Source organism: Pandoraea sp. PE-S2T-3 (assembly GCF_002179965.1).
GTDB lineage: Bacteria > Pseudomonadota > Gammaproteobacteria > Burkholderiales > Burkholderiaceae > Pandoraea.
This window is the reverse complement of record NZ_NGUQ01000012.1, coordinates 57,672-156,611: the sequence shown is the minus strand read 5'-3', so window position 1 is coordinate 156,611 and position 98,940 is coordinate 57,672. Positions and strand designations below refer to the sequence as shown.

At 63.4% G+C, this 98,940-nt stretch carries 88 protein-coding genes, 1 tRNA gene and 2 pseudogenes (1 of these 91 cut by a window edge); 46 read left to right on the top strand and 45 right to left on the bottom strand.

Annotated features, from left to right (window positions below):
* The 4 genes from CDV46_RS09205 to trmB all read left to right on the top strand — a co-directional run.
* The coding region (locus CDV46_RS09205; protein WP_140413331.1) for a DUF802 domain-containing protein at nt 1–1,466 on the top strand (1,466 nt) is incomplete at its 5' end.
* Nucleotides 1,463–2,146, top strand: coding sequence for an OmpA family protein (locus tag CDV46_RS09200; RefSeq protein WP_170935828.1), 684 nt, complete (start codon nt 1,463–1,465; stop codon nt 2,144–2,146). The genes CDV46_RS09205 and CDV46_RS09200, both read left to right, overlap by 4 nt.
* A complete protein-coding gene (locus CDV46_RS09195; protein WP_087722371.1) occupies nt 2,139–3,002 on the top strand; it encodes a DUF2894 domain-containing protein in 864 nt (287 codons plus the stop codon). Before CDV46_RS09200 ends, CDV46_RS09195 begins: the two co-directional genes overlap by 8 nt.
* Nucleotides 3,003–3,193: 191 nt before the next feature.
* The gene (trmB, locus tag CDV46_RS09190; RefSeq protein WP_087686476.1) at nt 3,194–4,003 is read left to right on the top strand and encodes a tRNA (guanosine(46)-N7)-methyltransferase TrmB; all 810 of its coding nucleotides are present in this window, start codon (nt 3,194–3,196) and stop codon (nt 4,001–4,003) included.
* A gap of 79 nt (nt 4,004–4,082) precedes the next feature.
* Here the strand turns inward: trmB and CDV46_RS09185 are convergent, their stop codons facing one another.
* The 4 genes from CDV46_RS09185 to CDV46_RS09170 all read right to left on the bottom strand — a co-directional run bounded on the left by CDV46_RS09185 (nt 4,083) and on the right by CDV46_RS09170 (nt 6,924).
* On the bottom strand, nt 4,083–4,925 hold the full coding sequence (locus CDV46_RS09185; protein ID WP_087722370.1) for an undecaprenyl-diphosphate phosphatase: 843 nt from the start codon (nt 4,923–4,925) through the stop codon (nt 4,083–4,085).
* Between the two features lie 89 nt (nt 4,926–5,014).
* Complete coding sequence (locus CDV46_RS09180; protein WP_087722369.1) at nt 5,015–5,653, bottom strand: DUF1439 domain-containing protein; 639 nt, start codon at nt 5,651–5,653, stop codon at nt 5,015–5,017.
* A 134-nt stretch (nt 5,654–5,787) separates the two neighbouring features.
* Entirely contained in the window at nt 5,788–6,048 is a 261-nt protein-coding gene (locus tag CDV46_RS09175; protein ID WP_087722368.1) for a YkgJ family cysteine cluster protein, read from the bottom strand.
* 102 nt (nt 6,049–6,150) lie between these two features.
* Nucleotides 6,151–6,924 carry an SDR family oxidoreductase gene (locus CDV46_RS09170; protein WP_058376051.1) on the bottom strand — a complete coding sequence of 258 codons (774 nt, stop codon included), beginning with the start codon at nt 6,922–6,924 and terminating at the stop codon, nt 6,151–6,153.
* A gap of 108 nt (nt 6,925–7,032) precedes the next feature.
* Here CDV46_RS09170 and CDV46_RS09165 point away from each other — a divergent pair, with 108 nt between their 5' ends.
* The 4 genes from CDV46_RS09165 (at nt 7,033) to CDV46_RS09150 (ending at nt 10,403) form a co-directional block, all read left to right on the top strand.
* The gene (locus tag CDV46_RS09165; RefSeq protein WP_087722367.1) at nt 7,033–7,686 is read left to right on the top strand and encodes a TetR/AcrR family transcriptional regulator; all 654 of its coding nucleotides are present in this window, start codon (nt 7,033–7,035) and stop codon (nt 7,684–7,686) included.
* 79 nt (nt 7,687–7,765) lie between these two features.
* Nucleotides 7,766–8,434 (top strand): protein-L-isoaspartate O-methyltransferase family protein, encoded by a 669-nt coding sequence (locus CDV46_RS09160; protein ID WP_058379901.1) that lies wholly within the window; start codon nt 7,766–7,768, stop codon nt 8,432–8,434.
* A gap of 121 nt (nt 8,435–8,555) precedes the next feature.
* Nucleotides 8,556–8,879: a rhodanese-like domain-containing protein gene (locus CDV46_RS09155; RefSeq protein ID WP_058376053.1), complete on the top strand. Its 324-nt coding sequence runs from the start codon at nt 8,556–8,558 to the stop codon at nt 8,877–8,879.
* A 9-nt stretch (nt 8,880–8,888) separates the two neighbouring features.
* Nucleotides 8,889–10,403, top strand: a complete 1,515-nt coding sequence (locus tag CDV46_RS09150; protein ID WP_087722366.1) for a TolC family outer membrane protein — start codon at nt 8,889–8,891, stop codon at nt 10,401–10,403.
* A gap of 43 nt (nt 10,404–10,446) precedes the next feature.
* Here CDV46_RS09150 and waaA read toward each other — a convergent pair whose 3' ends face one another.
* The 4 genes from waaA to CDV46_RS09130 form a co-directional block, all read right to left on the bottom strand.
* Nucleotides 10,447–11,781 carry a lipid IV(A) 3-deoxy-D-manno-octulosonic acid transferase gene (gene waaA, locus CDV46_RS09145; protein ID WP_087686469.1) on the bottom strand — a complete coding sequence of 445 codons (1,335 nt, stop codon included), beginning with the start codon at nt 11,779–11,781 and terminating at the stop codon, nt 10,447–10,449.
* On the bottom strand, nt 11,781–12,731 hold the full coding sequence (locus tag CDV46_RS09140) for a Kdo hydroxylase family protein (RefSeq protein WP_254915979.1): 951 nt from the start codon (nt 12,729–12,731) through the stop codon (nt 11,781–11,783). Before CDV46_RS09140 ends, waaA begins: the two co-directional genes overlap by 1 nt.
* Nucleotides 12,728–13,717, bottom strand: a complete 990-nt coding sequence (gene waaC / locus CDV46_RS09135) for a lipopolysaccharide heptosyltransferase I (protein ID WP_441339322.1) — start codon at nt 13,715–13,717, stop codon at nt 12,728–12,730. Before waaC ends, CDV46_RS09140 begins: the two co-directional genes overlap by 4 nt.
* Before the next feature lie 200 nt (nt 13,718–13,917).
* Nucleotides 13,918–15,315 carry a phosphomannomutase/phosphoglucomutase gene (locus CDV46_RS09130; RefSeq protein ID WP_087686468.1) on the bottom strand — a complete coding sequence of 466 codons (1,398 nt, stop codon included), beginning with the start codon at nt 15,313–15,315 and terminating at the stop codon, nt 13,918–13,920.
* Nucleotides 15,316–15,658: 343 nt separating this feature from the next.
* Here CDV46_RS09130 and CDV46_RS09125 point away from each other — a divergent pair, with 343 nt between their 5' ends.
* The 7 genes from CDV46_RS09125 to CDV46_RS09095 all read left to right on the top strand — a co-directional run bounded on the left by CDV46_RS09125 (nt 15,659) and on the right by CDV46_RS09095 (nt 23,756).
* Nucleotides 15,659–16,876 carry an oligosaccharide flippase family protein gene (locus tag CDV46_RS09125; protein WP_087722365.1) on the top strand — a complete coding sequence of 406 codons (1,218 nt, stop codon included), beginning with the start codon at nt 15,659–15,661 and terminating at the stop codon, nt 16,874–16,876.
* A gap of 4 nt (nt 16,877–16,880) precedes the next feature.
* On the top strand, nt 16,881–18,011 hold the full coding sequence (locus CDV46_RS09120; RefSeq protein WP_087722364.1) for a glycosyltransferase family 4 protein: 1,131 nt from the start codon (nt 16,881–16,883) through the stop codon (nt 18,009–18,011).
* Nucleotides 18,008–19,153 (top strand): glycosyltransferase, encoded by a 1,146-nt coding sequence (locus tag CDV46_RS09115; protein WP_087722363.1) that lies wholly within the window; start codon nt 18,008–18,010, stop codon nt 19,151–19,153. Before CDV46_RS09120 ends, CDV46_RS09115 begins: the two co-directional genes overlap by 4 nt.
* Before the next feature lie 6 nt (nt 19,154–19,159).
* Entirely contained in the window at nt 19,160–20,314 is a 1,155-nt protein-coding gene (locus CDV46_RS09110; RefSeq protein ID WP_087686464.1) for a glycosyltransferase family 4 protein, read from the top strand.
* Nucleotides 20,315–20,369: 55 nt separating this feature from the next.
* Nucleotides 20,370–21,470 (top strand): MraY family glycosyltransferase, encoded by a 1,101-nt coding sequence (locus tag CDV46_RS09105; protein ID WP_087686463.1) that lies wholly within the window; start codon nt 20,370–20,372, stop codon nt 21,468–21,470.
* 50 nt (nt 21,471–21,520) lie between these two features.
* Nucleotides 21,521–22,612, top strand: coding sequence for an MraY family glycosyltransferase (locus CDV46_RS09100; RefSeq protein WP_087686462.1), 1,092 nt, complete (start codon nt 21,521–21,523; stop codon nt 22,610–22,612).
* A gap of 118 nt (nt 22,613–22,730) precedes the next feature.
* Entirely contained in the window at nt 22,731–23,756 is a 1,026-nt protein-coding gene (locus CDV46_RS09095; protein WP_087686461.1) for a symmetrical bis(5'-nucleosyl)-tetraphosphatase, read from the top strand.
* A 98-nt stretch (nt 23,757–23,854) separates the two neighbouring features.
* On the opposite strand, the gene CDV46_RS09090 is transcribed toward CDV46_RS09095, so the two are convergent.
* The 7 genes from CDV46_RS09090 to CDV46_RS09060 all read right to left on the bottom strand — a co-directional run bounded on the left by CDV46_RS09090 (nt 23,855) and on the right by CDV46_RS09060 (nt 29,814).
* Entirely contained in the window at nt 23,855–24,685 is an 831-nt protein-coding gene (locus CDV46_RS09090; protein WP_087722362.1) for a lysophospholipid acyltransferase family protein, read from the bottom strand.
* Between the two features lie 12 nt (nt 24,686–24,697).
* On the bottom strand, nt 24,698–26,002 hold the full coding sequence (locus tag CDV46_RS09085; protein ID WP_087722380.1) for a dihydroorotase: 1,305 nt from the start codon (nt 26,000–26,002) through the stop codon (nt 24,698–24,700).
* An 8-nt stretch (nt 26,003–26,010) separates the two neighbouring features.
* Nucleotides 26,011–26,988, bottom strand: coding sequence for an aspartate carbamoyltransferase catalytic subunit (locus CDV46_RS09080; protein ID WP_087722361.1), 978 nt, complete (start codon nt 26,986–26,988; stop codon nt 26,011–26,013).
* Between the two features lie 98 nt (nt 26,989–27,086).
* Nucleotides 27,087–27,515, bottom strand: a complete 429-nt coding sequence (gene ruvX, locus CDV46_RS09075; protein ID WP_087686458.1) for a Holliday junction resolvase RuvX — start codon at nt 27,513–27,515, stop codon at nt 27,087–27,089.
* The gene (locus CDV46_RS09070; protein WP_058376067.1) at nt 27,512–28,081 is read right to left on the bottom strand and encodes a YqgE/AlgH family protein; all 570 of its coding nucleotides are present in this window, start codon (nt 28,079–28,081) and stop codon (nt 27,512–27,514) included. Before CDV46_RS09070 ends, ruvX begins: the two co-directional genes overlap by 4 nt.
* Before the next feature lie 104 nt (nt 28,082–28,185).
* Entirely contained in the window at nt 28,186–29,631 is a 1,446-nt protein-coding gene (locus tag CDV46_RS09065) for a hypothetical protein (RefSeq protein ID WP_087722360.1), read from the bottom strand.
* Nucleotides 29,632–29,643: 12 nt separating this feature from the next.
* Entirely contained in the window at nt 29,644–29,814 is a 171-nt protein-coding gene (locus CDV46_RS09060; protein ID WP_039370930.1) for a rubredoxin, read from the bottom strand.
* 213 nt (nt 29,815–30,027) lie between these two features.
* Between CDV46_RS09060 and thiD the strand changes: the two genes are divergently transcribed.
* Complete coding sequence (gene thiD / locus CDV46_RS09055; protein ID WP_087686456.1) at nt 30,028–30,912, top strand: bifunctional hydroxymethylpyrimidine kinase/phosphomethylpyrimidine kinase; 885 nt, start codon at nt 30,028–30,030, stop codon at nt 30,910–30,912.
* A gap of 142 nt (nt 30,913–31,054) precedes the next feature.
* Here thiD and CDV46_RS09050 read toward each other — a convergent pair whose 3' ends face one another.
* The 8 genes from CDV46_RS09050 to recA form a co-directional block, all read right to left on the bottom strand.
* Complete coding sequence (locus CDV46_RS09050) at nt 31,055–32,854, bottom strand: PglL family O-oligosaccharyltransferase (RefSeq protein WP_140413329.1); 1,800 nt, start codon at nt 32,852–32,854, stop codon at nt 31,055–31,057.
* A 193-nt stretch (nt 32,855–33,047) separates the two neighbouring features.
* Entirely contained in the window at nt 33,048–33,572 is a 525-nt protein-coding gene (locus tag CDV46_RS09045) for a pilin (protein WP_217896725.1), read from the bottom strand.
* 180 nt (nt 33,573–33,752) lie between these two features.
* The gene (locus CDV46_RS09040; RefSeq protein WP_087686454.1) at nt 33,753–34,481 is read right to left on the bottom strand and encodes a TerC family protein; all 729 of its coding nucleotides are present in this window, start codon (nt 34,479–34,481) and stop codon (nt 33,753–33,755) included.
* Nucleotides 34,482–34,606: 125 nt separating this feature from the next.
* Nucleotides 34,607–35,488 carry a succinate--CoA ligase subunit alpha gene (gene sucD, locus CDV46_RS09035; protein WP_058376073.1) on the bottom strand — a complete coding sequence of 294 codons (882 nt, stop codon included), beginning with the start codon at nt 35,486–35,488 and terminating at the stop codon, nt 34,607–34,609.
* Nucleotides 35,489–35,569: 81 nt separating this feature from the next.
* Nucleotides 35,570–36,736 carry an ADP-forming succinate--CoA ligase subunit beta gene (gene sucC, locus CDV46_RS09030; RefSeq protein WP_058376074.1) on the bottom strand — a complete coding sequence of 389 codons (1,167 nt, stop codon included), beginning with the start codon at nt 36,734–36,736 and terminating at the stop codon, nt 35,570–35,572.
* On the bottom strand, nt 36,733–37,605 hold the full coding sequence (locus CDV46_RS09025) for a DUF2889 domain-containing protein (protein WP_441339319.1): 873 nt from the start codon (nt 37,603–37,605) through the stop codon (nt 36,733–36,735). The genes sucC and CDV46_RS09025 overlap by 4 nt, the downstream gene beginning before the upstream one ends.
* Nucleotides 37,606–37,728: 123 nt before the next feature.
* Entirely contained in the window at nt 37,729–38,274 is a 546-nt protein-coding gene (recX, locus tag CDV46_RS09020) for a recombination regulator RecX (protein ID WP_087722357.1), read from the bottom strand.
* Between the two features lie 127 nt (nt 38,275–38,401).
* Complete coding sequence (recA, locus tag CDV46_RS09015; protein WP_058376077.1) at nt 38,402–39,466, bottom strand: recombinase RecA; 1,065 nt, start codon at nt 39,464–39,466, stop codon at nt 38,402–38,404.
* Between the two features lie 200 nt (nt 39,467–39,666).
* Here recA and CDV46_RS09010 point away from each other — a divergent pair, with 200 nt between their 5' ends.
* The 4 genes from CDV46_RS09010 (at nt 39,667) to CDV46_RS08995 (ending at nt 44,260) form a co-directional block, all read left to right on the top strand.
* Nucleotides 39,667–40,356, top strand: a complete 690-nt coding sequence (locus tag CDV46_RS09010; protein WP_058376078.1) for a response regulator transcription factor — start codon at nt 39,667–39,669, stop codon at nt 40,354–40,356.
* A 158-nt stretch (nt 40,357–40,514) separates the two neighbouring features.
* Nucleotides 40,515–42,185: a sensor histidine kinase gene (locus CDV46_RS09005; protein ID WP_087722356.1), complete on the top strand. Its 1,671-nt coding sequence runs from the start codon at nt 40,515–40,517 to the stop codon at nt 42,183–42,185.
* A 171-nt stretch (nt 42,186–42,356) separates the two neighbouring features.
* Nucleotides 42,357–44,015 carry an MFS transporter gene (locus CDV46_RS09000; RefSeq protein ID WP_087686450.1) on the top strand — a complete coding sequence of 553 codons (1,659 nt, stop codon included), beginning with the start codon at nt 42,357–42,359 and terminating at the stop codon, nt 44,013–44,015.
* Nucleotides 44,016–44,183: 168 nt separating this feature from the next.
* Nucleotides 44,184–44,260: transfer RNA gene (locus CDV46_RS08995), tRNA-Met, on the top strand.
* Nucleotides 44,261–44,357: 97 nt separating this feature from the next.
* Here CDV46_RS08995 and CDV46_RS08990 read toward each other — a convergent pair.
* Nucleotides 44,358–44,738 carry a TFIIB-type zinc ribbon-containing protein gene (locus tag CDV46_RS08990; RefSeq protein WP_087722355.1) on the bottom strand — a complete coding sequence of 127 codons (381 nt, stop codon included), beginning with the start codon at nt 44,736–44,738 and terminating at the stop codon, nt 44,358–44,360.
* 255 nt (nt 44,739–44,993) lie between these two features.
* Nucleotides 44,994–45,773 (bottom strand): TerC family protein, encoded by a 780-nt coding sequence (locus CDV46_RS08985; RefSeq protein ID WP_087686448.1) that lies wholly within the window; start codon nt 45,771–45,773, stop codon nt 44,994–44,996.
* A 192-nt stretch (nt 45,774–45,965) separates the two neighbouring features.
* Between CDV46_RS08985 and CDV46_RS08980 the strand changes: the two are divergent.
* Nucleotides 45,966–46,838 (top strand): annotated as a pseudogene (locus tag CDV46_RS08980) (LysR family transcriptional regulator); the annotation flags it as partial.
* 184 nt (nt 46,839–47,022) lie between these two features.
* The gene (locus CDV46_RS08975; protein ID WP_087686446.1) at nt 47,023–48,096 is read left to right on the top strand and encodes an AI-2E family transporter; all 1,074 of its coding nucleotides are present in this window, start codon (nt 47,023–47,025) and stop codon (nt 48,094–48,096) included.
* A gap of 76 nt (nt 48,097–48,172) precedes the next feature.
* Here the strand turns inward: CDV46_RS08975 and CDV46_RS08970 are convergent, their stop codons facing one another.
* The gene (locus tag CDV46_RS08970) at nt 48,173–49,750 is read right to left on the bottom strand and encodes a tetratricopeptide repeat protein (protein WP_087722354.1); all 1,578 of its coding nucleotides are present in this window, start codon (nt 49,748–49,750) and stop codon (nt 48,173–48,175) included.
* A 483-nt stretch (nt 49,751–50,233) separates the two neighbouring features.
* Between CDV46_RS08970 and CDV46_RS08965 the strand changes: the two genes are divergently transcribed.
* Both CDV46_RS08965 and CDV46_RS08960 read left to right on the top strand, forming a co-directional pair.
* The gene (locus CDV46_RS08965) at nt 50,234–51,973 is read left to right on the top strand and encodes an ABC transporter permease (RefSeq protein ID WP_058376084.1); all 1,740 of its coding nucleotides are present in this window, start codon (nt 50,234–50,236) and stop codon (nt 51,971–51,973) included.
* Nucleotides 51,974–51,983: 10 nt separating this feature from the next.
* A complete protein-coding gene (locus tag CDV46_RS08960) occupies nt 51,984–53,300 on the top strand; it encodes an ABC transporter ATP-binding protein (RefSeq protein WP_087686444.1) in 1,317 nt (438 codons plus the stop codon).
* Between the two features lie 24 nt (nt 53,301–53,324).
* Here CDV46_RS08960 and CDV46_RS08955 read toward each other — a convergent pair whose 3' ends face one another.
* Nucleotides 53,325–54,218, bottom strand: coding sequence for an outer membrane protein (locus tag CDV46_RS08955; RefSeq protein WP_087722353.1), 894 nt, complete (start codon nt 54,216–54,218; stop codon nt 53,325–53,327).
* A 467-nt stretch (nt 54,219–54,685) separates the two neighbouring features.
* On the opposite strand from CDV46_RS08955, the gene CDV46_RS27075 reads away from it, so the two are divergent.
* Nucleotides 54,686–54,829: a hypothetical protein gene (locus CDV46_RS27075; protein WP_170935827.1), complete on the top strand. Its 144-nt coding sequence runs from the start codon at nt 54,686–54,688 to the stop codon at nt 54,827–54,829.
* Nucleotides 54,830–54,887: 58 nt separating this feature from the next.
* Here the strand turns inward: CDV46_RS27075 and CDV46_RS08950 are convergent, their stop codons facing one another.
* Nucleotides 54,888–55,862: an NAD-dependent epimerase/dehydratase family protein gene (locus CDV46_RS08950; protein ID WP_170935826.1), complete on the bottom strand. Its 975-nt coding sequence runs from the start codon at nt 55,860–55,862 to the stop codon at nt 54,888–54,890.
* A gap of 2 nt (nt 55,863–55,864) precedes the next feature.
* The gene (gene kbl, locus CDV46_RS08945) at nt 55,865–57,082 is read right to left on the bottom strand and encodes a glycine C-acetyltransferase (protein ID WP_058376088.1); all 1,218 of its coding nucleotides are present in this window, start codon (nt 57,080–57,082) and stop codon (nt 55,865–55,867) included.
* 128 nt (nt 57,083–57,210) lie between these two features.
* On the opposite strand from kbl, the gene CDV46_RS08940 reads away from it, so the two are divergent.
* Complete coding sequence (locus CDV46_RS08940) at nt 57,211–57,801, top strand: helix-turn-helix domain-containing protein (RefSeq protein WP_058376089.1); 591 nt, start codon at nt 57,211–57,213, stop codon at nt 57,799–57,801.
* A 208-nt stretch (nt 57,802–58,009) separates the two neighbouring features.
* The gene (locus CDV46_RS08935; protein WP_087722352.1) at nt 58,010–59,632 is read left to right on the top strand and encodes a methyl-accepting chemotaxis protein; all 1,623 of its coding nucleotides are present in this window, start codon (nt 58,010–58,012) and stop codon (nt 59,630–59,632) included.
* 3 nt (nt 59,633–59,635) lie between these two features.
* Here CDV46_RS08935 and CDV46_RS08930 read toward each other — a convergent pair whose 3' ends face one another.
* On the bottom strand, nt 59,636–60,319 hold the full coding sequence (locus CDV46_RS08930) for a TetR/AcrR family transcriptional regulator (RefSeq protein WP_087722351.1): 684 nt from the start codon (nt 60,317–60,319) through the stop codon (nt 59,636–59,638).
* 243 nt (nt 60,320–60,562) lie between these two features.
* Here CDV46_RS08930 and CDV46_RS08925 point away from each other — a divergent pair, with 243 nt between their 5' ends.
* Entirely contained in the window at nt 60,563–61,849 is a 1,287-nt protein-coding gene (locus tag CDV46_RS08925) for an MFS transporter (RefSeq protein ID WP_087686440.1), read from the top strand.
* Nucleotides 61,850–61,917: 68 nt separating this feature from the next.
* Nucleotides 61,918–63,042, top strand: a complete 1,125-nt coding sequence (locus CDV46_RS08920; RefSeq protein WP_087722350.1) for an alkene reductase — start codon at nt 61,918–61,920, stop codon at nt 63,040–63,042.
* 74 nt (nt 63,043–63,116) lie between these two features.
* On the opposite strand, the gene CDV46_RS08915 is transcribed toward CDV46_RS08920, so the two are convergent.
* From CDV46_RS08915 to CDV46_RS08895, 5 genes are all read right to left on the bottom strand, one after another.
* Nucleotides 63,117–64,352: a mechanosensitive ion channel family protein gene (locus CDV46_RS08915; RefSeq protein ID WP_087722349.1), complete on the bottom strand. Its 1,236-nt coding sequence runs from the start codon at nt 64,350–64,352 to the stop codon at nt 63,117–63,119.
* Nucleotides 64,353–64,545: 193 nt separating this feature from the next.
* Nucleotides 64,546–65,748, bottom strand: a complete 1,203-nt coding sequence (locus CDV46_RS08910) for an osmoprotectant ABC transporter ATP-binding protein OsmV (RefSeq protein WP_087686437.1) — start codon at nt 65,746–65,748, stop codon at nt 64,546–64,548.
* Entirely contained in the window at nt 65,745–66,392 is a 648-nt protein-coding gene (locus CDV46_RS08905) for an ABC transporter permease (RefSeq protein ID WP_058376095.1), read from the bottom strand. The genes CDV46_RS08910 and CDV46_RS08905 overlap by 4 nt, the downstream gene beginning before the upstream one ends.
* Nucleotides 66,393–66,444: 52 nt before the next feature.
* Nucleotides 66,445–67,347 carry a glycine betaine ABC transporter substrate-binding protein gene (locus CDV46_RS08900; RefSeq protein WP_087722379.1) on the bottom strand — a complete coding sequence of 301 codons (903 nt, stop codon included), beginning with the start codon at nt 67,345–67,347 and terminating at the stop codon, nt 66,445–66,447.
* Between the two features lie 67 nt (nt 67,348–67,414).
* Nucleotides 67,415–68,149, bottom strand: coding sequence for an ABC transporter permease (locus CDV46_RS08895; protein ID WP_058376096.1), 735 nt, complete (start codon nt 68,147–68,149; stop codon nt 67,415–67,417).
* Between the two features lie 869 nt (nt 68,150–69,018).
* Between CDV46_RS08895 and CDV46_RS08890 the strand changes: the two genes are divergently transcribed.
* A complete protein-coding gene (locus CDV46_RS08890; RefSeq protein WP_176399040.1) occupies nt 69,019–70,386 on the top strand; it encodes a GGDEF domain-containing protein in 1,368 nt (455 codons plus the stop codon).
* On the opposite strand, the gene CDV46_RS08885 is transcribed toward CDV46_RS08890, so the two are convergent.
* The 4 genes from CDV46_RS08885 to CDV46_RS08870 are packed head-to-tail and all read right to left on the bottom strand — an operon-like array spanning nt 70,383 to nt 75,597.
* On the bottom strand, nt 70,383–70,796 hold the full coding sequence (locus tag CDV46_RS08885; RefSeq protein WP_058376098.1) for a VOC family protein: 414 nt from the start codon (nt 70,794–70,796) through the stop codon (nt 70,383–70,385). The two genes, CDV46_RS08890 and CDV46_RS08885, sit on opposite strands and share 4 nt — an antisense overlap.
* 50 nt (nt 70,797–70,846) lie before the next feature.
* Entirely contained in the window at nt 70,847–72,394 is a 1,548-nt protein-coding gene (locus tag CDV46_RS08880; RefSeq protein ID WP_087722347.1) for a SpoVR family protein, read from the bottom strand.
* A 2-nt stretch (nt 72,395–72,396) separates the two neighbouring features.
* Nucleotides 72,397–73,659 (bottom strand): YeaH/YhbH family protein, encoded by a 1,263-nt coding sequence (locus tag CDV46_RS08875; RefSeq protein WP_087722346.1) that lies wholly within the window; start codon nt 73,657–73,659, stop codon nt 72,397–72,399.
* 15 nt (nt 73,660–73,674) lie between these two features.
* On the bottom strand, nt 73,675–75,597 hold the full coding sequence (locus CDV46_RS08870; RefSeq protein WP_058376101.1) for a PrkA family serine protein kinase: 1,923 nt from the start codon (nt 75,595–75,597) through the stop codon (nt 73,675–73,677).
* A 1,139-nt stretch (nt 75,598–76,736) separates the two neighbouring features.
* On the opposite strand from CDV46_RS08870, the gene CDV46_RS08865 reads away from it, so the two are divergent.
* From CDV46_RS08865 to lnt, 9 genes and pseudogenes are all read left to right on the top strand, one after another.
* The gene (locus CDV46_RS08865) at nt 76,737–77,501 is read left to right on the top strand and encodes a metal ABC transporter ATP-binding protein (RefSeq protein ID WP_176399039.1); all 765 of its coding nucleotides are present in this window, start codon (nt 76,737–76,739) and stop codon (nt 77,499–77,501) included.
* Nucleotides 77,491–78,369 carry a metal ABC transporter permease gene (locus CDV46_RS08860; RefSeq protein ID WP_170935823.1) on the top strand — a complete coding sequence of 293 codons (879 nt, stop codon included), beginning with the start codon at nt 77,491–77,493 and terminating at the stop codon, nt 78,367–78,369. Before CDV46_RS08865 ends, CDV46_RS08860 begins: the two co-directional genes overlap by 11 nt.
* 11 nt (nt 78,370–78,380) lie before the next feature.
* The gene (locus tag CDV46_RS08855; RefSeq protein ID WP_087686433.1) at nt 78,381–79,319 is read left to right on the top strand and encodes a metal ABC transporter solute-binding protein, Zn/Mn family; all 939 of its coding nucleotides are present in this window, start codon (nt 78,381–78,383) and stop codon (nt 79,317–79,319) included.
* Nucleotides 79,320–79,618: 299 nt separating this feature from the next.
* Nucleotides 79,619–80,962 carry a tRNA (N6-isopentenyl adenosine(37)-C2)-methylthiotransferase MiaB gene (gene miaB, locus CDV46_RS08850; RefSeq protein ID WP_087686432.1) on the top strand — a complete coding sequence of 448 codons (1,344 nt, stop codon included), beginning with the start codon at nt 79,619–79,621 and terminating at the stop codon, nt 80,960–80,962.
* A 37-nt stretch (nt 80,963–80,999) separates the two neighbouring features.
* Complete coding sequence (locus CDV46_RS08845) at nt 81,000–82,070, top strand: PhoH family protein (protein ID WP_087686431.1); 1,071 nt, start codon at nt 81,000–81,002, stop codon at nt 82,068–82,070.
* Nucleotides 82,067–82,531, top strand: a pseudogene (ybeY, locus tag CDV46_RS08840) (rRNA maturation RNase YbeY); the annotation flags it as partial. The gene CDV46_RS08845 and the pseudogene ybeY, both read left to right, overlap by 4 nt.
* A 132-nt stretch (nt 82,532–82,663) precedes the next feature.
* Nucleotides 82,664–83,362, top strand: a complete 699-nt coding sequence (locus tag CDV46_RS08835; RefSeq protein WP_087686429.1) for a gamma-glutamylcyclotransferase — start codon at nt 82,664–82,666, stop codon at nt 83,360–83,362.
* A gap of 78 nt (nt 83,363–83,440) precedes the next feature.
* On the top strand, nt 83,441–84,316 hold the full coding sequence (locus tag CDV46_RS08830) for an HlyC/CorC family transporter (RefSeq protein WP_087686428.1): 876 nt from the start codon (nt 83,441–83,443) through the stop codon (nt 84,314–84,316).
* A 21-nt stretch (nt 84,317–84,337) separates the two neighbouring features.
* The gene (gene lnt / locus CDV46_RS08825) at nt 84,338–85,885 is read left to right on the top strand and encodes an apolipoprotein N-acyltransferase (RefSeq protein ID WP_254915976.1); all 1,548 of its coding nucleotides are present in this window, start codon (nt 84,338–84,340) and stop codon (nt 85,883–85,885) included.
* Nucleotides 85,886–85,984: 99 nt separating this feature from the next.
* On the opposite strand, the gene CDV46_RS27070 is transcribed toward lnt, so the two are convergent.
* The gene (locus CDV46_RS27070) at nt 85,985–86,140 is read right to left on the bottom strand and encodes a hypothetical protein (RefSeq protein WP_157125864.1); all 156 of its coding nucleotides are present in this window, start codon (nt 86,138–86,140) and stop codon (nt 85,985–85,987) included.
* Here CDV46_RS27070 and glyQ point away from each other — a divergent pair.
* The 6 genes from glyQ (at nt 86,139) to gloA (ending at nt 92,120) form a co-directional block, all read left to right on the top strand.
* The gene (glyQ, locus tag CDV46_RS08820; protein ID WP_058379905.1) at nt 86,139–87,077 is read left to right on the top strand and encodes a glycine--tRNA ligase subunit alpha; all 939 of its coding nucleotides are present in this window, start codon (nt 86,139–86,141) and stop codon (nt 87,075–87,077) included. The two genes, CDV46_RS27070 and glyQ, sit on opposite strands and share 2 nt — an antisense overlap.
* A complete protein-coding gene (gene glyS, locus CDV46_RS08815) occupies nt 87,074–89,185 on the top strand; it encodes a glycine--tRNA ligase subunit beta (RefSeq protein WP_087722342.1) in 2,112 nt (703 codons plus the stop codon). The genes glyQ and glyS overlap by 4 nt, the downstream gene beginning before the upstream one ends.
* 23 nt (nt 89,186–89,208) lie before the next feature.
* Entirely contained in the window at nt 89,209–89,811 is a 603-nt protein-coding gene (gene gmhB, locus CDV46_RS08810; protein WP_140413328.1) for a D-glycero-beta-D-manno-heptose 1,7-bisphosphate 7-phosphatase, read from the top strand.
* A gap of 81 nt (nt 89,812–89,892) precedes the next feature.
* Nucleotides 89,893–90,657: a lysophospholipid acyltransferase family protein gene (locus CDV46_RS08805; protein ID WP_087722341.1), complete on the top strand. Its 765-nt coding sequence runs from the start codon at nt 89,893–89,895 to the stop codon at nt 90,655–90,657.
* Nucleotides 90,658–90,743: 86 nt separating this feature from the next.
* Nucleotides 90,744–91,619, top strand: coding sequence for a M48 family metallopeptidase (locus CDV46_RS08800; RefSeq protein WP_441339321.1), 876 nt, complete (start codon nt 90,744–90,746; stop codon nt 91,617–91,619).
* 99 nt (nt 91,620–91,718) lie between these two features.
* Nucleotides 91,719–92,120 (top strand): lactoylglutathione lyase, encoded by a 402-nt coding sequence (gene gloA / locus CDV46_RS08795; RefSeq protein ID WP_087686422.1) that lies wholly within the window; start codon nt 91,719–91,721, stop codon nt 92,118–92,120.
* Nucleotides 92,121–92,178: 58 nt separating this feature from the next.
* Here the strand turns inward: gloA and CDV46_RS27565 are convergent, their stop codons facing one another.
* Entirely contained in the window at nt 92,179–92,634 is a 456-nt protein-coding gene (locus CDV46_RS27565; RefSeq protein WP_087686421.1) for a rubredoxin, read from the bottom strand.
* Nucleotides 92,635–92,918: 284 nt separating this feature from the next.
* On the opposite strand from CDV46_RS27565, the gene CDV46_RS08785 reads away from it, so the two are divergent.
* Nucleotides 92,919–93,809, top strand: a complete 891-nt coding sequence (locus CDV46_RS08785; RefSeq protein WP_087722339.1) for a DMT family transporter — start codon at nt 92,919–92,921, stop codon at nt 93,807–93,809.
* On the opposite strand, the gene rsmA is transcribed toward CDV46_RS08785, so the two are convergent.
* The 4 genes in view from rsmA to CDV46_RS08765 are tightly spaced (at most 43 nt apart) and all read right to left on the bottom strand, a layout consistent with a single transcriptional unit that may run on beyond the window.
* A complete protein-coding gene (gene rsmA, locus CDV46_RS08780; RefSeq protein ID WP_087722338.1) occupies nt 93,784–94,617 on the bottom strand; it encodes a 16S rRNA (adenine(1518)-N(6)/adenine(1519)-N(6))-dimethyltransferase RsmA in 834 nt (277 codons plus the stop codon). The two genes, CDV46_RS08785 and rsmA, sit on opposite strands and share 26 nt — an antisense overlap.
* 10 nt (nt 94,618–94,627) lie before the next feature.
* Nucleotides 94,628–95,731 carry a 4-hydroxythreonine-4-phosphate dehydrogenase PdxA gene (gene pdxA, locus CDV46_RS08775; RefSeq protein WP_087722337.1) on the bottom strand — a complete coding sequence of 368 codons (1,104 nt, stop codon included), beginning with the start codon at nt 95,729–95,731 and terminating at the stop codon, nt 94,628–94,630.
* A 43-nt stretch (nt 95,732–95,774) separates the two neighbouring features.
* Complete coding sequence (locus CDV46_RS08770; protein WP_058376115.1) at nt 95,775–97,145, bottom strand: peptidylprolyl isomerase; 1,371 nt, start codon at nt 97,143–97,145, stop codon at nt 95,775–95,777.
* Nucleotides 97,138–98,940, bottom strand: partial view of an LPS-assembly protein LptD gene (locus CDV46_RS08765; RefSeq protein WP_170935822.1) — the 3' portion only. It continues 573 nt past the right edge of the window; only the last 1,803 of its 2,376 coding nucleotides appear in the window; its start codon lies beyond the right edge, outside the window; the stop codon is at nt 97,138–97,140. The genes CDV46_RS08770 and CDV46_RS08765 overlap by 8 nt, the downstream gene beginning before the upstream one ends.

Here is a 98,940-nt window from a genome sequence, read left to right as displayed (position 1 = left end):
TGTGGGATCAGGCACTGACGCAGCAACGCTTGTCGCACGACACGATGACGCAGGAGCTCGGTGCCGCGCTGGAACGCTTCGCTCAGACGTTCGACGCGCGTTCGAATGCCCTGATCAGCGACGTGGCGGTGAAGCTCGATACGACCAGCGGCAATGTGTCCGGTGCACACGAGCGTGTGGCGCAAGTGTGGAGCGAATCGCTGGCGCTGCAAAAGGCGGCCAACGCGTCGCTGGCCGCCGATCTTGGCACCGCATTGAGCCGCTTCACGGAAACATTCGAGCAACGCTCGGCGCATCTCGTGGACGGCGTGAGCACGCGCACGGAAGGCGCGATGCAAAGCGTTGCCGACACGGCGGCCGTGGTGTCCGGCGAGTGGAAGCAGGCCATCACTGCGCAGCAACAAGCCAACGACTCGCTCACGCAAGACCTCGCCGCCGCGCTCGCGCGCTTTGCCGACACCTTCGACACGCGCTCGACGCAACTGCTGCATGGTGTTTCGACGCAAATGGACGCCGCGTCGGCCAATGTCGCACACGCCTGGCGCGACGCCATCGCCGAACACGCTCGCGTGAGCGAACAACTGGCGGGCGGCAATCAGCAACTCGTTGCCGCGACGACGACGGCCTTCACCGAACACAGCGCGTCGCTGCTCGACGCCCTGAACGCCGCCAACGCCGCGCATCACGACGCCACTGCCGAGCGCGAGACGCAACGTCTGTCGGCATGGACCGCAACGCTCGAAGGCACGCTCGCGACACTGCGCGAACAGTGGCAGCAGATGGGCGCGCAAACGGCCAATCAGCAACAGACGATCTGCGAGACGCTCAGCCGTACCGCGCTCGAAATGTCGGAACAGTCGCGCAACAACGCGAGCGACACCATCGCCGAGATTTCGCGCCTGATGCAGACCGCTGCCGAAGCCCCGAAGGCCGCCGCCGAAATCATCGCCGAACTGCGTCAGAAGCTCTCGGACAGCATGTTGCGCGACAACGCCATGCTGGAAGAACGCTCGCGCCTGCTCGATACGCTCGGCACGCTGCTCGACACGGTGCGCCATGCAGGCAACGAACAACGCGCGGCGGTCGACGATCTCGTCACCACGTCGGCGCAGTTGCTCGAACGTGCCAGCGCGAATCTGGGCGACGCCATTGCCGCCCAGACCGAGAAACTGGCCGCCGCGTCGGCGCAGGTCACCGGCAGCGCGGTGGAAGTGGCGAGCCTCGGCGACACGTTCGGCGCTGCCGTGCAGGCCTTCGGCGAATCGAACACGCAACTGCTCGACCATCTGCAACGCATTGAAGCCGCACTCGACAAATCGATGGCCCGCAGCGACGAACAACTCGGCTACTACGTCGCGCAAGCCCGCGAAGTGGTGGAGTTGAGCGTGATGTCGCAAAAGCAGATTCTCGAAAACCTGCAACAGCTGGGCGCGGCCCGCACACAACCGGGTAGCGCGGCAGCATGAGCCACGACTTCGACTCCGAGATGGCCGACGGCGACGTTGGCGCCGCCGCACCGGCGTGGGCCGTGTTCGGCGATCTGATGTCGGTGATGCTCGGCGCGTTCGTGCTGATCATGCTTGGCGTGATCGGCGTGCAGCTCGAATTGTCGGCCAAGCTGGAGCGCGAGGTGAAGGAACGTCAGGCCGAAACGCAACGCCGCGAGACGCTGGAGAAAGCGCTCGCCGGGCCGCTGGCGGGCGGGCGCGTCACGATCGTGAACGGCCGCATCGGTATCAGCGGCAACGTGCTCTTCGCGCTGAATTCGGATCAGTTGCAGCCGCAGGGCCGCGAAGTGCTGCGCAGTCTCGCCGCGCCGCTCGCCGCTTACCTGAAAGTGAGCGACGAGATTCTGATGGTCAGTGGCTTCACCGACGATCAGCAAGTGCGTGAGACGAACCGGCGCTTTGCCGATAACTGGGAGTTGTCTGCGCAACGGGCGCTCACCGTCACGCGCGAGTTGATCGCCGCAGGTATTCCCCCGTCGTCGGTGTTCTCGGCCGCGTTCGGTGCGGAACAGCCCGTGACGTCGAACGGCGACGAGGCCGGCCGCGCCAAGAACCGGCGCGTGGAAATTGCACCGATGCCGCGCAGTAGTGCGGGGAATGCGGGGAATACAGGCAAGGCCGGGAAATCAAATGGCTGACGCTGATCCCACCGATTCGGCTGACACCGCCGACGCCGCCGATAAGTCGATCTGGCAGACCCAACTCGACCTCTGGCGGGCGCAGCAAGCCGACAAGCGCGACCCGGTTCGCTTTCACCTCATTGAGGCGCTAGCGCGGCGAGCAGAGACCTATACGGGCGAAGCAAGGCGCGTGCTGGACGCGCGCCTGCAAACGCTCGTCGACGCCTTCTCGAAGGCTTTGACGGACGGTGCGAACGGTGCAGCCCCGGACGCCCACGACAGCGTTGCCACGGCGCCGGAAGGCGGAGTTGCTGCCATCTCGCCATCCCAGTCCTCCCAGTCCTCCCAGTCGCCCCTGTCTGCCCTGATCGCCGACATGACGCAACGCGTCGGCGAGCGGCCCGCACGGTCGGTAGCGTCGCTCAAGCGTCCCGCGAACCCGGCACCTGTGGCGCGCCCGGTCAACGCGGCTTCATCCGGCGCAGCGGCAGGTGTTTCATCCGCCGCTTCATCGGTCGCCCCTGCCATCGCGCCGCCCGCGCCCCCAACGGTCATCGCAACCGACGACAGTTTCGAAGACATGGACGTGCTGGAGTATTTCCGCGAAACCTGGTCGAAGCTCAGCACCGACGGCAATCTGCGGCAGTCGCTGGCGCAGGTGCCGGAGAACGCCGGGCCGCTGAATTCGAGTCATCTCGTGCATCGCGCGCTCTCGCTCATGCACGACGTGTCGCCCGACTATCTCCGCCACTTTCTGCGCCATGCCGACGCCCTCTCATGGCTCGAAGACATGGACAGCGCCGGCGCAATGCGCAACAAGAGCGCGGCGCGTGTCGCGGCTTCCGCCAAGCCCTCGCGGGCAAAGGCGCGTTGAGCGGCACCGGGGGCCAACTTGCCAGTCAAGACCGTTCCGGGCGATAATCGCGCTCGTTCCCGCTGCCAAGGCGCGGGAAATTCCTTTGAAAAATCATCGTGTTGGGCGCCAGCGCGGGCATCACTGCCAAGCGCGCCGCCCGCCGCAGCACTTCCTCGACAAGCCGTCGCCCCCGACGGCTTTCTGCTTCCATGACGAACCACGCGAACCACGGGCGACCGCCGACTGACGACGCGCAACCGGCCCACGACGACGACGCCGACCTCGACGCGCCGAACACCTCTGACGCGCAAGACGACGAAGCACAGATCGGTCCGGACGGCGTTGCGCACCCGCGCCGCATCCGCAGCTTCGTGCGCCGTGCCGGTCGCAGCTCGGAAGCGCAAAAGCGCGCATTCGACACGCTCGGCCCGAAGTTCCTCGTGCCCTACGCGCCCGAAACGCTCGACTGGCCGGCCGCCTTCGAACGCCCGAACGCCCCGCGCATTCTCGAAATCGGTTTCGGCATGGGCGACGGCACCGCGCATATCGCCAAGGTGCGCCCTGACGACGATTTCCTCGGCGTGGAAGTGCACGAGCCGGGCGTGGGCGCGCTGCTCAAGCTCATCGGAACCACGCCGCTGTCGAACGTGCGCATCATCCAGCACGACGCCGTGGAAGTGGTTCAGCACATGCTGCCGGAAGCGTCGCTCGACGGCGTTCACGTGTTCTTCCCGGACCCGTGGCACAAGAAGCGCCACCACAAGCGCCGCCTGCTCCAGCCGCCGTTTGTCGCACTGCTCGCCTCGCGCCTGAAGCCGGGTGGTTATCTGCACTGCGCGACCGACTGGCAGGAATACGCCGAACAGATGCTCGAAGTGCTGGGCGCCGAGCCGACGCTCGAGAACACCGCCGCCGACTATGCGCCGCGTCCCGACTACCGTCCGGTGACGAAGTTCGAGAACCGTGGCCTGCGCCTCGGTCACGGCGTGTGGGATCTGGTCTTCAGGAAGCGCGGCTGAACGGCGCGATTGAAAGGCTGAGGCATACGAAAAAGGGCACCGCGAGGTGCCCTTTTTTCATTGCGTCAATCCGTGATGCTTAGTCTGCCCAGACCACCAGCCCGCTGTAACCGGTCGCCAGCACCACCAGACCGAACACGATGCGGTACCACGCGAACGCGGTGAAGTCGTGCGACGCGATGTAGCGCAGCAACCAGCGCACGCAAATGAACGCACTGATGAACGCCGCCACGAACCCGACACCGAACAGGCTGAAGTCATCCACCGACAGCGTGGCGCGCGCCTTGTACAGTTCGTAGATGGTTGCGCCGAACAGGATCGGAATCGCGAGGAAGAACGAGAACTCGGTCGCCACCTTGCGCTCCAGTCCGAACATCATCCCGCCGATGATCGTGGCCCCCGAGCGCGACGTACCGGGCACGAGCGCGAGACACTGTGCAAAGCCGACCTTCAGCGCATCGGCGACCGACAGATCGTCGATGGAATTCACGCGCGGCAATTGGCCGGCTTCGACATTGCGGCGGTTGTGACGCTCGACCAGCAGAATGATCACGCCACCGACGATGAACGCTGTGGCCACCACCGTCGGATTGAACAGCACCGCCTTGATGTGCTTGCCGAGCAGCAGCCCCAGCACGATGGCCGGCAGGCAGGCGACGATCACGTTGATGGCAAAACGGCGCGAGGTGGCATCGCTGCCCAGCCCCGCCACGACACGTGCAATCTTCGCGCGGAATTCCCAGCAGACGGCCAGAATCGCGCCGAACTGAATCACGATCTCGAAGACCTTGCCCTTGTCGTCGTTGAAGTTGAGCAGACTGCCGGCCAGAATCAGGTGCCCCGTCGACGAGATCGGGAGGAATTCGGTCAGACCTTCGACCACACCGAGAATGACCGCCTTAAGCGCCAGCAACAAGTCCATGCAATGGTTTCCTGATAAGTCTTGAAAGGGTGAAATCGGGAGATGCGTGAGCCCGGCATGCGTTGCCGCCGGCTCAACGATTCATCGGTTCAACGGGAATCGAATTTGACGTTCACACCGTGCGACAGCACGGTGATCTGGCCCGGTTGTCTTGCCACGCCGCCAATGCTCAGTTGCTCGGGCTTGAACGTGTAGATCGGGGCGCCCTGCAACAACTGAGTGGCGAGCAATGCGCCGGCAGCGTTGAGCTGGCGCGACCAGCGCTCGGGCAAACCGTCAATCGTGAATGTCTCGACTTCCGGATCGCGCAGCACCACGGACATCGTGGCCGGGTCGTAGGCCAGCGCACTGTCGATGGCCAGCGTGCCGGTGAGCGGCGCGCCGCCAAGCGGATGCGTCACGGTGGCGTCGACGGCCACCGCCAGACGGTTGCGGTCTGGCAGCAGCGTCAGACGCGGGTGCGACAGGTTCACGTCAAGCACCGCCAGCACGCGGCGGTCGAACGGAAACTTGCGCTCCAACGCGCGCTGCAACTGGCTTTCGGAAAAGGTGTAGTCGTTGCCGAACGGCAAACCGGCACATGCGGCGAGCCCGGCAGCGAGTGCCGATGCGCCCGTGAGGGTCAGCCAGCGACGACGCGACGGGTTCGTCGCTTCGTGCACATCGCGTGTGTCCAATGCCTCGCACTGCTGATGATGTTGCCGGTCCGGATGCGTGTGACGCGCCATGTCTCGTTCCACTACAGGGCGCCCAGCGCCCGACACGCGCGACTATAGCATTCGCCCATGACGCCGAACTACCCGGTGCCTATCGGCGTAGCGCTGTGACGGATGGGGTTTGATGCATGGGGGCGATCCGCCGGTTACTGCACCGGTGCTGTCAGCGCTTCGAGTTCGGACAGCCAGCGCACGGCGTGTTCGCGGTCGTCGCCACACATTTCCAACGAAGGTTGCAGCGAGCCGCACACGGCCGGGCGCAGCGGGCTGCCGAAGATCTGGCAGCGGTCGGCATCGTCGAGTTGCACGCAGCGCGTGTTCGCCGGCTTGCCGTGCGGCATGCCGGGAATCGGGGACGAGATGGAGGGCGCGATACAACAAGCCGCGCAATGCGGTCGGCAGTTCATGAAACGATCGGTTGGGGCCGGTGGCGGAGGTGTCACCGGACAAGCAGGCTGCGCATTTTACCGCGTGCGCAACCTGCCCCGCCCCTGCACTCGGTTACCCGTTCACCACGGCAACGCGCCTGCCACGTCGAAGAAGCCGCCGTTGACCGCACCACGCTCGCCCAGCGCCAGCATCACCACGCTGCGCGCGCCGTCTTCCACGCTCTGGGTGCCCCGTTTGCCGTTCAGATCGGTCGCCGTGTAGCCCGGATCGACCGAATTCACGGTGATCGCCGTCTCGCGCAAGGTGTGCGAGAGCTGCACGGTCAGCATGTTGAGCGCCGCCTTGGAGGCGTTGTACCCGATCAGCTTGAACGCGGCATGCTCCCACGCCGGGTCGCCGTTGTTGGCGAGCGAGCCCAGACCGCTCGACACGTTGACGATACGCGCGGCGTCCGAGCGCGACAGCCACGGCAACATGGCTTGCGTCACCCGCAAGGTGCCGAAGAAGTTAGTGGCAAATACCCGCTCGACCGCCTCGATGGACGCCCGCTCGGGGGTGTCGTCGCGCGGATCGGTAATGCCCGCATTGTTCACCAGCACGTCAAGCCGGCCGTGATAGCGCCCGATCCGGTAGGCCGCCGCGTGCAGCGTCTCCGGCTTGAGCAGGTCGATCACCAGCGTCTCGGCCTGAAAACCCGCCTTGCGCAGCGGGGCCACCACCTCTTCACCTCTTGCCTCGTCGCGGGCCCCCACCACCACCGTCATGCCCGCCTCGGCGAGCGAGCGTGCCACTTCCTGCCCAATACCCTTGGTCGCGCCCGTCACCAGTGCCACCCGTCCCAGATGGCGTTCGGCGTCCGCTCGCACTGCCTTGTCGATTGCGTCCCGTTTCATCACTGCTCCCGTCGTCATGCCTGTTGTTCTGCGCTGAACTGCATGCAAAGCCGCGCAAATTTGTTAGCATCGAGTTTATGAAGAATCCTTCAGATTTTCTATTCGCATATGAAACCGGACTTCCGAGGGGCCTCAGGGCCCCGTAAATCGCCGCAGCAGGCCCGTTCGCGTGTCACGATCGACGCGATTTTCGAGGCCGCCCTTCAGGTTTTGCTGCTCGATGGCGGGCGCCAGCTCACCACCACCCGGGTGGCGGAGCGCGCCGGGGTGTCGGTCGGCACCCTCTATCAGTATTTCCAGAACAAACAGGTGCTGCTCTATGCCGTGCTGGAGCGGCATATCGACCGCATCGTCTGTACGGTGGAAAAGACGTGTCTGGATTCGCACGGCCTGCCGCTCGAGGCGATGGCCCGGGCGCTTGCCGACGCGTACGTCGGCGCGAAGATGACGGATATCGAGGAAGCGCAGGCGCTCTATCGTCTGTCGGAAGATCTGGATGGCCGGGAGGTATTTGCGGGGGCCAGCCAGCGCATGCATGCGGCGGTCGTCGCCATGCTGGATACCGCGCAGGACGGGCGTTTCGACGATACGAGCACGGTCGCTTTCGTGTTCCTGAATTCGATGACGGGGCCGATCAAGGCGATTCTTGAGAACCGCACGCCGGCGGGCACGACCTGCGGCCAGCTCGCTGCGCACATCGCCGATCAGATCGCCACGATGTGTGCGGCATATCTGCATCGGGTGACCCTTCCCAACCCATAAGTTCACGCGTCATCATGACCGTCGCCCGGAACTGGTAAAATGCGCGGTTGTGTTTGCCTACAATCCCACGGTAATCGAAATGAATTACGAACAGGCCCGCTTTAACATGATCGAGCAGCAGATCCGCCCTTGGGATGTGCTCGATCAGCAGGTGCTCAATCTGTTGACGGTGGTCAAGCGCGAAGACTTCGTGCCGGCGCCCTACCGCAACCTCGCTTTCACCGACGTCAAGATCCCGCTCAAGGGCGCCGCGATCAGCAACGACAGCCAGTTCATGCTGGAACCGCGCGTCGAAGCGCGCATTCTGCAAGCGCTCGCGCCGAAGAAGAACGAGAACGTGCTGGAAATCGGTACGGGTTCGGGCTACATGGCCGCGCTGCTCGCCTATAACGCGCATCACGTGACCACGGTGGAATTCGACGCCTACCTCGCCCAGACCGCCCAGCAGACGCTGCGCGCGAACGGCGTGACGAACGTGGAAGTCGTGAACGCCGACGGCGCACAAGGCTGGAGCGCCGCCGCCCCGTACGACGTGATCGCGATCTCGGGCGCGCTGGCAGAACTGCCGCAGGCCTTCCTCGCGCAGCTCAAGGTGGGCGGCCGTCTGGCAGCCTTCGTGGGCGGCTCGCCGGTGATGGAAGCGCAACTGATCACGCGTCTGTCGGAAAACGAGTACCGCACCGAAAACCTGTTCGAGACGCAAGTGGCCTATCTGGTCGCGCCGCAACCGTCGAGCTTCAAGTTCTGAGCCCGGCGCCCGGGTGTGTGCCGCCGCCAGCTGACGGCGGCGCGCCCGGATTGCCGTGTGCGGACCAGTCCCCCGGGGGATGAATGAGGACTGGCCGCCATTTATACGACACACGTTGATCATGCAAAACATTACACCGGCGCAATTAGCCCAGTGGCTGGCGGATGGGGACCGCGGCCAACCCACGCTTCTGGACGTGCGTGAGGATTGGGAAGTGCAGACCTGCCACATTGCGCAGAGCAAGAACGTGCCGCTTGGCGACGTGCCTGCCCGCCTGAACGAACTCGACGCCGACGCGCCCATCGTGTGCATTTGCCATCACGGCATGCGCAGCGCCCGTGCCGCGATGTTTCTGGAACAACAAGGTTTTACCCAGCTTTTCAATCTCGACGGTGGTATCGATGCCTGGGCTCGCCAGGTCGACCCGTCGATGCCGACTTACTGAGCCAGGGCCATGCGCCCCTCGAGGCTCGCCGCGCATCCGCGCGCGGCCAAGCGTGCGCCTGCCCTGCGCGCAGCGTCTGCGATGCCCGTTGTCCTCGCGACGATGTGCTTCGCGCTCGCCGCGCCCGCCGGTGCCACCGATCTTCTCCAGCTTTATGGGGAAGCCCAGACCCGCGACGCGCTGATCGCCAGCGCCCGTTCGGCCTATCTCGCGAATGTCGAAGCCCTGCCGCAGGCACGTGCTGCCCTGCTGCCGCAAGTGACCGCGCGGTGGAGCACCGTGAATACGCACTACGGCTCGGGCAATATTTCGAACACGTTCGGCAGCAGCGGTTACAGCCTCGCGCTCACGCAACCGATCTTCCATTGGGATAGCTGGCAGACGTATCAGCAAGGCAAGCTGACGGTCGCCGCCGCCGAAGCCTCGTTTGCGCAAGCCGAGCAGGATCTGATTCTGCGTGTCGCAGGGGCGTATTTCGATGTGCTCGCGGCGCAGGATGACCTCGCGCTGGCCGGTACGCACAAGCAGGCGATTGCCGAACAGCTCGCCGCCGCGAAGCGCAATTTCGAAGTGGGTAACGCGACGATCGTCGACGCGAATGAAGCGCAGGCCAGTTTCGATCAGGCCACCGCGCAGGAAATCGCTGCGCAGAACACGCTCGACGTACGCCGCGCTGCATTTGCGCGCATCGTCGGCCATCCGGTCGGCTCGCTCGCGACGCTGCGTGCTGGCTCGACGCTGCCCTCGCCGCAGCCGAACAATGTGGCGGACTGGGTCGCACAAGCGGAACAAGCGAACTACGGCGTGCAGTTGCAGACGCTGACGCTGGAGACGGCACGACGAGAAACGTCGAAAGCGAAGTCGGGCTATATGCCGTCGATCGATCTGATCGCCAGTGGGGCGCACTCGAACGTCGGTAACGCGAACAGCCTGCTGTCGTCGGCGATGTCGAGTCCGACCAGCCAAGGCTCAGGGCCCAGCTCGGCGGGACAGATCGGCATTCAGATCAGCATTCCGATCTTCTCGGGCGGCTCGGTGCAGAGCAAACTCCGCCAGACACTTGCGCTGGAAGACAAGGCAACGAGTGATCTCGATGACGCACGCCGGCTTGCCGTGCTGAGTGCGCGTACGTCGTATCTCGGGGTTTCCAGCGGACTGGCGCAGGTGAAGGCGCTTGAGGCCGCAGAGCAATCGGCGCAATCGTCGGTGGCGTCGAACAAGCTGGGCTATCAGGTCGGCATTCGCATCAACGCCGACGTGCTCAACGCGGAAGACAAACTCTTCACGACACGTCGCGATCTCGCCAAAGCACGCTACAGCACGCTGCTCTCAAGCCTTCAGTTGAAGGCCAGCGCGGCCACGCTGGTGGACACCGATCTGCAATTGCTCAACGCACTGCTGACGGAAAATCCTGACGCGTCGGCTGCGATGGCTGGTGTTCGCGAAGCCGCACCGAAGAACTCCGGCGCGGGGTTGCCTGAAAAAGGTGTGCGGCCGGGAACGACGGCGCCGTTGCGGCGCTAAGGCCGATTCGTATCACTCGGTCTGTCCCTCGGGACAGACCGGCTCAAGTCGCACTCGGTGCCGCTTTTACGACTTGCTCGACCGTCGTCTCCTCACCCAACCAACGGCCCAGTGCGCCCACGGTGCGCTGGGTCGCGCCCTGATGCTGCTTGGCAAATAACGTCGCCGCCGTACGCATCGCCAATCGACGATCGTCGTTGACCAACAAGTCCGCTAACGACGCCGCCAACTCGCCCGCATCGCTCACCCGTCGAGCAGCGCCCGCCGCCAACGCGTTTTCACTCGCCTGCGTGAAGTTGAACATGTGCGGACCGAAAATCACCGGGGTTCCCGCAGCACACGCTTCAATCAGATTCTGGCCGCCCAACGGCAGCAAACTGCCGCCGATGAATGCGATGTCCGCCGCCGAAAAATACGCCGGCATCTCGCCCATCGAGTCGCCCAAGACCACTTCGACGTCGGCAGGCAGCGGCGTGCCGTCGTCAGGCCACGCGCTGCGGCGCACGTAGTTGAGTCTGAATTTCTCCAACATCGCCGCGACTTCGTCGAATCGCTGCGGATGCCTCGGCACCAGCACCAACAACGCGCGACGTCCTTCGTCCGACGCTGCCGCCAACATGGCCCGTGCCTGCAATACCTGCGCTTCCTCACCATCGCGTGTGCTGGCGGCCAGCCACACTTTCCGATTGCCGAAACGCTCGCGCCACACTTTGCCCAGCGCTACCAGTGCGGGGGGTGCCGTCATGTCGAACTTGAGATTGCCCAGCACGTCGACGTCATGCGCACCCAACATGCGCAAGCGCTCGGCGTCGGCATCGCTCTGCGCAAGCACGCGCGTGAAACCACCGAACACCGGACGGGCCGCTTCGCCAAACTTGGCCGCCCGCTTGAATGAGCGCGCCGACATCCGCGCATTGACGAGCACCAGCGGCGTGCCTTGCTCGCGGCACGTGAAGATCAGGTTCGGCCAGACTTCGGTCTCCATCACCACGCCGACGCTCGGGCGCCACTGCTTCAGAAAGCGCCGGATCGGCCCGACCATGTCGTACGGCAGGTAACAGCGCAGCACGCGATCGCCGAACAGGCTTTCGCCCGTGGCACGGCCCGTGGGGGTCATGTGCGTGAGCAGGATGCCGTGCGACGGGTATTGCTCGAGCAAAGCTTCGATAAGCGGCTGCGCTGCACGCGTCTCGCCAACGGAGACGGCATGCACCCAGATGAGCGGGCGGCCGGTGTACGGCGCCGCATCGTAAAAACCGAAACGCTCACCAATGTGACGGCGATAGCCCGGCTCGAACCGGCCACGCCACCACAGGCGAATCACCGCGAGCGGTGCAACGATCCACCACAACGCACCATAGACGAGACGCAGGAACATCAGATGAGCGCCCGGTGCGTGAGACGTTGCAAGACCGCCAACGGCGAGCACTCGGGGTGCACCATCGCGTCGGCCGGCAGGAAGAAGGTCTGTTCCATCATGAACTGTCCGGACATCACGGCATGCGAGGTCTGGTCGGAAAAACAGATCCACACACTCCCCGGCGGAAACGGCATGGTCTGCTGATCGGCCTCGCTCTGGTAAGTCATGTCGGCCTTCATGCCGTCGTGCAGATTCAGCATGATGTGGTCGTAACCGCTGCGCGGACGCTTGGTAATGCCCACCGCGTTTTGCAACCACGCGGAACCCGGCCACTGAGTCGGCACTTTCGGCAGGAAACGCTTGGCCACGTCTTCGAACGGCTCGCCCACGCGCCACACGCGAGGCTGGCCCGCCGGGTTGATGTTGGTGAACACGCGCAGGATGCGCTCGCCATAGTTCGGCCGCGACGGGAACGCATCGACGTGCAGGCGGCTGTCGTCCTTGCGCCACGAGGTCTGGCGCGTCTCGACCTGATGCAGACGCAGGCTCGTCGGCGCCGCGCGCAGCTTGCCCCGGTACTCGGGCAACAAGCCGTCGATCAGGCTGCACGCCTGCGCGTAGTAACGCTTCACGAGCGCATGCACGGCACGCTGGGTGGTGTCGTCGGACGCCACGCCCACGAGGACGTCGGTTTTTGGATCGAGGCTGATGTTTTTGCGCTTGGGATCGGCAATCGCCGGGTCCAGCAGACGCTTTTCGTCCGCGCCGATCGCAAAGGCCAGATGCGGGAAATACAGCACTTTGCCGGCCTCGACATCGGCTACCAGCCGCTCGCGCGGCAGCGACAACTCGCCGCCCTGCCAGTTGCCGGATTCGACGGTGACGATCTGGCCGCTTTCCTTGCCGGCATTCACGGCGTTCGAAGTGTTCGCGGTGTTTGCGGTGCTGGTTGAATTCGTTTGGCTCATGCGTTTCGGTCCTCCCCGGAGGCGGCGACGTTGCCCGGCAACCCATGCGCTGACGGCGAGGCTGCCGGCAACAACGGTGCGAACGCGCGCACGGTGTCGCGCACCTGCGCGAGCGTGGGTTTATGCTCGGCGTCGCCGAGATTGACGATGTGCGGCGACCAGAATCCGCCGGTGCGCCACGCAGTGCTGAAATTGTATAGCTCGATAGTCGGGCGGTTCAGCGCTGCGGCAATATGTACCAAACCGGTATCGACGCCGACGGTGATCGCGCCTCGGTCAATCAGCCCGACCACCTGCGACAGATTCATCTTCGGCGGGACCCATGCGCTGTCACCGAGCGCCGCGCCCAAACGCTCGGACACCTCGCGCTCGGCCGCACTGCCCCACGGCAACACGATCAGCAGGCCCTGCGCAGCCAGATCGCGGCCCAGCGCAATCCAGTCAGCCTCGGGCCACGTCTTGTCGTCACGCGATGTGGCATGCACGAACACGGCATACGGGCGGTCCGGGCACTGGCTGTGATCGGCACGCTCGGTCGCAATGCCGAAGTCGATATCCCCCGGCACCTCGAAACCCATCGCCCCGGCGACCAGCAGGCGCGAACGCGTCACCACGTGGGTGTGCGGTTCGATCTGCACCATATGTTGGTAGAGCAGCCGCACAGGCCATTCATAGCTGGCGCCTTCGGTGCGATTGCCCAGCCCCCACACGGCACCACGCGCCGTGCGCGCGATCCAGCCGGTCTTGACCAGACCCTGCGTGTCGATCACGTAGTCGTAGGGGGTTTCGCGCAAGGCACGGCGGAATGTGCCGATCTCCTGCCATGTCTGGGCAGCGAGCGGCTTCTTGCGCCAGCGGCGCAGCGCAAAGGGGATAACCCGGCGCACACCGCGCACGAGTTTGACGAGGTCGACGAAGCCCTCTTCCACAACCCAGTCGATCTGGGCGTCGGGATAGTGACGCAGGATGTCCTGCACCACGGGCATGTTATGGACGACGTCGCCGAGCGACGAGACTTTGACGATCAGAACCTGCAACCGAACGCTCCGGCGGTTCGGCCGGGCCTCGTGAGCAAAAACGCGATTTTACTCTGTCCCGGCCCGCCAATCATGGCTTCGGTGACAGTTCGGGCCCGACGCCGCCAGTGGCTGGCAAACGTCAGGCCCGAAATGCCCTCAATCCACGCTTAGAACGGCAGCTTGGCGTCCGGCTTGACCGCCAGAATGGCGCTGCGGAAGTCGTCCTGAATACGCTTGATGGCAGCCTCGCTGTCGGCCTCGAAACGCAACACAACGACCGGCGTGGTGTTGGACGAGCGCGCCAGACCAAAACCATCCGGATACTCGACACGCACGCCGTCGATCTTGATGATTTCCTGCGAGCCATCGAACTTCGCGGTCTCGCGCAGCTTGTCGATCAGCGCGAAGTTCTCGCCTTCGGCCAGCGGAATCTGCAACTCGGGCGTGGAGATCGAGTTCGGCAGCGCGTTGAGCACTGCGCTCGGATCGGCCGACTTCGAGAGAATCTCGAGCAGGCGCGCGCCGGTGTACAGGCCGTCGTCGAAACCGTACCAGCGGTCCTTGAAGAACACGTGACCGCTCATCTCACCAGCCAACGGGGCGCCGGTTTCCTTGAGCTTGGCCTTGACCAGCGAATGGCCCGTATTCCACATGACCGGCTCGCCGCCATGCTCACGCACCCAGCTGGCGAGATTACGCGTGCATTTGACGTCGTAAATGATCTTCTCGCCCGGGTTGCGGCTCAGCACGTCGGCCGCGAACAGCATGAGCTGGCGGTCCGGATAGATGATCTGGCCGTCTTTGGTCACAACCCCCAGACGGTCGCCGTCACCGTCGAAGGCGAGGCCGATCTCGGCATCCGTGGTCTGGAGCGTGCGGATCAGGTCCTGGAGGTTCTCGGGGTGTGCCGGGTCCGGGTGATGGTTCGGGAACGTGCCGTCGACGTCGCAGAACAGCTCGATGACGTCGCAACCCAACGCATGGAACAGCGCCGGGGCGTAAGCGCCGGCCACACCGTTGCCGCAGTCGACGGCAATCTTCATCGGACGCGCCAGATGCACGTCGTTCGAGATGCGCGAACGATACGACTCGCCGATCTCGTCGGCCGTGTAGGTGCCCTGACCCGTCTCGAAATCCTGCTGTTCGATGAGCTTCGCCAGACCCTGAATGGCATCGCCGTAAATGGCACGGCCACGCAGCACCATCTTGAAGCCGTTGTAGTCGGGCGGGTTATGGCTGCCCGTGACCATGATGCCGGAATCGACGACGCGCCCGTGCAGGGTCACGTTGGTGGCGAAATAGACCATCGGGGTGACAACGACGCCGATGTCGACCACGTCGACGCCGGCGGCGCGCAGGCCGTCGGAGAGTGCGCCGACCAACTCGGGGCCGGACAGGCGGCCGTCACGGCCGACCACGACAGCATTGCCGCCTTCGCGACGCAGCGCCGTGCCGAAAGCGCGACCGATCAGGTGCGCGACGTTGGCATCGAGGGTCTTGCCGACGATGCCGCGAATGTCGTATGCCTTGAAAATCGCAGGCGAAACTTGCGTGGTTTGCGTCATGGAAAAGGGTCTCTCGGGAACGAGGGGGAAATTAGTACCTGATACGAATAGCTGAAGCGGGTACCCAAGCGGATTCGCGAAGCGGCATGTCAGAGCACGCCGCCATGCTGCCAGATCAAGAACGGCCCGCCACGAAGGCAGGCCGGTAACGGCTGCATTACGCTAAAATTATACGGGACTTCGCCGCACTGCGGCACGCCGCGAAACCCTTGTCAGCGAGTACCTACAATCGCCCTGCGAACCGTACCGGCTCACGATGACAAGCCAGTGAAGTCCCCCAGCACCGGCCTCCCAAGGCCGGTTTTGCTTATTTTGAGAACGAGTGAGCCCCGCGCCCGCCCACATGCCCTACCGGACCATCATTCGCAACATCCTCTGGATGCTGACCGAGCGCGGCGCGCAAATCGTCGGCGGCATCGTGGTCTCCGGCCTGCTCGCCCGTAGTCTCGGTGCCGCCCAGTTCGGCCTGTTTCAATACGCGCAATCGCTGGTATTTCTGGCGGCCTCGCTCACGCTGCTGTGCGGCAGCGAAGTCGTCGTACCGCGCCTCGTGGGCAAGCCCGAAGCGGAGCAGCGCACGGTCATCGCTCACGCCTTCATGCTGCGTCTCGGCGCCGCCGCCGTGGCCTACGCGGCACTGGCCGTCTACGTCATCGTGTTTGCCGACTCGGAACTGATGGCCGCCGCGCTCTGGCTCGGCGTGGCGCTGTGGTTCCGCGAGCCGGTCGGCATCGTCATCGCCTGGTTGCAGGCACGCACGTTCAATCGCCCTAGCGTGACGGCCAACTTGTGCGCACTCGGCGCCAAACTCGCACTGGTGGCGGTGTTGTTCGTCACCCATGCGGGCATCGTCGCGTTCGCCATCGTCTACGCCGTGGAAGCCGCGGTCGCCGCCGCACTGCTCGCCCGCCATTACTTCCGGCATTCACCGTCCACCCGAGTGATCTGGCGTCCCGAACTGCTGCGCGAATTGCTCACGAACGGCATGACGTTCTGGGGCGGTTTGATGCTGATGATGCTCTTCAAGCGCATCGATCAACTCGTGCTCAAACCGATCATTCCGCTGGCCGAACTTGGCGCCTACGCGGCCGCCATGCAGATTACGGAGAACTTCGTGCTCGTCGCGCCGATCATCGCGAATTCGCTGGCGCCACAGTTGATCTTTCAGGCCAACGATAACCTGCACGCGCGCCGCAATACGGTGCGCGCCATGTGGCTGATGGTCGCGGCCGGGGCAAGTCTGGCCATCCCCATCGCGCTGCTCGCCCCCTGGATCGTGCATTTGATCTACGGCGCCGGGTTTGCGGAGTCGGCGCAGATTCTGCGTGTGTCGGCCCTGATGGGCATTCTGGTGTTTGCCGACGCTGCGCTCAATCTGACGCTGGTGCGGCGCGGTGCCGGGCGCTGGGTGATCGCTAAATGGCTGTTCTCGGCAGTGGTCGCGTTCGCCGTAGTGCGCACGTTCGCCCCGCAAATCGGGGCACTGGCGGGGGCACTGGGGTACGGCGCGGGCTACGCGGCCGCCCTCGGTCTCGGCATCTGGCTGCTGCGACGGGATTGACGCGATGACGACAGCCTCCCCCAACCGCACGCCCCGGACGATCTGCCTGTTCACCGGCACATTGGCCGCCTTCGCCGGTGCCGAGCGGGCGACCGCCACGCTGGCCAACGCGCTTGCCGCACGCGGCCACCGCGTCCACGTGCTTTCGCTGTGGGGCCACACACCCGTCTTTGCGTTGGCCTCCGACGTTCAGCATCACGCACTGTTTGCCGAGCGCGTGGCTTTCAAACATCACTATTTGTCGATCGTTCGAAACGTTCGGCGGTACGTGCAAGAACACGGTATCGACGTAATGATCGACGTCGACCCGATGCTCGCGCTCTACACACTGCCTGCGACGTTCGGCCTGTCGTTGCGCCGTATCGCGTGGGAGCACAGCACTTATGCGAGCGACCTCGGCCGTCGCGCGCGCCGTTGGGCCCGCAGTCTGGCCGCACGCCGCTACGATGCCGTCGTGGTGCTTACCGACGCCGATCGCGACGCCTGGCAAGCTCGCTATCCTCACGCGCGAGCGCAGTTCGTCACGTTGCCCAACCCGCTGGGCATCGCAGCCCCGGCCGAAGCGCCCTCGCATGATGACGCACGTTGCATTCTCGCTGTCGGGCGTCTGGTGCCCGAAAAGGGGTTCGACCGGCTGATCGACGCGTGGACGAAAATCGCGGCGGACGCGCCCGGCTGGCAGGTCCGGATCGTTGGCGACGGGGCGTTGCGCGATGCCCTTATTGCGCAGGCCCGCGAGCGCGGTGCCGGCGACAGCGTGCAGTTGCTGCCGGCGGTAGCCGACATCGCCCGGCATTACGCCGAAGCCGCGATCTACTGCCTGCCGTCGCGACGAGAAAGCTTCGGACTGGTGCTGCTCGAAGCACAGGCGTTTGCGCTGCCCATCGCGGGCTTTGCTGCCGACGCCGGGCCCCGGGCACTGCTGCATGACGGGATCGATAGTCTGATCGCTACCGATGGCGATATCGACGCGCTCGCCGTCGTCCTGCGCCGTCTGATCGACGATGCCCCACTTCGCCAGCGGCTCGGCGCTGCCGGCTACGTGCACGCTCAGGCGTACCTGCCCGATGCCATCGCGGCGCGTTGGGAGGGGATGTGGTCGCACGCGACAACTGCCCCGGGGAGCGCCGCATGAAGATCGTACTATTCGTGACCGGCTTGCAGTTGGGCGGCGCGGAAACGCAGGTCGCCGATCTTGCTCGTGGATTTCTCGCGCGCGGGCACGATGTCGTCATGATCTCGTTGACCGGCGAGTGCACCGTTCGGTTGCCGGACTCCCCCCGCTTTTCCCTGATCGAATTACGCGCCGCCAAGACGCCTTGGTCGCTGGCGGCGGCCGTCGCGAAGTTTGCCTCGCATATCCGGCGCCTGCGGCCGGACGTCGTGCACGCCCACATGGTGCATGCGAACTTGCTGGCCCGCGTTGCCCGGCTGTTTGCGCCGATGCCGGTGCTGGTGACCAGCGCGCACAGCCGCAATGAAGGCGGCAAGCTGCGCATGCTCGCGTATCGGCTCACCGACCGGCTCACCGACCTGACAACCAATGTCAGCGACGACGCCGTCGCCGCGTTCGTGGCCCAACACGCCGCCCCCGCCGCGCGCATCGTCAGCATGCCCAACGGTATCGACACCCAGCGTTACCGCCCCAATCCGGCCGACCGCCCCGCCCTGCGTGAACGTTTGCTGTCAGCAGATGCCCGCTCGCCCGCTCCGCCCGGGCCGCCCGTCGTCTTCGCTGCCGGCCGTCTGGTCGACGCGAAGGACTACCCGACGCTGTTCGACGCCTTCGAGCGAGTGCTCGCCGACATGCCGGATGCCCGGCTCTATATCGCCGGCGACGGCCCGCTGCGTGCCGCCTTGCAGGCACAGATCGAGACGCTGAACCTGTCGCACGCCATCACGCTGCTGGGCCGTCGCGACGATGTAGCGCAGTGGCTGCGCGCGGCCGATGTCTACGCCATGTCGTCGGCATGGGAAGGCCTGCCGCTGGTGGTCGGCGAAGCCATGGCGAGCGGCCTGCCGGTGGTGTCGACCGATTGCGGCGGGGTACGCGAACTGCTCGGCGCTGGCGGCGGCAACGTCCTTGTACCGGTCGGCGATGCCCGCGCGCTGGGCGATGCCCTGACCCGCCTGCTGCGCCTGAGCGCCGGCGCACGCGATGCGATCGGGGCCGCCAACCGCGAGCGCATCGTCACTCATTACTCGCTCGACGCCGTCGTGGCGCGCTGGCTCGATGCCTACGCGCAGCTCGCCGCACGGCCCGCTTCAACTCACTGATCGCCCATGCGCCCACCCGTTCTGTTCTGCTCCAATTCGTTCTGGTCGATCCACAACTTCCGCGGCGGCCCGATCCGTGCCCTGCTGGCCGACGGCTACCCGGTGCATGTGGTCGCCCCGGATGACGACTATGCGCCGCTCCTGCGCGCGATGGGGTGCGTTGTTCACCTCATGCCGATGGCGTCGAAGGGCAAGAATCCGCTCGACGATCTCGCGCTTGCCCGGCGGTTGTTCCGCCTTTACCGCAGCGTTCGCCCCGCCGCGTGCTTTCACTACACGATCAAGCCCAATATCTACGGCGCCATGGCCGCGCATTGGGCGCGTATTCCCTCGGTGTCGATCACGACGGGGATGGGCACGGTCTTCATCAATCGTTCGTTCCTGACCCGGATCGTCCGCCTGCTTTACCGCCACGCGTTTCGCCATACGCGCGAGAACTGGTTCCTGAACGAATCGGATTTCGACGCCATGGTCGGCGGCGGGCTCGTCGACTTGCGCAAGGCGCGGCTGCTGCCCGGTGAAGGGGTAAATCTCGATCACTTTGCCAGCGCACCATGGCCGGCCGACAACGGTTCGTTCCGGTTCCTGCTGATTGCCCGCATGCTGCGCGACAAGGGGGTGCTGGAGTTCATCGAGGCGGCCCGCGCGCTCAAGACGTCGGCCCCGCATGTCAAATGCCAGTTGCTGGGTCCGGCCGACGTGGAAAACCCCACGGCCATTTCACGCGACCAGATCGCCGAGTGGGAACGGGAGGGGCTGGTTGAGTATCTGGGGGTGACGCAGGAGGTGCGGCCCGCGATCGCACAGGCGCACTGCATCGTGCTGCCGTCGTATCGCGAAGGCTTGTCCCGGACGTTGCTCGAAGCCGGGGCGATGGCACGCCCGGTGATCACGACCGACGTGCAGGGATGCCGCGAAGTGGTCGACCATGGCATCACCGGATGGGTCGTACCCGTTCAGGATGCCAAGGCGCTGGCAACGCAAATGGCGGCAACTTCTGGCATGCCCCTGCCGGAATTGCAGGCAGTTGGAAGGGCCGGGCGTGCTAAAGTAGCGCAAAATTTCGACGAAGGTCTGGTGATCGCGGAGTATTTCAGAATCCTCGGCGAGATCGATGGGAGCCCCACTCGCACCCGGCTCTCATCCGATTCAGCGCAATAAGCTGACACCAGTCGCACATAAGAACTAACAACGCGCTCAACGACTTGTCCGCACTATGCTGAACCTGACATTGGCCCTCGTAGTTTCGTTTGTCACCACGCTGCTGATCGTGCGTTATGCCCACGTGCATGCGCACTTTTCGAGCGACAGCGACACGAAGGGCGTCCAGAAGGTCCATGCGCACCCGGTGCCACGCATCGGCGGGCTGGGCATCATGCTCGGCCTGCTCGCCGCCGGCACGTTTGCGAAGCTTCACTACGACGGCCCCCTGGAGGAGATTCTCCTTCTCGCGGCGAGCGCCGCCCCGGTGTTCCTTGGCGGCTTCATCGAGGACATCACCAAGCGGGTGTCGCCGCGCATGCGCCTGTTGTGCGCCATGATCTCGGCGTTCGTCGCCTATCTGATACTCGGCATTCACATCAATCGCATCGGCATCGCGCCGATCGATAATCTGCTGACGATTCCCGTCATTTCAGTGGTACTGACGGTCATCTGTACGGCCGCCATGACGAATGCGGTCAACATCATCGATGGCTTCAATGGTCTGGCGGCGATGGTGAGCATCTTCATGTTCGCGTCGCTGGGCTACGTCGCGTTTCAAGTGGGCGACTACATCGTGCTGGCCACGTCGATGATCATGATCGGGGCCGTGCTGGGCTTCTTCATCTTCAATTACCCGAACGGCCTGATCTTCCTCGGCGACGGCGGGGCCTATTTTGTCGGCTTCATGCTGGCCGAACTGGCCATTCTGCTGGTCATGCGCAACCCGGCCGTGTCGCCGTGGTATCCGGCGCTCATGCTGATCTATCCGATCTTCGAGGTGTGCTTCTCGATCTACCGCCGCCGCTTCATCCGGGGGGTGTCGCCCAGCATGCCCGACGGCGTGCACCTGCACATGCTCATTTACAAGCGCATTCTGCGCTGGGCGGTCGGCTCGCGGGTCGCGGCGCAACTCACGCGCCGTAATTCGCTGACGTCGCCGTACCTGTGGGTGCTTTGCCTGCTGGCGGTCATTCCCGCCACGATCTTCTGGCGCCACACGGGCATTCTCGTTGCGTGTTGTCTGGCGTTCATCGTGACCTACACGTGGCTGTATCGCCGCATCGTACGGTTCCGCTCGCCGCGCTGGTTGATCGTCAAGAAAAAGAAATCCTGATTGTCCGCTTCACTCTTTGATGGCCTCATCGCAGGCCATCGGATTGCATCATGCTGAGTCTTGCCATCGCTCTCGTCGTGTCGTTCGTCACGACGCTGCTCATCGTGCGCTACGCGCATGTCCACGCCCGCTTTTCCGGTGACAGCGATGTCGTCGGCGTACAGAAATTCCACGTCCGCCCGGTGCCCCGCATCGGCGGCGTCGGCATTCTGGCCGGCCTGATCGTGGCGGCCACAGCCCTCGCCTTCCCCTACCCCAAAGTCGCGCGCGACATTCTGATGCTCGTGGCCTGCGGCCTGCCGGCGTTTCTCGGCGGCTTTGTCGAAGACCTGACCAAGAAGGTCACGCCGACGGTGCGGCTGGTCTGCACCATGTTCGCCGCCCTGCTCGCGTGGCTGTTGCTCGACATTCGCATCACGCGCATCGACATCGGTTTTGCCGATAGGGCGCTGCTGCTTGCCGCGGTGTCGGTGCCGCTCACGGTGCTGTGCGTGGCCGGCATGGCCAATGCGGTCAACATCATCGATGGGTTCAACGGGCTCGCCGCCATGGTCGCCATGATCATGTTCGCCTCGCTCGGATATGTCGGATTTCAGGTGCAGGACCCCATTGTGCTCACCACCTCGATGATCATGGTCGGGGCCATTCTGGGATTCTTTATCTTCAACTTCCCCGGCGGCCTGATCTTCCTCGGCGATGGCGGGGCCTATTTCGTCGGCTTCATGCTGGCCGAAATCGCCATCCTGCTGGTGATGCGCAACCCGCAGGTCTCGCCGTGGTATCCCGCACTGATGGTGATTTACCCGGCGTTCGAGGTCTGTTTCTCGATCTATCGCAAGCGCTTCGTGCGCGGCATCTCGCCCGGCATTCCCGATGGCGTGCACCTGCACATGCTCGTGTACAAGCGGCTGATGCGCTGGGCCGTTGGCGTGCGCACTGCGAGTGCCCTCACGCAACGCAATTCCTTGACCTCCCCGTACCTGTGGCTGTTATGCTTGCTGGCAGTGATCCCGGCGACTGTCTTCTGGCGACACAGCCTGGTGCTCGCACTTTGCTGCGTCGCCTTCATGGTGACGTATGTCTGGCTGTACCTGCGCATCGTCCGCTTCAAGGCACCCCGCTGGCTGATCTACAAAAAATGAAAGACCACGGGGGGCGACGCACTTCGGTAAGCCACTGACTGGTGAACCACTGAAGTGCTCGGCCGCGGCACACGGAATCCCCCTGTTCGGGACAACAAGACAAGACAGCGCCACCGCGATGCGTGACATCTATGCCATCGGCGACCTTCAGGGTTGCCAAACGTCGTTTGAAGAACTTCTTGCCCTTTTGCCGGAAGACGCCGATCTATGGCTGGCCGGCGATCTCATCAATCGCGGCCCCCGTTCCCTCGACACGCTCCGTCAGGTCATCGCCCTCGGCGATCGCGTAAGTGTCGTCCTCGGCAACCACGACCTGCACCTGCTGGCGGTTGCCGCCGGCGTGCGGCAGGCGCACGGCAGCGATACGCTCGACGATATTCTCAACGCCCCCGATCGCGACGCACTCATCGACTGGGTGCGCCATCGTCCGCTCGCACACTTCGCCCACGGCCACCTGATGGTGCACGCCGGCGTATTGCCGCAGTGGGACGCCGAGCAAGTCATCACGCTCGCACGCGACGTGGAAAGCCAGTTGCGTGGCCCGGACTGGCAGGCGTTTCTCTCGCGCATGTTCGGCAATCAGCCGGATCAGTGGCGCGAAGGTCTGACCGACGACGACCGTCGACGCCTCACGATCAATGCGCTCACGCGGCTGCGCTTTTGCACCGCCGATGGCCGCATCGACTTCAAGCTCAAGGAAGGTGCCGACGCCGCCACGGACGACCTCAAGCCGTGGTTCGAGGCGCCGAATCGACGGACCGCCGATATCACCGTCGTGTTCGGTCACTGGTCGGCACTCGGTCTGGTGATGCGTGAGCATGTGCTCGGGCTCGACACCGGCTGCGTGTGGGGTGGACAGCTGACGGCGGTGAAACTGGCCGACTCGCCGGCACAACGCGACCTGATTCAGATCGACTGCCCGCAGGTGCGTGATCCGTTCGGCTCCGCCGATGGCAAGAAGCGCGGCAAGATCAAGAAGGCCGAGAAGGCCGAAGATGCGTTCAAGGCCGCCAAGGAAGAAAAGCTTGGCAAGTCCGTGCGCAAGCTCGAGAAGATCGGCAAGAGCGCAGCGAAGAGTTCGAAGGCCGAGAAGGTGGACAAGAACGACAAGCCTGAGAAGGCGGCAAAGCGCAAGGAAGCCTGACCACTTTATCGCCGCGCCGAACAAGCGCATCGCCGATACAAGAACGGCGCCGTGATTACGGCGCCGTTTTCATTTGTGATCCCGGGAGAGATCCCGAATCAGACCTGCACGGCCTGCGTGGTGTCGCCCTCTTCATCGCCCACGGCCGCCTCACGCGACCCGACCGAGCCGCTCTGCGGCAGCACCGCTTCCGGCAAGTACCCCTGCAACTGATCGCCCACCGCCTTCTGTGCGGCGAGTGCGACGTCGCGTCGATGTTGTCCGTCCTGCGGGTACTGCGGCTCGCCCACTGCCAGACGCACCGTCATCGGCGGCGCACGCAGAATCATGTCGATGGACTCGATCAGTGTCATCTCGCCGATGTACGCCGGTGCCATCGTGTGACGCCCGCTGGCGGCATCTGTGTAGAACAGACACAGCGGCTGCACGGGCTTGCCGGTGCTGACAGGGGCTTGCAACAGATTGGCGTGGAACGGCAGGAGGCTTCTGCCGTCCGTGGTCGTGCCTTCCGGAAACACCGTGATGATGTCGCCGTCGCGCAAACATTCCGACAGGTAATGCATGATGCGGCGCGCATCGGCACGGCGTTCGCGTTGCAGGAAGATCGTGCGCGTCTGCACGCACAGCCAGCCCACCAGCGGCCAGTGACGAATCTCGGCTTTCGCCACGAAGCGCACCGGTTGCCACGCGTTGATCGCGAAGATGTCGATCCACGAGACGTGGTTGCACAACAGCATCACACCGCTCTCGGGGAGCGGCCCGCGTTGTTCGACTTCGAGTTGCATGCCGCACAGTCTCAGCAGCTTTTGCGACCATGCACGAATGCGGCGATGCCGGCCCGCTTCCGACAGGAACGGGAATAGCATCAGCGCGGTCAGCAGGCCGCGCGCGAGGTGCAGGCCCAGACGGAGTTTTTTGATCAACAACACGGCAATCGCGTCCTAAACGGCAAGGGTTTCATACGCCACGTGGCCGCCGACCAGTGTGAGACGTACGCGTCCCGGCAATTCATAGCCGAGGAACGGGGTGTTGTGTCCCGCACTGCGCAGCAGCGCCGGCGAAACTGTCCAATAGGTGGAAGGCTCGAACACGCAGAGATCGGCCGGCAGGCCAACGGCAAGCTTACCTGCCCCGGCCGCCTCGTCGCTCGTTTTGCTTGGGATGCCCAAACTGCGCAGACCGTCCAGATGCTGTGCGGGTCCGTGGGTGACGCGCGCCAACGCGTCGATCAGCGGCACCCGGGCTTCATCGGCCCACTTCAATACCAGCGACAACAGCAATTCCAGCCCCGTCGCCCCCGGTGCTGCCTCGGCAAACGGCACGAGCCGGGCATCGGCAGCAAGCGGGGTGTGGTCGGAACAGATGGCATCGATCGTCCCGTCGCGGGCCGCATCGCGAATCACCTCGCGATCGCGCTGGCCGCGCAACGGCGGGTCGAGCCGGTACTGGGCATCAAAATAACCGATGTCCATGTCGGTGAGATGGAGGTGATGCGCCGCGACGTCGCACGTGACAGGCAAGCCCTCGGCCTTGGCCGCACGCACCAGCGCGACGCCCGCAGCCGACGACAAGCGGCACAAATGCACCCGTGTGCCCGTGACACGCACCAGTTCGAGAATGGTGTGCAGCGCGATCGTCTCGGCGGCCACAGGAATTCCCGCCAGCCCAAGACGCGACGCCACTGCGCCACTGGCGGCCACACCCCCGGCGGCGAGTGCGGCATCCTGCGGGCGCAACCAGACGGTCAACCCGAAAGTGCCCGCGTATTGCAGCGCGCGCAGCAGCGTGCGGTTGTCCGCGATCGGTGCATTGGCCTGCGACAAACCGATACAACCCGCTGCACTCAACTGGGCCATTTCGGTGAGTTCCCGTCCGGCGAGTCCGACGGTGAGTGCGCCGAGTGGATGCACTTGCGCGTGGTGCATGGCACGCGCGCGATGCTGGAGCATTTCGACCAGATCGGGCGCGTCGAGCACCGGATCGGCATCGGGCGTACAGACAACGCGCGTCACGCCACCGGCTAATGCCGCCGCCGCTTCGCTGGCCGCCGTCATCTTGCGGGCCGCCAGATCGATCAGCCCCGGCGCCACGACAAGGCGTGAGACGTCAATCGTTCGATCGACGGTGAAGCCATCCGGCGCGCTGGCCAAGCCGGCAATCTTGCCGTCCGCGATGAATACGTCCTGGACCCGGTCGGTGCGGGTGGCGGGGTCGATGACGCGGCCACCCTTCAGATGCAGTTTCATGGGCGCGCTCATCCGTGGTTTCCGGCGACGATGCTCATCACCGCCATGCGCACGGCAATGCCGAACGACACTTGTTCGAGAATGACGGACTGCGGGCCGTCCGCCACCCGTGAATCGATTTCCACGCCACGATTCATCGGCCCCGGATGCATGACGATGGCGTCCGGCTTGGCCAGGGCCAGCCGCTCGGGGGTGAGGCCGTAGTATTTGAAGTACTCGCTCGCCGACGGCAGCAGTGCACCGTTCATCCGCTCGTTCTGCAAACGCAGCATGATGATGACGTCCACGTCGCGCAGCCCTTCATCCATGTCGTGGAACACGCGCACGCCGAGTTGTTCGAGCCCGGTCGGCAGCAGCGTACGCGGCCCGATGGCGCGGACTTCCGGCACGCCGAGCGTGGTGAGTGCGTGAATATCGGAGCGCGCGACCCGCGAGTGCAGGATGTCGCCGACGATGGCCACCGTCAGGTTGTTGAAATCACCCTTGTGGTGGCGAATCGTGTACATGTCGAGCAGCCCCTGCGTGGGGTGCGCATGACGCCCGTCGCCCGCGTTGATGACGTGCACGTGCGGTGCGCAATGCTCGGCGATCAGGTAGGGGGCACCCGACTGTGCATGCCGCACGACGAACAGGTCCGCATGCATCGCCGAGAGGTTGCCGATGGTGTCGAGCAGGGTTTCGCCCTTGCTCGTCGACGACGCGTTGATATTCAGATTCAACACGTCGGCAGACAGTCGCGCAGCCGCGATCTCGAACGTCGTGCGCGTACGTGTGGAGTTCTCGAAGAACAAATTGAAAACGGACTTGCCGCTCAGCAGCGGCGCTTTCTTCACGTCGCCGTCGTTCAGACTGACGAACTGTGTGGCCGTGTCGAGAATATGAGTGAGAACGGCGCGCGGCAGGCCTTCGACCGTGAGCAAATGCTTCAACTCGCCGTTGCGAGTCAGTTGCGGGTGGCCGCGCCGGCCGAGCATTCCATTAGCCATGCGGCGTCTCCGGGGCGGCGGCCCGTTGCTGGGGGGCTTCGCCCGATCGGGGCGATCCGGGTGGTTGGTGCGATCCGGAACACGCCTGCGGCGCGGCGTCAGGCAGGCACATGCTCGTCGAAGTACTGCTGGAGAATGATGCGGGCGGCTTCAGCGTCGAGGGAGGTCTTTTGTGAGACCTTGACGCCGGCTTCGGCGAGTGCGGCGGCCGCGGCCACCGACGAATATCGCTCGTCGACCCACACCACGGGAACATCGAAACGCCCATTGACCTGATTGCCGAAGCGCTTGGCCTGCTGGGTCATTTCATGCGGCGTGCCATCGGGATGACAAGGCAGGCCGACGACGATCAGCTCGGGCTGCCATTCGGCAACGAGCTTGCCGACTTCGGCAAAACGGACTTCACGATTGAGATTGGCGAGAACGGTGAGTGCACGGGCTTCTCGCAGCAGCAGATTGCCGATCGCCACACCGATACGACGCTCGCCGTAATCGAAGGCGAGCACCGTGGCGCTGCCAGCCGTCATGCGTGGCCAGCGTCGGCGGAGAGCATCGACGACGATACCCCCAGCAACGCGAGTGCAGCGTCAAAACGCTCGGCCGGCGGAACATCGAACACGATGCCGGGATCGGCGGCCACGGTCAGCCACCCGTTGCGGCTGATTTCGTCTTCCAGTTGCCCCGCGCTCCAGCCCGAATGACCGAGCGTGAGCAGGAAGCGGCTCGGACCGTCGCCATTCGCCACGGCTTCGAGCACATCCTTGGAGGTGGTCATTTCGAGACCGCCCGGCACTGACAGCGACGAGCTGTACGGCGTGCCGGTCGCTTCGTGCAGCACGAAGCCGCGCTCGGTCTGCACCGGGCCGCCGAAGAACACCGGCTGATGCGCCAACGGGTCGATTTCGAGCTTGAGGTCGAGCCGTTCGAACAGCGATTGCAGGTCGATATCGGTCGGACGATTGATCACCAGTCCGATCGCGCCGCGCTCGCTGTGCTCGCACATGTACACGACCGTTCCGGAAAACGTCGGATCGGCCATGCCCGGCATGGCGATGAGGAACTGGTTCGTGAGATTGATACGGTCGTTCGGCATAGGGCCAAAGTAGTTTCGCGGACGGTTTGCGGTCTTACCGCATCGTGCTACGGCCATCGGCCACCTTGTTCGGCCACCTTAGGCAGCCTTTGCTGCCGACTTTATCACGGAACGTCGCGCCCGGTGACGAGCCGCTGTCCGAATACACTCGCATCCAGCGCCCGCTCCCGCCACATTGCCATCTCGGCAATCAGGTCGGGACGCGGCTCCGGGTAAGCGTCTGCGGCGAACTGGTGAAGCATGCCACGCAACGCCTTGACGGTCATGGCCAGTGCCGCCGGGCCGCCCGGCTCGGCCGGTGGCGACGCCGCCAGACGCTCGCCCGTCGCCGACACGGCAGCAGCCAGCCGGGCGACCGGCGCCAGACCGATCGCCGACGCATAGTCGGCAACACGCCCCGCCACGGCAGGGTCGTTCAGATTCGGCAAGGCTTCGTCGGCAAGACTCAGGAAGGTCTGGCAGACGTCATGGCGCACCGCAATCGGACCGATGCGCAGCCAGTCGCGCGAACTCGTGCCCGCGCCCTGCTTCTGCGCGGCTTCGACGGCGTCGGCCAACGATGCGGGCAAGTTGCCACCACTGCGCAGCACGCCGAAATCGGCCAACAACGTGTTCAGCCAGCTATCCGGTGCCTGCGCCTGCCACGTCGCCAGCGCTTCGAGCAAGTCGTGACCCGGAATGACGTCGGCTTGTGATTTGGTGGCCGATGCAGCGCCTGCTGTGCCTGTTGCACTCGTTGCGGCCGTGCCGGCTTGTCCCGGTGCCGCAGGCGCTGCCGACAGGTTCTGCGCGGAAATACCGGTGGTCGTCTGACCCGGCTCGGTCGGCCGCGTCAGTTGGCGCCGCAGCGCCATGTTCATTCGCCCGATCTGGCGCTTGTCGGCCAGACTCAGCGGGGCACGGGCAAAACGCAGCCATGCGGCAGCGAGACGCCAGTAATCGAGCGGCGCGGTCGCCCCGGCACGGTGCAGGTCAGCGGCCAGATCGGCCAGTTGTGCGAGGGCTGCCGTGGTGTCGGTCGCATCGGCGTCGGGACGCAGCAGACGCAACAACACGCGTTCGACATCGGCACGCAGGGGCGCGGTCCCCGCCGGCAAGCCATGCAGACGCGGCGTGGCGACGGCCCAGCCGGTCATGCGCAGTTCGCCGGGGGTCGGTGAACCCGGCCAGTCGGGGGTTACAGCGGGTGTAGTCGATACCGCCGGTGTAGAGGGTGCAGCACCGGCCTGCCAGATCTCGCGCTCGAACTGGCGCAGCGCATTGCGCATGGCGTCCTGACTGCCCGGCTGACCGTAGGCCGTCTCGGCAATCGCTTGCACGAGCCGTTCGCCATGGAGTGCCCAGTCGGCATGACCGCTGGTCTGCAACAAACGATTGGCACGCCGTAACGGTCCGAGCGCCGCCGCCGGACCGTTCGACCACGCGTCGGAGGCTTCGGTCAACGCCTCGGCGACGTCGGGCAGACGCCATAGCGGGGCGTCACGCGTCTCGCGTGTCGCAGGACCAGACGTGCTTGCAGGGGTGTCGAGGGGCGTTTGCGGAGTCACCATGGGCCATCGGCCTCAGATCTGCACCATCTCGAAGTCTTCCTTGCGCGCACCGCACTCAGGGCAGGTCCAGTTGATGGGCACGTCGTCCCAGCGCGTGCCGGGGGCAATGCCTTCGTCGGGCAAACCTGCCTCTTCGTCATAAATCCAGCCGCAAATGAGGCACATCCAGCTCTTGTATTCCATTCTTTCTTAAGCGACTAGCGTTCCGTTACAATGGCTTGTCAACCGCTTCGGGCCCCGGCGACAGACTTGTCGAACGGTGATGTGGGGGACCTGCCGATGCATTGCCCGGCGGGTGCTGCCCACGACGCTTGCAAGCGCTCCGAAGCGGGCATTTAAGGCGTGATGGTACCAACGAACCCAAGCCCTGACCAGATCGCCGTCTATCCTGCCCCCATGCAAACTGAATCCCCTCCCATTCTGCTGACCTTCGGGCTTTCCGATCCCACCTCGGCCACCGGCATTCAGGCCGACCTGCTCACGTTCGCGAGCATGGGCGGCTACGGCGTGTCGGTGCTCACCGGTTATTCATCGCAAGACTCACGCGCCTGCGTGGACGTGCAGCCGGTCGACCCGGACTGGATCGTCGATCAGGCACGCATGCTGCTCGAAGACATGCCGGTGGCCGCGTTCAAGGTCGGCAGTACCATCAATGCCGAGAACGTCGCCGCCATCGCCGAAATCGTCGCCGACTATGACGAGACGCCACTGGTGGTGGCACCGGACTTCGGTCTGGCCGGCGAACACCTGCTGTCGGCCGATGAACTGCGCGAAGCCACCGCCAGCCTGCTGGTGCCGCAGGCGAGCGTGCTGGTGGTGAGCCCGGCGAGCACCATCGCGCTGGCACAGACGGTCAGCGAGAACGAAAACGTGTCGATGGAGGAAGCCGTGAGCATCCTGCTCGAACACGGCTGCGAGTTCATTCTGGTGAGCGACAGCAACGCGCCGCAATTCACCCACACGTTGTATTCGGACGATGGCGTGGTGCGCGAAGACACGTGGGACCGCCCGCCGCATAACGTGGCCGGTGCCATGGATACGCTCGCGGCGGCAGTGGCTGCGATGCTCGCCAATGGTCTGGCCATGCCCGAGGCCGTGCGAGAAGCACAGGAGTACTTGCAACAAGTGCTCGAGAATGCGTTCCGTCCGGGGATGGGACGGCATTTCCCCGATCGCTTCTTCTGGGCACGAAACGACGAGAACGAGGACGATCCGGTGGCGGATTCCCCGGATATCGCCGTGCCTCCTGCGGCCGCGCCGGAAGAAGGCGACAAGGCCTGACGCCAGGCCAGACACGAGACCCGCCCCAAGGCTTGGCACCGTAGGCTCGGAGACCGAATGCCCGCCAACGGGCCTTCCAAAAGAAAACGCCCGCAATGTGAATTGCGGGCGTTTCTATTTGCGGCACCGACGACGGTGACGTTCAGGACATCCGTTTGGCAGCCGACGCCGGCGACGTCATGGCCTCGTCGTCATCCGGGTCTCCCTTCGGGCGCCCCCACTTATCGATGACACGCTTGGTGAACGGCTTCAGATCGTCGCCCTGCGCGCGCAGCAAGCGAATCAACGCGGCGTACTGACCGTCGAATATCTGCATGTTGTAGTTTTTCAGACGCTGCACGTCTTCCAGCGCCTCGTCGTCGCGCCCCGCGAGGGCGAGCAGCACAATGTAACGCTTGATCATCGTCGGCCCGGCACCCAGCGCCAGCGCTTCGCGATGCGACGCCAGTTTTTCGTCGAGCTGATCGCGATTGAGGTACAACGCGCCGGTCACGGCGTAGTCGCCATATGGTGCGAAGAACAACGCCGGGTCCGTGCGATATGTGTCGATCTTGCCCGCACGGTAAGCCACTTCCACACGCTGGTAGTCGGCGATCAACCACGGAATCGCCACGCAGGCGAACAGTACGATCACGCCGTTGATGGCCCCGGTCGCGGTCGGCGACACGCCATTGATGGCCTTCGTATCGCAAAAGCCCAGCAGGAACAGCGCGGGGAGCAGGAAGAACGCGTAATGCTGCGGATACTCGAGCATCGCGTGCACGGCAAGCATGCCCAGCAAGATGAACGCGAACGCAATCGGTGCCGACTTGATGGCGCGCACCGCGCGGGCGAACCAGAACAGCAACGGCACGAGCACCAGCAACGTGCCGACGAGACCGATTTTCGCGAGCAAATCGAGCAGCGCATTGTGGGCGTTGTCCGCCATTTCGACGGGGCCGAGTTTGTCGACCAACGCGAACTGCGCGTCGATGTAATTCGACCACCCCGCACCGAAGAGCCAATGCTCCCGGAAAATCGCAAAGCCGTATTCCCACAGGTTCAGCCGCCCCGCGACCTGCCCGGCCTGCTGCATCCGCGCCACCGCACTGCCGTCGAGTTGCAGGCCCCATGCCACATTGGCCCAGCCGACGAACATCGTCATCAGGCCCAGCAGCGGGAGGATGGCCAGAGGCGCGAACCAACGCATCGGACGGCGCATGTTGTGCGGCGAATCGACGCGCTCATTCCAGACGAGCCACAGACCGAAGGCCGACAGCAAGGCCAGTTGCAGCCACGGCGTGCGCGAGCCCGTGAAACAGATACCGATATCGAACGCCGCCCACACCGGCAGCAACAGCCACACCGGCAACTTGCGGTGATACCAGAGATAGAACGCACCGGCACTCGCGAGCGACAGGTACGTTGCCAGATGATTCGGCTGATACATATTGCCGAACAGGCGCCGCGCCACGCTGACCGTGTACTTCGCGACCAGCCACGGCACATGCGCTTCGAGATGGAAGGCCTGCACCACCTGCGCACCGAACGCGTACAGGCCACCGACGGTGAGGGCCGCCGCACTCAAGCGCATCAGCGCGCCGCGCCAGCCCAATTGCGCAAGCCAGTACCCCGAACTCACCGCCACGATCATGGCCACGCCGTAGAGCAGCGCGGTCATCATCAGTTGCGGCAACTCGGTCGCCATCGTCGCGCGCTGGACGAGAATGACCGCGATGAACATCAGCGGCATCCACGTAATTCGCGGCAGTTGCAGCAAACGCGAATCGCGCCGCAACACGGCCACCATCGACAACACGCCGAGGGCGGCAAACAGCGAGAACGTCAGCGCCTCCGAATAGAACGTCGAGATCGGATACGTGTGTTTGACAAAGTTGTAGGGCAACGCCCAGATCGCGGCCAGCGTGAGCCCGATCATCGAAAGAAGCAGAGGTGGAAACAAGGTCGCCGCCGTGCAGTACACCGGTTGAAAGATGCGCAAGCATAACGAAAAACGGTCGCCGGAGGGGCGACCATTTCATGCGAGAGACCAATCTCGGCCTCTCGTTCCGATGCGCAAACCATGCGGCGGATAACGGACGGTTTCCATCCCCCGTCCCTCACCCCCGCACACACCATTCGCTACCCGGGCAGACTCAGCCCTTCGCAGCTTCCGCCGTTGCACCCCGGCACTCAGGCGGCGCGACCTTGGCCGACAGCGTGGCACCGCTCGGGGCGCCGTCGCGGCCTTGCGCGTAGCACGTCCACACGATCTGCCCTTCCGGCGCTTTGCCGCTGTCCAGGACCTTCGGCTTGCCGTCGGGACCGGTCTGCATCGGCACCAGCACCAGCGTGCCGTCGCCGGCGCGCTGCGTGTAGGCGATGCTGACGTTGCCCGTGCCGCCATCGATATTGACCGAGTTGACGTTATCCGTCGCACTCGGCACCTGCCAGCCGCTGTTGAACGGCGCGCCGTGCATGGCGTTCTCGGCCACGAGCGCCTTGGCGGCAGCCGCCGACCCGAGACCCTCGACGACGCGCGCACGCACCAGATAATTTTGCAGATACGGGACACCTGCCGTGACCAGCACACCGATGATCGCCAGCACGATCATCAGCTCGATCAGGGTGAAGCCCCGGGACTTGGCGATACCGGTGGTCCGGTGGCCGAAACGACGCATTGTGTAACTCCCAGCGATAGCATTGAAAACGAAACGGATGCGCCATTCCAGGCTTGGAACGGCGCTCGTCGGGGGGAAGTGGGCGGAGTATGCCATAGCCCCCGCGCCGAGAACCCTGCCGCAGATCAAAATCGGGCGGGGCTGTATGGGTGATGAGAAATCACCCGGTAATGGACCGGATTATTCCGAAGAGGTTGCACGCAATTGACGCGCCTCGCTGCGACGCCGGAGTATCAACCCGACACCGACCACCAGCAACGCCCCGATACCCGACGCAATGTAGTGCGTGTATTCGGCCGCGGCGCCCGGCAGATGCAGCCAGGGGCCGATGCCCGGGTCGGTCACGATCAGGTTGCCGGCAATCCAGCCGAGCAGCGCCGCGCCGGCCATCACGATGATGGGGAAGCGATCGAGCGCCTTCAACACCAGTTGCGAGCCCCAGACGATGAGCGGAATGCTCACGAGCAGCCCGAAGATCACGAGCGGCAACTGGTGGTGGTCGGCGGCCCCTTCGGCGGCGCCGGCAATGGCGATCACGTTGTCGATGCTCATCACCAGATCGGCGACGATGATCGTCTTGACCGCGGTCCAGAGCTTGTCGGCAGGCTTCACGCTGTCGTGAGCGTCGTGGTCGGGCACGAGCAGCTTCGTGCCGATCCAGAGCAGCGCCAGGCCGCCCAATGCCTTCAGATAGGGCACGGCGAGCAGCGTCACGGCGAACGCGATCAGGATCACGCGCAAGACAATGGCGCCGACGGTGCCCCACATGATGCCCTGCAAACGTTGCTTGGCCGGCAGATTACGGCACGCGAGCGCGATCACCACGGCATTGTCGCCACCCAGCAGGATGTCGATCATGATGATTTGCAGCACGGCTGCCCAGTTCAGCTCAGCGAAAAACGCCAGCATGGCAAGAAATCCTTGATGTGAAACCCATAGCAAAAAAGGGAGCCCGATAGTTCAGGCTCCCTTTCTAGTGACTCATCGCAATGGCGACCGGTTCCGGCAGCCGCAACGGAGTCAACCGGCGGTAATTACAGCACCGACTTGAGCAGGCGGCCCATTTCCGACGGGTTCTTGGTCACCTTGATACCGCAGGCGTCCATGATGGCCAGCTTGGCTTCGGCCGTATCGGCACCGCCGGAGATCAGCGCGCCGGCGTGGCCCATGCGCTTGCCCGGAGGCGCCGTCACGCCTGCGATGAAGCCGACGACCGGCTTCTTCATGTTGCCCTTGATCCACTCAGCAGCCGTAGCTTCGTCCGGACCACCGATTTCACCGATCATGATCACGGCGTCCGTATCCGGATCGTCGTTGAACATCTGCATGACGTCGATGTGCTTCAGACCGTTGATCGGGTCGCCACCGATACCGACGGCGGTCGACTGGCCCAGACCCAGGGCAGTCAGTTGGCCGACAGCTTCGTACGTCAGGGTGCCCGAGCGCGACACGACGCCGATGCGGCCCTTCTTGTGGATGTGACCCGGCATGATGCCGATCTTCAGTTCGTCCGGCGTGATCACGCCCGGGCAGTTCGGGCCGAGCAGCAGGGTCTTGCGACCTTCGCGGCGCATACGGTCCTTCACTTCGATCATGTCACGAACGGGGATGCCTTCCGTGATACAGATCGCCAGGTCCAGATCGGCTTCGACGGCTTCCCAGATCGCGGCAGCAGCGCCTGCGGGCGGGACGTAGATCACCGAAACGGTGGCGCCGGTTTGTTGCTTGGCGTCCTTGACCGAACCGAAAATGGGGATGCCCTCGAAGTCCTCACCGGCCTTCTTCGGGTTCACGCCTGCGACGAACGCGTTCTTGCCGTTCGCGTATTCGCGGCACATGCGGGTGTGGAACTGGCCAGTCTTGCCAGTAATACCCTGGGTGATGACCTTGGTATCTTTGTTGATCAGAATCGACATTGCTTGATTTCCTTCATCCGGTTGCCGGGCAGCGTTCGCACAACCCCTGAGGCGGTGCGCCGCTGCGGCTTAGACAGTTAGTTAGTTGCCTTTGGCAGCTGCAACAACCTTCTGGGCAGCTTCTTCCATGCTGTCTGCGGCGATGATCGGCAGGCCGGATTCGGCGAGCATCTTCTTGCCCAGGTCTTCGTTCGTGCCCTTCATGCGCACGACCAGCGGCACCTTCAGCGAAACGGCCTTCGATGCAGCGATCACGCCTTCGGCGATCACGTCGCAGCGCATGATGCCGCCGAAGATGTTGACCAGGATCGCGGTCAGGTTCGGGTTCTTCAGCATGATCTTGAACGCTTCGGTCACCTTCTCCGTCGTGGCCCCACCGCCCACGTCCAGGAAGTTGGCCGGCTCGCCGCCGAACAGCTTGATGGTGTCCATCGTGGCCATGGCCAGACCGGCACCGTTCACCAGACAGCCGATGTTGCCGTCGAGCGAGATGTAGGCCAGATCGAACTTCGAGGCTTCGACTTCAGCCGGATCTTCTTCGTCCAGATCGCGGTACGCGACGATTTCCGGGTGACGGAACAGGGCGTTCGAATCGAAGTTGAACTTGGCGTCCAGTGCCGTGACCGTGCCGTTGCTCGACACGTTCAGCGGGTTGATTTCGGCCAGCGATGCGTCGGTTTCCCAGAAGGCCTTGTACAGACCTTGCAGGATCGCGCGGGCTTGCGGGATCGAAGCGTCGGGGACGCTGATCTTCTTGGCGAAGTCGTCGGCTTGCGCGTCGGTCAGACCGGCCGACGGATCGATGACAACGTGGTGAATCAGTTCCGGATGCTTTTCGGCAACTTCTTCGATGTCCATGCCGCCTTCGCTCGAACCCATCATCACGATCTTCTGCGTGACGCGGTCAACCACGAGGCTGACGTACAGTTCGTTATTGATGTCCGCGCCTTCTTCGATATACAGGCGGTTGACCTTTTGGCCTTCCGGACCGGTCTGGTGCGTGACCAGTTGCATACCGAGGATCTGGTTGGCGTACTCGCGCACTTGCTCGAGCGACTTGGCCACCTTCACGCCACCGCCCTTACCGCGACCGCCTGCGTGAATCTGGGCCTTGACCACCCAAACCGGACCGCCGAGTTCTTCGGCTGCCTTCACGGCCTCATCCACGGAATAAGCCGGAATGCCGCGGGGCACCGCGACTCCGAATTTCCGGAGGATTTCCTTGCCTTGATACTCATGAATCTTCATGCGTGATTCCCTTCTTGCTGAGTTGGAAGTTTGGGTTCGAGCTTGCGAGTCGAGGCACCATCGCGCACCGCTTCGGTAGTGGCGGGCGTCGTGGGCTCGTTCGCTCGATCGTTTGCGCGGCCGTTGAACCAGCGCGGGTAAAACCGGCGCACTGCCTCGCCATCAAACCGCAAGGCGTGACAATGTCCGAGTTGGAAAGGAGGCACCGTGTTTTCGGTGTCATTGGCCGCAGTGTCCGGTGTATGGATGACAACACCGGCGAAGGCCTGAATCGCTGCCGTGGGCAGGACACTACAAAGTTCGGTCAGATGCGTACAGCCTGCCGCGCCGGCGAGTCGCTCGCGCACACCATGGCGGAAGCCGCGGCGCAGGTTAAGACCGATCAACTGACGGTATTCGGGGCCGATCTGATCGCAAATGCCAGGATATGGCACCCAGTCAGAGACGGCTTCGGCGTCATGCACCTCGAAATCTTCGTCGATCGTCAAGCGTAGCCACAGCTCGTGGATCGGCGTGCCCTCCTTGCGAAGGCCCGTTGCCAATGCAAAATCCCGATCTTTGTGATCGGTCAGACGGGCTTCGATGTCCCATAGGCCATCCTCACGCGAATACGCTTCGACAGCGATCGTGCGGCGGTGACGCAGGGTACGAGGGGCGGGCTCAGAGAGCGGCATGCGAGAGTGTGCAATGCATGAACGCAGAAAGACCTTGATTCTAGCATAGGCCACGAAGTCTTCTGCCGCAGTGCAGCAGACGCCCGCTGCATAAGGCTCGATTACCCGACCCATCGGTCGGGTTATGCGAATTTCGAGGTCGCGGCGAGCATGGTGCGACGCCACAACCCGATAAGCGCGCAACCAAGGTGTCATGCGAGTTGCCGTGCCGCGTCATACGTCACGTGACGTGCCTCGCAAGCCCTCACGAACGGCGCACATTGCCGATGAATGGCCGCCTATTCATGAGAAACATTTTTTGCGCTCGCCGGATGCGGCTCAGTCGTCGTCCGGGAATTCGTCGGCGCCCCGTACGATTTTGCTGATAACGGTACGCGAAAAGCCACGCGATGCGAGAAAGCGCATCTGCTTGGCGCGCGCCTCGGGGGTGGTGGCAACTTCGCCGAACTTGCGTTGCCAGACGGCACGCGCGCGGGACAACTCAGTCTCGCGCAATTGCTCGGCCAGCGCGGAGACGGTGTCCGGGTCGACCTGATGTTGTTTGAGTTCGCCGACGATGCGCGACGTACCGAGCCGCGACGACCGGCGGTGCACCACACTTTCCGCAAACCGCTCGTTGGACAACCAGCGTTCGGCCTCAAGCGTGTCGAGCAGACGATCCAGTGCTTCGGGGTCCTCGGCATCGGCGTACGGCATCAGCTTGCGGCGCAATTCCGCACGGCTGTATTCCCGACGCGACAGATAGCCCATGGCGCGGCCTTTGAGACTGAGCACCGGTTTTCGCGAGCGCTTGACCGCCACCGCGTCGTCACCCGGCGGAGGCGGCGGATCTTGCGAGTTGCGGGGAGGACGTCGATTGATCATGAAGAGAGCGCGCGGATAGGACTAGAACGAGACCAAAACGAGACCAGAACGGCAAAAGCAAAACGACAAACAAAAACGGCAACGCGACGCCTATCAGCGTCGCGTTGCCGTATTGACTCGGGGGTCATCAGACCTCGTCGTCTGCTTCGATCTCGCCGGTCTCGTTGATCGCCGTCACGCCGAGCGATGCACGCACCTTGTTTTCGATCTCGTGGCCGATGTCAGGATTTTCACGCAGGAATTCGCGCGCGTTGTCCTTACCTTGGCCGATCTTCTCGCCGTTGTAGCTATACCAGGCGCCCGACTTCTCGACGATCTTCGCGGTCACGCCCAGATCGATGATTTCGCCTTCGCGCGAGATGCCCTGACCGTACAAGATGTCGAAGATGGCTTCGCGGAACGGCGGCGCCACTTTGTTCTTGACGACCTTCACGCGGGTTTCGTTACCAACGACTTCGTCGCCCTTCTTGATCGAACCGATACGGCGGATGTCCAGACGCACCGAGGCGTAGAACTTCAGCGCGTTACCGCCCGTCGTCGTTTCCGGGTTACCGAACATCACGCCGATCTTCATCCGGATCTGGTTGATGAAGATGACCGTGCAGTTCGTCCGCTTGATCGTGCCGGTGAGCTTGCGCAGCGCCTGCGACATCAGACGGGCTTGCAGGCCCGGCAGCGAGTCGCCCATTTCGCCTTCGATTTCGGCCTTCGGCACCAGGGCCGCCACCGAGTCGATCACGATGAGGTCGATCGAGCCCGAACGCACCAGCGCGTCGGCGATTTCCAATGCTTGTTCACCGGTGTCCGGCTGCGAAATCAGCAGTTCCGGGACCGATACGCCCAGCTTGCTGGCGTAGCCGACGTCGAGGGCGTGTTCTGCGTCGATGAACGCGCAGGTACCGCCGATCTTTTGCATTTCCGCCACGACTTGCAGCGTGAGCGTCGTCTTGCCCGACGATTCCGGGCCGTAGATTTCGATCACACGGCCGCGCGGCAGGCCACCGACGCCGAGCGCGATGTCCAGACCCAGCGAGCCGGTCGAGACGACCTGGATGTCAGCTTCGACCTCGCTGTCGCCCAGACGCATGATCGAGCCCTTGCCGAATTGCTTTTCGATCTGCGCGAGGGCAGCGGCGAGCGCCTTGCCCTTCTCGGCCGACAGATTGGCAGACCCTTTCTTGCTTTCTTCCATGAATCGTCCTTTGATATGATGAGCGAGACGGCTCGAGTGAGGCGTGAATGCCAGCACTGTATAAAAAACAGTGCTTTTGGCAAGTGCCTGTTGTCCGAAAGCGCCGAAACGACAAAAAAAGCCGCGAACCACGCGCCGCAACATCACAGGAGACACGCCGCAGCCGTCAGGCTCCGGTGCCTAACAAGCCTATCACGCCCATGCGAATTCTCATCGCAGAGGATGACAGCATTCTGGCTGACGCCCTGACCCGCTCGCTGCGTCAGGGAGGCTACGCCGTCGATCACGTCAAAACCGGGCTCGAAGCCGACTCCGCGCTGTCCGCCCAGACGTTCGATCTGCTGATTCTCGATCTTGGTTTGCCCCGCCTGCCTGGCCACGAAGTCCTGCGCCGGTTGCGCGCACGAAATTCCCATTTGCCTGTATTGATCCTGACCGCGTCGGACAGCGTCGATGCGCGCGTGAAAGGGCTCGATCTCGGCGCCGACGACTATATGGCGAAGCCGTTTGCGCTCGCCGAACTCGAAGCGCGCGTGCGAGCGCTTACGCGACGCGGCGCGGGCGGCGGCTCGACCGTGATCCGGCACGGCCCGCTCAGTTTCGATCAGGTCGGGCGCACTGCCTATATTCATGAGCAGATGCTGGATCTGTCGGCGCGCGAGCTCGAACTGCTCGAAGTGCTGCTGCTGCGCACCGGCCGGCTCGTCTCGAAGGAGCAGCTCGTCGACCATCTGTGCGGCTGGGGCGAAGAGGTGAGCAACAACGCCATCGAGGTGTACATGCACCGGCTGCGCAAGAAGATCGAGCCGAGTGGCGTGCGCATTGCGACGATCCGCGGACTGGGCTACTGTCTGGAAAAACCCGCCACCGCGCCTGCCAATGCGGCGTGATGGGGTGCGACGCGGGGGTGTGACGCGATCTGCCCCACGGGATGCCACCCGGACGACGGCCGCAGATCAAGTGAACCCGGCGTGATGACCGCCAAGCGTCACCGGCCGGACACCAGCGCCTTCAGAGACGCAAGGCCCGCCAGAAATTCCGAGGTTTTATGCGCCTGAGTCTTCGTCATCATCGCGATGCCAACACGGCGAACACGGCGGGCGGCTCTCGGCCGTCGCGTTCGTCAAGTTCGTCAAGTTCGTCAAGTTCGGCATACGACGACGCCTTCCCGCCCGACATCGAAGAACCGTCGCTCGACTCGGCCGACAGCACCGACCCGTTCGACCCTTACGCCGATCCCTTCACGCGCCCCGGCTTCGGCGCGCCGCTCGAGCGCGAAGCCGAGCCCCCGCCCCGCTCGCTGTTCGGCGAGATTCTCGACTGGATGCTCGCGCCGCTGCTGCTGCTCTGGCCGATGAGCATTGCGGTGACGTATCTCGTCGCCAAGTCGATTGCCAACGGCCCCTTTGATCGCGCCCTCGAAACCAACACTTACGTGCTTGCCCAGCAGGTCCATACCGATCGCGGACAAGTCACGTTGACGCTGCCCATGCCCGCGCGCGATCTACTGCGCGCCGACGCGACCGACAGCGTCTACTTTCAGGTACTTGGCGCGAAGGGCGAACTCGTAGCCGGCACCGCCGACTTGCCGCTGCCTCATGAAGACGACCGCCCGCAGCCGGGTGTCGTGCAATTTCGCGACGAAACCCTCGGTGGCAACGACATTCGCGTAGCGTTCACTTATGTCGATCTGCCGCGTCTCGAACCGAAAGGCGGCATGGCGCTCGTTCAAGTGGCCGAGACACTCGACAAGCGCAGCCAACTGGCGAACGAAATCATCAAGGGCGTGATCCTGCCGCAGTTCGTCATCCTGCCGCTGGCCATCGTGCTTGTCTGGTTCGGGCTGTCGCGCGGCCTCGCCCCGTTGCATGCGTTGCAGGAACACATTCGCGCTCGGCGTCCCGACGATCTCTCGCCACTCGAAGCCCGGCAAGCGCCGCCGGAGATTGCCCCGCTCGTGAATTCGCTGAACGATCTGCTGGGGCGGCTTGAGACAAACATGAAGCTCCAGCAGCGCTTCATCGCCGACGCCGCCCATCAATTGAAGACGCCGCTCGCGGGGCTGCGCATGCAAGCCGAGCTGGCGTTGCGGCAAACATCGCCCGACGAATTGCGCCGCTCGCTCTCGCAGATCGCCGTGAGTTCCGAGCAGGCAGCACGCCTCGTCAATCAGTTGCTGGCACTGGCCCGCGCAGAAAACAGCGCGAACGATGCGGCCGCGTTCACGCCGGTCAATCTCAGCGTGCTGGCACGCAATGCGATGCAGGACTGGTTTCAGGCCGCATTCGCCAAGCGCATCGATCTGGGCTTCGAGGAGCCGCCGTTCCCCGTGCAACTGTCGGGCCAGCCCGTGATGCTGCGCGAGTTGCTCAACAACCTGATCGACAACGCGATTCGCTACACACCGGCGGGCGGCAAGGTCACCGTGCGGCTGCGTCATGAAGCGTCGGATGGCTTCGTGCATCTGGAAGTCGAAGACACCGGGCCGGGCATTCCGGCGGCGGAGCGGCCGCGCGTGTTCGAGCGCTTCTATCGCATTCTCGGCAGCGACAGCGACGGCAGCGGACTGGGGCTCGCGATCGTGCGCGAGATCGTGCAGATCCATCGTGGCGATGTGAATGTGCTCGACCATGTCGACGCACAGCATCCCGAAGCAACGGGCACATTGATACGCGTCACCCTGCCCCTTGGGGACCCTATCGAAAACCCGGATGCCTGACGAAAATGCGTCCAAAACCGTCAATTTCGGGGCAAAGACGAGGGTAAGTCCCTAGCAACGTAAGCTTCGAGTCAGTTTGGCGTCAGACGGCGGTAAGGTTGCACTCCAATAATCAGTTGCAACGGCCCGGGCACGACCCAGGGGCGTGCTTACATTACAGGAGACAACCGCATGGCTACTGCAACGACAGCCACTACGCATGCGCCGATGACCAAAGAGGAACGCAAGGTCATCTTCGCGTCGTCGCTGGGCACGGTGTTCGAGTGGTACGACTTTTATCTGGCCGGTTCGCTGGCCGCCTTCATCAGCCGGCACTTTTTCTCGGGCATCAACCCGACTGCGGCATTCATCTTTACGCTGCTGTCGTTTGCAGCAGGCTTCGCGGTGCGTCCGTTTGGCGCCATCGTGTTCGGCCGCATCGGTGACATGGTCGGCCGCAAATATACGTTCCTCGTGACCATCACGTTGATGGGTCTGTCCACGCTGGTCGTCGGCTTGCTGCCGGGCTACACGTCGTGGGGCATTGCCGCGCCGGTGATCTTCATCGCGATGCGTCTGTTGCAGGGCCTGGCTCTCGGCGGCGAATACGGTGGTGCTGCCACGTATGTGGCCGAGCATGCCCCGCACGGTCGTCGTGGCTTCTACACGTCGTGGATTCAGACGACGGCCACGCTCGGTCTGTTCCTCTCGCTGCTGGTCATTCTCGGCACGCGTATGGTGATGGGCGAAGAAGCGTTCGGTGAGTGGGGCTGGCGCATTCCGTTCGTGCTGTCGATCGTGCTGCTGCTGATCTCGCTGTGGATTCGCCTGCAACTGAGCGAATCGCCGGCGTTCCAGCGCATGAAGGCTGAGGGCAAGGGCTCGAAGGCACCGCTCAAGGAATCGTTCGGTGAGTGGAAGAACCTGAAGATCGTGATTCTGGCGCTGGTCGGCTTGACCGCGGGTCAGGCAGTCGTGTGGTACACGGGCCAGTTCTATTCGCTGTTCTTCATGACACAGGTGCTCAAGGTCGACGGCAACACCGCCAACATCATGGTGGCGTTGGGTCTGTTGATCGGCAGCCCGTTCTTCGTGTTCTTCGGCGCGTTGTCGGACAAGATTGGCCGCAAGCCGATCATCATGGCCGGCTGCCTGCTCGCGGCACTGCTGTACTTCCCGATCTTCAAGGCACTGACGCACTACGCCAACCCGGCGCTGGAAGCGGCAACGGCACGTTCGCCGATCACGGTGATCGCCGATCCGAACGAGTGCTCGTTCCAGTTCAACCCGGTGGGTACGTCGAAGTTCACCAGTTCGTGCGATATCGCGAAGAGCTATCTGTCGCGCGCAGGTTTGAACTATGAGAACCAGGCGGCACCGGCGGGCACGATGACGACGGTGAAGATTGGCGACAAGGTGATCCAGTCGGTGGACGGCAAGGCAGCGGACGCGAAGGACAAGACCAAGGCGTTCGAGACCGACATGTCGTCGACGCTCAAGGCGGATGGTTATCCGCCGAAGGCTGATCCGGCGCAGATGAACAAGCCGATGGTCGTGATTCTGCTTGCGATTCTGGTGATCTTCGTGACGATGGTGTACGGCCCGATTGCGGCGATGCTGGTCGAGATGTTCCCGACGCGCATTCGCTACACGTCGATGTCGCTGCCGTATCACATTGGTAACGGCTGGTTCGGCGGCTTCCTGCCGGCAACCGCGTTCGCCATCGTGGCGGCCAAGGGCAATATCTACTCCGGCCTGTGGTACCCGATCGTCATCGCGCTGATCACGTTCGTCATCGGCATGCTCTTCATCAAGGAGACGAAGGACGTCGATATCTACGCCAACGACTAACGGCGTGACCTGCCAGACAGGTTGAATGGATCGTCAACGCCGGTGCCTTCGGGTACCGGCGTTGTCTTTTTGTGCGACGGGAGGCGATGAGGGCTGAGGCGGTTATTTTCATCTTCTCGTAAAAACCTGTTGACAGCCCAAGGTGGCCTTCATATAATCTTTTTCTACGGCGAATTAGCTCAGTTGGTTAGAGCGACGGAATCATAATCCGCAGGTCCGGGGTTCGAGTCCCTGATTCGCCACCAGATGTAAAAAGCCGCTGTTCCGAAAGGATCAGCGGCTTTTTCTTCGTCTGCGCATGTGCGAGTGCGCTGTCTGCGATTACCTCACTTCCCCTCCGTATCAATCAAAGTCGAACATCTCAAACAGCGACTTCTTTTTTCTTGGCTGATCGTAGTGGCGGCGGCGGTCGTCGTGACCGTAGTGGGCGTCGCGGCGCTGTTCGCCGTTATGGCCGAAGCCGTGGCTCTGGCTCTCCTTGCGATACTCGCGCTCGATGTGCTGGCCGCGCTCGTCGCTATCCCGACGCTCGCCTCTGTCCCCTCGATCGCCGTTGCGGGTCAGATGCGCCGGCATTGTCGCGCTCCCGTCCGTGCGCTCGATCAGCTTGTCCAGCTCGCCACGGTCCAGCCACACGCCTCGGCAGATCGGGCAGTAATCGATCTCCACTCCCTGACGCTCCGTCATCAACAGATCCGGGGTACTGCACACAGGACATTTCATCGTTTCGCTCCGTCACGTAAAAGACAACGTCCTCAATGTATCGGTCAGCGGCATCCCGAAAAACCTGCATTTCCATTCAATCAACTTCGTAAAAAGCGAACTCTTCAATCGCATCGCCCAAACGAAAAAGCGGCGCCGATTCTCATCGGCACCGCCTTGTTCACTTCACCCGCAATTCACCCGATATCGCAGCGACGTGACGTCAGTCAGCCTTCGACACGCACGTCATACATGTTGCGTATCGCCGGGCACAGGTCACTCCACTACGCGCGCCTTCTCCACGTCGCGTCGCGCTTTGGCACGACGCGTCAGCATGTTCAGGCCTTCAACGAACGCCGAGAATGCCATGGCTGCGTAGATGTAGCCCTTCGGTATGTGCGATCCCATGCCTTCGGCAATCAGCGTCATACCGATCACCAGCAGGAAGCCCAGCGCCAGCATGATCACGGTCGGGTTCGCTGCGATGAATCGCGAGAGCGGCCCCGCCATGAACAACATCGCCGTCACCGCAGCAATCACCGCAATAAACATGATCGGGATGTGCTCCGTCATGCCCACCGCCGTCACGATACTGTCGATCGAGAACACCAGGTCCAGCACCAGAATCTGGATCACAGCCGCCTTCGCCGTGATCGTCACCACCGCGCCAGCCGCCGAGCCCGTCTCAGCGTGCGACTCATCGCCTGTGCCGGACGCCACGTGATGGTGCATCTCCTTGGTCGCCTTCCACACCAAGAACAGACCGCCTGAAATCAAAATCAGGTCGCGCCACGAATAACCGTGATCGAACAACTCGAACAGCGGCGTGGTCAGCTTGGCAATCCAGGCCACCGTGCCCAGCAACGCCAGACGCATCACCAACGCCAACGCAATGCCCATGCGCTGCGTGCGCGCGCGCATCGACAACGGCAACTTGTTGGTCAAGATCGAAATGAAGATCAGGTTGTCGATGCCAAGCACGACCTCCATCACCACCAGCGTAACGAGCGCCGCCCATACCGCCGGGTCGGCCGCCAAAGCAAGCAGATAGTCCATAAGTGCGCCAGAGTTTCCGTAGAGTTATCGAAATCGCGCCGCCAACCACTCTCGCCAGCCGCCCCGATTTCGTTTGTTGTCCCGCCAACATCGCATCACGCGGGTTCAGGTCAGCATCATCGTCGAACTCATGTTTCGCAAAAACCAGCTATATACTTCACCTTAGTTCGGTTTTTTCGAAGTTGCCGCTTTATGTTGAACTACCGTCATCTTTACTATTTCTGGGTCGTCGTCAAGGAGGGAGGCTTCGCAAGGGCCGCCGAGCGCCTCGACATGGCCGTGCAGACGATCAGCGCCCAGGTTCGCGAGCTGGAAAAGTCGCTGGGCCACCAGTTGCTCAAACCGCTCGGGCGCGGCGTGACCATGACCGAACCCGGCCAAGCCGCATTCCGGCGCGCGGAAGAAATCTTCCGGCTCGGACAGTCGATCCCTGACGAAGTCCGCGAAGCCGCCAGCGGTCGCGTCGCACGTCTGGCGGTCGGTCTCTCGGACGGGATTTCGAAACTCGCCGCCCACGCCCTGCTCGCACCAGTACTCGCCACCCCCTCGCTGCGGCTTGTCTGCCATGAAGGCGAGCACGAACAACTGCTCGCCGAACTCGCCCTGCACAAGCTCGATCTCGTACTCGCCAGCCAGCCCGCCCCCTACAACCCCACGCTGCGGCTCGCGAGCGAACGCCTTATCGAATCCCCCGTCGACTGGTACGGCCCCGCGTCGCTCGTGCGCAACACCTCACGCGAACACTTTCCGCAGTGCCTCACCGAACTCCCCGTCCTGATGCCCACCGGACATTCGGCCCTGCGGGCGCGCCTCGACCAATGGTTCGAAGCCCAAGCCATACGTCCGAACATCATCGGCGAATTCGAAGACAGCGCGTTGATGGCGGTCTTCGCCACGCGCGGCATGGGCGTCTTTCCGCTGAGCGAAGCCGGCGCGGGCGACGTGTCGGTACTGCGCGGCCTGCGTTGGCTCGGACGGCCGCAAGGCGTGCACGAAGAAATTCACGCGATTCGCTCACGGCGCGGCGAAGGTCATCCGCTCGTCCACCAGATCATGCAGGAAGCGGCCGCGCTCGCGGCGACACCATCCGAGTCTGATATAACGACACGTAAGCCGACGACCGCACCGACGCCGACGACAACGGCAACGGCAACGACAACGGTTACGTCAGCTACGGCGAGTGCCACGCGTACGACGCGTGACACCTCCGCCGAGCCGTTGACACCCCCAGCCGCTTCGAGGAAATCTCATGTCAAGCCGTAGCGAGCAGCGCAAGTTCTTCCATCTCCTGCTGTTCGCCGTGACGATCGCCTTCGTGTGGATTCTGTTTCCGCTGTTCGGCGCCGTCTTCTGGGGAACGATTCTGGCCGTGCTGTTCCAGCCGATTCAGCGCCGCATCGAGCTTCGTATGCGGGGACGCAAGAATCTGGCCGCCCTCGTCACCCTGTCACTGATCCTGATCATCGTGATCCTGCCGCTCACGCTGATCGTCGGCATGCTCACGCAGGAAATCGGCACGGCCATCGTGCGCTTTCGCACCGACCTGCCGCAACTCACCATCGCGTTTCAGGGGCTGCTCGACCGCCTGCCCCTGAGCGTGCACCGGATCATGGATCTGGCCGGGATACAGGACGTCACGGCCATGCAGCTGAAACTCGGCGACGGTGCCGCGCAGATCGGCCGCTTCGTGGCCGTCTACCTGCTAAGCATCGGTCAGAACACGGCGCAATTGCTCGTCAGCTTCGGCGTGATGCTCTATCTGCTGTTCTTCCTGCTACGTGACGGTATCGTGCTGGGCGTGATCATCCGCCGCGCCATTCCGCTCGACGAGCGTCACAAGACGCAGTTGCTCAAGCAGTTCACGACGGTCGTGCGTGCCACGGTGAAGGGCAACATCGCCGTGGCCGTAGCACAGGGCGTGCTCGGCGGCTTCATCTTCGCGGTGTTGGGAATTCAGGGGTACGTGCTCGCCGCCGTGGTGATGGCGTTTCTGTCACTGCTGCCGGCCGTGGGCGCGGCCTTCGTGTGGGTGCCCGTGGGCGTGTGGCTGTTTCTCTCGGGCGATATCTGGCGCGGGGTCATCCTCTTCGCCTTCTGCGGCACCATCGTCAGTCTGGTCGACAACGTGCTGCGCCCGATCCTCGTGGGCAAAGACACCAAGCTGCCCGACTGGGTGGTACTGATCTCCACGCTCGGCGGCATGTCGCTCATCGGGCTGACCGGGTTCGTGATCGGCCCGCTCATCGCCGCCCTCTTCATCGCGTGCTGGAACATCTACACCCGCATGCGCGACGAAGAGGTCGATCAAAGCGATATCGGCTGACCCGGGCGGCCGTCAAGGCGGCCTGCCCGAGTGGCCGGTTGAATGGATCAATGGCCGAATGCGGCCATCGTTGAGCTCAACCCGCGACCGACTCCGCCTTCGCGTTCGTCGCGACGGCATCCAGATCCGCACTCACCTGCGCCATCACCGCATCCCAGTCGCCGCGCTGCGGCTGGCGATAAAGCGCTGCCGACGGGTACCACTCGCTGTCGCGCCGCGTCAGTTGCCAGCGCCAGTCAGGCGTGTGGTTGAGCAACACCCACACCGGTTTGCCAAGCGCCCCTGCCACGTGTGCCACGGCGGTGTCCGCCGTAATCACCACGTCCATCTGCGCAATGACGGCCGCCGTCTCGGCAAAATCGCTGAGCTTCGCGCCGATGTCGCGCACGTTGGCGTGCGTGGCCAGTTGCGCGCGCTCCTCGTCGGTCGCGTCCACTTGCAAGGAAAAGAACTTTGCGCCAGTGGCGAACACCGGCTTCCAGTGATCGAGGCCGACATCGCGATTCGGCGGAAACGGACGCGGGCGCCAGGCAAAGCCCACGCGCACTTCGCCCGCCGGTTTCGCCCCGAGCATCGAGCGCCAGATCATTTCGCGCGCCGCACTTGAGCGCACATAAGGCATGTGCCCACTGCTCACGTCACCGCCGACGCCGAGCAAATACGGCAGGCTGAGCAACGGCATCTGCCAGTCGAACGACGGCACCGGCATATGCTCGCCCAGCACCGTCACGCCACGCGCAAAACCGCCCAGCAGCGTGACGAGCGGCGCCTGCACGCAGAGCATCACCTGCGCGCCCAGCTCCACCAGCCGAGGCACGAAGCGCACGAACTGTAGCGTGTCGCCAAAACCCTGCTCGCTATAAACAAAGACTTTCTTGCCCGCCAGCGGCGCACGGCCATCCCACAGCCGATCGGGGAAGCGGCGCGTTTGCCCGCCATCGAGCCAACGCCATTCATAGTCACGCCAGCCGTGCTCGAAGTCGCCGAGCAACAGATTCGTCTGCGCACGATTGGTACGGGCGCCCGCGTGTTCCGGCGACGATTTCACGGCTTGGGTGAAGCACTGCAAGGCGTCTTGGAAAGCGTGCCGCTCGCGCAGCGCCACGCCGAGATTGACCAGCGGGTCGGGCTGCTGCGGCGCAATGGCGTTGGCGAGCCGGTAGGCATCGATTTCTTCGTCGTACCGGCCCAGTGCACCCAGTGCACGGCCACGGTTGAAGTGGGCTTGCCACAGCGCAGGGGCCTTGGCGGCGGTGCGCTCGAACCAGGTCAGCGCACGCGCGTTATCGCCCGCCTGCGCCCAGGTCATGCCGATCGTGTGCATCGCACCGATGACATCGGGAGACTGCTGCACGGCCGACTCGAACAGCGCGTCGGCACGCATGGGCCGGCCCGCCTGCAAACTGGCCATCGCCGCGTCGAAAGTGACTTGCGCCCCAGCCTGCGGCACCAGCGCCAGCATCCGGTCGAACGCATCGGCCGCCGCGTCGAACGCGTTCATCCGCAGCGAGACATAGGCGAGCCCTTCAAGGCCGGGCAGGAACTCCGGCGCCTGTTTGAGCAACTGGCGCAGTTCAGCAATCGCTTCGCCCAGCCGGCCAGCGGCACTCAGTTGTCGTGCGCGCTCGCAACGCGCATCCATTGGCGTCGTCATGCGGCGCTTCCTTACTGTTCTTGAAATTGGGGGCGGGTCGGCCAGGCGGTCCTTTGTACATGGCGTACATCGAGTACCGGCGGCCCGAACAAGCGGTGCACACTACACCACCGCACGGCACGAAGCAAGCCGCGGGGATTCGGCCTTCCAAGTGACGCAAAGTTCACATCCGGGAGCAACGTAAATGTGACAATTTTTGTGGCCTGCACCGGAGATATCTAAACTGTCTTACCCTTCGAAACCGTAACTGCGGCAGTGCAGCATAAAAACCACAGTCGGCAAATGGTGATCGCCGTTTGCCAGCCCGATGCGGTCGCTTTAACATCATTTTGCGGGTCAATCTGGTAGCATCCGCTGCCGTCCATGTGTACGTGCGCGATCGCTGGCAATTTTGCGGGCAACCAACCCGCTGCGATCCCTGCCACGACGCATGCCGACGCCGAGTCCGTTGTTCGTCCGACCCCTCAAAATCACGAGGTCCTGATGCCGCGCGTAGCCCGACCGTTCATTCCCGCCACCGCGCGACGCCTGCTGCCCAATCGCTGGGATTTCATTGCCTTCCCGATCATCATCGGCTTTCTGATGGTCAGTTCTTCAGGCATTCGCCAGACTTGGGCACCGCTGGCCGATCTGCAAACCGAAGTCATCTCGCTTGACCCGTCCAATCTGCCCGAGTACGCGCTACGCACCACGCTGCGCATGCTCGCCGCGATGGTCGCCTCGCTGATCTTCACGCTGATCTACGGCACGCTCGCCGCCAAGAGCCGCCGCGCCGAGAAGCTGCTCGTACCGATGCTCGACATCCTCCAGTCGGTGCCGGTGCTGGGGTACATCTCGTTCACGGTGACGTTCTTCCTCGCGCTCTTCCCCGGGCGCGTGCTGGGTGCCGAGTGCGCCGCCATCTTCGCGATCTTCACGAGTCAGGCGTGGAACATGACGTTCTCGTTCTACCAGTCGATGCGAACCCAGCCACGCGATCTCGCCGAAGTCTCGGTGAACCTGCGGCTCTCGCCGTGGCAGCGTTTCTGGAAGCTCGACGTGCCCTACTCGATGCCCGGCCTCATCTGGAACATGATGATGAGCATGTCGGGCGGCTGGTTCTTCGTGGTCGCGTCCGAAGCCATCACCGTGGGCGACAAGACGGTCACGCTGCCGGGCATCGGTGCCTATCTGGCCACCGCCATCCTCCAGCGCGATCTGCACGCCGTGGGCTGGGTGATTCTCGCCATGACGGTTGTCATCCTGATTTACGACCAGTTCCTGTTCCGCCCGATGGTCGCCTGGTCGGACAAATTCCGTCTGGAAGACACGGTCTCGCAGGCCGCCCCCGAGTCGTGGGTGCTGAACATGATTCAACGCACTCGTGCGATTCAGTACCTGCTGCGCCCGTTCGGCAAGCTGCTGCGCACGATTGCCCGCGCGCGCATGCCGATCTCGCTGCCGGCGGCCATCCATTCCGAGTCGAATTCGCCGCTGTCTCGCGTCATTGACTGGATCTGGGCAGCGTTGCTGGTCGTGCTCAGCGTGTTCGCCGCGTGGAAGATCGTCGCCTTCGTACTTGCTGAAGTCGGCTTTTCCGAAATCCTGCGGGTGTTCGGTCTGGGCCTGATTACGCTGGTGCGTGTGATGGTGCTGATCGCCGTGGCGTCGGTCGTGTGGGTGCCGCTGGGCGTGCTGATCGGCCTGCGCCCCAAGCTCGCCGAACGGATTCAGCCGCTCGCCCAGTTCCTCGCGGCCTTCCCGGCGAACCTGCTGTTCCCGATCTTCGTGGTGGCAATCGTGCATTTCCACGCCAACCCCGACATCTGGCTCTCGCCGTTGATCGTGCTCGGCACGCAGTGGTACATCCTGTTCAACGTGATTGCCGGCGCGACCACCTTCCCGAACGATTTCAAGGAAGCCGCCACCAACTTCCGCATTCGCGGCTGGCAATGGTGGCGTCAGATCATGCTGCCGGGCATCTTCCCGTACTACGTGACGGGCGCGATTACCGCCTCGGGCGGCGCATGGAACGCGTCCATCGTCTCGGAATACGTGCAATGGGGCGACGACAAGCTCGCCGCGCACGGTCTGGGCGCCTATATCGCGCAAACGACGGCGGCCGGCGACTATCCGCGCATTCTGCTGGGCATCGCCGTGATGGCGCTGTTCGTCGTACTGTTCAACCGCTTGCTGTGGCGTCCGATGTACGCCATCGCCGAAAACAAGCTTCGCCTGAATTGAAGGGACCGTGATGCCGAACGATACCCAACCGACCGTCGGAAAAGAGATCTTCTCGCTCGCCAATGTCAGCCGCGGCTTCCGCAAGGGCAGCGACGAGCGTCAGGTGCTCGATGGCGTGAACCTGCAACTGCATGAAGGCGAAATCGTCGGCATGCTCGGCCGCTCGGGCTCGGGCAAGTCGACGTTGCTGCGCATCATCGCCGGCCTGATCCAGCCCAGCTCGGGCGACATCCGCTACCTCGGCGAGCCGCTCGAAGGGCCGCCCGAAGGCGTGGCGATGGTGTTCCAGACCTTCGCGCTGTTCCCGTGGCTGACCGTGCTGCAAAACGTGGAAGCCGGTCTCGAAGCGCTCGGTGTCGAGCCGAAAGAGCGCCGCAAGCGTGCGCTTGCCGCGATCGACCTGATCGGTCTGGACGGCTTCGAGAACGCCTATCCGCGCGAACTCTCGGGCGGCATGCGTCAACGCGTGGGCTTCGCCCGTGCGCTGGTGGTCAACCCCACGCTGCTGCTCATGGACGAGCCGTTCTCCGCGCTCGACGTGCTGACCGCCGAGACGCTGCGTACCGACCTGCTCGACCTGTGGAGCCAGCGTCAGTTGCCGATCAAGTCGATCCTGATCGTCACGCACAACATTGAAGAAGCCGTGTTCATGTGCGACCGCATTCTGGTGCTGTCGTCGAATCCGGGGCGCGTGGTGGCCGAGATCAAGGTGCCGTTCCCGCACCGCCGTAATCGTCTCGACCCGGCCTTCCGCAAGATGGTCGACGACATCTACGCGCTGATGACCTCGCGCCGTAACGCGCACACCACGCAGAAGATTCCGCTGGAGCTGTCGAGCCCGCTGCACGAAGTGTCGACCAACCTGATGGCCGGTCTGCTCGAAGCGCTGGCCGGCCCGCCCTACAACGGCCGCGCCGACTTGCCGGATATCGCGCAGACGCTGCTGCTCGAAGTCGACGATCTGTTCCCGGTGGCGGAAATTCTCGACCAGTTGGGCTTTGCCGAACTCAAGGAAGGCGACCTGCTGCTGACGGCGGCCGGCAAGCGTTTTGTGGACGTAAGCACGCAGGAGCGCAAGGTGCTGTTCGCCGAGCATCTGCTGCGTCACGTGCCGCTCGCCGCGAAGATTCGTGCCGTGTTGCAGGAGCGTCGCGGCGGGCGGGCGCCGCGTGTGCGTTTCGAACAGGAACTGGAAGATTCGATGTCGGACGATCTCGCCCAGGAAACGCTCGATACGGCCATCAACTGGGGCCGCTACGCCGAGATCTTCTCGTACAACGACCACACCGAGACGTTCAGTCTCGAGGACGTGGAAGGCGCGACCTGAGCGTAAGGGTAAGGGGTCGCGGTTTCAGAACGCGTACCCCACGCCGATCATCCAAGTCTGGTTGATCGTCTTCGAATCGGGTTCGTAGGCGTTCACGCCCGGCGAGACCTGCGTCACGTCGGAGCGGCCGTACTGGAAGCGCGACCACTCGTAGGTGGTGTTCACGTGGAAGTTGCGCGTCACCGCGTAGTCCAAACCGAAGCCCGCCACGACCACCGGCTTGCTGCCCAGCGTGAACGTGTTCTGCGAGCCGGCCAGCGTCATTGAGGCGCCGAGGACGGCACCGGCGCGCACATCGGCCGTTGCCACCAGTTTCGAGGTGACTTCGAGCTGGCCCATCAGACCGCCGCCCACCACATGGTGACGATACCGCTCGTAGAAACCGTACGGGTCGCGGCTGCTGTCTCGAATCCAATCGCGATAGCTGTAGCTCACGTACGGGACGACTTGCGCGTGCCACGTGCCGAGCATAAACGGCAGCGCCTTGCCCGCCTTGAGCGTGACGTCGGTCGCGGTGGAGCGCGTACTCATCTGGTAGTTCGGCAGCACCACGCGGCCCGTCGGGTCCTGCAAATAGCCGCCGTAATCCGTGGTGCCGTGGGCAACGCGCACCTGACCACTGAAGTACAGATTGGAAATCCCGAACAGCTGATGCTGTGTGGACGCGCCGAGCCCGAACGCGGCAGTGGTGCCTCGCTCGGAATCGCTTTTGCCCGCGCCGATGTTTTCCCAGTAGTGCAGTTGCTGCACCCCGCCGTCGACCCAGACCTGATTGTTGGCGCGCAGCATCGCTTCCTGCGCATGGGCGTTGCTCGCCATCAAAGTCGCGGCAACCAGTGCAATGGCGGTGGCCGCATGACAGGCAGCGGCGGCTCCGCGTTGGCCGCAATCGATGGTGCGGCGCGTCTTCGGCGTCATGGCACGGCCCTCCCCAGGCGTGAACTCAACGACGACTCGGCAATGGCCGTCAGCGCGGCCACCGTTTTCAGGCATTGTTTCAGCGCGTGACGTGGTGCGCAAGCGGGCAACCGTGGATTTTTTGTGGTCTTCGAGATTCAAAAATCTCGCGATTCGAGAGACCTATGCGCACTTGCCCGGGCCAACACATGGGCGGCCTTGATGGGCGAGCGTGAGGGCTGCGCAAGTGTGGAGGGAAGAGGAGGCTGGGCGATCCCGAGGATGGCGTCGAAACGCATGGGACGGCGGCCTGACCGTGTCAAAAAGGCCACACCTATCAGTGTAGATACTGATTAGCGGTCGTTTTTGTGCGGTCGCATAATCAGTCAAGGATCTGCCTGTCACGCGCCGGGGGGCGCTGCGACAAGCCTTCGCGCAGATCCCATCCGCGGCAAAGACCGTGTGTCAGAAGACCCGAGATACGCACTATGAGCTACTACCATTCGAAAGAAGAAGGCCGGGGACGCGCCATCACCTTCACCTCTGGCTATCGCTGGCGCCGTCGCGGCATGGCCGTCACCTTCGCGGTCATCGCTGCATTGGTCTACTACGCGGTACATCACCCGAAGTAAGGCTCCGAAGTACGGCCACGTCAAGCAGGACGCGGCCGCTTCTTCCCTCTCGTGCCCTTCAGGCGGCGTTTCCCAAGGCCGGCGCATGCCAGTCGAGAGGAACGTTCGCGAGCATGTCGTCGACCATCGCATCCAGACCGAACGCCGGCTGCCAGCCCCAGTCGTAGCGGGCATGCGTGTCGTCGAGCGTATGCGGCCACGTCTCGGCAATCGCTTGCCGGAAGTCCGGCGCGTACTTCACCGTGAAGCCCGGCACACGACGTTCGATCGCCGCAGCCAGCGTCGCCGGATCGAAGCTCACCCCCGCCACGTTATAGGACGAGCGCACACGCAGACGCGAGGGGTCGGCGTTCATCAGCTCAAGCGTGGCGCGCACGGCGTCGGGCATGTAGATCATAGGCAGCGTGGCGTCTTCCTTCAGGAAGCACGTGTACGTCTCGCCACGGCGCGCCGACTGGAAGATATCGATCGCGTAGTCGGTCGTGCCGCCGCCCGGGGGCGTCTTGTAGCTGATGACACCCGGATAGCGCAGGCTGCGCACGTCCACGCCGAACTTCGCGTGGTAGTACTCGCACAGCCGCTCGCCCGCCTGCTTGCTGATGCCGTACATGGTGGTCGGGTCCATGATCGCGAGCTGCGGCGTTTCAACGGCCGGCGTGTGCGGGCCGAACGCGGCAATCGACGACGGCCAGAACACGCGCAAGCCCTTGCGCGACTGGTGCTCGCGGGCCAGTTCCAGCACGTTGAGCAGCCCGTTCATGTTGAGCGTCCACGCCTGCAACGGACGGGTTTCGCCGGTGGCCGACAGCAGCGCCGCCAGATGGAATATCTGGGTGATGCCGAAGCGCTCCACGAGCGCGGCCAGACGCGCCGCATCAAGCACGTCGAGGGTCTCGTAGTGCACCGGATGGCGCGACGGCCCCGGTGCGATATCTGTCGCCACGACATTCTCTTTGCCGTACTGCGCTGCCAGGGCTTCGACGAGTTCGCTGCCGATCTGCCCGTTGGCGCCGATGATGAGGATCCGTTCCATGTTCAACCTTGCTTGAGAATGCCGAGTTCGTTACCGGCCTGCGCAAAGGCGGCCAGCGCGCGCGTGAGTTGTTCACGCGTGTGGGCCGCCGAGAGTTGCACGCGCACGCGCGCCTGCCCCTGCGGCACCACCGGATAGAAGAAGCCCGTGGCGATCACGCCCAGTTCGTACAGGCGTTGCGCGAAGCTTTGCGCCAGCGTGGCGTCGAACAGCATCACCGGCACGATCGGGTGCGTGCCCGGCTTGATCGTGAAACCCAGCGCAGCCACTTCGTGGCGGAAGAACGCCGTGTTCTCATGCAACTGCTCACGGCGTGCCGACGAGTGTTCGAGTTCGTCGAACACCGCCAGCGACGTGCCGACAATGGCCGGCGCCAGACTGTTCGAGAAGAGATACGGACGCGAGCGCTGACGCAACGTCTCGATGACTTCGCGGCGCCCGGCCGTGAAGCCGCCCATCGCGCCGCCCAGCGCCTTGCCCAGCGTGCCCGTGATGATGTCGATCTTGCCGATCACACCATGATGTTCATGCGTGCCGCGCCCGGTCGCGCCCATGAAACCGGTCGCATGACACTCGTCGATCATGATCAGCGCGCCATACTGTTCCGCCAGCGCGACGATGCGGTCGAGCTGCGCAATCGTGCCGTCCATGGAGAACACGCCGTCGGTGACGATGATGCGGTGACGCGCCCCGGCGGCCGCTTGCAACTGGCGCTCCAGGTCTTCCATGTCGTTGTGGGCGAAGCGCAGACGTTGCGCCTTGCACAGCCGCACGCCGTCGATGATCGAGGCGTGGTTCAGCGCGTCGGAGATGATGGCGTCCTGCTCGTCGAACAGCGGCTCGAACACACCACCGTTGGCGTCGAACGCGGCGGCATACAGGATGGCGTCTTCCGTGCCGAGATAGGCGGCGATGCGTGCCTCAAGTTCCTTGTGCGGGCCTTGCGTGCCGCAGATGAAGCGCACCGACGACAGGCCGAAGCCGAAGTCTTCGAGCGCCTTCTGGCCGGCCTTGACCAGCGATTCGCTGCCCGAGAGGCCGAGATAGTTGTTGGCACACAAATTGATGCGGGTCACCCCGTCGTCGCACATTACCTCCGGCCCCTGCCGCGACATGAGCACGCGTTCCTGCTTGAAAAGGCCTTGGCGGCGCGTGTCTTCGAGTCGTTCGGTCAGTTGCTGATAGAAGCCCTCGCGGGCTTCCGGGGTTTGTGCGGTCATCGTGTGCATCTCCTCGGTCGTTCGGCCGGTGCGCTCTGCTACCATGCAGGCATTCACCTTAGCGGAAACTATACTTTATATTGAACTAGTTTCAATATATTGAAAAATTCTAATATCCCGGAAAGAATATGGCAAGCACCCCCGCAACGCCCGCGACCGTGCCGACGGCACCGCCGCCGGTCGGCGACATGATTCAGCAACTGCGCAAAGAACGCGGCATGACGTTGGAAACCCTCTCGCGCGCCTCGGGCGTCTCGAAGTCGATGCTCTCCCAGATCGAGCGCGACAAGGCCAATCCGACCATCGCCGTGGCCTGGCGGCTGTCCAACGCACTGGGCGTGCGGCTCGATCAGCTACTCGGCGCGCCTGCTGGCGACCCGGAACCGGTGCGCGTGATCGGCAAGCACGAAATTCCCACGCTGGCCGGTGCGGAGCATGCCTATCAGTTGAAGATCCTGGGCCCGATGGAGCTGGCCGGGAAATACGAGTGGTATGAGCTCACGCTCCAGCCGGGTTCCGCGCTCGTCTCCGACCCGCATGACCCCGGCACCCGCGAGCACTTCACGGTGTTCGACGGGCAGGTGGACATCGAAGTCGAGACGTTCGTGCGCCGCGCCAAGCCCGGCGAGACGGCTCGCTACCCCGCGGACCGCGCCCATGCGATCCGCAACGCGGGCAAGTCCGTGGCGCGCGGGCTGCTCGTGGTGATTCACGGTTAAGCCCTTTCCCCCCTAAGCCGCTTCCGCTCAAGTCCGCCGCCAGACTGCCGTTACCACACGTTCGGTCGGTGCCTTCATCAGGGGCACTGATAACCAATACACAACCGGACCGCCCGGACGTCTCCGCCTTGTGAGACGTCAAGGGCAGCCGCCGCCAGCGCAAGCACTTAGCAAGCACCTAAGCGGAACGAGTGGGGATGACGAAGTAATGCAGCGATTGAGTTTGAATGCGAAGTTGTGGTCGGCCGTCGGGTTGATGTGGGTCAGTCTGCTGGTCATGGCAGTGTGGGGCGCCTGGGCCCAGCGCAATACGATGCTCACCGAGCGTCGCGCGGGGCTCACTCACGTGGTCGATTCGGGCCTCAGTCTCGTGAAGCACTACGCCGAGCGCGCCGAACGCGGCGAAATGACTGTCCCCGACGCACAGAAACTCGCCCGCGAGCAGATCGGTGCGATCCGTTACGATGGCGACAACTATTTCGGTATCTTGAACTCGCAGCGGGTGATTGTGCTGAACTCGGTCAATCCGAAGCTCGAAGGCAAGGATATGAGCCAGTTCCGCGACCCGTCGGGCAAGCTCATGTTCTCGGACATCGTCGCCGCTGCGCGCACCGACAATCCCTTCGTGACCTATCTCTGGCCCAAGCCGGGCTCGGACAAACCCGTCGAGAAGATCAGCCGCGTAGGGGCCTATACCCCGTGGGACTGGTATCTGACGACCGGCGTCTACGTCGACGACATCAACGCCGCCTTTGTCGGCGCGCTGCTGCGCTGGGGCGCCATTCTGGCCGTCATCGGTCTGGCAGTTTCCGCCGTCATGCTGCTCATCATCCGCAACGTGCGCGACAGTCTGGGCGGCGAACCGGAATACGCGGCCGACATCGCCTCGCGCATCGCCGATGGCGATCTGCTCACGCAAGTGAAGCTGCGTCAGGGCGATCGCGACAGCCTGCTTTACGCGATGCAACGCATGCAGGGAAATCTGCAACAGATGATCGGGCGGATTCGCAGCGGCACCGGTGCCATTACGACGGCCGCGCGCGAGATCGCCGAAGGCAATACAGATCTGTCGGCGCGTACCGAGCAGCAGGCGGCGGCACTGGAAGAGACGGCATCGTCGATGGAGCAACTGACCTCGACCGTTCGCCAGAACGCCGACAACGCGCGTCAGGCCAGCCAGCTCGCCGAGAGCGCCTCGTCCATTGCCGTGCGCGGCGGACAAGTGGTCGATCAGGTGGTGGCGACGATGGAAGGCATTTCGTCGAGTTCGAACAAGGTCGTCGACATCATCAGCGTGATCGACGGCATTGCGTTCCAGACGAATATTCTGGCGTTGAACGCCGCCGTGGAAGCTGCGCGTGCCGGTGAACAGGGCCGGGGCTTTGCCGTCGTGGCAGGCGAAGTGCGTACGCTAGCCCAGCGCAGCGCCGCCGCAGCGAAGGAAATCAAGGAACTGATCGAAGCGTCGAACGGCCGAGTGCAGGACGGCTCGGTGCTCGTCGCGCAAGCCGGACAGACGATGCACGACGTGGTGCAGGCCGTGCGCCGCGTGACCGACATCATGGGCGAGATTTCCGCCGCATCGAGCGAACAGAGTCACGGCATCGAACAAGTCAGCCGGGCAGTCACGCAGATGGATGAAGTGACGCAGCAGAACGCCGCGTTGGTGGAGCAAGCCGCCGCCGCAGCCGCTTCGATGGAAGATCAGGCCCATCAACTCGATGCCGCCGTAGCCGCCTTCCGGATGGCCACCGGACAGCACGTCGAGATGTCGTCAGGTCCGCTGAGAACACAAACGGCGTCGGTGGCCATGAAGCGTCTGGCGGCCTGAGGTTCAGGCAGGTGCAGCCACTTCCAATAGCGCCGCGTCGATGATCTGCCCTGCCACCGTGGGCAACACCCGCAGCGGGGCCGACCCCGGGCCGAACGTCTGGCTCGCGGCGTAGGCCCCTTCGAGCACCAGCGACAGCGCATCGACCAACGGGGCCGGTTCCTGCAATCCGGCCGCCGTTGCCAGCTCGGTGAAGCGGCGCACCACTTCCGCCTTGTAGTTCACCACCGACTTGCGGGCCGGGTGTTCCGGGTCCGGAAATTCGGCGGCCACGTTCACGAACGGGCACCCGCGGTAGCCGGGATGGCTCGCACGTTCCGCCAAATCCACGAAGATCTGAAGCAACTGCTTGCCCGGCTCGCCCGGTCGACGGGCAATGCTCTCGTCGATGCGCTGAAGACTGCACGTCTGCATTTCATCCAGATACGCCAGAATCAGTTCGTCCTTCGACGCGAACTGGCGATACAGGCACATCTTGTTGACGCCCGCACGCTTGACGACGGCGTCCACCCCCACAGCCCGCACACCCTCCGTGTGGAACAACTCCACGGCGGCATTGAGCAGATACTGCTGCGCCAACGGTGCCGGCGTCACATGACGCCCGCCTTTGACCGTGCTGCGGCCCGTTGCGGGGGAGCCTTCCGCGCGGGTGGCTTGCGTGGGGTCCGGGGCTATCGTTTTGGCCATTCTCTGGCGCTCCTGATTCTATGATTTGTGACGGAAGGCATGCGGCGCCTCGGCAGTGCGCTGGCGGGCTGCTGAAAGCCCCTGCCGTCACAAAGGAATGCTTGACATGTTACCGATCGGTTCATAACATGGCAACCTCATGTTACCGAGCTGTCACAAACCGTTATCCCGATAGACAGCATCGTGACAGGCAACGTTCCCGAAATCGTGACGCGGTCCCCCGGAACCGCAAGGATTCCCGCCATGAAGGCAGCCATTGCAAGACGCATCAACGGCCATTTCCACTACGGGTGGATCGTCGTGGGCGTGATTTTCCTCGTCCTGCTCGCCTCCGCGGGCATTCGCGCCACGCCCAGCGTGATGATGGTGCCGCTGGAGCACGATTTCGGCTGGAGCCGCGCCACGGTGTCGCTGGCGATTTCCGTGAACCTTGCGCTGTATGGCCTGACCGGACCGTTTGCGGCGGCGGCGATGCAGCGTTTCGGCATTCGTCCGACGGTCATGGTCGCCTTGTTGCTGTTGTCTTCGGGCACTGCCCTCTCCTCGTTGATGACCGCCCCGTGGCAGATGATCCTGATCTGGGGCGTGATGGTCGGTGGCGGTACCGGTGTCGCAGCGGTGACGCTCGCGGCGACCGTCTCGAATCGCTGGTTCCATACGCACCGTGGCCTTGCCATGGGCATTCTCACGGCCAGTTCGGCGACGGGCCAGATGGTCTTCCTGCCGATGATGGCCGCCATCACCGAGCGTTACGGCTGGCGTCCGGTCGTGCTGATCGTCGCGGTCGTTGCTGCGCTCGTGCTGCCGCTGGTCGCATTGCTGGTGCCTGAGCGTCCGGGCTCGGTCGGTCTGCGCCCGGTGGGCGCGCCGGAAGACGCCCCCGACGTGCAACTCGCCCAAGGCAACCCGCTGAAGCACGCGCTGTCGGTACTGCGCATGGCAGCCGGCAAGCGCGACTTCTGGCTGCTCTTCTTCAGCTTCTTCATCTGCGGCGCCAGCACCAACGGTTATATCGGCACGCACTTCATCGCGATGTGTGGCGACTATGGCATCTCGGAGGTCAAGGGCGCCGGTATTCTCGCCGCGATGGGCGTGCTCGATCTCGTGGGCACGACGCTCTCCGGCTGGCTGTCTGACCGCTACAACAGCCGTGTGCTGCTGTTCTGGTACTACGGGCTGCGTGGTCTGTCGCTGATCTATCTGCCCCATGCGTTCGGCTTGGACTTCTTCGGCCTGCCGCTGTTTGCCCTGTTCTACGGCCTCGACTGGATTGCCACGGTGCCGCCGACGGTGCGCCTGACCACCGACGTGTTCGGCAAGACCATGGCGCCGATCGTCTTCGGCTGGATCGTGGCGGGGCACCAACTCGGTGCAGCGACGGCGGCACTGGTCGCGGGCTCGCTTCGGGCCACGCTGGGCAACTACACGATGGCGTCGATGCTCTCGGGCGGCGTGTGCATCATTGGCGCCTTCATGGTGCTGCGTATTGCGCGCCGGGCACCGACGAGTGCGAGCCCTGCAAGCGCTTAAAAATTGCCTTAACCTGTGCAGGTTTTTGTGCAGCACAGCAACCCCCAACTTTCACAGGACCTTCAGCAATGACGGATTCCCAAGCTACCCAACTCTCGTCACTCGACACGGACCTTTTTTCGCCGTACCGGCTGGGCCCGCTCGAACTGAGCAACCGCGTCGTGATGGCGCCGCTGACCCGCAGCCGCGCCAGTGCCGGCGACGTGCCGGGCCCGCTGGTCGCCGAGTATTACGCACAACGTGCATCGGCCGGCCTGATCATCAGCGAAGCCACCAACATTTCGCAGCAAGGCAAGGGCTACGCGTTCACGCCCGGCATTTACACCGACGAGCAAGTCGCCGGCTGGAAGCAAGTGAACGACGCCCTGCACGCCAAGGGCGGCAAGATTTTCTGCCAGCTCTGGCACGTGGGCCGTATCTCGCACCCGTCGCTGCAACCGGACGGCGCACTGCCGGTCGCGCCTTCGGCCATTCAGCCGGCCGGCAAGGCCTTCACCGAACATGGGTTCGAACCGCACCCGACGCCGCGTGCGCTTGAGACGTCCGAGATTCCGGGCATCGTCGAGCAATACCGTCATGCGGCAGAGTGCGCCAAGCGCGCCGGTTTCGACGGGGTGGAAATCCACGCCGCGAACGGTTATCTGCTCGACCAATTCATGCGCGACAAGACGAACCATCGCACCGATCAGTACGGCGGCAGCATCGAGAACCGTGTGCGTCTGACGCTGGAAGTCACGCAGGCCGTCGTCGATGTGTGGGGCGGCGATCGCGTCGGCATTCGTCTCTCGCCGATCAGCCCGGCCAACGATTGCGGCGACAGCAATCCGGAACCGGTGTTCACCTATGCCGTGGAACAGTTGAACCGTTTCGGTCTCGTGTATCTGCACGTGGTCGAAGGGGCAACGGGCGGCCCGCGCGAAGTGCCGGACGGCTTCGATTTGCAGAAGCTGCGTCGCTTGTTCAACGGCACCTACATGGCCAACAACGGCTATGACCTCGCACTGGCGATCGAGGCACGCAAGGACAACCTCGCGGATCTGATCGCCTTCGGCAAACCGTTCATCTCGAACCCGGATCTGGTGGAACGCCTCAAGCGCGGCGGCCCGTTCAACCCGCTCGACCGCGACACGCTTTACGGCGGCGACGCCCGTGGTTATGTGGACTATCCGACGTTGGATGCGGCGGTGGCGTAAGCTCGCCACGCATCATTCAGAGTGAAAGAAAGGGCTCCCTCGGGAGCCCTTTTGCTATCTGCCATCTACGCCAGTCAAGCCGCCCGCTGCTGCCAGCGCAGCAAATCGGCACCGGCCGGGTTCTGGTACATGCGCAGGCCGAACTCGGGCAGGATCGCCAGCAGGTGGTCGAACACGTCACCCTGCACGCGCTCGTATTCGGCCCACACGATGGTGTTCGTGAAGCAGTACAGCTCGACGGGAATGCCCGTGGCCGACGGCTCCAGCGAGCGCACCATGCACGTCATGTTCTCGTGAATATTCGGATGCGACTTCAGATACGCCAGCGCATACGCGCGGAACGTGCCGATGTTCGTCAGCCGGCGCGTATTCGCCAGCACACCCGCCGCATTGCCCAATGCGGCATTCGCCTCGGCAATCGTGCGCTGCTTCTCCGAGAGATACGGCGCCAGCAGATGCACCTTCGACAAGCGCTCGATTTCGCTCTCGTCCAAAAAGCCCACGCTGCCCGCATCGATGCACAACGTGCGCTTGATGCGTCGCCCGCCCGCCTGCTGCATGCCGCGCCAGTTCCGGAAGCTCTCCGAGATCATCCGCCACGTCGGAATCGTCGTGATCGTCTTGTCCCAGTTCTGCACTTTCACCGTGTGCAACGCGATATCCACCACGTCGCCATCGGCGCCAACCTGCGGCATCTCGATCCAGTCGCCCACGCGCAGCATGTCGTTGGAGGTGAGCTGCACGCTCGCCACGAACGACATGATCGTGTCCTTGAACACCAGCAACAGCACCGCCGACATCGCCCCCAGCCCCGAGAGCAGCAACCACGGCGATCGATCGATGATGGTCGCCACGATGGCAATGGCCGCGACCACGTACAGTGCAATCTTGCCCAACTGCACGTAACCCTTGATCGAGCGCGTGCGCGCATGCTCCGACGTCGCATAGACGGCCTGCGACGCATTCAGCATGCCAGCGATGGCGAGCGTCGCGTAGAGCAAGGTCGTCGCCAGCGCCACATTGGCAATCACGATCGCAAGCTTCGGTGGCACATCAGGGACCAGCTCGATGCCGAACTGAATCACCAGATACGGCAGAATGTGCGCCGCGCGCTGGAAGACCCGATGGCTCAGCAAGGCGTCGTCCCATCGGTTGGCCGTGCGTTGCACGACCATGCGCGCCACACGCACGATCACGAACGTCGCCACCGCCTGCACCAGCAACGCCGCCGCGACCAAGATCGCCAGCCCGCCGACCATGTGCGCCCACTGCGCGTTTTCCAGCCACTTCAACATCGAATCCCACGTCATCCTGCAACTCCTTGACTACGATTTGCCTGCCTGCTGCTTGTTGTCTTTCGTCGACGTCGCCACGTTGACGCATTGTCCACGCGCGAACGACAGATGCGACAGATGCGACAGATGCAAAAATGACGGCCCAACTGGACCGTCATTTCCTTACGCCACATCTCGGCAGATCCTCTTGCCCGGACGGCGCACAGCCTTAAATCTGCGCCCCGAACGGCACACTCGCCACCACGCTCGGCGAACCGGGCAGCGACGGGGCGGAAATCGTACCACCGCCGCTACTGCCGCGCGATTTGCCGGAACTCAGATAGTCGGCAATCGAGTCCTGCGTGACTTCGCCCAGATACTGATTGTCGTCGCCAAGCACCGGCAGCGATGCCAGATTGTGTTCATACATGCGTGACAGCAGCACACGCAGATTGTCGTTGGCCACCGCCGACGCCTTGAAGTCGCGCACCCGCTCGCCGCACGTTCCCTGTGCATGACGAGTGTCGCGACGTGCAATGTAGCCCAGCGCCTTCGCGTTCTCGTCGACGACAACCAGCGAGCGCGTGTCCAGCTCGTCCATCATGCCGTAGGCCTCCGCGAGCGTGGTCTGCGGCTTGACGGTCGGCTGCGGCGTCGCGGCATCTTCCGCACGCACCAGCAGCAGGCGCTTCAGAATTCGGTCGTGACCGACAAAGCTCGCCACGAACTCGTCGACCGGGCGCGCCAGCAGCGCATCCGGTTGTGCGTACTGCACCAGACGCCCCTGCCGGAAGATCGCAATGCGGTCGGCCAGCTTGATGGCTTCGTCGATATCGTGACTCACCATGATGACGGTCTTGCCCAGTTGACGCTGCATCTGGAAGAACTCGTTCTGAATCGACTCGCGATTGATCGGATCGACGGCGCCGAACGGCTCGTCCATGAGCAGCACGGGCGGGTCGGCCGCCAACGCGCGAATCACGCCGATACGCTGCTGCTGCCCGCCGGACAACTCACGTGGGTAACGCGACAGATAGTGCTTCGGGTCGAGGGCCACCATCGCCATCAGTTCGGTCGCACGTTCGCGGCAGCGCTTCTTGTCCCAACCCAGCAGACGCGGCACCACCGTGATGTTCTCTTCGATGGTCATGTTCGGAAACAGACCGATCTGCTGAATCACGTAGCCGATGTGGCGGCGTAATTCGATTTCGTTGATCTTGCCGGTATCTTCGCCGTTGAGCAGAATGCGGCCCGACGTGGGCTTGATCAAACGGTTGATCATCTTGAGCGTGGTGGTCTTGCCGCAACCCGAAGGGCCCAGGAAGACGCAGATTTCGCCCGGCGGCACTTCGAGACTGACCGAGTTCACGGCGTTCACGCGCGTGCCGTCTTTCTGAACGAAGCTTTTGGTGAGATTGTCGAGTGTAATCATGCGGTTCGAATTCCTTTTGGTGTCAGCACGCGCTGGAGGCGGTGCAACAGGGTGTCGGCAACGATGGCGAGCAAGCTCACCAGGACCGCACCCACGACAAGTTGCCGGGTATCGCTCTGGCTGATCCCCTGGGTGATCAACACCCCGAGACCGCCGGCGCCGACGATGGCACCAATGGCCATCACGCCAATATTCATCACAACAGCCGTGCGTACGCCGCCCAGCACCACCGGCACAGCCAGCGGCAACTCCACCAGACGCAAGCGCTGCCAGAACGTCATGCCGATGCCGATGCCCGCTTCGCGGATGCTCGGATCGATCTGTTGCAGCGCCAGACACGTGTTGCGCATGATCGGCAACAACGAATAGAGAAAGACGGCGGCCACGGCCGGCGCCGGTCCGATACCGATGCCGTAGACCGACAGCAGCGGAATCATCAGGCCGAACAGCGCGATCGACGGGATCGTGAGCACGACCGTCGCCAACCCGAGCACGACGCCCGACAGCCAGCGAAAACGCGTGACCAGCACGCCCAGCGGCACGCCGACCACGATGGCCGCACCCACAGATGCGGCCACCAGCCATGCATGCTGGACCGTGAGGTTCAGGATGCGGTGCCAGTTGTGAGTCAAAAATTCAATCATTGGAGTTCCTCGATCTGTGACGTCAGCGGCGGAGCCATCTGAGGCAACGGCCTCACTGCACCAGCCCTTCCTGCGTGAGGAATTCGCGCGCCACGCGAGCCACGCCCTTGTGCTCGATGTCGACCCTGGCGTTCATCTCGCGCATGTTCTCGTCGTTGATCTTCGCGGCCAACACGTTGAGTTCATCGGCCAGCTTCGGATTCGCGTCGAGCACTTCCTTGCGAACCACCGGCGTCGCGGCATACGCGGGGAAGAAGCCCTTGTCATCGGTGAGCACCTTCAGGTCGAAACCCTTGTTGCGGCCGTCGCTCGTGTAGACCAGACCGCTGTCGATCTGCTCGTTCTTGAGCGCCGTGTAGACGAGGCCCGGGTCCATCTGCTTGATGTTCTCGCGCTCGAGATGGAAGTCGTAGAGCTGTTCCATCGGCTCGAGACCATCGGAGCGGCCGACGAATTCCATGTCGAAAGCGAACTGCATCTTCGGATTCGTCTTGAATCTTTCGATCAGTTGCGAGACGGTTTCGATGCCGGCTTCGCGAGCGATCTTGCCCGGCATGGCGAAGGCGTAAGTGTTGTTGAGCGTCGACGGGTTCAGCCAGACGATGCCGATCTTGCCGTCGAGTTCTTTCACTCGCTCGTAGGTCTGCGCGGGGTCGAGCTTCTCGGTGACCTTGTTGTAGACGATCAACGACGTGCCGGTGTATTCCCAGACGACGTCGAGCTGATTGCTCTCCATGCCCTGGCGCATCACCACGCTGCCGAGACCGTTCTTGAGTTCGACGTCGTAGCCTTTGCTTTTCAGGTACTGCGCCGTCATCTCGGAGAGAATCAGTTGCTCGGTGAAGTTCTTGCCGCCGATGGTGAGCGTGGCGGCTTGCGCTACGCCACTCACCGCGATGGCCGTCAGCGCCAAGCCGGCAACGGCGAGCTTGCGTGTCCGGCGCGCGACGTGCATGAAGCGCGGCAGCTTGCCGAATCGTGTTCGGGAGAAAATGGATTTCACGTGTGGGGTCTCCTTTGTCTTAGCGCGTGGCCGCGCCGTGACGTGCAAACCAGAGGCCGCTCGCGAAGGCGACAATGCCGTCGAGCACAAGCGCAAGCAGCGCGGTGCCGGCAGCGCCGAGCAACAACTTCGTCTGGTCGTTCAAATAGATGCCCGGGAAAATCAATTGCCCCAGGCTGTCCGCGCCGATCAGGAAGGCGAGCGGCGCCGTTCCGACATTGATCGCGAGCGAGGTGCGAATGCCGCCGATGATGACCGGCATGGCGTTGGGCAGGTCCACGCGAAACAGCACTTGCGCGGGCGTCATGCCCATGCCGCGTGCTGATTCACGCAACGCGGCGGGTACCTGGCGCAGGCCTTCGTAGGCGTTGCGCACAATCGGCAGCAGCGATGCGAGCCACAGGGCCAGAATGGCCGGGCGATCGCCGATACCAAGCACTGCCATCGATAGCGCGAGCACGGCGAGCGACGGCAGCGTGTTGCCGATGTTGAAGATCTGCACGGCGCGCTCCGCATGTTTCGCGAATATCGGCCGCGAGATCAACACGCCCGCAGGCACGCCGACGGCAATGGCCATCGCCATCGATATGGCCACGAGCTTCAAATGCTGTTGGGTGTAATACACCAGGTCTCCCCGGTATTTGACGAGCGCATCCACGCCCAGCCAATACACCAGACCGGCGACTGCGGCGGCAACACCAAGCAGTCCGAAACCGGCCAGATAGAGAATGCGATACTGCTTCGCCACGTTCATGCTCCCTTTGAATGGGTTGGCAGCGCTGGCGCGAGGCAATAGCAATCGCCCCGCGTGACAACGCGGTCAAACAAGCATGACAACTGATAGCTGCCTTGCGAATTGTGAGGTGTTCGATCCGAAGGTCTGAGAAAGACAACGGTGACGAACCAGGCGTCGCGATATGCGACATGAGAGACGAGCTTTCGACGCCGTGGGCGCCTGGGCCTCTCGATACACGCTTATTGAAAGCGCGCGAATGTTTTACTGCACAAGCTCATTGCGTGATGGTACGGATCGCCGGCGCAACGAGGAACACCGGCAACGCTTATGTTTCTATTGGCCAGTCAGAGCGATTGGCCTTTTTTATTCTAGTACAGATAGTGCGTCGATGCCAACCCATGAGACACCTTCTGCCATGAATCGGCCGCAATTTCGCATAATCTGCCGCGATATTTCCCATATATATCGGATGCCGAATTAATTGCACACGCTGTAATCCCCCGCCATCTCTGGGTTCTCGCGTGGTCAATGGGAATTGTCCCATTTTTTACGAATCAAGCGTTTCGCAGAGCGGTTCAGTGTGCCGCGTTTAATTATTTTCCTGACTTAGTAGTGATCCCTCTAAACGCTTTTTCGACTCCCTGAAACTCGCCTGTTCATGCGGGTCTGCGCGAATTTAGAGGGGGGTCATGGAAACGGATGCCAACCCCTGGAAACTCGTGTATTCTCCGAGGTTTATCTTAGTTTTCAACCATTTAGCGCTAAATCGGGGAAACGCGACGGCAACGCGAGGCTATGACTTTGCGGCCAGTCACGAGTGCGAAGGTTGGACGGTAAAAGAGCGATCGTGCGCGAGGCACGAGGGCGTTGATTGGCAAATAAGAACTATGAAAAGCACCATCAGCCGTACCGAACAGGGCAACCGCGTTGCTGCGACGACGATTCTCGTCGCGTGTGCCGCGCTCACCCTCGCGGGGTTTCTCACACGCGCCTTCGAAGGCGCGGTGAACCCGCTGCTCACCTTCTTCCTGGTCTCTGCCGGGGGCATCCTCAATTTATCGACGGCGTGTCTGCTCGGCGTGCAGTACCTCTACAACGGCAAGCGCTACTTCGCCCAGTTCGGCTGTGCGTTTTTGCTGCGCGGCCTGTTCATGTTCACGCAAGGGGTGTTGCTGGCGAACCAGCTCGCCGGCATCTCCACACACATCACGCGCGCCCCCTTCTGGCTTTGGCTGGTGGCCGAAGCGAGCTTCGCCGCATACGTGATGATCAGCGTGCGCAGTTATTCGCGCACGCGCAGCGACCCGCACACACGCCCCGGCTATCGCGATGCGGCGCGCCACGGCGCGACGGTGCTGATCATCTGGTTGACGGTATCGCTCTCGGTGGTCGGCGCGGCCCGCACGCTCGTCACGCCAAAGTTTGCCGGAAGCATCGACATCGAGACGATGGCACTGGGGGCACTCTTCGTCGCCTACGTCGCGTTGTGGTGGCGTATTGCGGCGGTCACGCGGCTCTCGCACAAGTTGTTCCTGCTGGTGTGGGTGGTCGTCACCATCTCGCTGTGCCAGTTGCTGCTCGCGCTTACCGCGCCGAGCGAAGCGTCGTATCAGTGGTACGCGGCCCGCCTGCTGGCGTTGGCATCTCCGGGTGTGGCGACGCTCGCGCTCGTGTGGGAAATCACACGCCAGTATCAGTCGCTGGCGCTCACGAATACCGATCTCGTCGAGAAGGTGTTCATCGACCCGCTCACGCATATCTATAACCGGCGCTATTTCGACAATCGCATCCGCATCGTCGCGGATCGCGTCCAGCAATACAACACGCCGCTGTCGGTGCTGATCATCGACATCGATCTGTTCAAGCAGGTCAACGACCGCTATGGACACCCGTTCGGCGACACGGTGCTGCAACGAATCGCCAACACGATTCAGCACTGCATCCGCCTGCCGAGCGATTTTGTCGTGCGTCTGGGTGGGGAAGAGTTTGCCGTGGTGCTGCCGGAGATCGATCAGCACGCCGCGTTGCGCGTCGCCGATCGCATTCGCGAATCGGTCAAGCGCGCCAGCACGGACCTGCTGCCCGCCAAGGCCCGTGAAGACGGCGAGGCGATCACCATCAGCGTGGGCATCGCCTCGTGGCATCCGGGCGAACCGTTGGTCATCAGTGCGATGCTGGAGCGCGCCGACAAGGCGCTGTATCAGGCCAAGCACAAGGGCCGCGATCAGAGCGTGCTGGGGCAGTTGGCCGCCTAACGTCGCGTTGGCGGCCCTTTAAGCTCTACGACATTCCCGTCGGGATCGGTGAGATAGCACGACGGCCCTTCGCCGTGCGCACCGTACCGCTGCACGACTTCCCCAAGCGTCACGCCATGCGAGGCCAGTCCCTGACGGATGGCCTCATCGTCGAACGGTTCGACACGCAGACAGAAGTGATCGAGATTGTGCCCCTCGGCCCCCGGCGCTTCACCGCCCTGCCGGCCGATCGTGCCAGCCACGTCGACCAGATCGATCAACGCGTCGCCCGCGCGCAACTGCACGAGCCCGATATCGGCCTGCACCTTCTCGAGCGTGCAGCCCAGCACGTCCACATAGAAGTGCTGTAGCCGCGCCACATCCACGGTGCGCAGCACCACGTGATCGAGTGCGACGAACGGAATCTTCATCGGGCCGCCGCTACCGAACTCTTCGCACTCATGCGCCGCTCATCCGGCACTCACGCTGCGCTCAGCGAATAACGCCGGCGCTTTTCGACCTTGGTCTCGTGGGTCATCTCGCTGCGGCCGTCTTCGAACACGGTCTCCAGTCGCACCGTAAATCCCCACAGCCGTGCCACGTGCTTGAGCACCTCTTCGAAACCTTCGTCTAGCGGCTTTCGGTCACTTTGCACATGCCGCAGCGTGAGCGAGCGGTCGCCGTGCAAATCGACATGCGAGACCTGAATATTCGGTTCCAGCGTGCTGAGGTTGTACTGCTGCGCGAGCATCTCGCGAATCTCGCGATAGCCGTTGTCGTTGTGAATGGCCGTCACGCGCAAGCGGCTATCGCGGTCATCGTCGAGCACGGAAAAGAGCTTCAGATCGCGAATGACCTTCGGCGAGAGGAACTGCTGGATGAAGCTCTCGTCCTTGAAGTTGCGCATTGCGAAGTCGAGCGTCTTGATCCAGTCGCTGCCGGCAATATCCGGCGCCCACAGACGATCCTCTTCTGTCGGCGCTTCACACATGCGCCGGATGTCCTGAAACATCGCGAAACCCAGCGCATACGGATTGAGCCCGCTGTAGTACGGGCTGTCGAACGATGGCTGATAGACCACGTTCGTGTGCGCGTGCAGAAACTCCATCATGAACGCGTCGTTGACGAGTTTCTCTTTGTAGAGCTGCTGGAGAATCGTGTAATGCCAGAACGTCGCCCAGCCTTCGTTCATCACCTTGGTCTGGCGCTGCGGATAGAAATACTGCGCGAGTTTGCGCACGATGCGCACGATCTCCCGTTGCCACGGCGCGAGCTTCGGCGCGTTCTTCTCGAAGAAGTACAGGAGGTTCTCCTGCGGCTCGCCCGGGAAGGCCGGCTCATCCGAGTCGGTCGGGTCGAGCCCGTCGTCTTCGTCGTCATCGTGCAGCACGTGATTGGGCAACGTGCGCCACAGATCGTTGATCTGCAATTGCAGATAGTTTTCGCGCTCTTTCTGGCGGGCCTGTTCCTGCGCGAGCGACAGGCGCTTGGGCCGCTTGTAGCGATCCACGCCGTAATTCATCAGCGCATGGCACGAGTCGAGCAGCAGTTCAACCAACTGCTCGCCGTAGCGTTGCTCGCACTCGCTGATGTAATTGCGCGCAAACAGCAGGTAATCGACGATGGCGTCGGCGTTCGTCCACGTACGGAACAGATAGTTGCCTTTGAAGAACGAGTTATGACCGTAGCTGGCGTGCGCAATGGTGAGCGCCTGCATGGTCATGCTGTTCTCTTCCATCAGATACGCGATACAGGGGCTCGAGTTGATGACGATCTCGTACGCGAGACCCATCTGGCCGCGCTTGTAGCCGCGCTCGGACGACAGGAAGTGCTTGCCGTACGACCAGTGGTGGTAGCCGATGGGCAACCCCACGGTGGCGTAAGCGTCGAGCATCTGCTCGGCGGTGATGATCTCGATCTGGTTCGGATACGTGTCGAGCTTGAAGTTCGCGGCAATGCGCGCGATCTCATGCTCGTAACGTTGAATCAGCTCGAAGGTCCATTCCGATCCGGTCGATATGTAGGCCATAGTCAGGCCGCCTTTTTCTTGAACAAATCGTGCAGCACCGGGTAGATCTCCGCGGCCTCCATGATGCGTTGCATCGCGAAGTTCGAATGCTGCTGCTTGACCGACAGGTACTCGTTCCACAAATTCTGCGGCTCCGCGCTGGCCACTTCGACATACGCGAAGTACTGCACGGCGGGCATGATCGATTGCATCAGAATGTCGCGGCAAATGGGCGAGTCGCCATCCCAGTTGTCGCCGTCCGACACCTGCGCGCCGTAGATATTCCAGTCGCTCGGCGAGTAGCGGTCGGCGATGACTTCCATCATCAGCTTGAGCGCGCTCGACACCACGGTGCCGCCCGATTCCCGCGCGTAGAAGAAGTCGTCCTCGTTGACTTCCTTCGCCGTGGTGTGATGCCGGATCAGCACCAGATCGATGCGCTCATAGTTATGCCGCAGGAACATGTAGAGCAGCATGAAGAAGCGCTTGGCCAGATCCTTGCGGCTCTGGTCCATCGAGCCCGACACGTCCATCAGACAGAACATGACGGCCTGCGCCTGCGGACGCGGTTGCATGACGCGGTTCGAATAGCGCAGATCGAGCTTCTCGATGTACGGAATCGCTTCGACGCGCGTGCGCAGGTGCGTGATCTCGTGCGCGAGGGCGATGGCGCGTGGCGAGGTATCGCCTTCGCGCGCCACGACATCGGCGTACTCGTTCTCGAGCTCTCGCAACTGCTTGCGATACGGCGCGGTGAGCGCGATGCGGCGGCCCAGCGAGCTGCGCATCGTGCGGATGACGTTCAGATTCGACGGCGTGCCGTCGATGGAATAACCCGCCCGCACCTTGCGAAACTCGGGAATCTGCGCGAGCCGGCGTTTGGCGAGGTCAGGCAGGGCCATGTCCTCGAAGAAGAATTTCAGGAACTCCTCGCGCGAGAGGTTGAAGACGAAATCGTCTTCGCCCTCGCCCGAATCGCTGGCACGGCTGCCGCCGCCACCGGCGCCCGACGGCGGACGCTCGAAGTTATCGCCCACCACGAACTCGCGGTTGCCGGGATGTACCATCTCCCGCCGCCCGCCGGGCCCGTGGTGGAACAAGGGCTCAGAGATGTCCTTGACCGGGATCGAGACCTGTCCGCTGCCATCGATATCGGTGATCTTGCGCCCAGACACCGCCTTCGCTACCGCGCGCCGAATCTGATCGCGGTAGCGCTTGATGAAGCGTTGCTGGTTGATGGCGCTTTTGTTCTTACCGTTTTGCCGTCTGTCGATGATCGCTGACATAGTGGCCCCGAGTGGTTACGAGGATTTGCGCACGCGCAGGTACCATTCCACGAGCAGGCGAACCTGCTTCGGGGTATAGCCTTTTTCCACCATCCGGTTGACGAAGTTGGCGTGCTTTTCCTGATCCTCTTTGGACGACTTCGCATTGAAGGAGATCACCGGCAGCAAGTCCTCGGTCGTGGAGAACATGCGCTTCTCGATGACGGCCCGCAGCTTCTCGTAACTTGTCCAGAGCGGATTCTTGCCCGCGTTGTTGGCGCGCGCGCGCAGGACAAAGTTGACGATCTCGTTGCGGAAGTCCTTCGGGTTCGTGATGCCGGCCGGCTTCTCGACTTTCTCCAGTTCATCGTTGAGCGCCGTGCGATCGAGAATTTCGCCGGTATTCGGATCGCGATACTCCTGATCCTGAATCCAGAGATCTGCAAAATTCACATAGCGGTCGAAGATGTTCTGACCGTACTCGGAGTACGACTCCAGGTACGCGGTCTGAATTTCCTTGCCGATGAACTCGACGAACGGTGCGGTCAGATACTCCTTGATGTAGGAGAGATAGCGCTTCTCGACTTCGCCCGCATACTGCTCGCGCTCGATCTGTTGTTCGAGCACATACAGCATGTGCACCGGGTTGGCCGCGACTTCGGTGTTATCGAAGTTGAACACCTTCGAGAGCACCTTGAAGGCGAAACGCGTCGACATGCCGGTCATGCCTTCGTCCACCCCGGCGTAGTCGCGATACTCCTGATACGACTTGGCCTTCGGGTCGATGTCCTTGAGGTTCTCGCCGTCGTAGACGCGCACCTTGGAGAAGACGTTGGAATTCTCGGGCTCTTTCAGACGCGTGAGCACGGCGAACTGCGCGAGCATCTTGAGCACGTTCGGGGCGCGCGGCGCATTGGCGAGCGAGCTGTTCTTCACGAGCTTCTCGTAGATCTTCACCTCGTCGGTCACGCGCAGGCAGTACGGCACCTTCACGATATAGATCCGGTCGAGGAAAGCCTCGTTATTGCGGTTGCCCTTGAAGCTCTGCCATTCCGCTTCGTTCGAGTGGGCGAGCACGATGCCGTCGAACGGAATCGCACCGAACCCTTCCGTGCCCTTGTAGTTGCCTTCCTGCGTTGCGGTCAGCAACGGGTGCAGCACCTTGATCGGGGCCTTGAACATTTCGACGAATTCGAGCAGACCGCGATTGGCCAGACAGAGGCCGCCGGAATACGAGTAGGCATCCGGATCGTCCTGCGGGAATTCTTCGAGCTTTCGGATATCGACTTTGCCGACCAGCGACGAGATGTCCTGATTGTTCTCGTCACCCGGTTCGGTCTTGGCGATGGCGATCTGTTGCAGCACCGACGGACGCAGCTTCACCACGCGGAACTTGGTGATGTCGCCGTTGAATTCGTTCAGGCGCTTGGTCGCCCACGGCGAAGGAATCGTCGTGAGATACCGAATCGGGATACCGAAGTCCTCTTCAAGAATCTTGCCGTCTTCCTCGGGCGAGAACAGGCCCAGAGGCGACTCGTGCACCGGCGATCCCTTCAGGCAGTAGATGGGCACTTCTTCCATCAATACCTTCAGCTTCTCGGCCAGCGACGATTTGCCGCCGCCCGGAGGCCCGAGCAGATACAGGATCTGCTTGCGTTCTTCGAGCCCCTGCGCGGCGTGTTTGAAGAACGAGACGATTTGCTCGATGGTGTCTTCCATGCCGTAAAAGTCACGGAAGGCCGGATAGATCTTGATGATCTTGTTCGAGAAGAGCCGCGAGAGTCGCGGGTCATGGTGCGTATCGATGAGCTCGGGCTCACCAATGGCGCGCAGCATTCGTTCGGCCGCCGACGCATACGCGGTCGAGTCCTTCTTACAGATCTCCAGATACTCCTGGATGCTGTACTCCTCTTCCTTGCGTGCGTCGAAACGTGTCGTGTAGTGGCTGAAAATATCCATATGCCTCACCCCCGCTTCATCGGAAAACACCGCAACGCGATGCCCGCTCTGTTGCCTAAGACCCGGATGACTGCGCAATGGTTTCGACCTGGCTCACTGCATGCCGGAGCGACGTTCGCGAAACCTTTCGCACTGTCCCCTCCCTCACATGAACGACTCAAAATCGGTTTAGGTTGACTTTAAACTTGTCACTAGAAAAAGCAACCGTTAACTCATCATATGCACAAACAAAAAAACTGTCGCTAGATATTTTCCGCAGCGCTAAGCATCCTCGATAACCCGCAGCCCGTAAGGGTTTCCGAGAAATCTACGCATTGCGCATGCTCGTTGAAATACATCAAAATTCGAGCGAATTCTCACGCGCATCGACACGCATTGCGCACTCGGGTTTGCCTGCATTCGCAACACATCGTAATGTGTCGCTAATTATTAAGTAATCCTATTTATTCGATAGCGTTAAACAGGAAATGTCTGCACGGCGCGTGCGATGTTTTTTTGGAAAAAAGAGTGGGCGGCCCGACGACGTCGACGAAAACGAAGACGTGGGCGCGAGACGAGTAGCGATCCGGCAGAAGCCGCGCGACTGCGCAAGCCGCGAAGGTCACACGCACTGCATGCGCCACTGGCATGAAGTCGTGACCGGAAAGCCGACGACGATCAGATGATTGAACGGGCGAACCTCCTCAGGCAGGGCCGGCATGCCGCGTCGCGCGAAGGTCGCTGCGCCGCATCATGTCGCCGTCTCATCAATGCCTTGCATATTGCCGAACTCTGGAATGAAGCGAACACCATGCCAGTCGATTCAGCGTGAAGTCATGTTACGCCGGTTCGCAAAAACGTGCTGCGGCGATATGTAACCCGTTGTGTCACACCGACGTCCCGACACCCTGACCGGCTGACGCCCTCACCACCTTCGACACCGTCCAAGCCCGCGACGTGCCTGACGAATCATGTAATAATGCAACTTTGTTGCATTTATTACACAGTTGCAATCTGTGTGATGTCCGCCCTATCCGCGCCATGATTCGCTTTTCCGTTTGGCTCTATCGCCTCGCCGGCTGGCAGCGCACCGCACTGACCCTGCTGGTGCTCTTGCCGCTATGGGCGCTCGTCCTCTGGGCACTCCAGGGAGTCGCCTCGTGATCGGCTGCCGTAATCTCTCGGTCCGTTTCGGCCCCAATGTCGCGCTCGAAGGCGTGGACGCGACGTTCGCCCCGGGCGTGCTGTCGGCCGTCGTGGGCCCGAACGGCGGCGGCAAGACCACGCTGCTGCGCGTGCTCGCCGGCCTCCAGAAGGCGACCACCGGCAATGTCCTCTGCGACGAACCTGTCGCCTATCTCTCGCAACGCCCCGAGACCGACCATCGCTTCCCCATGTGCGTGGAAGAATACGTGCTCACCGGCACGTGGCGCCGCACCGGCGACGCCCGCCGGCTCGGCCGCGACGAGTTCGCGCGGGCTCACGAGGCGCTGACTCGCGTCGGTCTGGCCGACAAACGTGCTCAGCCGCTGGAAGTCCTGTCAGGCGGTCAATGGCAGCGAGCCCGCTTCGCCCGCCTGATCGTCGAAGACGCACCGATCGTTTTGCTGGATGAACCCCTCACCGGCATCGATGTGCCCTCTGCGGAACTGTTGCTGGCCTTGCTGGATCAATGGCGCAACGAGGGTCGCACGGTGGTGACGGTGCTGCACGATCTGCCGCTGGTGCTGGAGCGCTTTGCTTATGTCGCCGTGATGGCCGGCAAGCTGGTTGCTGCCGGTCGTCCGGCCGACTGTTTACATAGTGGCTTCCCGTCGGCAGGCGGCGTATTCGGCATGGGTGGCGTTGGTGGCAGCGCGCACGTCGGCTTATCCGATGCCGGCGGCTACACGACCTTTACCGCAGGAGACCGTCATGGCGCTTGAGTCACTGGGCGCCGTGGGCAACCTGATCCATCTGCTGATCGGCCCGTTTGCGGAATTCGATTTCATGCGGCACGCCCTGGTCGGCAGTCTGGCGCTGTCGATCGGCTGTACGCCCGTGGGGGTGTTCCTGCTGCTTCGCCGCATGAGCCTGATGGGCGATTCGCTCTCGCACGCCGTGTTGCCGGGCGCCGCCGTGGGGTATCTGATCGGCGGACTGTCGCTGCCATGGATGGCGGGCGGCGGCATGGTCGCCGGTCTGCTCGTCGCGTTGCTGGCCGGTGTGTCGAGCCGCCGCACGCGTCTGGATGAGGGCGCGTCGTTCGCCGGCTTCTATTTGCTGGCGCTGGCGGGCGGCGTGGTGATCGTCTCGAAATGGGGCAACAGCGTCGACCTGATGCACCTGCTGTTCGGCTCGGTGCTCGCCGTGGACGACCCGTCGCTGATTCTCGTGGCCGCGATCGCGACCGTGACGCTGGTGTGGTTTGGCTGGCATTATCGCGGCCTCGTGCTCGACAGCGCCGATCCGGCGTTTCTCGGCCACGGGCACGGCAAAGCCGTGCTGCGCTACCACCTCGGCTTTACGGTGCTGACGGTAATGAATCTGGTCGCAGGGTTTCAGGCCATGGGCACGCTCATGGCCGTGGGTCTGATGATGCTGCCGGCGGCCACCGCCCGGCTGGTGGCGAGCACGCTGCCGGGCATGCTGCTCGTGGCGTGGCTGGTCGCCAGCGCGTCGAGCGTCATCGGACTGCTGATTTCGTACTATCTGGCCTGCCCGTCGGGGCCGGCCATCGTTTTGACGGCAGGGATCGCCTATCTTGGTGCGCTCCTTGTCACGCCGGGCCGCACACAGGCTCCGGCGATCTAAGAGAGGAAAACATGTTCGGATTGGGTAAATCGGGCGGTAAATCATGGCCGGGCGCGCGTTTCTTCGCCGCGCTGCTTTCGTCGGTCGCACTTACGCTGGCAGCCGCCGGCCCGGCACAGGCACAAGACACACGTCTGCCGGTCGGTGTGAGCTTCAGCATCCTGTCCGACATCGTGAAGGTGGTGGGTGGTGACCGCGTCGACGTCACAACATTGGTCGGTCCCGATCAGGACACGCACGTCTATGAGCCGACCCCGGCCGACGTCGCCAAACTCTCGGGCACGAAACTGTTCTTTGTGAACGGCCTCGGCTTCGAAGGCTGGCTGCCGCGCCTGATGAAGGCCAGCCACTACCCGGGCACGATCGTGACAGTCACCGACGGGCTCAAGCCCCGGACCATGCGCGACGACGGCAAGGTGGTCACCGACCCGCACATGTTCCAAGACCCGGTGCTGGTGAAGTCGATGGTCGACAAGGTCGCCGCCGCGCTCTCGCAGGCCGATCCGGCCGGGCGCGCCTACTACACTGATCGCGCGAAGAACTATCAGCTCGCCCTCGACGACCTGATCACGTGGGCCCGCAAGCAACTGGCTTCGGTGCCCGCCAACCGCCGCGTGGTGCTGACCTCGCATGACGCCTTCGGCTATCTGGGCGAGCGCTTCGAGATCAAGTTCCTGGCCCCGGAAGGCGTGTCGACGGAAAGCGAAGCCAGCGCACGCGATGTGGCCAACCTGATCCGCATCATCCGCCGCACGGGCATCAAGGCCGTATTCATGGAGAACATCTCGAATCCGCGCCTGATCCAACGCATTGCGCATGACGCGAAGGTGCAGGTCGACGGCAAGCTCTACTCGGATGCGCTCTCGCAAAACCCGGAAGCTTCCACGTATCTTCAGTTGTTCCAGCACAACATCCGCGCCATCGCCGCCGCGATGAAGGACAACCGCTAAGCGCTGCGGGCCTCGCTGCCTCTGGCCGGCCTTCGCCGGCCGGGGCAGCCGTGACGGCCGTGAAAGTCGCGACGCCCCCAGCGTCCACCTGGCGCAATACCCCTGCCGTTCACGCGGTATAATGCGCGCACCACTCACCGGCCCCGCTACGGAGGTCCGGACAGGCCGGCCACGCCGGCTTTTGCGTTTTGGCTGCCGCTTTTTTCTCTGGCCAGCCATCTGTCAGAACCCCGGAAAACCTCCGAAATAACCAAATTACGGACGCCCCCAGGTTAACCACTGCGAACGGCGCACACTCAATGGCAAAGAAGATTTACATCAAGACGTTCGGCTGTCAGATGAACGAGTATGACTCCGACAAGATGGCGGACGTGCTCGGCGCCGCCGAAGGTCTCGAGAAGACTGACACCCCCGAAGACGCTGACGTCATCCTGTTCAACACCTGCTCGGTGCGTGAAAAGGCGCAGGAAAAGGTGTTCTCGGATCTGGGCCGCATGCGCGCCCTCAAGGAAATCAAGCCGGATCTCGTGATCGGCGTCGGCGGCTGCGTCGCCAGTCAGGAAGGCGCCGCCATCGTGCAGCGCGCCCCTTACGTCGACGTCGTGTTCGGCCCGCAAACCCTGCACCGCCTGCCGCAGATGCTCGAAGCGCGCCGCACCACCGGCCGCTCGCAAGTCGACATCTCATTCCCGGAAATCGAGAAGTTCGATCACCTGCCGCCCGCCAAGGTCGACGGTGCCACGGCCTTCGTCTCGATCATGGAAGGCTGCTCCAAATACTGTAGCTACTGCGTCGTGCCGTACACGCGCGGCGACGAAGTCTCGCGCCCGTTTGAAGACGTGCTCACGGAAATTGCCGGTCTGGCCGAGCAAGGCGTGCGCGAAATCACGCTGCTGGGTCAGAACGTGAACGCCTATCGCGGCCTGATGGCCGACGGCGAAATCGCCGACTTCGCCCTGCTGGTCGAGTACGTGGCCGAAGTGCCCGGCATCGAGCGCATTCGCTTCACGACGAGCCATCCGAAGGAATTCACGCAGCGCCTGATCGACATGTACGCGAAGGTGCCCAAGCTCGTGAGCCACCTGCACTTGCCAGTGCAGCACGGCGCCGACCGCGTGCTCTCGGCCATGAAGCGCGGCTACACGGCGCTGGAATACAAGTCGATCATTCGCCGTCTGCGTCAGGTGCGCCCGGACATGTCGATGTCGTCGGACTTCATCGTCGGCTTCCCCGGCGAGACCGAAGAAGATTTCGACAAGCTCATGGCGATGATCCACGAGATCGGCTACGACACGAGCTTCTCGTTCATCTATAGCCCGCGCCCGGGCACGCCCGCCGCCAACCTGCCGGACGAAACGCCGCGTGAAGTGAAGCTGCGCCGCCTGCAACATTTGCAGGCCGTGGTCGAAGAAAACGCCGCGCGCATCAGCCAGCGTATGGTCGGCTCGCGTCAGCGCATTCTGGTCGAAGGCGTCTCGCGCAAAGACCCGAACGAGCTGCAAGGCCGCACGGAGAACAACCGCGTGGTCAACTTCCCGGCTTCCGAGGCACAACGCAGCGCGCTCATCGGCCAGATGACGGACGTCGTGATCACCTTCGCCTACCCGCACTCGCTGCGCGGCGAATTGATCATCACGCACTGATCGCACTGACAGCCCTGACCCATCACACCGGATCATCTTGAAAGCACTCGCCCAAGAATTTACCGCGCCGCGCGACGACAATCGCCGGCTGGCCAACCTCTGCGGCCCGCTCGACGAGAACCTGCGCCAGATTGAACAGGCTCTCGACGTGTCGATTTCCCGCCGGGGTCATCGCTTCACGATTCGCGGCAAGAGTGCCGTCATCGCGACGCAGGCGCTGGAAAGCTTCTACAACCGCGCCACCGAACCGTTGTCGGTCGACGACATTCAGTTGGGTCTGGTGGAAACGCGTCAGGGCCACGAGCCGATCCTGCGCCACGGCGACGACAATCCGTTCGCCACGGGTGACGAGACGGAAACCGGCTCGCCGGTGTTGCACACCCGCCGCACCGACCTGCACGGCCGCACGCCGGCGCAGCGCGATTACCTCAAGCAGATTCTGTCGCACGATGTCACGTTCGGCATCGGACCTGCGGGCACCGGCAAGACGTATCTGGCCGTGGCCTGCGCCGTCGACGCGCTGGAGCGCGACGCGGTCAAGCGCATCGTGCTGACCCGCCCGGCGGTGGAAGCCGGCGAGCGTCTCGGCTTTCTGCCCGGCGATCTCGCGCAGAAGGTCGATCCGTACCTGCGCCCGCTCTACGACGCGCTCTACGATCTGCTCGGCTTCGACAAGACGCAGAAGTATTTCGAGAAGCAGATGATCGAGATTGCGCCGCTCGCCTATATGCGCGGCCGCACCCTCAATCACGCGTTCATCATTCTGGACGAGGCGCAGAACACCACGCCGGAACAGATGAAGATGTTCCTCACGCGGATCGGCTTCGGCAGCAAGGCAGTGGTGACGGGCGACACGACGCAGGTCGACTTGCCGCGTGGCCACAAGAGCGGCCTGAACGAAGCGCAGGTAATCCTGAAGAACGTGCGCGGCATCGCGATGACCCGCTTCACCAGCGTGGACGTGGTGCGTCACCCGCTGGTCGCGCGCATCGTCGATGCGTACGAGGCCCACGCCCAACACGCGGAAGCCGGGCTCGATCTGCCGGCATCGGCCGATCAGGAACCGCGTCAACCCCGTCAGGCGCGTGCGCCGCGAGGCAACGCATGAGCGGTGCCCGCCCACGCCACGCACTGACGCTGACGAGCCAGTTCGTGCTCGGGCGCGACTTCGCCGCCCATAAGGCAGTGCTCTCGCGCGCCAACCTGCGCCGCTGGGTGCAGGCCGCGCAACTGGCCGACGCCGAGCTGACGCTGCGCTTTGTCGACGCCGACGAAGGTCAGGAACTGAATCGCAGCTATCGCGGCAAGGACTACGCGACCAATGTGCTGACGTTCGCGTACGCGCAGGACGAGAGCGACCCGGTCACGGGCGACATCGTGCTGTGCTGCCCGGTGGTGGAGCGCGAGGCAAACGAGCAGGGCCTGACGCTCGAAGCCCATTACGCGCATCTGATCGTGCACGGCGTACTGCACGCGCAAGGCTACGATCACGAGGAAGACGACGAGGCCGAGGAAATGGAAGCGCTGGAGACGGAGATTCTCGCCGGCCTCGGCTACGCCGATCCTTATGCGTCGGAGAAGACCGCCGCACCGCGCAAGACGGCCAAGGCCACCAAGGCCCCAAAAGCCACGCCGGCCGCTGCCAAGACCACCCCGCCGGCCAAATCGCGCCGCGCCTGAACCGCCGATCGCATAGACAGCATGGACCGCATCCCAGACCACCCGACCGCCCCCGAATCCCCTCAGGCCAGCGTGTCGAGCGGCCCCGGATGCACCCAGTACCCGCCCGACCTCGGCATCGCCCGCCATCTGAGCCCCGAAGAGCTGTCGCGCTCGCTCGACGCCGCCCTCGCCGGCTGGAACGGCAAGCAGGACCTCTGGATCTTCGCTTACGGCTCGCTGATCTGGAACCCGGGTGTGCCGATGGAAGAAAGCCTGCACGCCCGCGTGTTCGGCTATCACCGGGGCCTTTATCTGTGGTCGCGCGTCAATCGCGGCACGCCGGAGCATCCCGGCCTCGTGCTCGCGCTCGACCGGGGCGGCTCATGTGCCGGCGTGGCATTGCGCCTCTCGGCCGCCACGGCACGCGCACACCTCGAATCGCTCTGGCATCGTGAAATGGCGATGGGCTCGTACCGTCCGGCGTGGCTGCACTGCGCGCTCGCCGATGGCCGCACGACACCCGCGCTCGCTTTCGTGATGCGCCGCGACGTGAAAAGTTATGCCGGCCGTCTGCCCGACAACATCGTGCGCAAGGTCTTCGATCAGGCTCAGGGACGCTACGGCACCACCCACGATTACGTGGCCCGCACGGTCAAGGCACTGCGCGAAGCGGGCATGCCCGACCCTGCGCTCGAAGCCGTGCTGCACCGCTGCGGTGCACCGACCGGCCAGCGCTGACACGGCAATGGCGTGCATCTGGTGTATCCTTTAGCTTCCTGAAACAGCTCGGCGTCCGCCCAACTTGGACGCGCCGTCATGAACGACCCTTATCCCAGTCGACCCGGTCAAAAAAAGCCCGAAAAACCTCGCTCTCTGCTCGAACGCCTCACCGATCTGATTTCCCCGGAGCCGGAGTCGCGCGCAGAGTTGCTCGAAATTCTGCAAGACGCTCACGCCCGCAACCTGATGGACGCCGATTCTCTGGCGATGATCGAGGGCGTGTTCCAGGTGGCCGATCTGTGCGCACGCGACATCATGGTGCCCCGCGCCCAGATGGACGCCATCAACATCGAACAGACTCCCGAAGAATTCATGCCGTTCGCACTGGAACAGGCGCACTCGCGCTACCCGGTGTACGAAGGCAATCGCGACAACATCATCGGCATTCTGCTCGCGAAGGATCTGCTTCGTTTCTACGCGAATCACGACTTCGATGTGCGCGACATGCTGCGCCCGGCGGTGTTCATCCCCGAGTCGAAGCGCCTGAACGTGTTGCTGCATGACTTTCGCGTGAACCGCAACCACATCGCCATCGTCGTCGACGAATACGGCGGCGTGGCCGGTCTCATCACCATCGAAGACGTGCTCGAACAGATCGTCGGCGACATCGAAGACGAGTACGACTTCGACGAAGAAGAAGACAACATCATCGCCGCGCCCGACGGCAGTTATCGCATTCGCGCGCTCACCGAAATCGAGCAGTTCAACGACGCCTTCGGCACCCAGTTCGTCGATGCCGAAAACGACACGATCGGCGGTATGATCACGCACCAGTTCGGTCGTGTGCCGCGTCGTGGCGAACGTCTGCGCGTCGGCAATCTCGTGTTCGAAGTGCTGCGTGCCGACGGCCGCCAGATCCATATGCTGCTCTTGCGGCGCGTGGAACCGGCACCCGTCGTTCAGCCTGACTAACTTCAACGATCCATGCAGGAAATGACCGTCCACGCGCCCGAGCGGCGCTCGTGGCCGGCCTGGCGCGCGCGTGCGCTCGCCGGTCTGGCCGGTATTGCTCAGACGCTGGCTTTCGCACCCCGCGATGTCTGGTGGCTGCAACTGCTGGCCATGGCCGGCCTGTTCGCGCTAGTCGAGCGCAGCCCGTCGCGGCGCGATGCGTTGTGGCTCGGCGGGTGCTTCGGCGTGGCGTCGTTCGTGTCCGGCATCTGGTGGCTCTACATCAGCATGCACACGTACGGTGGCATGCCCGGCGTGATGGCCGGTGCCGCCGTCGTGCTGTTCTCGCTCTATCTGGCGATCTACCCCGCGCTCGCGACCTTCGTCACGCGTTGGGTACCGGCTACGGGCCCGTGGCGCACCTTCGCGTTTGCCGGCGCCTGGACGCTCGCCGAATGGCTGCGCGGCACCGTCTTCACCGGTTTCCCGTGGCTCTCGCCCGGTTATGCCCACGTCGATGGCCCGCTGGCCGGCTTCGCGCCGCTGCTGGGCGTATACGGCATCGGTGGTCTCGCCGCACTGGCCGCCGCGTGGTTCGCCCGCGCGGTGTTGCCGCTGAACATGGCGACGCGCCCGGCACGCCGCGTGTTCGCCGTCGCGGGCGTGCTCGTGCTGCTCGCCATCGGCGCCGGCCTCACCCGTCACGCTTGGACCACGCCGACAGGCCAGCCGCTCACGGTGCGGCTGCTGCAAGGCAATATCCCGCAGGACATGAAGTTCGAGCGCGCCGGCATCGATCACGCGATGGCGCTCTATCGCGACATGATCACGGCAGCGCCGGCCGACCTGATCATTACGCCGGAAACGGCCTTCCCGGTGCTGCTGCAAGGGATTCCTCCGGAAATCGCTGCGCCCATTCGCGAATTTGCGGATCGTACCGGCTCGCACGTCGTGCTCGGCGCCGTGGGCGCGACGCTGACGCCGCAAGGCCCGACGGATTTGACCAACAGCCTGTTCGGCGTCACGCCGCGCGACCAGACGTTGCATCGCTACGACAAACACCATCTCGTGCCATTCGGTGAGTTCGTGCCGTGGGGCTTCCGGTGGTTCGTCGACATGATGCATATCCCGCTGGGCGACTTCCTGCGCGGCTCGGCAACGCCGACCGGCTTCCCGGTGCGCGATCAGCGTGTGGCGCTCGACATCTGCTACGAAGACTTGTTCGGCGAAGAGATCGCTCAGGCGCTGCGCAACATGCCGGAACCCGCAACGGTGCTCGCCAACTCGACCAATCTGGCGTGGTTCGGCGACACCATCGCGCTGGACCAGCATCTGCAAATCGCCCGCATGCGTACGCTCGAAACCGGACGTCCGATGCTGCGCGCGACCAACACCGGCACGACGGCCATCATCGATGCACAGGGTCACGTGCAGGGCCGCCTGCCGGCGATGACCGTCGGTGCACTCACCGGCAAGGTGCAGCCCTATACGGGCCTCACGCCTTATGTGCGTTTCGGCAATGTGCCAGCGCTGCTGCTGGCGCTGGCCGCCCTCGGACTCGGCCTGATCGCCGGACGCCGCACGCGCTAAGTCCGTCACACAAATGCGCCACGCTTGACGGGCGCTGCGGCACGGCCGGCGCCTCATTGGTCGGCCAACACCCCGCTCGGGCCGGATTCCCGCTAAAATTCAAGGTTTTGGGGCCTGTTCACCCTGGTTTTTGGCGGGCAATCCTTGCCCGATATCAGGATGAACAGGCCCCAGTTCGTCGGCCGCGCTCGCGGCCGGGCCGATGAACTGCGCAAAATCCGCATATTTCTCTTTTCGTCCGCGCGAATTCATCATGCTTACCTTTCAACAAGTCATCCTGACGTTGCAGGATTACTGGGACAAGCAAGGCTGTGCGTTGCTCCAGCCTTACGACATGGAGGTCGGCGCCGGTACCTCGCACACCGCCACGTTCCTGCGCGCCATTGGCCCGGAGCCGTGGCGCGCTGCCTACGTGCAGCCGTCGCGCCGTCCGAAGGATGGCCGTTACGGTGAGAACCCGAACCGCATGCAGCACTACTACCAGTATCAGGTGGTGCTCAAGCCGGCACCGGAGAACATTCTCGACCTGTATCTGGGTTCGCTGCGCGCGCTCGGTCTCGATCTGACCGAAAACGACGTGCGCTTCGTCGAAGACGACTGGGAAAACCCCACGCTCGGCGCCTGGGGTCTGGGCTGGGAAGTGTGGCTCAACGGCATGGAAGTCACCCAGTTCACCTACTTCCAGCAGGTGGGCGGTCTGGACTGCAAGCCCGTGCTCGGCGAAATCACGTACGGCATCGAGCGTCTGGCGATGTATCTGCAACAGGTCGAGAACGTGTACGACCTCGTGTGGACGGAATGGGAAGAGCAGACGGCTGACGGCCCGGTGACGCGCCGCCTGACGTATGGCGACGTGTTCCATCAGAACGAAGTCGAGCAGTCGACGTACAACTTCGAGCACTCGAACCAGCCGATGCTGTTCAGCTTCTTCGACAACTACGAGAGCGAAGCCAAGCGCCTCATCGAAGCCGAACTGGCCCTGCCGGCCTACGAAATGATTCTGAAGGCGGCACACACCTTCAACCTGCTCGACGCCCGTGGCGCCATCTCGGTGACTGAGCGTGCGGCGTATATCGGCCGTATCCGGGCGCTGTCGCGTCTGATCGCACAGGCCTACTACGCTTCGCGCGAGAAGCTCGGTTTCCCGATGCTGAACGCCCCCGCCGCCCAAACCCGAACGCAAGCCGCATGATGAGCACCGCACAACGTACCCTGCTGGTCGAACTGCTGACCGAAGAACTGCCGCCGAAGGCACTGGCACGTCTGGGCGACGCCTTTGCCGATGGCATCGCCAACGGCCTGCGCTCGCGCGGTCTCACGACCGACGCCAGCGTCGTCACGCCGTACGCCACGCCGCGCCGTCTGGCCGTCGCGATCACCCACGTGCTCGAGCGCGCCCCGGATGCCACCATCCGCGCGAAGGTGCTGCCGGTGTCCGTCGCGCTCGACGCGAACGGCAACCCGACCCCGCCGCTCGCGAAGAAACTCGCCGCGATGGGCTTCGCCGACCTGCCGGTCGCGAGTCTGGAGCGCGCCATGGACGGCAAGGCCGAAGCCTTCTTCCATACCTACACGGCCGCCGGTGCCCAACTGGCGGACGCGCTGCAAGCCTCGCTCGACGAAACGCTCGGCAAGCTGCCCATCCCGAAGGTCATGAGCTACCAGCGCCCCGATGGCGAAACGGTGCAGTTCGTGCGTCCGGTGCATGGCCTGATTGCGCTGCACGGCGACACGCTCGTGCCAGCCACGGCGATCGGTCTGGCCTCGGGCAACAAGACACTGGGTCACCGCTTCCTGTCGAACGGTGAAGTTGTGATCCATCAGGCGGATGAGTACGCCGCCACGCTGCTCGACGAAGGCAAGGTCTACGCGAGCTACACGGCGCGCCGCGATGCGATTCGCGAGCAACTGCTGGCCGCTGCCGGCAACGACCACGTGGTCATGCCCGACGCACTGCTCGACGAAGTCACCGCACTGGTGGAATGGCCGGCCGTCTACGCCTGCCATTTCGAAAGCGAATTCCTCGCCGTGCCGCAGGAGTGCCTGATTCTCACGATGCAGACGAATCAGAAGTACTTCGCGCTCACCGACAAGCCGCTCGCCGAGGGCGGGCGTCTGACGAACCGCTTCCTGATCGTCTCGAACATCGCCACCGGCAAGCCGGAACAGATCGTGACCGGCAACGAGCGCGTGGTGCGCCCGCGTCTGGCCGACGCGAAGTTCTTCTTCGAGCAGGACAAGAAGAAGCCGCTGGCCGATCGCGTGCCGTTGCTCGCCAACGTCGTGTATCACAACAAGCTGGGTTCGCAGTTCGAACGCACGAAGCGCCTCTCGGCACTCGCGGGTGCGATTGCGCAGATGACCGGCAGCGACGTGGCACTGGCCGAGCGCGGTGCACTGCTGGCCAAGGCCGACTTGCTGACCGACATGGTCGGCGAGTTCCCGGAGCTGCAAGGCACGATGGGCACGTACTACGCACGCCATGATGGCGAGCCGGACGATGTCGCCCTCGCCTGCTCGGAACACTACCAGCCGCGCTTTGCCGGCGATGCGTTGCCCGTAAGCCCGACCGGCACGGCCGTGGCGCTGGCCGACAAGCTCGAAACGCTCGTCGGCATCTGGGGCATCGGCCTGCAACCGACCGGCGAGAAAGACCCGTTTGCGCTGCGTCGCCATGCCCTCGGCATCGCGCGCATGCTCATCGAGAAGCGTCTGCCCGTGATGTTGCCCGACCTGCTGCGCGTGGCTTACGAAGGCTTCACCACGGGCGTGGCCGATGGCGCCTATCTGCACGACGTCTACCTGTTCGTGCTCGATCGCGTGCGCGGTTACCTGCGCGAGCGTGGTTTCGGTGCGAACGAAATCGAAGCCGTGCTGGCCAATCAGCCCCCGTATCTGGGTGACTTGATCGAGCGTCTGGAAGCCGTGCGTACGTTCTCGGCACTGCCGCAAGCCGAAGCGCTGGCCGCCGCCAACAAGCGTATCGGCAACATTCTGAAGAAGACGGCGCCGCCGCCGGACGGCATGATTCAGCCGTCGCTGCTGATGGAACCGGCCGAGAAGGCGCTGGCCGCTGCGCTCGACAAGGTGACGCCGCTGGTGGAGACGAGCTTCGAGGCGCGTCAGTACGAGCAGGCGCTGACGGCGCTGGCGCAATTGCGCGACGCGGTCGACGCCTTCTTCAACGACGTGATGGTGATGGCCGACGACGAGGCGCTGCGCAACAACCGCCTCGCGTTGCTCACGCGCCTGCACGTGCAGATGAACCGTGTGGCCGATCTCTCGAAGCTCGCCGCCTAATTTGCCGATATCCGATGCCGAACATGGACTCGCGTAAAGACCGCACCCCCGGCCCCGCCGCTCGCAAGCTGGTGATTCTCGACCGCGACGGCGTGATCAACGTCGACTCGGACCAGTTCATCAAGTCGACCGACGAGTGGGTGCCGCTGCCCGGCAGCCTCGAAGCGATTGGCCGGTTGAATCAGGCCGGCTATCGCGTGGTCGTGGCCACCAACCAGTCCGGGGTCGGACGCGGTCTGTTCGACATGGCAACGCTGGGCGCCATGCACGCCAAGATGTCGAAGCTGGCTGCTGCTGCGGGGGGCCGTATCGACGCGGTGTTTTTCTGTCCGCACACGTCGGCCGAGGGTTGTGATTGCCGCAAACCGAAGCCCGGCCTGTTTCAGGAAATCGCCCGGCGCTACGAAGTCGACCTGACCGGCGTGCCGGCCGTGGGCGATTCATTGCGCGACTTGCAGGCGGCTGCCGCCGTGGGTGCCCACCCGCATCTGGTACTCACCGGCAAGGGCAAGAAAACACTGGCCGCCGGCAACTTGCCGGAAGGCACCCGCGTGCACGACAGCCTTCAGGCATTCGTGCGCGACATGCTCGCCGAAGAGGATGCCAGGGACGCCAAGGGTGGCTGATGCGGTGTGAAACCGCTCATGCCCGCTCAAGCGCCTGAAACACCCGACGCTCCCCGGCCCACTCATTCAAGCCCAGATCTGATGCAGCGACTTCGTTCGATTCTTTTCTTCCTCTTCCTGATCGTCTTTACGATTCCGTATGCGATCGCGTGCATCGTGACGTTTCCGATCCTCAACCGCGTCCGGCGTTATTGGTTCGCGGTGGGCTGGTGCCGCACGACGATGATCGTGGCCGACAAACTGTGTGGCATCCGCTACCGCGTGATCGGTCGCGAGAACCTGCCCGACACGCCTGCCATCGTGCTCTCGAAGCACCAGTCGGCGTGGGAAACGCTCGCGTTGCCGGCACTGATGCCGCGCCCGCTGTGCTTCGTGTTCAAGCGCGAATTGCTCTACGTGCCGTTTTTCGGCTGGGCGCTCGGCCTGCTGAGCATGATTCACATCAACCGCAGCAAGGGCACCGACGCGTTTCAATCGGTGGTGGCGCAGGGGCGTGAGCGTCTGGCCGAAGGCTCGTGGATCATCATGTTCCCGGAAGGCACGCGTACGAGGACCGGCTCGCGCAACAAGTACAAGTCGGGCGGTGCGCGTCTGGCGGCGACGACCGGGGCACCGGTCGTGCCCATAGCGCACAATGCCGGGCGCATGTGGCCGCGCAATTCGTTCATGAAATTCCCCGGCGAAGTGATCGTCTCGATCGGCCCGGTGATTCAGACGGAAGGACGCACGCCGGAAGCCGTGAATGCTGATGTGGCTGAATGGATCGAACGTGAGATGATTCGTATCGATCCGGCAGCCTACACGTCGGCCCCAAAGGCCACGCCGGAAGCCACCCCTCGGACCTGAGCGCACTACGAGACAGTCTCATGTCGAAAGCCCGAACCGCGAACCGTAACGCCAGTAATACCCGCGATCGCCGCTCCCGGCATGAGATGCTCGTTCCCCAGATGGAACTCGACCTGTTCGGCAGCCCGGCCGCCGAAGCCAATGGCGTGGCGACCGATGCACCGGCGCCTGCACCCACACCGGCTATCCCTGCTATCCCCGACACCCCCGAGCCACCCAAGCCACGCCGTGCACCGGCCGCCGGCGAGCGCGTGATCATGCTCGACGGGCACGCGCTCTACTACCGCTTCAAGCGTTCGTCGCGCCGCACGATCGGCTTCATCATCGACGAATCGGGGCTCGCGGTGACCGCACCGCGTTGGGTCACGATCGCCGATGTCGAAGCTGCCGTCGTCGAGAAGAAACGCTGGATCTTCAACAAGATCGCCGAATTTCGCGAACGCTCGGCCCGCCGCGTGATTCCGCGCGTGAACTGGGTCGACGGCGCGACGCTGCCGTATCTCGGCCACACGCTGACCGTGCGTCTTGGCGGCCGCCCCGGCGCGCAGCAATACGACATCCACACGCACACACTCTGGCTCGACCTGCCGCCGCAAGCCGCACCTGAACAGATGCGCGACCGGGTGCAAGGCTGGTTGCAGCAGGAAGCGCGCAAGCTCTTCACGACCCGGCTCGATGTGTATGGCGAGCGCCTGGGCGTCAGCTACTCGGCACTCGGATTGTCGTCGGCGACCACCCGCTGGGGCAGTTGCAGCGCCGATGGCCGCATTCGCCTCAACTGGCGTCTGATCCACTTCCCGCTGGGGGTGATCGACTACGTGGTGGCGCACGAACTCGCGCATTTGAAGGAAATGAACCACGGGCCGCGCTTCTGGCAGGCAGTGGCGTCGATCTTTCCGGAGTTCGAATCCGCACGCGACACACTCAAGTCGCATGCCCCGGAATGGCTGCCGGAGTTTTAAGCGTCATGCTGAAATCGCTCAACGCTGCATGAACGCGGCTCATTTTTGCTGGCGCGGGTACAATTGACGCTTCGTTTGTCCCCACACAGTCAAAACACCATGCGAATGCTCCACACCATGCTGCGCGTCGGCGACTTGCAGCGCTCGATCGACTTCTACACGCGCGTGCTCGGCATGCAACTGCTGCGCCAGAGCGAAAACCCCGAGTACAAGTACACGCTGGCTTTCGTGGGCTATGGCCCCGAGTCGGAAAACACCGTGCTTGAGCTGACCTACAACTGGGGCGTGGAAAAGTACGAGATGGGCACGGCGTTTGGCCATCTGGCCATCGAAGTCGACGATGCCTACAAGGCTTGCGACACGATCCGTGCCGCTGGCGGCAAAGTCTCGCGCGAAGCCGGTCCGGTCAAGGGCGGCACCACGGTCATCGCTTTCGTGGAAGATCCGGACGGCTACAAGATCGAACTGATCCAGAAGCATTCGGCCAAGGGCGGCCTGTAAGAGGCAACGGCGGCGCCTGCCCGTTGTTGATCGGGCAGCGCCGCCAGTCGTACGTTCTTCAGAACTGCACCATCGCAAAGTCTTCCTTGCCCACGTCGCACAGCGGGCAACGCCAATCTTCCGGCACCGCTTCCCACCGCGTTCCCGGCGCAATGCCGTCTTCGGGATAGCCGGTCGCTTCGTCGTAAATCCAACCGCAGATCACACAGACCCACTGCCGGAATTCCGGTGCCGTGGCAGCACTCGCTTCGCCGTCGTTGGCGCTGTCGGACTCGCTGCCAGTGGTGGCGCCTTGGCCCTTGTTCCCCGGCACAGCGGGATCGAGCAGCGTGAACAACAACGGCTGATCGGTGCCGACGGCGTCATTCCCGGTGCCCGCCAGATGCGTTTGCAGGGCCGCGAGCAGCGCCTGCGCTTCGTCGCGCGTGAGATCGATCCAGAACGGATCGCCCGCCCCATCGTTGAGTCGCGACGGGGAGAACTGGAGTTCGACGGCAGAGCCTTTCTTGTACATGGAGATGACTGCGGGGGAATACTGCGGTGATGTGAGGAAGATGACGGGCAATCGCACCCGAGCGTCGTATTCTAGCGGCGCGACTGTCCCCGATAAACCCTCGTGGCGGGGAGACATTGTGCCGCACGGCGAAACAATGATTACCCCTACGGCGCGCACCAAATTGATGCGTCCATGAAGCGGATCGTGGAGAATGAGCGGCGAACCGGACCGGCAGAACGACCTGCGGCAACACTGTGCCGCGTCGCACGCTTGTCCACCCCTCCCACTCCCGAACCGATGTCATGAACACAGCCCCTCGCCCGATCGATGCCACCGCCCTCGCCATCATGGTCGGCCTGTGTGCGATATGGGGCGGCCAGCAGGTGGCGGTGAAGCTCGCAGTGACCGCCGTGCCGGCCGTGCTGCAAGCGGGCCTGCGCTCGGTGATCGCCACGCTGCTCGTGGCCGGGTGGATGCTCTGGCGGCGTCAGCGGCTGGTCACCGGCGACGGCACGCTGCCGGCCGGTATTCTGGCCGGCGTGCTGTTCTCGCTGGAATTTCTCTGCATCTTCGTCGGACTGACGCACACCACGGCATCACGCATGGCCGTGTTTCTGTATTCCGCGCCCTGCTTCACCGCCATCGGCCTGCATTGGACAGTGCCCAGCGAGCGGCTGCGCGCCGGGCAATGGCTCGGCATGGCGCTGGCGTTCTGCGGCATCGTGGTGGCGTTCTCGGATGGGGGCAGCACGAGCCTTGCGACGACATGGCCGGGTGACCTGCTCGGCATTCTGGCGGGGGTCTTCTGGGGCATGACGACGGTCGTCGTGCGCGCTTCGCGGCTGGCAACGGCCGCTCCCGCCAAGACGCTGCTCTATCAGTTGGCCGTCTCCGCCGTGCTGTTGTGCGTGCTGGCGCTGGCCACCGGCAACGTCCACATCGGCGAGATGACGCGCACGACGTGGGTGAGCCTCGTCTATCAATCCATCGGCGTGGCGTTTGCGAGCTATCTGATCTGGTTCTGGATGCTCACCCGCTACAGCGCCGCCCGCCTCGCGTCGTTCTCGTTCCTGAGCCCGCTGTTCGGGGTGACGTTCGGCGTGCTGATTCTCGGGGAATCGGTGGGCTGGCGCTTTGCGGGCGCCGTCGCCCTGGTGTTCGCCGGGATCAGCCTTGTGAACCGGCGCCGCTGATCGTGCGCGCCAGCGACACGTATTCGTCGACGGAAACATCTTCCGCACGACGCGTCAGGTCGAACCCGAGCGCATCGAAGTCGACGCGGTCGCGATAGCTGTGCAGCGTGTTGCGCAGCATCTTGCGACGCTGTGAGAACGCCTGCGCGACCACCGCTTCGAACACCGTCAGATCCACGTCGGGCAAGTCGGCCTGCGCCCGCGGAATCATGCGCACGATGGCCGAATCGACCTTCGGCGGCGGATTGAACGCCTCCGGCGGCACATCCAGCACCTTGTCCATCCAGTAGCGGTATTGCAGCATCACCGACAGCCGGCTGTAGTTGCTCGACCCGGCCGGTGCGACCATGCGCTCCACGACTTCGTTCTGCAACATGAAGTGCTGGTCGCGCACCTGCGTCGCAAAACGCATCAGGTGAAAGAGCAGCGGGCTCGAGATGTTGTACGGCAGGTTACCGACGATGCGCAGCGGCGATTCGTCGCGGCGGTCTTCCGGCACCAGCGAGCCGAAGTCGAAGTCGAGCGCGTCGCCCGCATGCACGGTCACGCGATCGCCGAACTTGCGCGTCAGGCGTGCGACGAGATCGCGGTCGAGTTCGACGACATGCAGATGCGCGAGCCACTCGGCGAGCGGCGTCGTCAAGGCACCGAGCCCCGGGCCGATTTCGACCATCAGATCATCGGTGCGCGGCGAGATGGCGCTCACGATGTCGTCGATCACGCCCATATCGACGAGAAAATTCTGACCAAAACGTTTGCGCGCCACGTGGCCCTGTTGGACGCCCGTGCGCTTCGATGCGCTACTCATGTGAAATTCCTTAGGAACGCGGTGGGGTGTCGGCATCGCCCGTCGCGGCCGCCGCATCGCTTGCGGTGCCTGACGCAGCAACGGTGCCAGCGCGCAGTTGTGCATGGGTGGCCGCGTTGGCGGCCATGGTCGCGGCGGTGCGCAGGGCTTCGAGCAGGCTGCCGCTTTCGGCGCGCCCGGTGCCCGCAAGATCCAGCGCGGTGCCGTGATCGACCGATGTGCGAATGATCGGCAGGCCCAGCGTGATGTTCACGCCCGCGCCGAAGCTCGCGTATTTGAGCACCGGCAGGCCCTGATCGTGATACATGGCGAGCACGGCATCGGCCCCGTCGAGGTGACGCGGCTGAAACAGCGTGTCGGCCGGGTACGGCCCGCGAGCGTCGATGCCTGCCGCGTGCGCATCGTCGAGCGCGGGCGAAATGACATCGATCTCTTCACGGCCGAGATAGCCCGACTCACCCGCATGCGGATTGAGTCCGGTCACGAGAATGCGCGGACGCGTCACGCCGAAATGGCGCATCAGGTCCTGATTCAGAATGACGAGGGTTTCCAGCAGGTCGTCCCGGCGAATCGCGCCGGGCACCTGCGCCAGCGGCAAATGTGTGGTGGCGAGTGCCACCCGCAGACCACCGCCTGCGAGCATCATCACCACGCGCGGCGTGTGCGTGCGCTCGGCGAGATATTCGGTGTGGCCGGTGAAAGCCACGCCGCTGTCGTTGATCGTGCTCTTTTGCAGCGGCGCAGTGACGATCGCATCGAACGTGCCGGCCACCGCACCATCGATGGCGGCGTCGAGCAGCGCCAGCACATAGGGACCGTTGGCGGCGTTCAGTTGCCCGGCCACAGCCGGCACGGCGAGCGAATGATGTTCCACGCGCACACGACCCTGCAACAGCAAGGCTTGCCACGCGTCACCGAGGCCAACGGCCTGCGCGCGCGCTGCCAGCAGTGCGGCATCGCCGAGCACGGCAAACTGACAATGTTCGAGGGGATCGGTTGCCGATAGGGCTGACGGTGTGAGGCACTGAACCAGTGCCTGCACGGTCAGCTCCGGCCCCACACCTGCCGGTTCACCGGTGGTGATGGCAAGGACGAAGGGCCGGGCGGATGTCATACGAGGAAGTGTGGCGGTGTCGGGTCGTCGAGTCGGGCCGCGCTTACTGCGCAGCCGTGCTCAGACGGTAATCGACATAAGCGCTGTCGCGCAGTTGTTGCAGCCAGTCGCGATACTGCTGCTCGGCCTTGCGGCCACGCAGTTCCTGCATCGCCAGGTTGCGTTCCTGATCGCCCGACACTTGCGACTCGCGATGGCCGAGCACCTGAATCAGGTGATAGCCATACTCCGAGCGCACCGGATCGCTGATCTGGCCGTCCTTGAGTTCCGACATGGCGCGCTCGAACGCCGGCACGGTCTCGCCTGGCGAAATCCAGCCGAGATCACCGCCCTGCGAGGCCGAGCCATCCACCGAGACCTGACGGGCATACGTCGCAAAGTCGCCCTTGCCGGCTTCGATCTGCGCCTTGATATCGAGCAGCTTCTTCTGCGCCTGTGCTTCGGACACGCCGTCGCCCACACGAATCAGGATATGGCGCGCGTGAATCTGCGGCACGGTCATGCCTTGCTCGCCGCCACCCTGCTTACGGGTGTCGACCAGCTTGATGACGTGAAATCCGTTATTGCTGCGCAGCACCTGCGGCACGAGCGTGCCCGCTTGCAGCTTCTGGACCTGATTCAGGTACAGATCGGGGATACGTTCGGGAATGCGGAAGCCCATGTCGCCACCGGCGCTGGCGTCGGACGCATCCGAATATTGCTTGGCGAGGGCAGCGAAATCGCCACCGGCTTTCGCCTTGTCGAGCGCGTCGTTGGCCTTCTTCTGCGCGGCGTTGACCTGATCGGGCGACGCGCCGTCCGGCACCTTCACGAGAATCTCGCTGATGCGGTATTCGGTTTCGGAAGGCGTGGCCGATGCTCCGCGCTGGGCGGCGAGGAACGTGTTGATTTCGGTCTCGCTGACCTGAATCTGGCTATCGACTTCCTTGTCGCGCAGGCGGGCCAGAATGATCTGCTCACGCACTTCCTTGCGGAAAGCGTCCCAGGGCACACCGGCTTGCGCCAGGCGCGCCTTGTACTGATCGACGGAGAGGCGGTTGTCGGCAGCGATGCGTTGCAGCGCCTGCTCGACGTCGGCGTCCTTGACGACGATGCCATCTTCCTTGGCGCGCTGGAGCTGCACCTGCGTGATGATCATCTGCTCGAGCACCTGACGCTGAAGCATGTCGGCCTCGGGGACCGGACGCTTCGCAAGCGTCAGCTGGTGCTTGGCTTCCTCGATTCGCGTGTTGAGTTCCTTGCGGGTGATCACGGCATCGTTGACCACGGCCACGATCGAATCGACCGACTGCGTGGACGATGCAGGCGCGCCAGCGGCGCGTGCGCTGACCGGCGCCGGCTGGGCCACCGCCACCCCGGCGGCGAGACACAGGCTCGCCAGCAGCGAGGCACGCTTCACAAACATGTCATTCATAGTTGCTGAATCGAGAAGGAATCTGGTTCGTCGGCGGCGGCTGGTAGCCAGGCACGCCTTGTTTGAACGCTTCGGTGGCGCTGGTACCGGACTTGGTCAGGCCCTTCAACTCCAACTGCGCAAAAATACGCGAAGTCGTTGTCGTGGCATTGGTCGCATAGCGCTGCACGCCGACCCGGAAAGCCCAGCAGTCGGCATCATACTCGAAACCCGCCAGGGCATCGATGAACGACTTGTCCGTGATGCTGTAGTTGATCCGGCCCACCACCCCGAATCGGGGTGTGATCGGCCATTGGCCCGAAAGTTCGATCTGGTTGATCGGGGTCACCGTCAACGCGGTCTGCCCCACCACCGGCGGCGGGTTGCGCAGGTAACGGTAGTAGACATTGAAGACGCGACGCTCACCCGGACGCCACGTGATCCCCACGTCCGACCGGTTGAACTGCGACGTACTCGGGCTGTACTGCACCGCCGTGCTGAACGTGACGTTGCTGTACAGCAGCGCCGAGCCGCCCACCAGGAAGTCGGACACCCCGGCGTTTTCCGGCGTGCCGCCCGGCATCGTCACGAGCGACTGCTGGATGTTGTAGCGCTGCGCGTACCAGACGCGTGCACGCTCCACCCCGCTCTCCGCATCGATCAGGCGCGAGGTCAGCGCCATCGTGACGCGGTTCGCATCCTGAATCCGGTCTTCGCCGATGAACGAATTCTCGCTGAAGATTTCCGCGAGGTTGAAGTCGGCGACCGCACTGTCGAAAATCGGAATCGAGCTCTGATTCCGGTACGGCGTATAGACGTAGAAGATGCGCGGTTCCAACGTCTGCTTCATGCTCGAACCGAACAACGTGAGCGGACGCTCGAACGTCAGACCGGCATCGAGACTGACCGTCGGGACCGTGCGCGTGATCGACGATTGCATCGTCGACCCGTTCGGATAGTCGACGTTGTACGACGCCGCGTTGAACATCACCTTCGGCACGATGAAGTAACCCGGCGTCAGGATCGGGTAACTCAGCGTCGGCTGCGCGTACAGGCGCTCGCCGTCGGGCTGCCCCGTGCTCGCTGCGATGTGGAACCGGTTGTACCGGATCGGCATCGTGAAGTCGAAGCCGTGGAAATCCGACTTGCTGTAAGTGGCCGACAGCTCAGGCACCGACTCGTACTGCGGCGTACTCGGGGCCAGGGTCTGGTACTTCAGCACACGGGCAAGGAACGACCAGTCGCCGTAGTTCCACGTCAACCCCGCCTCGCGGTTATACACGCGCGTCACGCCGGTCTGGAAGTTCGTGCCGGCGCCAAAGTCATCCGGATAGGTATCGTCCGAGACTTTCGTGAAGTTGACGTATCCATTGACGCCATAGCCCAGCGCCTGCGAGTGTTGCCACGTGAACGTATAACGCGCATCGCCCGTCACCCGGTCCTTCGGCAGATACTCGATGTGGAACAGTCCGGCGTACGTCGGCTCCAGATATCGGAAATCGCCGTTGAGCATCGTGCCGCGCTTGGTCATGAAGCGCGGCGTGATCGTCAGATCGCGATTGGGTGCGATGTTGAAGTAGTACGGTTGCGAGAACTCGAAACCCGTCTGGGTCGACTGCGTAAACGTCGGCGCGAGCAAGCCCGAGCGGCGCTCGGTCGTTGTCGGGAACGACATGTACGGGCTTGCCAGAATCGGCACGCCCTGGAAGAACAGAATGCCGTTGTAGGCCGTGCCTTCCTGCTGTTCCTGATCGAATTCGAACGACGACGCCTTGATGTACCAAGCCGGCGTCTTGTCGTCATCGGTACAAGCGCA

Coding starts and splice junctions, on each gene's coding strand:
- CDV46_RS09200 (WP_170935828.1), top strand. CDS start 1,463: ATGAGCCACGACTTCGACTCCGAGATGGCCGACGGCGACGTTGGCGCC.
- CDV46_RS09195 (WP_087722371.1), top strand. CDS start 2,139: ATGGCTGACGCTGATCCCACCGATTCGGCTGACACCGCCGACGCCGCC.
- trmB (WP_087686476.1), top strand. CDS start 3,194: ATGACGAACCACGCGAACCACGGGCGACCGCCGACTGACGACGCGCAA.
- CDV46_RS09185 (WP_087722370.1), bottom strand. CDS start 4,925: ATGGACTTGTTGCTGGCGCTTAAGGCGGTCATTCTCGGTGTGGTCGAA.
- CDV46_RS09180 (WP_087722369.1), bottom strand. CDS start 5,653: ATGGCGCGTCACACGCATCCGGACCGGCAACATCATCAGCAGTGCGAG.
- CDV46_RS09175 (WP_087722368.1), bottom strand. CDS start 6,048: ATGAACTGCCGACCGCATTGCGCGGCTTGTTGTATCGCGCCCTCCATC.
- CDV46_RS09170 (WP_058376051.1), bottom strand. CDS start 6,924: ATGAAACGGGACGCAATCGACAAGGCAGTGCGAGCGGACGCCGAACGC.
- CDV46_RS09165 (WP_087722367.1), top strand. CDS start 7,033: ATGAAACCGGACTTCCGAGGGGCCTCAGGGCCCCGTAAATCGCCGCAG.
- CDV46_RS09160 (WP_058379901.1), top strand. CDS start 7,766: ATGAATTACGAACAGGCCCGCTTTAACATGATCGAGCAGCAGATCCGC.
- CDV46_RS09155 (WP_058376053.1), top strand. CDS start 8,556: ATGCAAAACATTACACCGGCGCAATTAGCCCAGTGGCTGGCGGATGGG.
- CDV46_RS09150 (WP_087722366.1), top strand. CDS start 8,889: ATGCGCCCCTCGAGGCTCGCCGCGCATCCGCGCGCGGCCAAGCGTGCG.
- waaA (WP_087686469.1), bottom strand. CDS start 11,781: ATGTTCCTGCGTCTCGTCTATGGTGCGTTGTGGTGGATCGTTGCACCG.
- CDV46_RS09140 (WP_254915979.1), bottom strand. CDS start 12,731: ATGAGCCAAACGAATTCAACCAGCACCGCAAACACCGCGAACACTTCG.
- waaC (WP_441339322.1), bottom strand. CDS start 13,717: ATGCCCGTGGTGCAGGACATCCTGCGTCACTATCCCGACGCCCAGATC.
- CDV46_RS09130 (WP_087686468.1), bottom strand. CDS start 15,315: ATGACGCAAACCACGCAAGTTTCGCCTGCGATTTTCAAGGCATACGAC.
- CDV46_RS09125 (WP_087722365.1), top strand. CDS start 15,659: ATGCCCTACCGGACCATCATTCGCAACATCCTCTGGATGCTGACCGAG.
- CDV46_RS09120 (WP_087722364.1), top strand. CDS start 16,881: ATGACGACAGCCTCCCCCAACCGCACGCCCCGGACGATCTGCCTGTTC.
- CDV46_RS09115 (WP_087722363.1), top strand. CDS start 18,008: ATGAAGATCGTACTATTCGTGACCGGCTTGCAGTTGGGCGGCGCGGAA.
- CDV46_RS09110 (WP_087686464.1), top strand. CDS start 19,160: ATGCGCCCACCCGTTCTGTTCTGCTCCAATTCGTTCTGGTCGATCCAC.
- CDV46_RS09105 (WP_087686463.1), top strand. CDS start 20,370: ATGCTGAACCTGACATTGGCCCTCGTAGTTTCGTTTGTCACCACGCTG.
- CDV46_RS09100 (WP_087686462.1), top strand. CDS start 21,521: ATGCTGAGTCTTGCCATCGCTCTCGTCGTGTCGTTCGTCACGACGCTG.
- CDV46_RS09095 (WP_087686461.1), top strand. CDS start 22,731: ATGCGTGACATCTATGCCATCGGCGACCTTCAGGGTTGCCAAACGTCG.
- CDV46_RS09085 (WP_087722380.1), bottom strand. CDS start 26,002: ATGAAACTGCATCTGAAGGGTGGCCGCGTCATCGACCCCGCCACCCGC.
- CDV46_RS09080 (WP_087722361.1), bottom strand. CDS start 26,988: ATGGCTAATGGAATGCTCGGCCGGCGCGGCCACCCGCAACTGACTCGC.
- ruvX (WP_087686458.1), bottom strand. CDS start 27,515: ATGACGGCTGGCAGCGCCACGGTGCTCGCCTTCGATTACGGCGAGCGT.
- CDV46_RS09070 (WP_058376067.1), bottom strand. CDS start 28,081: ATGCCGAACGACCGTATCAATCTCACGAACCAGTTCCTCATCGCCATG.
- CDV46_RS09065 (WP_087722360.1), bottom strand. CDS start 29,631: ATGGTGACTCCGCAAACGCCCCTCGACACCCCTGCAAGCACGTCTGGT.
- CDV46_RS09060 (WP_039370930.1), bottom strand. CDS start 29,814: ATGGAATACAAGAGCTGGATGTGCCTCATTTGCGGCTGGATTTATGAC.
- thiD (WP_087686456.1), top strand. CDS start 30,028: ATGCAAACTGAATCCCCTCCCATTCTGCTGACCTTCGGGCTTTCCGAT.
- CDV46_RS09045 (WP_217896725.1), bottom strand. CDS start 33,572: ATGCGTCGTTTCGGCCACCGGACCACCGGTATCGCCAAGTCCCGGGGC.
- CDV46_RS09040 (WP_087686454.1), bottom strand. CDS start 34,481: ATGCTGGCGTTTTTCGCTGAGCTGAACTGGGCAGCCGTGCTGCAAATC.
- sucD (WP_058376073.1), bottom strand. CDS start 35,488: ATGTCGATTCTGATCAACAAAGATACCAAGGTCATCACCCAGGGTATT.
- sucC (WP_058376074.1), bottom strand. CDS start 36,736: ATGAAGATTCATGAGTATCAAGGCAAGGAAATCCTCCGGAAATTCGGA.
- CDV46_RS09025 (WP_441339319.1), bottom strand. CDS start 37,605: ATGACACCTTGGTTGCGCGCTTATCGGGTTGTGGCGTCGCACCATGCT.
- recX (WP_087722357.1), bottom strand. CDS start 38,274: ATGATCAATCGACGTCCTCCCCGCAACTCGCAAGATCCGCCGCCTCCG.
- recA (WP_058376077.1), bottom strand. CDS start 39,466: ATGGAAGAAAGCAAGAAAGGGTCTGCCAATCTGTCGGCCGAGAAGGGC.
- CDV46_RS09010 (WP_058376078.1), top strand. CDS start 39,667: ATGCGAATTCTCATCGCAGAGGATGACAGCATTCTGGCTGACGCCCTG.
- CDV46_RS09005 (WP_087722356.1), top strand. CDS start 40,515: ATGCGCCTGAGTCTTCGTCATCATCGCGATGCCAACACGGCGAACACG.
- CDV46_RS09000 (WP_087686450.1), top strand. CDS start 42,357: ATGGCTACTGCAACGACAGCCACTACGCATGCGCCGATGACCAAAGAG.
- CDV46_RS08990 (WP_087722355.1), bottom strand. CDS start 44,738: ATGAAATGTCCTGTGTGCAGTACCCCGGATCTGTTGATGACGGAGCGT.
- CDV46_RS08985 (WP_087686448.1), bottom strand. CDS start 45,773: ATGGACTATCTGCTTGCTTTGGCGGCCGACCCGGCGGTATGGGCGGCG.
- CDV46_RS08975 (WP_087686446.1), top strand. CDS start 47,023: ATGTCAAGCCGTAGCGAGCAGCGCAAGTTCTTCCATCTCCTGCTGTTC.
- CDV46_RS08970 (WP_087722354.1), bottom strand. CDS start 49,750: ATGACGACGCCAATGGATGCGCGTTGCGAGCGCGCACGACAACTGAGT.
- CDV46_RS08965 (WP_058376084.1), top strand. CDS start 50,234: ATGCCGCGCGTAGCCCGACCGTTCATTCCCGCCACCGCGCGACGCCTG.
- CDV46_RS08960 (WP_087686444.1), top strand. CDS start 51,984: ATGCCGAACGATACCCAACCGACCGTCGGAAAAGAGATCTTCTCGCTC.
- CDV46_RS08955 (WP_087722353.1), bottom strand. CDS start 54,218: ATGACGCCGAAGACGCGCCGCACCATCGATTGCGGCCAACGCGGAGCC.
- CDV46_RS27075 (WP_170935827.1), top strand. CDS start 54,686: ATGAGCTACTACCATTCGAAAGAAGAAGGCCGGGGACGCGCCATCACC.
- CDV46_RS08950 (WP_170935826.1), bottom strand. CDS start 55,862: ATGGAACGGATCCTCATCATCGGCGCCAACGGGCAGATCGGCAGCGAA.
- kbl (WP_058376088.1), bottom strand. CDS start 57,082: ATGACCGCACAAACCCCGGAAGCCCGCGAGGGCTTCTATCAGCAACTG.
- CDV46_RS08940 (WP_058376089.1), top strand. CDS start 57,211: ATGGCAAGCACCCCCGCAACGCCCGCGACCGTGCCGACGGCACCGCCG.
- CDV46_RS08935 (WP_087722352.1), top strand. CDS start 58,010: ATGCAGCGATTGAGTTTGAATGCGAAGTTGTGGTCGGCCGTCGGGTTG.
- CDV46_RS08930 (WP_087722351.1), bottom strand. CDS start 60,319: ATGGCCAAAACGATAGCCCCGGACCCCACGCAAGCCACCCGCGCGGAA.
- CDV46_RS08925 (WP_087686440.1), top strand. CDS start 60,563: ATGAAGGCAGCCATTGCAAGACGCATCAACGGCCATTTCCACTACGGG.
- CDV46_RS08920 (WP_087722350.1), top strand. CDS start 61,918: ATGACGGATTCCCAAGCTACCCAACTCTCGTCACTCGACACGGACCTT.
- CDV46_RS08915 (WP_087722349.1), bottom strand. CDS start 64,352: ATGACGTGGGATTCGATGTTGAAGTGGCTGGAAAACGCGCAGTGGGCG.
- CDV46_RS08910 (WP_087686437.1), bottom strand. CDS start 65,748: ATGATTACACTCGACAATCTCACCAAAAGCTTCGTTCAGAAAGACGGC.
- CDV46_RS08905 (WP_058376095.1), bottom strand. CDS start 66,392: ATGATTGAATTTTTGACTCACAACTGGCACCGCATCCTGAACCTCACG.
- CDV46_RS08900 (WP_087722379.1), bottom strand. CDS start 67,347: ATGCACGTCGCGCGCCGGACACGCAAGCTCGCCGTTGCCGGCTTGGCG.
- CDV46_RS08895 (WP_058376096.1), bottom strand. CDS start 68,149: ATGAACGTGGCGAAGCAGTATCGCATTCTCTATCTGGCCGGTTTCGGA.
- CDV46_RS08890 (WP_176399040.1), top strand. CDS start 69,019: ATGAAAAGCACCATCAGCCGTACCGAACAGGGCAACCGCGTTGCTGCG.
- CDV46_RS08885 (WP_058376098.1), bottom strand. CDS start 70,796: ATGAAGATTCCGTTCGTCGCACTCGATCACGTGGTGCTGCGCACCGTG.
- CDV46_RS08880 (WP_087722347.1), bottom strand. CDS start 72,394: ATGGCCTACATATCGACCGGATCGGAATGGACCTTCGAGCTGATTCAA.
- CDV46_RS08875 (WP_087722346.1), bottom strand. CDS start 73,659: ATGTCAGCGATCATCGACAGACGGCAAAACGGTAAGAACAAAAGCGCC.
- CDV46_RS08870 (WP_058376101.1), bottom strand. CDS start 75,597: ATGGATATTTTCAGCCACTACACGACACGTTTCGACGCACGCAAGGAA.
- CDV46_RS08860 (WP_170935823.1), top strand. CDS start 77,491: ATGGCGCTTGAGTCACTGGGCGCCGTGGGCAACCTGATCCATCTGCTG.
- CDV46_RS08855 (WP_087686433.1), top strand. CDS start 78,381: ATGTTCGGATTGGGTAAATCGGGCGGTAAATCATGGCCGGGCGCGCGT.
- miaB (WP_087686432.1), top strand. CDS start 79,619: ATGGCAAAGAAGATTTACATCAAGACGTTCGGCTGTCAGATGAACGAG.
- CDV46_RS08835 (WP_087686429.1), top strand. CDS start 82,664: ATGGACCGCATCCCAGACCACCCGACCGCCCCCGAATCCCCTCAGGCC.
- CDV46_RS08830 (WP_087686428.1), top strand. CDS start 83,441: ATGAACGACCCTTATCCCAGTCGACCCGGTCAAAAAAAGCCCGAAAAA.
- lnt (WP_254915976.1), top strand. CDS start 84,338: ATGACCGTCCACGCGCCCGAGCGGCGCTCGTGGCCGGCCTGGCGCGCG.
- glyQ (WP_058379905.1), top strand. CDS start 86,139: ATGCTTACCTTTCAACAAGTCATCCTGACGTTGCAGGATTACTGGGAC.
- CDV46_RS27070 (WP_157125864.1), bottom strand. CDS start 86,140: ATGATGAATTCGCGCGGACGAAAAGAGAAATATGCGGATTTTGCGCAG.
- glyS (WP_087722342.1), top strand. CDS start 87,074: ATGATGAGCACCGCACAACGTACCCTGCTGGTCGAACTGCTGACCGAA.
- gmhB (WP_140413328.1), top strand. CDS start 89,209: ATGGACTCGCGTAAAGACCGCACCCCCGGCCCCGCCGCTCGCAAGCTG.
- CDV46_RS08805 (WP_087722341.1), top strand. CDS start 89,893: ATGCAGCGACTTCGTTCGATTCTTTTCTTCCTCTTCCTGATCGTCTTT.
- CDV46_RS08800 (WP_441339321.1), top strand. CDS start 90,744: ATGCTCGTTCCCCAGATGGAACTCGACCTGTTCGGCAGCCCGGCCGCC.
- gloA (WP_087686422.1), top strand. CDS start 91,719: ATGCGAATGCTCCACACCATGCTGCGCGTCGGCGACTTGCAGCGCTCG.
- CDV46_RS27565 (WP_087686421.1), bottom strand. CDS start 92,634: ATGTACAAGAAAGGCTCTGCCGTCGAACTCCAGTTCTCCCCGTCGCGA.
- CDV46_RS08785 (WP_087722339.1), top strand. CDS start 92,919: ATGAACACAGCCCCTCGCCCGATCGATGCCACCGCCCTCGCCATCATG.
- rsmA (WP_087722338.1), bottom strand. CDS start 94,617: ATGAGTAGCGCATCGAAGCGCACGGGCGTCCAACAGGGCCACGTGGCG.
- pdxA (WP_087722337.1), bottom strand. CDS start 95,731: ATGACATCCGCCCGGCCCTTCGTCCTTGCCATCACCACCGGTGAACCG.
- CDV46_RS08770 (WP_058376115.1), bottom strand. CDS start 97,145: ATGAATGACATGTTTGTGAAGCGTGCCTCGCTGCTGGCGAGCCTGTGT.